We start from the raw sequence: 110,802 nt of genomic DNA on the forward strand, positions 1-110,802 counted from the left end.
TACTGCACCGACTCGGCTGCCCGCTGTGGCACGCTGAGTAGCGTGTATCTCAGCCGGTCCGGGCTGGGGTCTTACACCACGGGATGGGACACGACCTGAGGCCACCATCCTTGTTTGTCGGGTTTGGGAAGAGTTATGCCCTTGGGGAGCCAAATGAGCACGTGGTAGTGCAGGGCGCCGCGTGATTGCAGCTCTGCTACCCACACGTACAGCATGCGAAAACCGCGCCGCTGTAGCCATTGCCTGATGTGCTTGACGAGCGTAGAAATGTGGCAAGGCTCGAACCCTTCGACATCGCGGTATGTGAGGGTGAGCATGGCGCTACGTGTCCTGAAACCATGCCACGGTTGCTGGAACAACTGAGCGGCGGTGAGAACAGAGCGACGGAGGCGAGTGAGCCGCGCCCGGCCCTGATCGATTTCTACTTCGTCAGGTAGAAGCGTGTCACTTGTTTTAAGTTGGACAAGACTGGAGAGGTGAGGTACGCGTCGCACACGCAGCGACCCACGGTCGGTCAGACCTCGCACCACTGGCAGGTGGCGCAGCAGACGGAGGATGGGGCGGATCATGGCCAGCAGGACGCAGCCACGACGCCCGCAGGATGGGAGACGTTCTGGCGGCGCACGCTGGCGCTGCCGCAAGGCATCGAGCATCGGTTGCCCCCGGTCTTGGCCTCCCTGCCTGTGCAGCGCCGCACGGGCCAGCAACAGGCTCGGCGCTTCCACGACCCGACATGGTTCGCGCATCAGGAGGGCACGCACCTCGAACTGTTCCGCCTGGGCCTGTTCCAGAACGCCGTCCGCCTGCGGGATGCCACGCGCTTCCGGCATCAGGACGGCGACCGCACCAAGCGCCCCGGTCGAGTGGGCTTCTGGCAGATCGCTCGGTTGCTCACCCAGGGTCAAGGGTCTGACTACCAGAGCACCAGTGCTGCGCGGAAAGGGTGGCGCGGCAGGTATCAGGACGCCGTGCCGCCACCGCCGGGGATCAGCATCTGGGTGGTTCCACAACCGCACGTCATGCAGACCGCTGTGATCTCGACGATCCACGAATCGCCGTTTCCCCTCGGAAACGCCGGGTGTCGCGTGATACGGTACAGGCCGGTCGGCAGGTCGCACACGTCCATCTTTGCAATATCGACATCTGCCCCGTTGGCATCACGCAGTCGCTGCCGCTCGCGGTTGCGCTGCTCGTACTCGGGCCGGTCGTCGCGGTAGTTGCGCCAGTAGTCCTGATGGCGCTGCGACCACGCCTGCTGGGCGGCGCGCTGGTTGATCCGGTAGTCGGGATCGGACTGGAGCTTGGCCCGTTGCCACTGGCGCTTGCGGGCACGCTGGCAGCCGGGTGCGGAACAGTAGGCCTGGTCGGGAACTTGAGGGCGGGGCACGAAGTGCATGCCGCAGCAAGCCCAGTGCTTGGTCGTCATTGGTGGGCTCCATACAAAATTCGTATGGAAACCCGCGAGCAGATTGGTTATTTCTGATCGCCCACCTTATCCGGCAAATCTCCTGTCAGCCAGCCAGGCCACGAAGGTGGCCAGTTTCAGCGCACGCTGCAGGGGAGTCCTGGACATGCGCGTGGACGAGATCACGCGAAACGCAGGAATGCCGCGATCAGGCCCAAGAAAATGACGCCTTGCACCTGGGGACCCCGGGGCGTTTCACCCAACAGCCATGTAGCGTAGGTTTCGCAATTGCGGTCCAGCAGTCGGTAGGGGCCCCGGTGCTGCAGCGATAGGGTGAGCCGCTGCATGATTTGCGCCCGCTGCTCGGGTGCGGCGCGTCGGATTTCTTTGATGGGCCGACCTTGTGCGAACTCCGCGAAGGTCACGACGTGTTCGCCATCAGGGGTCAGGTGCGCGACGTTACCGTCGGGCAGTTGAACGCCCCAGTGTTCCCCCAGGCCAGTCAGCTTGGGTCGAGAAATGATTCGGATCGGATGGATGTTAAAGAACAAGAGAGCCTCCTGATGTCGTCGTCTGCATTGACGCAGCGCCCCGGCGGATGCCCGCGCAGGGCGGGCATCGGGGGCAACAACGACTACTTGCCTTTTGACTTGCTGGGACTGGCCTTTTGGGTCAGTGCCGATGCCGCCACGGATTTGACGGATGCAGGTGTACGTGGATTGCTCAACAACTTGGCAGCGGTCGATGCCACGCGGGCGGAGGTCTGTTCGTTCGTAGGTTTCTTGGAGGACATGGGTTTTCCTTATCAGTTCGCGGAAAGAGGGAAAGACGGGAGTCAGGTCCTGCTGATTCCCGCCCGGGATGGATCAGGCAAACAATTGCATCTGACCCGGATGCGAGCGCCAGTGCTGGCACACAGCCTCCCGGCGCCCGAACCGGAACCGGGTGTATGCGCGCACGAAGACGCTCTTCCATCGGTGGTAGGCCATGGCCAACTCCTCATGAAGGTTGAGGGGGTTTGGGCTTGCCAGCACACCGCGAACTGGTAAAATCCGCTGTCCGTTCAAGACATGATGTGCATGGGTGGTTTGGTAGCCCCCTATTCACTTCACCAAAGGCTCTGGAGTGTTGATAGCACTTCAGGGCCTTTTTCTTTGGTGTTGGCGGCTGGGCACTGGCCCAACTGCAGCAACACCGTGATGCCTGCCGACACGGGCACTGACTCGATAGCGAGTTCGATTCCGTACTGGCAAGTGGATTCTATGATAATCCCGAAAAAGGATCAATGCAAATGATCAATTCCCTTTTTGGGACTTTTGTTCATTGATCCAGTAGCTGACTGACCTGTCCCGTCTTGCCGATGAGGTGCGAGAGCAGGCGGAAGTTCTTCTCTTCGTGGCGCAGACGTCCTGCCACGATGGCCGGATGCACGCCGATCTCATCGGCGAAAGCAATGGCGTCTTCGGACAAAAGCGTTGTCCGCACTTTGGCGGTACGCCAGCTCTTTTCAGGGATCAATGCTTCCCCGGCCATGGCATCGGCTTCCGCTTCGACCTTTTGGGGATTGCTGCGATCCAAGTCGTCGATGAATACCGGGGCATCGGCTGTCAGATGCTTGGCAACGTGCGCCAACTCGTGGAGCAAGGCAAACCAGAAGTTGTCGAATCGGTCATGTCGCAACGTCAGGGCGACGATCGGTCGATCGTTGTCGAGCATTGCAGCGCCATCGAGGAAGGTGCGTTTGAAGTGCTTTTCGATGACGAGCGTGATGCCGTGACGGGCGAGGTATTCGCGCGCAAGCTTTGGACCCTCGTCGAAAGTGGAGAGCTTGGCCAGCTCACGCAACCAGGCCGGAGTGATGGTTCCGTGCTTGTACTCTCTGACCGCGTTGACGGCTCGCGCTTGTCGCAAGACGCACATACGCCAAGCCAAGAGGGCCATCTCATCGGCTTGGCGATCCCCGCGCTGATGCATCGGAGCGCGCAGAAATGCCGGGCTGACCTGTTTTGGCAGCAGGTCTTGCATGAATTTCCTGACCAAGTCTTCGGCGTACTCTTTGAGGCGCTGCGCGTTTCCTTCGAAGTCCCCGAAGCAACCCCGCTCCATCATTTCTTTGAGCGGGAAACGAGTGAAGTCCATCTCCGGCTCTTGATCGACGACCGAACTGTCCGTTTCGACATCTTCGATCAGGATGTCAGCGGGGATGCCCAAGCCCTGGTTGAGTCGGCGGATCATGGGCAGGGACAGGGGACGCTTGCGCGACAGCACTTCCGAGACCTTGGAGATCGAGCCGATGTAAGGGATCAGATCCTTGCGGGAGAGTTGCATCTGATCCATCCGGAAAAGAATCGACTCGATCGGGTCTGCCTTGACCGGCGGAACGGTTTGGCGTTCGAAGTCTTGGATGACCAGTGCCAGCAGCTCGAGCTCGTTTTCTTCCTTAGAGTTGGCCTTGGGGTCGAGCGACATGAGCGCAGACAAGCGCGCCATCGCTGCTTCGTAGTCTTCCGCACTCTTGATGATCTTCACATTCATCGCCATCTCCACCTGTCGTTTGCTTACCTTACACACGTCTGCCTAGAACTTTTTCTTGTCGTACTCGGCATGTGTCCCGACCCACTCAACCACCACCAGTCCGTTCTGATATCGGACCTTGACCACAAGCCGATAGGAGTTGCCCTTAATGTCAAAGATGACTCTGTTGTCGGCCAAGAAATCCGCGCTTCTGTATCTGCGCTTGATGTCGTGTGGCGTTTTCCAGTTCTCACGTTCGACATCCGTCTGCCACGCGTCCAGTGGCCCACGCGAGGCTGCATGATCTTTTTTGAACGCCTCGAGGATGGGCAAACCCAGAATTCGCATGTAGGGACGATGTGTTCATGGTCAGGCCTGCATTGTATTTCCCAAAAAGGGAAATGTCAATAGCGGACAGGATGAAGAGAGGGAAGTTGGTGCATGCCGGCGAACCAGATCACAGTCGCCGGGGCAAGTTCGAGATGCCGACGGGAGCCCCGAGAAGGTAGGGAGTGCGCGGTAGAAACCGAACTCTCCCCGGACTTCCGCATGGTGTACAATCACGCCCACGGTATCCCTGCTTCTACGGCAGGGCGGTTTCCTCTAAAGGGGAACTACACCACCAAAATTCAGCGCCCAACTGTTCTCAGTTGGGCGTTTTCATTTGTGCTTCCCGCATGACACGCGGGGTTCCCGCACATTCTGCGTGTGCGACCGGGGTCCAATGGCCTGGCAGAAACATCCCCGGTTGCCCTCCGTTCTGCCCTCTCTTCTCTCGAAATCGGCGCTAACTTCTTCGCCGTAGCACACGCACATGGCCTTTTGCGACCACGATTTGCGCGCGTGCCATTGCCATTCGTTGTCGGGTGGGGTTGGAGCAGCAATCCATCACGCCAACACTGCCGCTGCGCAAGGCATGGAATACAAGCCTGCGCGTTGCTGCGTGACCACGAGCGCATAGTAGGCCGCCAGTCGAGCCTCGTGCTCCGGCTTGCCCTTGTCCTTCGACTTGATCTTGAACAGGTCGATCGGCTTCTGCTGCGGAACAACCTGGTGCACCACTTTATCGACCAGCACGACCTTTGGAGTCTGGACGGATGCCGTGGTGCGCAAGAGTCCTTGGTGGCTGCCTACAGTCGCGTCGATCAACACTTTGAGCAACTGCGAGGCTGCCAAGCGGCGCAAGATGGCTCCGCCTGAGCTGCGCCGCCAGCTCATCGCCTTGCTGCGCCAAGGCAAGAGCACGCGCAGGCCCCGCTCTGCGGGCCAGGATCGACGAGGGCAGATCCCTGACATGAGATCGAAGATCGCCTGACCGGTAGGTTAGGAGCAGCACTCGATCAAGACAACGCGCCCGCTGCGCGGGGCATCGCGTACAGCCCTTCGCGTTGCTGAGCCTAAATCCGGCAGTCGGATGCGCCTGCCAGTGCCGTGATCGGCATGCCAGGCAAGACGTGAGAACGCAGCGCACTCGTGTGCGCAAGGACGAACAACGCCGCATGGCGTGTCGAGCATGGTGCTGGCAGGTGCATAGCGCCCTCATCTTCCAGGTGAACTGTGCCGAAGTCACAAAATTCAATTTTCACAATAACTTCCTGAGACCCACAAGCGATCGACTGCCGGATTTAGGGCTGAGTCCTCACGAGGGCATGGTAGGCCGCAAGTCTCGCTGCTGGCCCCAGCTTGCCCTTGTCCTTCGACTTGATCTTGAACAGGTCGATCGGTTTGTTGCTGCCCAGTTCCACGCGTTACATGATCCGCTCATCATCCATCTCGGCTCCCTTGAGCGCCCAAAGGGCTTCGAACACCTTGGCCTGACCATCGGTGAACTGGATCGGCGTGGCCTGAATCCCCGGCAATGTCGCCCACCTGAAGTCCGCCGAGAACGGCTCGTTCACCGGCGTAGCAGGATCGACGCCCGCGCCGAGGGGCGAGCGCTTATGCCTATGGCCCGCAATACGGCAGTGGTGCTGGGTGATCAAACTGCTTTGATCGGCCTGCGTGACAGCGTGTTGGCATCCAGCGGCGAAATTGATAGCTGGCGGATGATGTGCTTCAATCGCGCGGGCCGATTTTTACCTGCGCCGCCAGCACCACCAGCGCCAGCACCGGCAAGCCCAGCAGCGCGGTGGCGATAAAGAAGTTGCTGTAGCCATGCGCGTCAACAAACTGCCCCGAGAAGCCGGCCAGCCATTTGGGCAGCAGCAGCATCATGGAACTGAAAAGCGCATATTGCGTGGCGGAGTACTGCACGTTGGTGAGGCTGGAGAGATAGGCGATGAAGGCGGCGGAGGCGATGCCACCCGCAAGGTTGTCGGCCGAGATCACGCCGATCAATCCCGTCAGGTGGTGCCCCTGCGTCGCCAGCCAGGCAAACAGCAGGTTGCTGCCCGCCGAGAGCACCGCGCCGAGCATCAGCACGCGCATCACCCCCAGGCGCATCGAGAGCACGCCGCCGACGAAGGCGCCCGCCAGCGTCATGACCACGCCAAACACCTTGGTGACGGCGGCTACTTCATCCTTGGTGTAGCCCATGTCGACGTAGAACGGATTGGCCATGATGCCCATCACGACGTCGCTGATGCGGTAGATGGCGATCAGCGACAGGATCAGCGCCGCCTGCCAGCGATAGCGGCGGATGAAGTCGGCGAAGGGTTCGACCACTGCGCCATTGAGCCATTCGGCCAGATTCTTCGCGGGCGCGAGCGGGCGTGGCGCGGGCTCGGGCGAGAGCAGCACGGTGAGCGCGCCCACCAGCATCGACGCGGCCATCGCCAGATATGCGGTGCGCCACGCTGCAAGCTGATAGCCGCCGATGGTATCGACCTCGGCACGCGCGGCGATCCACAGCACGCCCGCGCCGGCCCAGATCATCGCCAACCGGTAGCCGGTCTGGTAGGTAGCAGCCAGCGCCGCCTGGCGGTCGGCATCGGCCGATTCGATGCGAAAGGCGTCCAGCGCAATGTCTTGCGTGGCCGAGCCGAAGGCCACCAGCAGCGCGAACCACACCATGGGCCCGAGCGCGTCGCGCGGATCGACCAGCGCCATGCCGACCAGCCCGGCGATCACCACGCTTTGGGCCAGTAGCAGCCAACTGCGCCGCCGCCCCAAGAGCCGCGTGATGAGGGGCAGCGGCAGCCGGTCAACGAGGGGTGACCAGACCCATTTGAAGGCGTAGGCCAGGCCGACCCAGCTCAGATAGCCGATGGTCGTGCGGTCTATGCCCGCCTCGCGCAGGCGAAACGACAGCGTGCCCAGCACCAGCAGCAGCGGCAGCCCGGCGGCAAAGCCCAGTGTGAGCATGCGCAGGCTGGCGGGCTCCAGGTAGACGCGCCAGGCGCTGAGCCAGGAGCGGCGGGGGGGCGATACGGGCGAGGGTGGGAGCGTGGCCATGGTGTGGCGAGCATTATCCGGGCGCGCTGCCCTAACATTGCAGGCATGACGACGCCCTTGACCGAGGCCCAATGCACGGTGCGCCACTACGACGGCGAGCACCACGCGCACGCGCATGGTTTCGCGCAGATTCTGTATGCGCTGGGCGGTGCGATGGAGCTCGATATTGCCGGGCGTGCAGCCTTCGTCGATACCGCCAGCGGCATCGTGATTCCGGCCGGCACGCGCCACGGCTACCGCGCCGCGCTTGGCGCGCGCATCCTGGTGATCGATGCGCCCGAGCAGTCGGCGCTGGCGCGCGTGCGCCGGTTTGCCGTGCCGCAGGCCTGGCGCGGCAGGGAGCCGGTGGCGCAGGCGGCGGTCGAGCAAGTGGCGGCGGTGCTGCAGGCACCACGGCTGCTGGCGCGCAGGCAGCTTGATCTGGTGCGGCTGGCGCGGGGGGTCTCGGGCGCGCTGCACGAGGATTGGCCAACGGCGCGCCTGGCGGCGCTGTGCCACCTGAGCCCGCAGCGTTTTCATGCCCGTCTGCTGGAATTGGCCGGCGTTACGCCGCAGGCCTGGCTGCGCGGTCTGCGGCTCGATAGTGCCGAACAGTGGCTGGCGCGCGGGCAGTCGCTCGAAGCCACGGCGCTCGCCTGTGGCTACGCCAGTGCCAGCGCACTGGCCTACGCGCTCAAGCGCGAGCGCGGCCTGGGCGTGCGTGCACTACGACGTTTATATGCTTCTGAATAGATAGCTATTAGCGCTTTATATACGTGCGTCAGCAATGTATTTCGCTAAAAATTCTCAGGCGACGGAAAACGCCGGCTTGGTCAGAAGCCGGCCCGGCGCCCGGCCTTCCACTACGCGCGTTGCTCGATAGTTGCGCCCCTTGGCTGCGCCACGATGGCTGCCATGACCGATGCACGACATTCCGCGCGCGGCATCGCGCTGGTGCTCATGGCCGCGATGCTCTGGGGCACTACCGGCACCGCCCAAAGCCTGGCGCCGGCCACGCTCTCGCCCTACTGGGTGGGCTCGCTGCGGCTGGTGATTGCCAGTGGCTTCTTTGCGCTGCTGGCGCTGGGCGCGCCGGCGCGCTCGGGGGCCTGGCACTGGCCGCCGGTGCTGCTGGCCGGCGTCAGCATCGCCGTCTACAACCTGAGCTTTTTTGCCGGTGTGCGTGCCAGCGGCGTGGCGCTGGGCACGGCGATTGCCATCGGCAGCGGGCCGATCTGGGCCGGCCTGCTGCAAACGCTGCTGACGCGGCGCCTGCCCGCGCCGCTCTGGTGGCTGGGCACGTTGGTGAGTGTGGCGGGCGGTGTGGCGATGGCGCTGGGCCAGAGCGGTGGCCTGAGGCTGCAGGCGGGCGGCGTGGCGCTGTGCCTGCTGGCCGGCCTGTGTTATGCCGTTTACGCACTGGCCAACAAGCATCTGGTGCTGGCGCTGGGGCCGGTGCGTACCAATCTGGTGGTGTTCGTGGGCGCCTCTCTTATCTCGGTGCCCATGGCCTGGGTGCTCGGCGGGCCGCTGCAGGCAGGGACACAGAGCTGGGCGGTGGTGGCCTTCCTCGGGTTGGTGAGCACGGGCATCTCCTACCTGCTGTTTTCCAGCGGGCTGCGCCATATCTCGGGCGCCACCGGCGTCACGCTGGCGCTGGGTGAGCCGGTGACGGCCTTCATGCTGGCGGTCTGGGTGGTGGGAGAGCGCCAGCAGCTGCTGGCCTGGCTGGGCCTGGCCGCGGTGATTGCGGGGCTGCTGGTGGTCATCGCCGCGGAGATGCGCTCTGCCCGATGAAGGTTGTGGTGAGGGCCCGCCCCGTTGCTACCATGGCGCACTGTGCACGAACCAATCACACTCCCGCTTTCCGATCGACCGCAGCACATTGCCGAGCCACCGCCCCGGCAGGCGCGGAGGGGGTTCATGCTGGCGGCCTTGGGCTGCTTGGCCCTGCCTGCGCTGGCACAAGTGGATGTGGGCAATGCCTCGGGCATGCGCAAGCTGGTGCCCGCCGGGCAGCTGGAGCAGGCGGCCACGCAGCAATATGGCGAGATGCTGGCGCAGGCCAGGGCGCAACGCGCGCTGGCGCCGCCCGAGCACCCGCAACTGGTGAAGCTGCGCGCGATTGCCCAGCGGCTGATCCCGTTCGCCATGGCCTGGAACGAGCGCGCACGCCAGTGGCGCTGGGAGGTGAACCTGATAGGCAGCAAGGAAGTCAACGCCTTTTGCATGCCCGGCGGCAAGATCGTCTTCTACACCGGCATCCTTGACCGGTTGAAGCTGACCGACGACGAGGCCGCCATGGTCATGGGCCACGAGATGGCGCATGCGCTGCGCGAACATGCGCGCGAGCGCCTGGCCAAGACCCAGGCGACCAACATTGGCCTCAGCCTGGGCGCGCAACTGCTGGGGCTGGGCGATCTGGGACGCATGGCGGCCAATCTGGGTGGGCAACTGCTCACGCTGCAGTTCAGCCGTTCCGACGAAAGCGAGGCCGACCTGGTCGGCCTGGAACTGGCGGCGCGCGCGGGCTACAACCCGCGTGCCGCCGTCAGTCTGTGGCGCAAGATGGGCGAGGTGACGGGCGGAGGCGGCATCGGCTTTCTCTCCACCCATCCAACGGGGCCGGACCGCATCCGCGAGCTGGAGCGCAGCCTGCCCCGGGTGCAGGGCTTGTACGAGGCGGCGCGGCGCTGAGCCGCGAGCGCGGGTATTTTCGGAGACGGGGCATGGCAGTACCGCTCATCGTCGGCATAGGCGGCACCACGCGGCCCGGGTCCACTTCGGAGCGTGCGATGCAGGTGACCCTGGCGCATGTCCGCACCCTGGGTTGCGAGACTTTGGCATTTGGCGCTGGCCAGTTGCCTCAGGCGCTGTATGTGCCGGGGCACGGCGATGGCAGTGCGCAGGCGCTGGATTTGCTGGCCGGATTGCGCCGCGCGAGTGGCGTGGTTCTGGCCACCCCCGCCTACCATGGCGGAATATCGGGCCTGATCAAGAACGTGCTCGACTACGTGGAAGAGCTGCGGGACGATGCGCGCCCGTATCTGTCGGAGCGCGCCGTCGGCTGCATCGTCTGCGCCGACGGGCCGCAGGCCATGGGTACGGCGCTGACCTCGCTGCGCTCCACCGTGCATGCGCTGCGCGGCTGGCCGACACCCTATGGCGCGGCGGTGCACGCGGCGTCCGATCCGTTTGGCGTGCGCAGTGGCGTGCCTGACCCGGCGGCGCAGCGCGCCTGTCAGGTGGTGGCGGAAGAAGTCTGTTTTTTCGCGCGGCGGATGGCCGTCTGCGCGGCGGACTGAGCGGGCGCGGCGCCCGGCAGCGTCACCTTGCCGTCGCGCAGCGCCTGGATCAGCAGGTCGGGCGTGGTGCGGATATGGGCCTCCAGCGCCAGCGCGGCGCGCGCCTCCTGGCCGGCCATGGCGTATTGGAAGATTTCGGTGTGTTCGGCGTGCACGTCGCGCGTGCAGCCGGGCAGGGTCATGGCGTAGTAGCGGTAGCGCTCGCTGTGGCGCGAGAGCAGGCGCAGCACGCGCAGCGTCCAGGGCGAATCGGCGCCCGACAGCAGCGTCTCGTGGAAGCGCTCGTTGAGCGTCTCCCACTGGCGCCGGCGTCCGGGCGCGATCGGCTCCTCGGCGGAGATCGCGTCGTAGGCGGCCTGCACGGCGCTGCGCCAGCGGCTGCCGCCGGCGCGGATCGACTTGCGCAGCGCCTCGGTCTCGATCTGCACGCGCAGCTGCGTGATGTCCGCCAGCTCCTCGAGCGCGCTGGGCGCGACGCGAAAGCCCCGCTGGCCCTCGGTGGTGACCAGGGCGTCGCTCACCAGCCGCGTGAGCGCCTCGCGCAGCGTGCCGGCGCCCACGGCGTACTGCGTGCGCAGGTGCTCGATGCGCAGCTTGCTGGCCGGCAGCAGCCGGCCTTCGATGATGTCGTCGCGCAACTGCGCGTAGGTCTGCTCGATCAGCGTGCGCGTGGCGGTATCGGCGTCGCCGCTGCCCTGCACGGCGGTGGCGCGCACGAGGGAGACGAGGGGCTGGAAGGTACGTTTGACCATGGTGGATTCATTCCTCCTGTTGCAGGCGCGAGAGGCGGTAGCTCAGCTGCGCGCGCGTGAGCCCGAGTGCGCGCGCCGCGGCGGCGAGGTTGCCGCCCGCGCGCGCCACGGCCTCGCGCAGCAGCGTGTTTTCCAGCGCCTCCAGCGTCATGCCGCTGCGCTGCAGCCGCTCGTACAGCTCGCCGGCCTGGGCGTGGTCCGCCGGCGACTGAGCCGGCTCCAGCGCGCCGCCGGGGTTCACGGTGGTGCCGCCCGCCAGCGGCAGGTGCGGGAACAGGGTTTCCGCATCGACCGCCGCGCCGGCTGACGCAAGAATGATGCCGCGCTCGATCAGGTTCTCCAGTTCGCGCACGTTGCCCGGCCAGGGGTAGGCGCGCATCGCAGCCAGTGCGCGGTCGGTGAAACCGAGCACGCGCTTGCCGTGCTGCGCCACGTATTTGTCGAGCAGGTGCAGGGCCAGCGGCTCGATGTCCTCCAGCCGCTCGCGCAGCGGCGGGATGCGGATGGGGTAGACGTTGAGCCGGTAGAGCAGGTCCTGGCGGAAGCGTCCTTCGCGCACCGCCTGCGCCAGGTCGACGTTGGTGGCCGCGACGACGCGCACGTCCACCTTGCGCGGCGCCGCCGCGCCCAGGCGGTCGATCTCGCCGCTCTGCAGCACGCGCAGCAGCTTGGCCTGCGCGGGCAGGGGCAGTTCGCCGAGCTCGTCGAGCATCAGCGTGCCGCCGTGCGCCCGTTCGAAGCGCCCCACGCGCGTGGCGGCGGCGCCGGTGTAGGCCCCCTTCTCCGCGCCGAACAGCTCGCTTTCGATCAGCTCGGCCGGCAGCGCCGCGCAGTTGACCGCGACGAAGGGCTTGTCGGCGCGCGCGCTCATCGCGTGCAGCGCCCGCGCGAAGCGCTCTTTGCCCACGCCGGTCTCGCCCGTGAGCAGCACGGTGACCTGCGTCTGCGCCGCCTTGCGCAGCAGCTCTATGGTCTGCACGAAGGCGGGCGACTGGCCGACCAGCGGCCCCTGCTCGTCCGCCGGCTGCAGCTGCGTGCGCAGGCTGTGCACCTGCGACTGCAGCTCTTCGAGCTTGACCAGCATGGAGTCGGCGTCGTAGTCGCGCGCCATGGCGTCGCCGTCGGGCCACTCCTCGGCGAAGCGCCCCTCGATGCGGCAGTGTGGCGCGCCGCAGGCCACGCACTGCACCTCCTTGTAGAGCACCGAACGGCCGAAGAACGCGCTGGTGTAGCCCGAGGCATAGCCCAGCAGCATCCAGCAGACCGGCTCGGCCTGCGGGCCGAACTCGCGCAGGTGCACCTCCACCTCCCAGCTGTGGTCCCAGCGGTAGTGCCCGAGGTAGTGGCCCTCGTCTTCGTTTACCTCGAAGGTCTGGGGCGTGACCTGCACGGCGCCTTCGAGCATGTGCAGCTGCGGGCCGACGGAAAAGGCCTCGAACAGCGAGGCGTCGCGCCGTATCTGGCGCGCCAGCAGCGCGTCGCGCTCGCCGGAGGCGTAGCCCGCGCGCATCAGCACGCGCCGTGTCTGCACCGGCCCCAGCGTCGTCATGAGTTCGCGTCGCAGCGCGCTCAGCGCCGCCGTGTGCAGGAGCACCATGCGCTGATCGGCCAGCCAGATGCGGCCATCGCTGGGGGAAAAGTGCACCAGGCGGCGCAGATCCCGGTCGGACGGCATGGGGGGAAGCGTGGTGTTCATGGCAAAATATCGATAAAACAGAGACCGTGGGCTATCCAGTGTTTCGTTGATCTTCAACCCGACTTCACCATTTGAACACTTTCCTGGCGGATCAATATGCGGATATGAACATGCTGCAGCGCAACATGAATCAAGATATTGCCGTGGGTTGCGGAGAAATCGATTCTCAGGCGTCCAGACCCGGATGGGAATTCAGGGTTTACCCTCGTTTTATCGATAGTTTTGCAGTTTTGTCGATTCTTGGCATGGCATCTGCATTACAACGGGAGACAAAGCCAATTTTCCGGAGCCCGCGATGAACCCAGAGTTGTTACCGCACTGCGATGTCACCCGCAAATACATCAACGTGCTGGGAAGACGGGACAACGGCCTTGTCGAGTTCGAGTTTTCGATGGGATGGCCCGAACTGACCGTGGAGCTGATGTTGCCCGAGCAGGCGTTCGCGGAGTTCTGCCGCACGCACCAGGTGAAGCAGCATCCCGGCCAGATCGATACCCACCCGTTGTCCACTGTTTCAGGAGACACCACGCATGAACATTGACCTGCAGGCGCGCGAGATCAAGCCACAGCGCCAGACCTTCCAACGGGTGGCTGCGTACATCGGCGACAAGCCGGCGTCGCGCTATGAAGAGGCCACGCTGGGGGTGCAGCCCTCGGCCAACTTCCACTACCGGCCCACCTGGGAGCCCGAGCACGAGCTGTTCGACGCCGGCCGCACGGCCATCACGATGGCCGATTGGTACGCGCTGCGCGATCCGCGCCAGTACTACTACGCGAACTGGACCATGGCGCGCGCCAAGCAGCAGGATGCGATGGAGGCCAATTACGACTTCGTCGAATCCCGCGGCCTCGTGACCAAGATGTCTGACTCCGTGCGCACCAAGGCCAGCGAAATCCTGATGCCGCTGCGCCATGTGGCCTGGGCAGGCAACATGAACAACTGCAGCATCTGCGCACGCGGCTGGGGCACGGCCTTCACCGCCCCGGCAATGTTCCATGCGATGGATCACCTGGGGGTCGCTCAGTACCTTACGCGCCTGGGCCTGGCGCTGGGTGAGCCCGAGGCGCTGCAGGCCGGCAAGAACGACTGGCTGGGGGATTCGCGCTGGCAGGTGCTGCGCCGCTACGTCGAGGACACGCTGGTGCTCAAGGACCCGTTCGAGCTCTTCGTGGCGCAGAACCTCGCGCTCAATGGCCTGCTCTACCCGCTGATCTTCACCCACTTCGTGGATGACCGCGTGGCGCTGCAGGGCGGCACGGCCGTGGCGATGCTGTGCTCGTTCATGCCTGAGTGGCACGAGGAAAGCGCCCGCTGGATCGATGCCGTGGTCAAGGTCGCGGCGGCGGACAACGCCGACAACCTGGCGCTGATCACCGGCTGGTACCAGCGCTACACCGGCCTGGCCCAGGCCGCTCTGGCGCCCGTGGCCAACGCCGCGCTGGGTGCGGAGGGCGATGCGCTGCTCGCCGATGTGCGTGCCACCCTCGATGCCCGTGCCCGCAAGGCCGGTCTCGCCCTCTGAGAAGGAGCGCAGCATGAATGCCCCCGTCGTATCCAGCGTCTTCATCGCCTTCCAGGACAACGAGGAAGCCCGCCCGGTGGTCGATGCCATCCTGCTCGACAACCCCAACGCCAGCGCTCAGCGCTCGCCCGGCCTCGTGAAGATCGACGCGCCGCGGCACCTCGTGATCCGCCGCGAGACCATCGAGGAGCAAACCGGCCGCCGCTTCGATCTGCAGCAGATCCACATCAATCTGGTGACGCTGTCGGGCCATATTGAAGAAGACGACGATGAGTTTTCGCTGAGCTGGCGCGACTGAGCGCAGCGCACACCACAAACCAACCATTGAAGGAGACGCCACCATGGACGCACCCGTAGTCAAGAAGAAACTCAGCCTCAAGGACCGCTATCGCGCGATGACGCGCGATCTGCACTGGGACACCACCTACCAGCCGATGGACAAGGTCTTCCCGTACGACAAGTACGAAGGCATCAAGATCCACGATTGGGACAAGTGGGAAGACCCCTTCCGCCTGACGATGGACGCCTACTGGAAGTACCAGGGCGAAAAGGAGAAAAAGCTCTACGCCGTGATCGAGGCCTTCGCGCAGAACAACGGGCAGTTGAGCATTTCCGACGCGCGCTATGTCAACGCACTCAAGGTGTTTATCCAGGGTGTGACACCGCTGGAGTATATGGCACACCGAGGTTTTGCCCACGTGGGCCGGCACTTCACCGGCGCCGGTGCGCGCGTGGCGGCGCAGATGCAGTCGATCGACGAATTGCGCCACTTCCAGACCGAAACGCATGCACTGAGCCAGTACAACAAGTACTTCAACGGCATGCACCACGCGGCGCACTGGTACGACCGGGTCTGGTATTTGTCGGTGCCCAAGTCATTTTTTGAAGACGCGGCCACCGGTGGACCGTTCGAGTTTCTTACCGCGGTGAGCTTTTCGTTCGAATATGTGTTGACCAACCTGCTGTTTGTCCCCTTCATGTCGGGTGCTGCTTACAACGGGGACATGTCGACGGTCACCTTCGGTTTTTCGGCGCAAAGTGACGAATCGCGCCACATGACACTCGGCATCGAATGCATCAAGTTCATGCTGGAACAGGATCCGGACAACGTGCCCATCGTGCAGCGCTGGATCGACAAGTGGTTCTGGCGCGGCTATCGGCTGTTGAGCATCGTGGCCATGATGCAGGACTACATGCTGCCCAACCGGGTGATGAGCTGGCGCGAGAGCTGGGAGATGTACGTCGAGCAGAACGGCGGCGCGCTGTTCAAGGATCTGGCGCGTTACGGCATCCGCAAGCCCAAGGGCTGGGACCAGGCTTGCGAAGGCAAGGACCACATCAGCCATCAGACCTTCGCCGTGTTCTATAACTATAACGCCGCGGCCCCCATCCACACCTGGGTTCCCACAGAAGAAGAAATGGGGTGGCTGTCGGAGAAGTACCCCGAGACGTTCGACAAGTATTACCGTCCGCGTTGGGACTACTGGCGCGAGCAGGCCGCCAAGGGCAACCGTTTCTACAACAAGACGCTGCCGATGCTCTGCACTACCTGCCAGATTCCGATGATATTCACCGAGCCTGGCGACGCAACCAAGATCTGCTATCGCGAGTCGGACTACCTCGGCGACAAGTATCACTTCTGCAGCGACCACTGCAAGGAGATTTTTGACAACGAACCCGAGAAGTTCGTGCAGTCATGGCTTCCGCCGCAGCAAGTGTATCAAGGAAACTGTTTCAAGCCGGATGCCGATCCGACCAAGGAAGGTTTCGATCCCTTGATGGCCTTGCTCGACTACTACAACCTGAATGTAGGCCGGGACAACTTCGATTTCGAGGGGTCGGAAGACCAAAAGAACTTTGCTGCCTGGCGTGGAGAGGTCTTGCAAGGAGAAGCCAAATGAGCGTTGTTGCCCTCAAACCCTACAAGTTCCCGGCACGAGACGCGCGCGAAAACTTTCCGGCGCCGTTGCTGTTTATCGGCTGGGAAGACCATCTGTTGTTTGCGGCACCTGTTGCCTTGCCCCTGCCGTCGGACACGTTGTTCGGGGCGCTCTCGCAGGCGGTGCTGCCGGATATCTTCGGCTACCACCCGGATTTCGCCAAGATCGACTGGAGCAAGGCTGAGTGGTTCAAATCGGGCGAGCCCTGGTCGCCCGACCCGGCCAAGTCGCTGGCGGAAAACGGTCTGAAGCACAAGGACGTGATCCGCTTCCGCACACCAGGCCTGACGGGTGTCGCCGGCTCTTTTTCCTGAAGCATGACGGCACTGCATCCGCCTGGATGCAGTGCCCCAGAGACACCATGAGCTACGCATTGACCATCGAACCGCTGGGCGCTGAAATTGAAGTCGAGGAGGGGCAAACCATCCTCGATGCCGCGCTGCGCCAGGGTATTTACCTGCCCCACGCCTGTTGCCACGGTCTTTGCGGCACTTGCAAGGTGCAGGTGCTGGATGGCGAGGTTGATCAGGGCAACGCCAACCCGTTTGCGTTGATGGAGGGCGAGCGCGCCGATGGCAAGACGCTGGCCTGTTGCTGCACGCTGCAGTCCGACGTGACCATCGAAGCCGATATCGAGGAAGAGCCCGACGCCGAGGTCATCCCGGTACGCGACTTTGCCGCGACGGTGCTGCGCATCGAGCGGCTCACGCCCACGATCAAGGCGCTGCACCTGCAACTGGACAAACCCATCCACTTCCAGGCGGGCCAGTACGTGCAGCTTGAAATCCCGGGCCTGGGCGAGAGCCGGGCGTTCTCGATCGCCAATGCGCCCGACGCGAACGGCGACAGCACGCAGATCGAACTCAATGTGCGCCAGGTGCGCGGCGGCAAGGGCACGGCCTGGCTGCACGAGCAGCTTGAGGAGGGCGCTCGGCTACGCCTGGCCGGGCCCTACGGGCGCTTCTTCGTGCGCCGCTCGGCGCGGCAGCCCATGCTGTTTCTCGCCGGCGGCTCAGGCCTGTCGAGCCCGCGCTCGATGATCCACCAGATGCTGGCCAGCGGCTGCACCGAACCGATCACGCTGATCTACGGGCAGCGCACGCGCGAGGAGCTGTACTACGACGCGGAATTCCGCGCGCTGGCCGCACGGCACCCGCATTTCACTTATGTGCCCGCGCTGTCCGACGAGCCCGAGGGCAGTGACTGGGACGGTGCGCGCGGTTTCGTGCATGATGTCGCCAAGGCACACTGCGAAGGTGGTTTTGTCGGGCACAAGGCCTACCTCTGCGGTCCGCCGGTGATGATCGAGGCCTGCATCGGTACGCTGATGCAGGGTCGGTTGTTCGAGCGTGACATCTATACCGAGAAGTTCCTCTCCGCAGCCGACGCCGGGCAGGCCCGCAGCCCGCTGTTCAAACGTGTTTGAGACTACGAACGCCAAGGCAGAAACCGCATGTGGATGACCCCGCGCCCCACCCACGAAGTCCATGTCACGCAGACCGGCGAAAGCTTCGCCTGCGCCACGGACGAGAGCCTGCTGCGCGGCATGCTGCGCCTGGGGCGCAAGGGCATACCGGTGGGCTGCGTCAATGGCGGCTGCGGCGTGTGCAAGGTGCGCGTGCTCGAAGGCAGCGTCAAACCGCTCGGACCGATCAGCCGGGCGCATGTCAGCGTGGACGAGGAGGCGCAGGGCTACACCCTGGCCTGCCGTGTCGCTCCCACCGCGCCGGTGAGCCTGGATATCTGCGGCAAGCTCGCCAAGCCGTTTTCCCGACCTTCCCCCAGTGCGGCGCCCGCGCGCGCCACCGATTCCGTTTCCCCAACCAACCCAACTCAGGAGATATGACATGGGTGTATTACGCATTGGCCACGCAAGCCTCAAGGTGATGGACATGGCAGCCGCCTTGAATCACTACGAGAAGGTGCTCGGCCTGAAGAACATGATGACCGACAAGGCCGGCAACGTCTACCTCAAGTGCTGGGACGAGTGGGACAAGTTTTCGCTCATCCTCACGCCCAGCGATCAGGCCGGGCTGAACCACGTGGCCTACAAGGTCGAAAAGGATGCCGACCTGGACGCGCTGCAGAAAACCATAGAGGCCTGGGGCGTCAAGACCACCATGCTCGACGAGGGCGCGCTGCCCTCGGTCGGCCGCATGCTGCAGTTCAACCTGCCCAGCGGTCACGAGTTCCGGCTGTACGCGCACAAGGAGTTCGTCGGCACCGACGTCGGCTCGCTGAACCCCGATCCCTGGCCCGATGGCGTGCGCGGCGCCGGCGCGCACTGGCTTGACCACTGCCTGCTGATGTGCGAGATGAACCCCGAGGCGGGCATCAACACCGTCGCGGAGAACACGCGTTTCATGACGGAGTGCCTGAACTTCTTCCTGACCGAGCAGGTGCTGGTGGGCCCCGAGGCCAACATCCAGGCAGCGACCTGGATGGCGACCACCACCACGCCGCACGACATCGCTTTCGTCGGCGGTCCGCGCAGCGGCCTGCACCACATCGCCTACTTCCTTGATTCTTGGCACGACGTGCTCAAGGCCGCCGACATCATGGCCAAGAACAAGGTACGCATCGACGTCGCGCCCACGCGCCACGGCATCACGCGCGGCGAGACCATCTACTTCTTCGACCCCAGCGGCAACCGCAACGAGACCTTCGCCGGTCTGGGCTACCTGGCCCAGCGCGACAGGCCGGTGACCACCTGGAGCGAGGACAAGCTGGGCAGCGGCATCTTCTATCACACGGGCGATCTCGTGCCGTCCTTCACCGACGTCTACACCTGATCTGCTGCTGGAGGCACCCGCGCTCCCCCGGCGGGCCCGAGCCTGCCGGGGGGATTGTTTTTGTTTTCTTTCAGGAATTTTCGAGGCATGCAACAGCCTTCTCTTTCCGATGCCGGCGCGCCTCTGAGCGCAGCGCAGCCGGTGATCGACGCCCCCGCGGCGCTGCGCGCGGTGCAGGCCGCGGTGGCGCACGCCGCTGGTTTGGGCGTGCCTGTGAACGTGGCCGTCGTCGATGCCGCCGGTCTGCCGGTGGGCTTTGCCCGCATGGCGGGCGCGCCGCTGCACTCGGTCGACATCGCCAGCGACAAGGCCTACACCGCCGCCAGCTTCGGCCTGCCGACGAGCCGCTGGACCGAGGCGCTGGCAGGCCACTCCGAAGCCGTGCGCCAGGGCTTGGTGCTGCGCCCGCGCTTCGTCGCGTTTGGCGGCGGCTTGCCCATCATGGAGGGCAGCGCGCGCATCGGCGGCATCGGCGTTTCGGGCGGCAGCGAGACGCAGGACGAAGACATTGCCCGGGCAGGCCTGATTGCCCTGGGCCTGCAGGCATGAACCACAGAGAGCAAGCATGAAAGACATCCTCAACTTCATCAACGGCAAATACGTCAGCAACACCAGCGGCAAGACCTTTCCCGACATCAATCCGGTCAACGGCGAGGTCATCGGCAGGGTCCATGAGGCCGGCAAACCCGAGGTGGATGCCGCCGTCGCCGCCGCCAAGGCCGCGCTCAAGGGCGACTGGGGCCGCATGTCGGTGGTCGAACGCTGCAAGCTGCTGGATGCGCTGGCCCTGGGCATCAACCAGCGCTTCGACGATTTCCTGCAGGCTGAAATTCTTGACACCGGCAAGCCCAGCCACCTCGCGTCGCATGTGGATATCCCGCGCGGCGCGGCCAATTTCCAGGTCTTCATCGACACCATCAAGAGCGTCTCGACCGAGTCGTTCACCATGCGCACGCACGACGGCAAGACGGCGCTCAGCTACGGCGTGCGCACGCCGCGCGGCGTGATCGCCGTGGTCTGCCCGTGGAACCTGCCGCTGCTGCTGATGACCTGGAAGGTGGGTCCGGCGCTGGCCTGCGGCAACACCGTGGTCGTCAAGCCGTCGGAAGAAACCCCGGCCACCGCAGCGCTGCTGGGCGAGGTGATGAACGCGGTCGGCATGCCCGCGGGCGTGTACAACGTGGTGCACGGCTTCGGTCCGGATTCGGCGGGTGAATTCCTCACTCGCCACCCGGATGTGAACGGCATCACCTTCACCGGCGAGACGCGCACCGGCACCGCCATCATGCAGGCAGCGGCCGAGGGCATCCGCCCGGTGTCGCTGGAGCTGGGTGGCAAGAATGCCGCCGTGGTGTTTGCCGATTGCGACTTCGAAACCGCGGTGGATACCGTCACGCGCTCGTGCTTCGAAAACGCCGGCCAGGTCTGCCTGGGCACCGAACGCGTGTACGTTGAGCGCCCGATCTTCGACAAATTCGTTGCCGCGCTCAAGCACAAGGCCGAGACCATGACGCCCGGACGTCCGTTTGACGCGGCGACCAAGATCGGTCCGCTGATTAGCAAGGAGCATCAGGCCAAGGTGCTGGGCTACTACAAGAAGGCGGCCGAAGAGGGCGCCACCGTGGTCACCGGCGGCGGCGTGCCCGACATGCCCGCAGACCTCAAGGACGGCTGCTGGGTGCAGCCCACGATCTGGACCGGCCTGCCTGAGACCGCCAGCGTGATCACCGAGGAAATTTTCGGCCCCTGCTGCCACATCGCGCCGTTTGACAGCGATGACGAGGTGCTTTCCAAGGTGAATGCCAACCGCTACGGTCTCGCCACCTCCATCTTCACGCAGGACATTGGTCGCGCCAACCGCATGGCGCAGCACATCGAAGTGGGCCTGGCGTGGATCAACAGCTGGTTCCTGCGCGACCTGCGCACACCGTTTGGCGGCTCCAAGCAATCGGGCATTGGTCGCGAGGGTGGCGTGCACTCGCTCGAGTTTTACACCGAGTTGCGCAACGTCATGGTAAAAATGTAATGAAAATATGTCCCAGCGCTTATGCATAAAGCGCCGGCAGCTATTGTTTTTGAGGAGTCCATGTGACGGTATCGGCTGAGCAGAATCCGGAAGTGGGGCGCAGTATCGAGGCTGCGGGCATCCGCACCAATTACCACGACAGCGGCAGCGGCGCGCCCATGCTGCTGATCCACGGCTCGGGCCCCGGGGTGTCGGCCTGGGCGAACTGGCGCGGCGTGATGCCGGAGCTGGCGCGCCGCGCCCGCGTGATCGCGCCGGACATGGTGGGCTTTGGCTACAGCGAGCGCCCGGCGGGTTTCGTCTACACCATGGATGCGTGGGTGCGCCAGGCCGTGGGGCTGCTGGATGCGCTGGGCATTGCGCGCGCCGATCTCGTGGGTAATTCTTTTGGCGGCGGGCTGGCGCTGGCGCTTGCCATCCGCCATCCCGAGCGCGTGCGCCGCCTCGTGCTCATGGGCAGTGCAGGGGTGTCGTTCGAGCTCACGCCGGGGCTGGATGCGGTGTGGGGCTACGAGCCTTCTGTCGCGGCCATGCGCGGCCTGCTCGATATCTTCGCCTATGACCGCTCGCTGGTAACGAACGAGCTGGCGCAGCTGCGCTACGAGGCCAGCATACGGCCCGGTTTTCAGGAATCGTTCGCCGCGATGTTTCCCGCGCCGCGCCAGCGCTGGGTGCAGGCGCTGGCGAGCGACGAGCAGGACATCCGCGGCCTTGCGCACGAAACGCTGGTCATCCACGGCCGCGAGGACCAGGTGCTGCCCTTGAGCAACGCCTACCGGCTGGCCGAATGGATACCGCGTGCGCAGCTGCATGTCTATGGCCGCTGCGGGCACTGGACGCAGATCGAGCATGCCGCCCGCTTCGCGCGGCTGGTAGGCGATTTCTGCGCAGAGGCGAGCAACCATGAGCCCCTGCCTTTGAGGGCCTGAACCGATTGTGTGAATCAAATGAACAAGGAAAAACCCATGAATTCGGCACTGCGCAAGCGGCTCGGAGTGGAACTGCATGAGGCGCTCGCGTCCTGCTCCGTCCTGCCGCCCCTGAGCACGCGGCATCCGGAAATCACCATCGACGATGCCTATGCCATCCAGCAGCACCTGATGGCGCGGCGCCTGGCGGCCGGCGAGAAGGTCATAGGCAAGAAGATCGGCGTCACCAGCAAGGCGGTGATGGACATGCTGGGCGTGTACCAGCCCGATTTCGGCTGGCTTACCGATGCCATGGTCTACAACGAAGGCGAGTCCATCCCCATGGACCGCCTGATCCAGCCCAAGGCCGAGGGCGAGATCGCCTTCGTGCTCAAGAAAACCCTCAAGGGCCCGGGTGTGACGGTGGCTGATGTGCTGGCCGCGACCGAGGGGGTGATGGCGTGCTTCGAGATCGTTGATTCGCGCATCGAGAATTGGAAGATCAAGATCCAGGACACGGTGGCCGACAACGCCAGTTGCGGCGTCTTCGTGCTCGGCGACCGTCTGGTCGATCCGCGCGATGTGGATCTCACCACCTGCGGCATGGTGCTGGAGAAGAACGGCGAGATCGTCGTCACTGGCGCGGGCGCCGCGGCGCTGGGCCACCCGGCCAATGCGGTGGCGTGGCTGGCCAACACGCTGGGCGCACATGGCACCGCGCTGGAGGCGGGCGAGGTGGTGCTCTCGGGTTCGCTGGGCGCCATGGTGCCGGTCAAGACCGGCGACAACCTGCGCGTGACCATAGGCGGCATTGGTGGCTGCTCGGTGCGTTTCGTCTGAGCTGGCAAGGAACAAAGGAGTGAAGTGATGAGCAAGAAAGTGAAATGCGCCCTGATCGGGCCCGGCAACATCGGTACCGATCTGCTGGCGAAGTTGAAGCGCAGCCCGGTGCTGGAGCCGGTGTGGATGGTGGGCATCGATCCCGCGTCCGACGGTCTCAAGCGTGCGCGCGAGATGGGCATCAAGACCACCGACCAGGGCGTCGATGGCCTGATCCCGCATATGCGCCAGGATGGCGTGCAGATCGTGTTTGACGCCACCAGCGCCTACGTGCACGCCGAGAACTCGCGCAAGGTCACCGAGCAGGGCGCCATGATGGTCGACCTCACGCCCGCCGCCATCGGCCCCTACTGCGTGCCGCCGGTCAACCTCAGGGAACATGTCGGCAAGCGCGAAATGAACGTCAACATGGTCACCTGCGGCGGCCAGGCGACGATTCCCATGGTCGCGGCGGTCAGCCGCGTGCAAAGCGTGCCCTACGCTGAAATCGTCGCCACGGTGTCGAGCAAATCCGCCGGCCCGGGCACGCGCAAGAACATCGACGAATTCACCCGCACCACCGCCGGCGCGATCGAGAAGGTGGGCGGCGCCAGGAAGGGCAAGGCCATCATCATCATCAACCCGGCCGAGCCGCCGCTCATCATGCGCGACACCGTGCATGTGCTGACCGAAACCGACCCCGATCAGGCCGCCATCAAGAAGAGCGTCGCCGACATGATGGCCGAGGTGCAGAAATACGTGCCTGGCTACCGCATGGTCAACGGCCCGGTGTTCGACGGCAAGCGCGTCTCCATGTACCTGGAGGTCGAAGGCCTGGGCGATTACCTGCCCAAGTATTCGGGCAACCTGGACATCATGACGGCGGCTGCCGCGCGCACCGCGGAGATGTTTGCTGAAGAAATCCTCGCCGGGCGGCTCAAACTGGAGCCCGTCGCGGCCTGACCCGTATTTCTCCCTCCCCCTCTGGGGGAGGGCCGGGGTGGGGGCTTGCAGCCATGAAGTAGACGCCAGCGTAGGCATCGGGCAGGCCCCCATCCCAACCTTCCCCCAGAGGGGGAAGAAGTTGAAGACAAGGAAGGAATTGGATATGAGCATCAAAGGCAAGAAAATCACGCTGCATGAAATGGCGCTGCGCGACGGCATGCACCCCAAGCAGCACCAGATCAGCATCGAGCAGATGACGAGCATCGCCACCGCGCTGGACGCGGCCGGCATGCCGCTGATCGAGGTCACCCATGGCGACGGTCTGGGCGGCGACTCGGTCAACTACGGCTTTGCCGCGCACACCGACGAGCAATACCTGAAGGCGGTGATCCCGCTGATGAAGCGCGCCAAGGTCTCTGCGCTGCTGCTGCCGGGCATAGGCACCGTCGAGCACCTGAAGATGGCGCACGAGGTGGGTGTGCACACCATCCGCGTCGCCACGCACTGCACCGAGGCCGATGTCTCCGAGCAGCACATCACGCAGGCGCGCAAGCTCGGCATGGACACCGTGGGCTTCCTGATGATGAGCCACATGAACAGCCCGGAGGGTTTGGTCAAGCAAGCCAAACTCATGGAAAGCTATGGCGCCAACTGCGTCTATGTCACCGACTCCGCCGGCCACATGCTGCCCGAGGATGTGCGCGCCAAACTCGGTGCGGTACGCGAAGCCCTCAAGCCCGAGACCGAGCTGGGCTTTCATGCGCACCACAACCTCGCCATGGGCGTGGCCAATTCGATCACTGCGATCGAGATGGGCGCCAACCGTGTGGACGCGGCCAGCGCAGGCCTGGGCGCGGGCGCAGGCAACACGCCGATGGAGGTGCTCGTCTCCGTGCTTGACCTGATGGGGGTGGAGACCGGTGTGGACGTGTTCAAGATCCAGGACGTGGCCGAGGACCTGATCGTGCCGATGATGGATTTCCCCATCCGCATCGACCGCGACGCGCTCACGCTGGGCTATGCAGGGGTGTACGGCTCCTTCCTCCTGTTTGCCAAGCGCGCAGAGAAAAAATACGGCGTGCCGGCGCGCGAAATCCTCGTGGAAATGGGCCGGCGCGGCTGCGTGGGCGGGCAGGAAGACATGATTGAGGACACGGCGCTCACGCTGGCGCGCGCACGCGGCCTCAAGGTCGCCTGAACTGAAAGGACGCTCATGGCACTCAGCAGCAAGATTCTGGACAAGCTCGCGAAGCACCTGCACGCCTGCCAGCGCGAGGCGCGCGATACGCCCAAGATCACCGACGACCATCCCGAGATGGATTTTGACGATGCCTACGCCATCCAGGACCGCATCCTCGCCGCCAAGCTCAAGGGCGGCGCGCATATGGCGGGCTACAAGGCAGGTCTGACCTCGCATGCCAAGATGAAGCAGATGGGCGTGACCGACCCGGTATTTGGTTTTCTCGTCGATGAGTTCACCGTGGCCGACGGCGGCGAGGTGAAGGTCAGCGATCTGATCCATCCCAAGGTCGAGCCCGAAATCTGCTTCGTCACCCGTACCGAACTGAGTGGCCCCGGTTGCAGCATTGCCCATGTGCTGGCCGCGAGCGACATCGTGCTGCCCGGCATCGAGGTGATCGACAGCCGCTACCGCGATTTCAAGTTTGACCTGAAGAGCGTGGTGGCCGACAACACCTCGGCCTCGCGTTTTGTCGCCGGCGGTCATGCGGTCGATGCGCGCAGTGTTGATTTGCGCACCACCGGCCTGGTACTGGAGAAAAACGGTGTGCCGGTGGCTTTCGGTGCCGGCGCAGCGGTGCTGGGCCATCCGGCGGCGGCGGTGGCGATGCTGGTCAATCACCTGGGGCGGCGTGGCAAGACGCTGCCCGCGGGCTCGTTCATCCTTTCGGGCGGCGCAACCGAGGCGGTCGCGGTGCAGGCGGGCGATCACGTTTGTTTGCGCATGCAGGGCATGGGCAGTGTCTCGCTGCGCTTCGTTTGAGCTTGCCGCCACTCCCGAATTGATGCAACAATCAATTTCACGACCATAACTACACAAGGAGACAAGCATGGTTGATGGATCACGCAGAAAAGTCCTGGGCACGATGGGTGGCGTTGCCGCCGCATCGCTGCTGCCTGCACCCTGGGTGCATGCGGCGCAGACCTTCAAGATCGGCTATGTGGCGCCAGCCACCGGGCCGTTGTCGGTGTTCGCCGAGCCCGACCCGTTCACGCTTGAGGCGATGAAAAAATTGGTTGGCAGCGGCCTGACCGTCGATGGCAAGCAATATGGCGTCGAGGTGATCTACAAGGATTCACAGTCCAGCGCCGCTCGTGCCGCCGAGGTGACCAACGAGCTCATCCTCAAGAACAAGGTCGACATGGTGATCTCCGGCTGCACGCCGGAGACCACCAATCCTGTGGCTGATCAGTGCGAACTCAACGGTATGCCCTGTGTCACCAATGACACGCCGTGGCAGCCCCACTTCTTTGGCCGTGGTGGCGATCCCAAGAAAGGTTTTGAGTGGACCAACCACTTCTTCTGGGGTCTGGAAGACGTGATGGGGGTGTTCGGCAGCATCTGGACGCTGTTGCCGACCAATCGCGTGGTCGGCGCGTTGCTGCCCAACGACCCCGATGGCAACGCCTGGGGCGACCCCAAGATGGGCTTGCCGCTGATGTGCAAGGAAAAAGGCCTGAAGCTGGTTGACCCGGGCCGCTACCAGAGCCCGAACGACAATTTCACCAACTACATCACCGAGTTCAAGAAGGCGGGCGTGGAAATCGTCGGCGGCGTGCTGCCACCGCCGGATTTCGGCAATTTCTGGGCGCAGTGCGCGCAGCAGGGTTTCAAGCCCAAGATCGTCTCGGCCGCCAAGGCGACCGAGTTCCCGGCTGCGATTGCGGCGTTTGGCCCGCGCAGCGAGGGGTTGACCGTGGAAGTCTGGTGGTCGCCGCACCACCCGTTCAAGAGTTCGCTCACCGGTCAGAGTTCGGCGGATCTTGCGGCTGCCTATACCAAGGCAACGGGCAAGCCCTGGACCATGCCTGTCGGGTTCAAGCATTCGCTCTTCGAAGTGGCTTTTGCGGCGCTCAAGAAGGCTGGCGGCAAGGGCCCCAAGGCCTTGCGTGACGCACTGCGTGCCACCGATCTGGACACCATCGTCGGTCATGTGAACTTCACCAAGGGACCGGTGCCCAGCGTCAGCAAGACGCCGCTCGTTGGCGGCCAGTGGCAGAAGCAGGGCAATGGCTTTGAGCTGCTGATCGTGGAAAACAGCCAAGCGAGCATGATTCCGGTGGGTGCCAAGCTCCTGCCGATTCCCGCCTGAGGCATTGTCGATGTCGACCACCATCGGCGCGGCGCAGGCCGTGCCGCTGCTTGACTTGCGGGATGTGAGTCGGCGCTTTGGTGCGCTGCGCGTGGTCGACCGCCTGAGCCTGCAGGTCACGCAGGGCGAGGCGCTGGGCGTGATCGGGCCCAACGGTGCGGGCAAGACGACGCTGATGAACCTGATCGCGGGCGATGTTCCTGTCAACAGTGGCCAGGTGGTTTTCGCCGGGCGTGACGTGACCGATTTGCCGCCGCAGGAGCGTTGTCGTGCCGGCATTGCGCGCAGCTACCAGGTGCCGCACCCCTTCGTCGGCCTCACGGTTTACGAGAACGTGCTGGTCGGCGCCGTGTTTGGCGCCGACATGCGCGAGAGCGCCGCTCGAGCGCATGTCGCGCAGGTGCTGCAGCAGACCGGCCTGGCGCCCAAGGCCGACCGCATCGCGGGCGCGCTGCCGCTGCTGGATCGCAAGCGCCTGGAGCTTGCGCGTGCGCTCGCCACCCGGCCGCGCCTGCTGCTGCTCGACGAGATCGCCGGCGGCCTGACCGATCAGGAAGTGCGCGAGTTGCTGGACACCATTCGCGCGATCCGCGCCGCGGGCGTCACCATCATCTGGATCGAGCACATCGTGCATGCGCTGCTGGCGGTGGTGGACCGGCTGGTGGCGCTGGATTTCGGTCGCAAGGTCACCGAAGACGAGCCGCAGGCCGTGATGGCCGACCCGGCGGTGCGCGAGATTTACATGGGCATCGATGCCGCCGAGGAGATCGTGCCGTGAACGTGCTGCAGGTGCGCGCCCTGACGGCGGGCTATGGCGACTTCCAGGCGCTGTATGGCATCGATCTGGACTTGCAGGCGGGCGAGGTGCTTGCGATCATCGGCGCCAATGGCGCAGGCAAGACCACGCTGCTGCGCGCATTGGCCGGCGCCTTGCCGGTGCGCTCGGGCAGTGTGTCCTTCGACGGGCACGCGCTGGCCGGGCTTGCCGCCCACCGCATCTGTGCCCGGGGCCTGGCGCTGGTGCCCGAAGGCCGGCGCCTCTTTCCAAGCCTGAGCGTGGAAGAGAACCTCTTGATGGGCGCCTACGTGCGGCGCGAGGGGCCGTGGAATCTGCAGGCGGTGTTCGGCCTGTTCCCCATCCTGCAGGAGTTTCGCCGCCGTCCGGCCACGGAGCTCTCGGGCGGGCAGCAACAAATGGTGGCGCTCGGCCGGGCGCTGATGAGCAATCCGCGTCTGTTGCTGTGCGACGAGCTCTCGCTCGGCCTGGCGCCGGTGGTGGTCAAGGATATCTACAACGCGCTGCCGACCATCTGCGCACATGGCATGTCGGTCATCGTGGTCGAGCAGGACATCAGCCAGGCACTGCGGGTGGCGCAGCGCGTGGTCTGCATGCGCGAAGGCCGCGTGGTGCTGGAAGGCAAACCCGCCGAGATCGGGCGCGAGCAGATCGCCCAAGCCTACTTTGGCGTGGCGATGGAGAGGGCGCACTGATGCTGGCCGACTGGATCAACATCATCGTGCAAGGGGTGCTGCTGGGCGGCTTGTACGCGCTGTTCGCGGCGGGCCTGTCGATCAGCTTTGGCGTGATGCGCATGATCAACATCGCCCATGGCGACATGATCATCTTCGCCAGCTACGCCACCATCGTCGGTGCCTCGTATCTGAAGCTACCCATGGTGCTTACGGTGGTGCTGGTGACGCTGGTGCTCTCGGTCATGGGCTATGCGGCGCAGCGCCTGGTGTTCAACCGCACGCTGGGCAGTGACCTGCTGCGCCCGCTGTTGCTGACCTTCGGCCTCTCCATCGTGATTCGCGAGAGCCTGCAGGCGGCGTTCTCGGCCGATGTGCGCAGCGTGAACGTCGGTCCGATGAAGACCGCCACCTGGGATTTGGGCGCACAGATCAACGTCGGCGTGCTGCCACTGGTGGTGATGCTGGTCGGGTTGGTCTCGATTGCGGCATTGCAATGGCTGTTTGCCCGCACGCGCATGGGACGGGCGTTTCGCGCCACCTCCGACGATGCGGATACCGCCTCGCTGATGGGCGTGGACCGCAAGCATGTCTACGCGCTGGCGATGGTCTTCGGCAGCGCGATGGTGGCGCTGGCCGGGGCGTTTCTGGTGATGCGCACCACCGTGAGCCCGAGTGACGGGCCGATCCGCCTGATTTACGCCTTCGAGGCAGTGATCATCGGTGGCCTGGGCTCGCTCTGGGGCACGGTCGCCGGCGGAGTGGTGTTGGGCGTGGCGCAGGCCATAGGCGCACGGCTGGATCCGGGCTGGGGCACCCTGGCCGGGCACCTCGCGTTTCTCGCGATTCTTTGGGTGCGGCCGCAGGGGCTGTTCCCCACCACCAGGGACCGGTAAACGATGAAAGCCGATTTGCCAGCCCGCATCACCGCCGTCGTCAGCATCCTGGCCGTGGTGGCGATCGCCAGCATGCCGTGGTGGGCCGAGCGCTCCACCATCTATCTGGCGGTGGAAATGCTTGCCATGCTGGCGCTGGCGCAGATGTGGAATCTGCTCGCGGGCTACGGCGGCCTGCTGTCGGTGGGGCAGCAGGGCTTTGTCGGGCTGGGCGCCTATGCGCTGGTGGTGTTCGGCTTGCACATGGGCATCAACGCCTTTCTCGTGATCCCGCTGGCGGGTGTGGTGGGTGCTGTCGCCGCGGCGCTGGTGGCGCCGCTGGTGTTTCGTCTGAGTGGTGCGCATTTCGCGATCGGCACCTGGGTGGTGGCGGAGGTGTTTCGCCTCGTGATCGCCAATCTGCCATTCGTCAGCGGCGGGTCGGGCACCAGCGTGGCCAAGACGGTGATGGGCATGGGGATAGAAACGCGTGCCAGTCTCACGCTGTGGTCGGCGCTGATTCTGGGTGCGGGCGCGACGCTGGCGGTCTATCTGTTGCTGCGCTCGCGCTGGGGCCTGGCGCTGGTGGCGGTGCGCGATTCCGAGCGTGCCTCGCGCAGCCTGGGCGTGCGCGTCGCCCGGATCAAGTGGGCCGTGTGGGTGGCAGCCGCCGCCGGCTGCGCGATGACGGGCGCGCTGCTCTTCATCACCAAGCTGCGCGTGGCGCCCGATGCGGCGTTTTCCATCGACTGGACGACGACCATGTTCTTCATCGTGGTGATCGGCGGCATAGGCACGCTCGAGGGCCCGATCATCGGCACCATTGCCTACTTCCTGCTGCGTGAATGGCTGGCGGATCTGGGCAGCCTGTACCTGATCACGCTGGGTCTGCTGACCATGGTGGTCATGCTGTTCTTCGAGCATGGCCTGTGGGGCTTGTGGCAGCGCAAGCTTGGCTGGGAGCTGTTTCCGGTGCGCCGGCGCTTCAAGCCGCCGACTCCCTGAGCGTCACTGGCAGGCCAGCACACGCTGCAAATGCGGCGCGAGGCTTTGCAGGTTGACGAAGCTCAGGTCGTATATCGCCGAAAGTCCCGCCGCCTGTTCATCGGTCAGGTCGGCGGCGCAGAGGATGAAGCGGCTCTTGTCGAGTTTGAGGCGCTTGCGCAGGCGCACATACTTGTCGATGTCCTGCCGGAATTCGCCCGATTTGCATTCGATGCAGATCGGCTCCTGCCCGGCGGGCAGGCAGACCACATCGAGCTCGTGCAGATCTTCGTTGGGGAAAACCACCTTGACGCCGCGCGCGGCGGAAAAGGTCTTTTGAGTCTGCTGCAGTTGCCGCAGCACGGCCATGAAGGCGTACCACTCCAGCCACCCGCCATCGAAGAACTGGCGCACCGCGGTCGCGCTTTGCAGGGTCAGGCGCACGATTTTCTCGGGCTTCTGGTAGTAGTAGCGCGCAAAAAAGGTGTGGCTGTAGAGCTGGCGGCACAGGGTGTTGATGGCCTGTGCGTCCTTTTGCGCGAGCGTACCCAGCTCCAGGTTGACCCAGCTGTGGCTCTTGCGGTAGGCCCAGCGCACGCGCTCGACCAGCTTGCCAAACAGCGCGTGCTGGTCGCCGATGAGCTGCGCGGCGTCGTCGAAGAAGCCGCTGGTGTCCACCGCCCCATAGTCGAAGCGGGCCTCGATCTGGTGCGCGGCAAACCATTGCTGCAGCGGTGCGTGCTGCTCCGCGGTGGCGAGCAGTTGCGTGTTGTTCAGATCGACGCCCTGCCGTGCACTGACTTCAGCTCGGGCCGCTTCGGCTTCTGTAGCCTCCTGCGGCGCGTCGGCTTCCGCCTGTTGCAAGGCCTTGAGTTCGCGCACTGCGACGAAGTAGCGCTCAAGCACTTTTTCCACATAGAAGACCGTGCCGAAGACGGTGGCCGTGGTGCCGCAGCGCGCGCACGGCATGGTGGAGCCGGGAGTGGCGGCGGTTTCTTCAGAGATCAGGCCACAGTGGTTGCAACGGTAAATGGGCATGGCTCGGTAGGGTGTTGTGTGAAACCGGGAGGTGATCGCTGATTGGCGGCGCGGGGGAGTCAGGCGAGTGTAGTCAGGCCGACTTGTCTTTCAATGCCTTGAGCAGCATGTCGTGGATGCCGCCAAAACTGCCATTGCTCATGCACACGATCTGGTCGCCTGGCCGGGCGCACTGCACTACCTCGGCGACGAACGCGGCCAGATCGGCCCCGGTGTGTGCCCGCGCGCCCATGGGGGCGAGCGCTTGGGCGGCGTTCCAGTCCAGTCCCTGGGTGTAGCAGAACGCCAGGTCGGCCGATTCCAGCGCCCACGGCAATTGGGCGGCCATGGTGCCCAGCTTCATGGTGTTGCTGCGCGGTTCGAACGCCGCGAGGATGCGCGTGCCCGGCCCCACGCGCTGGCGCAGGCCGTCCAGCGTGGTGCGGATCGCCGTCGGGTGGTGGGCAAAATCGTCGTACACCGCCACGCCCGCCGCCGTGCCGCGCAGCTCCATGCGGCGGCGCACGTTCTGAAAACTGGCGAGCGCCTCGGCCGCCTGCGCGGGCGCGATGCCCACGTGCTCGGCCGCCGCAATCGCCGCCAGCGCGTTCATCTGGTTGTGCACGCCCGTCAATTCCCAGCGCAGTTGCGCCGCGCGCTGGCCGCGCAGCAGCACTTCAAAGTCATGCGGCGCGCCGCGTGCGGCCAGATCGCTGCTCGCGTCGCCAAAGTCCACCACTTCGCTCCACACGCCTTGCCCGAGCACGCGCATCAAGGCTTCAGCAGTGCGGTTCACCACGATGCGCCCGGATTGCGGCACGGTGCGCACCAGGTGGTGGAACTGGCGCTCGATCGCGGCCAGGTCCGGGAAAATGTCGGCGTGGTCGAATTCCAGGTTGTTCAGCACCGCGGTGCGCGGGCGGTAGTGCACGAACTTGCTGCGCTTGTCGAAGAATGCGGTGTCGTACTCGTCGGCCTCGATGACGAACAGCGGTCGCGCCTGGGCATTCGCCTGCTGCCCGAGCCGCGCCGAGACGCCGAAGTTCAGCGGCACGCCGCCCACGAGAAAGCCGGGCGTGAGGCCGCACGATTGCAGTATCCACGCGAGCATCGATGTGGTGGTGGTCTTGCCATGCGTGCCCGCCACGGCCAGCACATGGCGTCCCTGCAACACATGTTGGCTCAGCCACTGTGGTCCGCTGGTGTAGGGTTGGCCGGCGTCCAGAATCGCTTCCATCAGCGAGAATTTGGGCCTGCCATCGGCCAGGTGCACGCGGCTGACCACGTTGCCGATCACGAACAGATCGGGCTTCAGGCCCAACTGGTCCGCGCCATAGCCTTCGATGAGGTCTATGCCGAGCGCGCGCAGCTGCTCGCTCATGGGTGGGTAGACGCCGGCGTCGCAGCCGGTGACCTTGTGCCCGGCCTCGCGAGCAAGCGCGGCCAGCCCGCCCATGAAGGTTCCGCAGATGCCGAGGATGTGTATGTGCATCCGGCGATTCTAAGAGGCTGCTCCTTGCATGGATATTTGAGTCAAAATGGCCTCCAGCGCTTTGCCGTGAAGCGCTGACAGCTATCAAAATAAAGTTTCCAGCACGCTGCGCATCGCCCTGCTGCGCACCGGCGGTATTCTTGTGGCATCCATCACCTGCACTCCATGCCCAGCCCTGTTTCCGAAGAATTGCTCCAAGCCGCCGCCCGCCTTGCGGTGGATGAAGGCTTTGACTGGGGCAGCGCCAAGCGGCGCGCCGTGCGCGAGCTGGGGCTTCCTGCGCGCACTGCGTTGCCAGACCAGCTGCAAATGGAAGATGCGGTGCGTGCGCACATTGCGCTGTTTCATGCCGATACCCAGCCGGGCGAGCTGCAGGCGCTGCGCCAGCTGGCGCTGGAGTGGATGCGGCGCATGCAGGAGTTTCGCCCCTACCTGGGCGGCGCGGTCTGGTGGGGCACGGCCACGCGACGCAGCGACGTGGTGATTGCGCTGTTTTGCGATGACTCGAAATCGGCGGAGATTGCGCTGCTCAACCAGCAGGTGCGCTACGAGCCGCACACCAGCGTGGGACTGCATGGCGAACCAGTGGAGAGCCTGGCCGTGCTGGTGGGCAGCGCGGCGTTGGCGCAGGAGGTCGTGGTGCAGCTGCAGGTCTACGACCTGGATGATCTGCGCGGCGCCTTGCGCAGCGATCCGCGCGGGCGTGCGCCGCGCGGGGATATGGCCGCGGTGCAAAAACTGCTGGACGCGGGCGGCTCTGGTACGCTTGGATGATGACGGATCAAACTGCGCAACCCTTGGCGGGTTTTGACACTGCGGCAGGCGGATCGCGCCGCTGCTGGCTGACGCTCGGGGTGGCCGGCGCTGCGGCGGCGGCTGGCGCAGGCTTGGCGTGGTGGCGTTTCAGTCCGCGCAGCGCCGATGCGCAGGCGGTGGACCAGTTCTGGGCCTCTGAATTCGAAGGGCTGGATGGCGCTGCGGTCAGCATGGCGGCATTTCGGGGCCGTCCGCTGTTGCTCAATTTCTGGGCCACTTGGTGCCCGCCCTGTGTGCAGGAGTTGCCGCGGCTCAACGCTTTCCATGAGGCGCACAAGGCGGGCGGCTGGCAGGTACTGGGCCTGGCGATCGACCAGCTGGCCAGCGTACGGAAATTTTTGCAGCGCGCGCCCTTGGCTTTCCCGGTGGCGTTGGGCGGCGTCTCCGGTCTGACGCTGGTGCGCGGTTTGGGCAACCCCAATGGCGGCTTGCCGTTCTCGGTGCTTTTTGCGGTCAATGGCGCGATTGCCCAGCGTAAAATCGGCGAACTTTCTTCTGCTGACCTGCAGCAGTGGCGCGACTCACTCTAGGCGCCTGCGCTAGGCTGTCCACTCTAAATCAAAGCCTGATTTTCGCAATTGCGCGTCAATTGCTGTAAATTAGCGTCTTATGGCTTCTTTTTGGAATTTTTATGGATCTGCGAAAACTCAAGACCCTGATCGACCTGGTGTCCGAGTCGAATGTGTCCGAACTCGAGATCACTGAGGCAGAGGGCAAGGTCCGTATCGTCAAGGGCGGCAGCGCCGGTGCTGTTCCGATGCAGCAGGCAGGTATGCAGCCTGTGCTGGCAGTGCCGCCGGCCGCCGTCGCGGCCCCCGTCGTGGCAGCGGCCGCCCCGGTACCCGCGCCGGCGCCTGAGGCACCCGAGGGCAACATCATCAAGTCGCCGATGGTGGGCACCTTCTACCGCTCTTCCAGCCCGGGCGGCACGCCGTTCATCGAAGTGGGCAGCCAGGTCAAGGAAGGCGACGTGATCTGCATCATCGAAGCGATGAAGATTCTCAACGAGATCGAGGCCGATCACAGCGGCACCATTACCCGCGTGCTGGCGGAAAACGGCCAGGCCGTCGAATACGGTCAGGCACTGTTCGTCATTGAATGATGTTCGCGGCCTCTGCGTGAGCGGGGGGCGAGCCCACTAACCGCGAGAACATCATGTTCAAGAAAATTCTGGTTGCCAACCGGGGCGTTCTTGCCGCAGGCAAGGCGAAGCAAATTGCACTGGCGCGGGCGATGAGCTGCGAGAGCACCTATGTTTAAAAAAATCCTGGTCGCCAATCGCGGCGTTCTTGCCGTGGGCAAGGCGAAGCAAATTGCACTGGCGCGCGCCAGCGCGCGGGCGATGAGCCGCGAGGGCACCCATGTTTAAAAAAATCCTGGTCGCCAATCGCGGCGAAATCGCCCTGCGTATCCAGCGTGCCTGCGCCGAGCTCGGTGTCAAGGCCGTGATGGTCTATTCCGAGGCCGACCGCGACGCCAAGTACATCAAGCTTGCCGATGAGGCCGTGTGCATAGGTCCGGCGCCCTCGGCGCAGTCCTACCTCAACATGCCGGCCATCATCTCGGCGGCGGAAGTGACGGACGCCGAGGCGATTCACCCGGGCTACGGCTTCCTGTCCGAGAACGCCGACTTTGCCGAGCGCGTGGAGCAAAGCGGCTTCCAGTTCATCGGCCCGACGCCCGAGAACATCCGCACCATGGGCGACAAGGTCTCGGCCAAGCGCGCCATGATCAAGGCTGGCGTGCCTTGCGTGCCCGGTTCCGACGGCGAGCTGCCCGACGATCCGGCGCAGTGGCGCAAGATCGCCAAGAGCATTGGCTACCCGGTCATCATCAAGGCGGCAGGAGGCGGCGGCGGGCGCGGCATGCGCGAGGTGCACACCGAGGCGGCGCTGGTGAACGCGGTGCAGCTGACCAAGGCCGAGGCCGAGGCGGCTTTCGGCAACGCTGCCGTCTACATGGAAAAATTCCTGCAGAACCCGCGCCACATCGAAATCCAGGTCCTGGCCGACAAGCACAAGAACGGGGTCTACCTGGCCGAGCGCGACTGCTCGATGCAGCGGCGCCACCAGAAAGTCATCGAAGAGGCGCCCGCCATGGGCATCCCGCGCAAGCTGATCGAGAAGATCGGCGAGCGCTGTGTCACCGCCTGCAAGAAGATCGGCTACCGCGGCGCCGGCACCTTCGAGTTTCTGTACGAGAACGGCGAGTTCTATTTCATCGAGATGAACACGCGCGTGCAGGTTGAGCACCCGGTGACCGAATGGATCACTGGTGTGGACATCGTGCGCTGGCAGATCATGGTGGCGGCGGGCGAAAAACTCGGCTTCTCGCAAAAACAGGTGCAGGTGCAGGGCCATGCGATTGAGTGCCGCATCAATGCCGAGGACCCGTACAAGTTCATCCCGTCGCCGGGTCGCATCACCAAATGGCATGCACCCGGCGGACCAGGCGTGCGCGTGGATTCGCACATCTACACCAACTACTTCGTGCCGCCCAACTACGATTCGATGATAGGCAAGATCATCGTGCACGGCGACACGCGCGAACAGGCACTGGCGCGCATGCGCACGGCACTGCGCGAGACGGTGGTGGAGGGCATCTCCACCAATGTCCCGCTGCACAGCGAGCTGATGGTGGATGCGCGCTTTGTCGCTGGCGGCACCAACATCCATTACCTGGAAGAATGGCTGGCGGCGCGCAAGCGCTGAATCCGTCGTGAGCCTGTTCGAGCTGCGCCTGTTGTGTCCCGAGGAGTGTGTCGAGCCGCTGAGCGAGGCTCTGGACGCGCTCGACGCGCTGAGTGTTTCGGTGGAGGATGCCGATGCGCTGACCGAGCATGAGCGGCCGCTGTTCGGCGAGCCCGGCATGCCGTCGCCGCAGCCTGGCTGGCAGCGCAGCCGCATCAGTGCGCTGTTTTCCAGTCGATCTGCGGCCGATGAAGCGGCACGACTGTTGCCATTGCAGGATTTTTTTGCGGGCTGCAGCGTCGCGGGCGTAAGCGCTCTGCCCGATCAGGATTGGGTGCGCCTGACGCAATCGCAGTTCAGCCCGGTCGAAATCACGCCGGATTTCTGGATCGTTCCGAGCTGGCATGAGCCGCCCAAGGCGGCGCGCACCAGCATCCGTCTGGATCCGGGCCTGGCGTTTGGCACCGGAACGCACCCCACCACGCGCATGTGCCTGCGCTGGATTGCGCAGCGCGCGCAGCAGGCGGCGCTGGGTCGAGTGCTCGACTACGGCTGCGGCTCGGGCATCCTGGCGATAGGCGCGGCCAAGTTCGGTGCTCTGGATATCGATGCCGTCGATATTGACGCCGCCGCGGTCGAGGCCACGCTGGCCAATGCCGATGCCAATGCCGTGGTGCTCAAGGCCGGGTTGCCGGACCAGGCGCAGGGCGTGTACCAGACGGTGCTGGCCAACATCCTCGCCACACCGCTGAAGGTGCTGGCGCCGCTGCTGTGCGCCCATGTGGCGACGGATGGCTGGCTGGTGCTTGCCGGAATACTGGAGCGCCAGGCGCAGGAGCTGCGCGAGGCCTACGCGCCGTGGCTTGCGCTGGACGTGGCCGACAGTGAAGACGGCTGGATTTTGATGACCGCCAGGCGCTGAACCACTGCGTGCGGGCATGCGGCTCCCTACAATCGAAAACCGATGAGCCAGGTTACGCGCTGCCCCCATTGCCAGACATCGTTCAAGGTCGTTGCCGACCAGTTGCGTGTCGCGGATGGCTGGGTGCGCTGTGGACAATGCAAGCAGGTTTTTGATGCGTACGAGAGCCTGTTGGAGGCTGGCGATGCGGCCCCACCGGCGCCTTTGTTGTCCTTGCCTGACGAGCTGGCTCTGTCGCCACCCGGGGCCGTAGCGCCTGCTGCGGCGCAAGAGCCACCGATACCCCCCCCGCCTGCAGAGCTGCCCGCGTGGAGATTGCATTTGCACGACCTGGTGGCGGCGCCCGAACAGCCGCAGCCGCCAGATCCCGGGCTTCAGATCGATGTGCTCCCGTCGTATCCCTTTGGTCAGCGCGTGGAACCGGTGCTGGAGCCCGACCCGACCCCGGCCGAGCCCTTGGCGCCCGATCCTTGGGTGCCCGACGCTGTTGAGCCGCAGCCTGACGCCGAGCCCGCATGGGTTGATGCAAGCGCAGCCTTGCCCGAGGTGGAGGGGGCCGCCGAACCGGCGCCCGACAACACCGCGCCGGCCCTGCAGGAACGCTTCCCGGAGCCCGCCTTGGAGGTCGAAGAGACATCCGGCAGCACGGTGCAGCATGAGCTTGCTCCGGAGCCTGACGCGGTGCCAGCTTCAGAGCCCAGCCCGCCCGATTTTGATTTCGTCCGCGCCGCGCGCCGTGGGGCCTTCTGGCGCAAGCCGCTGGTGCGCGCCCTGCTGGCCATCGTGTTTCTTGCGCTGGGGGCACTTCTGGCACTGCAGGTGGCGGTGCAACAGCGCGATTGGCTGGCCGAGGCCTATCCGCCACTGCAGCCCATGCTGAAGCGCCTGTGCGAGCCCTTGCAGTGCGTGGTTGGCGTGCCGCGGCAAATCGCTGACGTGGCAATCGATGCCTCCTCCTTCGCACGCTTGCGCGATGATGAACCGGTGTATGCGCTGCAGTTGACGGTGAAGAGCAGCGCTGCCATCGCGGTGGCCATGCCGGCGTGGGAGCTGACGCTGATCGATGCGCGCGAGCAACCCGTGGTGCGGCGCGTATTGACGGCCGTCGAGCTCGGTGCCCCGGACCGGCTTGCGGCCCGGGGCAGCTGGAGCGGCGCGGTGCAGCTGCGCCTGCAAGAGGGCGCAGCGCGCGTCACCGGCTATCGGCTTCTGGCTTTTTACCCCTGATTTTTTGAACTGGAGCGGCCATGGCGGCACTGATTTGCGGATCGCTGGCGTTTGACACCATCATGACCTTCGAGGGGCGGTTTGCCGACCAGATCCTGCCCGAGCAGCTGCGCATCCTGAACGTGTCATTTCTCGTGCCCACGTTGCGCCGCGACTTCGGCGGTTGTGCCGGCAACATTGCCTACGCGCTCAAGCTGCTGGGCGGTGATCCGCGGCCCATGGCGATGCTCGGCAGCGACGGGGCGGATTACCTGCAGCGCTTGCGAACGCTGGGCATTGCAACGGACACCATCGCGTTGCTCGACGATGTCTATACCGCGCAGGCCATGATCATGACCGACCGCGACAACAACCAGATCACGGCGTTTCATCCTGGCGCCATGATGCAAGCGCATCGCAATCGGATTGCGCGCAACGCCGAATGGTCGATAGGCATCGTTGCGCCGGACGGGCGCGAAGCCATGATCGAGCATGCGGCGCAGATGGTGCAGGCCGGCATCCCGTTCGTGTTCGATCCGGGCCAGGGCCTGCCGATGTTCGATGGTGAAGATCTCCGGCGCTTCATTGGGCAGGCCAGTTGGGTGGCGGTGAACGACTATGAGGGTCGCATGCTGTGCGAACGCACGGGCTGGAACAAGGAGGCGATCTCGCAACAGGTCAAAGGCCTCGTGGTGACGCTGGGTGCGCAGGGGTGCGAGGTGTGGGAAGAGGGCCGGTGTACGCTGGTGCCGCCCGTGAAGCCAGACGCGGTGCTGGACCCTACGGGATGCGGCGATGCCTGGCGCGGTGCCCTGTTGTTCGGGTTGGAGCGCGGCTGGTCGCTGGCGCGCTGTGCTGAATTGGGCAACCGTCTGGGCGCGATCAAGGTCGCCCACCGCGGACCGCAGAACTACACGCTGGATTTCACTGCGCAATAGGCAACGGCTCCTGCAGCCCGAGGACTGCAGGAGCCGCCGTGGCGCATGCCGCGATCAGGGCTTGTTCTGCGTCGGAAATGGCCAAGCTGCCTGTGGGTTCAGGGCTGTCTTCGCCGGTGCGGCTTTCTTGGCGGGCGCAGCCTTTTTGGCCGGTGCGGCGGCCTTCTTCACTGCAGCCTTCTTGGCGGGCGCGGCCTTCTTCGCCGGTGCGGCCTTCTTGGCGGGTGCGGCGGCCTTCTTCGCGGCTACCTTTTTGGCCGGTGCGGCGGCCTTTTTGGCTAGTGCTGCCTTTTTCGCCGGTGCGGCCTTCTTGGCGGGTGCAGCGGCCTTCTTCGCGGCTACCTTTTTGGCCGGTGCGGCGGCTTTCTTGGCTGGCGCTGCCTTTTTCGCCGGAGCGGCCGCCTTCTTGGCGGGCGCAGCGGCCTTCTTCACTGCCGCCTTCTTGGCAGGGGCGGCTTTCTTCGCTGGTGCCGCTTTCTTCGCGGCGGGCTTCTTCGCAGTTGCCATCATGTTCTCCTTGAGTCGATTAGCAAAGAGCACTGCCTGCTTGCATGGCGCATGCAGCGATTCGTGGCGACGTGGCAGCATGCCCGCCGACAGGAATGGGGGAGCGTCCCCCAACCCAGGGCCTTTGGCCTGTGGTCGGTGTGCGGGACGTTGAAAATTTCATCGGTGGTGAGGTGCGGAAAGCCGCTGCAAATACGGTGGCGGATCAGGCCGAGGCCGGTGGCGTGGCGTCGAAAGAAGACGTCGTTGCGCGCCATTGCATGGCGGAATGCAGAGTGTCTTGAGCTTGATGAAGCATGGCAAATCCTGCTGCGAATTATGGGAGCAGTGCTTCAAAATGAAAAGCACTCCAGCCTTGCAAAACAGGGATTTGTTGCTTCAATGCAGCGCTTGGCGCGCGGCTGCGATGCGCCTGAGGAGTTGCGGCGCATGCGCGCGACGTGTTCAGCAACGCCCTCGCGTGGGATGCTGCACGGTGGGCGCGATCATGATGCCCGTGCCTGCGCAATGCTGCGCGAGCCGTTGCCAGTCGAAGGCGTTGCCGGGATCGTGCTTGCGCTGCGGCGCGATGTGTTCATGACCGGCAATATGGCGGATCGGCAAACGCTGCGCCAGCGCATCGCACAGACGCAGCAGCGCGGCGTATTGCGCTGCTTCGAAGCGCTCGCCCTCCAGGCCTTCAAGCTCGATGCCGACCGAGTCGTCGTTGCAGCCATCGCGGCCGCGGTAGTGCGATGCGCCCGCATGCCAGGCACGCTCGTGCACGCTGACGAATTGCCAGACTTCACCGCCGCGGGTGATGAAAAAATGGCTGGAAACCTCCAGGCCGCGGATCTGCTGGTAGTAGGGGTGCGCGTCCCATGGGAGGCAGTTGAGAAACAAGTCCTGCACCGCGCCGGTGCCGTATTCGCCGGGCGGCAGGCTGATCGAGTGCAGAACGATCAGATCGACACAGGCGTGTGCTGGACGCGCGTTGCAGTTGGGCGATGGGCAATGGTGCGCCCACCGCAGCCAGCCGTCGCGCCAGGGGGAGGCATTACGTCGCGGGGGCATCGGGTTCGGTGTGCGCGATCTTCAGGCGCTGCAGGCGATGGCGCAATTGCCGCGCGCTCAGGCCAAGCTGCGCCGCTGCCGCTGCCGGATCGTTGTCCGTTTCACTGAGCGTGCGCAGCAGGATCTCGCGCTCGCTGGCATCCAGCCAGGCTTGCAATGTGTGCGGTTGGGCGGACGTTGTGGATGGCTGCTCCGGGACGGCGCGCTTGGCGGCAGCGGCAGGCATTGGCGTACTTGCGTGGGGCTGGCCGCTGAAGGGCGGAATCTGCAGCATGCCGGCTTCGCTCAGCGCCATGGCCCGGTGCAGCAGGTTCTCCAACTCGCGCACGTTGCCCGGCAGCGGGTACTGGGCAATGCGCTGCAGCGCCGCCTCGTCCAGCACGGGTGCAGGCATGCCCGATTCGGCAGCGATGCGGGCGAGCAGCGCCGCACACAGCGCCGGCAGATCACCCAGGCGTTCGCGCAGCGGGGTGATGGTGAGCTCGATGACATTGAGCCGGTAATACAGATCCTGGCGAAACCGCCCCTGCTGCACGTCCGCGGCGAGGTCGCGATGGGTGGCGCTGACGATGCGCACGTCCACTGCTTCTTCCTGCGTTGAGCCGAGCGGGCGCACCGTGCGTTCCTGGATGGCGCGCAACAGGCGCGGCTGCATCGACAGCGGCAGCTCGCCGATCTCATCGAGAAACAGCGTGCCGCCGCGCGCTGCCTGAAAAAAACCTTCGCGGTCCTGAGTGGCGCCGGTGTAGGAGCCCTTGCGTGCGCCGAAAAATTCGGATTCGAGCAGCGCCTCGGGGATGGCGCCGCAGTTCACCGCAACAAACGGGCCGTGGCTGCGCTGGCTGCTGGCGTGCAGGGCACGCGCGACGAGCTCCTTGCCGGTTCCCGATTCGCCACGCACCAGCACCGGCGCCATGCTGCGCGCCACCTTGACGATGTCGGTCTTGAGCCGGCGCATGGCGTCGGACTCGCCGACGATCTGCGCCAGGGCAGCTGTCTCGGTGGGGGCATGCGGCGTGTTCTGCGGTCTGCGTGCGGCAATCGGCAATGGCGCGGCGCCACCCTGCACCGCCGAGGCCACGACGCTGCGGAACTGCTTGAGATCCACCGGCTTGGTGAGGTAATCAAACGCTCCGGCGCGCAGCGCCTCGACGGCGTTTTCCGCTGAACCATAGGCCGTCATCACGATGCAGCGCTCGCTGCGCTGTTGCTCGCGCAGCTCGTGCAGCAGCAGCATGCCCAGCCCGTCGGGCAGGCGCATGTCGGTGATCATCACGTCAAAGCGCTGCTGCGCAAGCAGGCTGCGAGCCTGCGCCAGATCGGCCGCGGTTTCCACCCGGTAGCCCTCGCGCAGCAGCGTCAGCTCGCACAGGGTGCGCAAGTCCGGCTCGTCGTCGACGACCAGGACGCGGGTGGGGGCAGGGGTGCTCATGGCTAGACCACGATTGTGTCAAACAGCGCGGCCGAACCGGCGGGGCGGCTCGCAGCGCGGAAGGTGATGGTGAAGGCGTTGCCTTGCGTGCTGCCGCCGGCCGTGACCAGAGGTTTGCGTGCGTAGTGCAGCCGCGCGCCGTGGCGCTGGCAGAGCTCGCGGCTGATGTACAGGCCCAGGCCGCTGGAGCGGCTCTCCGACGAGAAGAACGGCTCGAACAGATGCTGTTCGACCGATCTTTCCAGTGGCACTCCGTCACTCCAGACCTGCACGTAGGCGGGTGCGCCGCCGCCGCCCTGCGTGAGTACCTGCAGGGCATCGGGCGCGCCACTGGCGTAGCGCTGCGCGTTGTCCAGCAGGTTCACCAGCACGCGGCGCAGGTGCTCGGCATCGAAGGGCACTTGCGTATCTGGCGCCTGCAGCGTGACGCTGGGTGCGCGGTCGGGATGCGAAGCCTGCCACTCGTGCACGATGCGTTGCACGGCAGAATCCAGCGCGAGCGCGGTCGAGCCCGCGTGCCCCATCTGGTGCTGCACGCGGGCGATGTCCAGCACATCTTCGGTGATGCGCGTGAGCCGCTCGGCGTTCTGGCGCACCATCTCCGCCAGGCGCTGTTGCCCGGTGTCGGTCAACTCTTCCTGCAAAAGCTGGATGGCTTGCACTATTGCCGTCAGCGGGTTGCGGATTTCATGCGCAACGGCGGCAGACATGCGGCCCATGGCCGCCATTTTCTCGGTGCGCAGCTGCGCTTCCATCGCGCGCAGGTCTTGCAGAAACACCACGCACAGGACGTCAAGGTCGTCACCCTGTGCGCGATGGTGTGTCGTCGTCAGCCAGGTGCGCGTGCGCAAGCCCATGGGGCTCTGGCCTTCGTGCAGGATGGTGATGTCCGCTGCCTGCGCCTGCGCCTCGGAAAACGTCTGATGCACCAGCTGAACCAGGGGTTGCCAGCGCGCCTCCGGTGCAAGCGCGAGCGGCGTGCCGCCCGGCGTGGACTGCCCCAGCAGAACCTGGGCCATCGGGTTGGCCAGCCGCACCTGGCTGCGCCGATCCAGCACCAGGATGCCATCGCTGGCATGTTCCATCACCATATGGCTGATGGCCTCTTGCGTGCGTGCGGCGATGCGGCTTTGTTCGGCGTGCTGCTGCTCGCGCAGCAGGCGGGCCGATAGTTGGTGCGCCAGCCAGGCCACGATGAAGTAGGCGGTGCCCGTGAGGGCGGCGCCCAGGTAGGGGCCGGTTGTGTCGCTGCCACTGCGTACGCCAGCCCACCACGCCAGCGCCAGCAGCGCGATCGTTGCCGCAGCCGCGGTGCCGAGGGCGGTGGTGCGTGTTCCCAGCACGCCAGCCATCAGTACGGAAAAACCGTACAGCGGCGCGTAGTTCATCGGGTCTTGCGATTGCAATTGCAGCCACTGCAGTCCGGTCCAGGTGATGAGGTCAATTCCTATGGATGACAGCCAGCGCACGCTGGCGTGCCGCGGCGCGGGCGAGGTCGGGTGCAACCAGCGCAGCGCCACGGTTGCCGCGAGGTAGGCGCCTCCGGCGCCGAGCAGGGCGGCAGTGACCGGCTGGCCCAGCGCTAGGCCGGCAAGCTGCAGCGCCAGCAACGCTACAGCGACCAGCACCCGGGCGGAGAGAAAACCGCTCCACAGCCGGGTGAAGGCCTGGCCTTCGGCAGGCGTGGCGGCACGGGTCGTCAAGCCGGGCCCTGTTCGCGGTGTGCGGCGCAGCAGTAGTAGCGCGTGCCCGCCGGCAGTGCATCGGTTTGCGGAAGGTGCACGCCACAGTGCGCGCAGGCCACCATGGCTTGCGGCGCCTGCGCGGCGGTCGGTTTGCGCCGGGGCGCTGCAGGCGGCTTGCGCTGACTGCGCACGAGCGCGTAGACCACGGCGGCAATCGCGACGATCAGCAGGTACTTGCTCACGTCGCGCGCCCCAGAATGATTTCAAGCACGAAGCGCGAACCCACGTAGGCCAGCAGCAGCAGCGCCGCGCCGACATAGAGCACGTGCACCGCCTTGCGCCCGCGCCAGCCAAAGCGCGAGCGCCCAATCAGCAGCACCGCAATCGTCGCCCACGCGAGCACCGAGAACACCGTCTTGTGATCCCACTTGGGCGCGTGGCCATAGAGCTGCTCGCCGAACAGCCAGCCTTCGGCGAGCGTGGCCGTGAGCAGGATGAAGCCGGCGGTGATGAAGCGAAACGTCAGGCGCTCCAGCGCCAGCAGCGGCATGCGCCCCTGCATTTCGGCCGCCTGGCGGATGCGCTGCTCGGCACGCACCATCAGCCAGGCGTGCACCACCGCCGCGGCGAACAGACCGTAACTGGCGATGCCGAAAGTGAGATGCAGAGCGAGCCAGGGTGAGGCGCGCTCCTCCAGCGGCAGACCCGGGAATGCGGCCGCCGCCAGCACCACCAGCGCGGCGAGCACGGCCATGACGACGACCGCGCCGCGCGACTGCATTTGCGGCAGCAACTGGTGCTCCACCGCGTAGGTGGCCAGCACCAGCCACAGCGTCATCGACAGCGCGGGGGCAAAGCCGAAGTGCGGGCTTGCGCCCAGCAGCCCCGCAGCCAGCGCCATCGCATGCAGCAGCCAGCCGGGCGTCATGGCCAGGCGCTGCGCATGGCCCGATGCCTTGCGCCCCATGATGACCGGCGCCATGTAGGCCAGCGCCGCAGTGCCTGCCAGCAGCCATCCCGGCGATGATGCGGTCGGTAAAATCATGATCCCATCAGTTTAGCCTCTGGGTGGTTGTTCCAGAGCGCGTCAACCGGGGCGTTTCGGCCCCGCAGGAGCATCCACCGCATGGCGTCCGCACTCACCGACAAGCTCTCGCGTCTTGTAAAGCAGATGCGCGGCCAGGCGCGCATCACCGAAGCCAACGTGCAGGACATGCTGCGCGAAGTGCGCATGGCGCTGCTCGAAGCCGACGTGGCCCTGCCCGTGGTGCGCGACTTCATCGGCCGCGTGAAAGAGAAAGCGCTGGGCCAGGAGGTGCTGGGCAGCCTGAAACCCGGCCAGGCGCTGGTCGGCATCGTCAACAAGGAGCTCGCCGCCACCATGGGCGAGGGTGTGGCCGACATCAACCTCGCTGCCCAGCCGCCCGCCGTGATCCTGATGGCCGGCCTGCAGGGCGCGGGCAAGACCACGACGACGGCCAAGCTCGCCAAGCACCTGCAAGAGAAGCGCAAGAAGAAGGTGCTCACCGTCTCTGGCGACGTCTATCGCCCGGCAGCGATCGAGCAGCTCAAGACCGTCACCAAACAGGCTGGCGCCGAATGGTTTGCCAGCACGCCCGACCAGAAGCCGCGCGACATCGCACTGGCCGCGCTGGATTACGCGAAAAAGCATTACTTTGACGTGCTGCTGGTCGATACCGCCGGGCGCCTGGCGATCGACGAAGTGCTGATGCAGGAAATCAAGGATCTGCACGCCGTGCTGAACCCGGTGGAGACGCTATTCGTCGTCGATGCCATGCAGGGCCAGGATGCGGTCAACACCGCCCGCGCCTTCAAGGAGGCGCTGCCGCTGACCGGCATCGTGCTCACCAAGCTGGACGGCGACTCGCGCGGCGGCGCGGCGCTGTCGGTGCGGGCGGTCACCGGCGCGCCGATCAAGTTCGCTGGCGTCTCCGAAAAAATCGACGGTCTGGAGGTGTTTGATGCCGAGCGCCACGCCGGACGCATTCTGGGCATGGGCGACATCGTTGCACTGGTCGAGCAGGTGGCCCAGGGTGTCGACATCGAGGCCGCGCAAAAGCTCGCCGCCAAGGTAAAGAGCGGCGATGGTTTTGACCTCAACGACTTCCTCGGTCAGTTGCAACAGATGAAGCAGATGGGCGGGCTGTCCAGCCTCATGGACAAGTTGCCGTCCCAGCTCACGGCCAAGGCCGGCGAGATGGACATGGACAAGGCAGAGCGCGACATTCGGCGCAAGGAAGGCATCATTTGCAGCATGACGCCGCTGGAGCGCCGCAAGCCCGACCTCATCAAGGCCACGCGCAAGAAGCGCATTGCCGGCGGCGCCGGCGTGCAGGTGCAGGAGGTCAACCGCCTGCTCAAGGAGTTCGAGCAAATGCAGGCGATGATGAAGAAGATGAAGGGCGGCGGCCTGATGAAGCTGATGAAGAAGATGGGTGGGATGAAGGGCATGAAGGGCGGCGGTTTGCCCGGGATGCCGTTTTGACCTGCCGCCGCCGCTGGTGTTGCAGCAGCCAATCATCGAGCGCCTGGAGACTGCACTGGTTGCTTTTCGTGATGTGAAATACCCATGAAAATAGCTGATAGCGTCCGTCTAACAAGCGCTATCAGCTATCGTTTCAGAACTCTTTACTTCTTGCGCTCGGCGATCGACTTCTCGGCCTGGTTGACCAGGTCGGTGCCGATCTGGCCCTTCCACTTGTTGAACACGCCGCGCGTGGCCTTCACGAAGGCGTCGCGCTCGGTGGGGCTCAGTTGGGTGACTGTCACGCCCAGGCCTTCGATCTGCTTGAGCAGGGGCTTGTCGGCTTCCACCACGCCCTTGCGCGCCAGGGCAATTTGCTCTTGGCCCGCTTCAATGGCGGCCTGGCGCACGGCCTCGCGGTCGGTGGGGGTCCAGCTGTTCCAGACTTCCTTGTTGACCACGAAGATCAGCGGATCGGCGATGTAGCCCCACAGCGTCAGGTACTTCTGGCTGACGTTTTGCAGCTTGGCGGCGGTGAAGATGGAGAGCGGGTTTTCCTGCCCGTCCACCGCGCCGCTGGCCATGGCGGGTTGGGCGTCGGCCCAGCTCATCTGCGTGGGGTTGGCACCCAGTGCGGTGAAGGTATCGAGGAACAGGGGCGAGCCGACGACGCGGATCTTCAGGCCCTTGAGGTCGGCTGGGCTCTTGATGGCGTGCTTGGAATTGGAGATTTCGCGGTAGCCGTTCTCGCCCCAGGCCAGCGGCACCACGCCAGCCTTGTCCAGCGTGGTGAACAGGCTCTTGCCCACCGGCCCTTGGGTGAGGGCGTCGATCGCCGCGTAGTCCGGCATCAGGAAGGGCAGCGAGAACAGATTGAGCTGCTTGACCTGGGGCGACCAGTTGATGGTGGAGCCGATGGCCATGTCGATCACGCCCTGGCGCAGCGCGGAGAACTCGCGCGTCTGGTCGCCCTGGATCAGCGACACGCCGGGGTAGAGCTTGATGTTGATGCGCCCCTGGGTTGCCCAGCACCAGCGACATGCGGTATTCGCTCTTGTAGTTGCTCGCCTGCTGGGCGAAGCTGGGCGCGGAAAACACCAGCGCGGTGGCCGCGGCGGCGGCGCTGGCAAGGAAGGTGCGAAGTTTCATGGGACAAGTCTCCTGGTGCGGGTTGGAAAATCAGTAGCCCAGCTGCGTCGGCAACCAGAGCGAAATTTGCGGGAAGGCCACCACGATGAGCGTGGCCAGCGTCATGGCCAGCACCATCCACAGCACCCAGCGCGTGGTGGCTTCCATGCGCACATTGGCTATTTTTGCGGCCACCATCAGGTTCACGGCCATGGGCGGGGTGAACTGGCCGATGGCGATGCACAGCACCAGGACGGTGCCGAACCAGACGGTGTCCCACTGGTAGTGCAGCAGCAGCGGCATGGCCAGGGGCACGAAGATCAGCATGATGGAAATGCCATCCAGGAGCATGCCCATGACGAGCAGCAGCACCAGGATGCAGGTCATCACCGCCCATTCGCTCATGCCCGATTGCACGATGGCCCGGGTGATGGGGTCGATCACGCCCAGCGTGGAGAGAGAGAACGCGAAGATGCCGGCGAGCGAGACCACGATGAGGATCACCGCCGAGAGCTCGCCCGCCTCGCGCAGGATGGTGAACAGATCGCGCACGCCGATGGTGCGGTGCACCACCATGCCGACGAAGAGGCCGTAGAACACCGCCACCACCGCCGCCTCGGTGGGCGTGAACCAGCCCATGCGCATGCCGCCGAGGATCACCACCGGTGCCATCAGGCCCCAGGAGGCCTCGCGCAGGCTCTTCCAGAACGGCGGGCGCGGCTCGCCGGCTTCGTTCTGTCCCATCTTGTGCCGGCGCGAGAGCCATACCGCCGGAATGATGAGTGCCAGGCCCGCGAGGATGCCGGGGAGCATGCCGGCGACAAAGAGGGCGGGTACCGACGCGCCAGAGACCAGCACCGAATAGACGATGAAGGCGATCGAGGGCGGGATCAGGATGTCGGTGGAGGCGGCAGCCGCCACCACGCTGGCGGAAAACGCTGCCGGGTAGCCCGCGCGGCTCATCGCCGCGATCATCACGCCGCCGACGGCCGCCGCCGTGGCCGGGCCCGAGCCCGAGATGCCGCCCATGAACATCGCCACGCTGATCGCCACCAGCGGCAGCATGCCCGGCCCGCGCCCGACGATGGCCACGGCGAAATTCACAAGGCGCAGCGCCACGCCCGAGCGGTCGAAAATCGAGCCCACGAGCACGAACATCGGAATCGCCAGCAGCGGGTATTTGCCCAGGCCAGCGTAAAAGTTCTGCGGCACGGCGAGCAGGCCGAACCACTGCGTATCCTGGTTGGCCAGCGCGATGGCGGCCGCGCCTGCCAGGCCCAGGGCAGCGCCTATGGGCACGCCCAGGAACATGAAGACGACAAACGCCGTGAACAGCAGCGTCGCGATCATGCGCCGCGCTCCGCGTCCCGGGCCAGGTACTCGGCATCGCTCTGGCGCGAGCGGCGCCGGAACAGGCCGATGGCGCGCGCCGCGATCAGCGCCGAGAGAATCGGCAGCCAGATCGAATACCACCAGGTCGGAACGCCAATGCCGGGCGAGGTTTCCTCGTAGCGAAAATCGTCCCAGACCACGCGCACGCTGATCACCGCGATGAAGGCAAACAGCAGCGCCACCAGCGCCGCGCCCAGCTGCGCCAGGCGCCGACGCCGCTGCGCCGAGCCGCCCTCGGCGAAAAATTCGATGCGGATGTGCGTGTCGCGCGCCACCGCCGACGCGCCGCCCACCATCGCCAGCACGATCATCAGGAAGACCGAAATTTCCTCGGTCCAGGCAAACGAGGCGTCGGTGAAATAGCGCACCAGCACGTTGGCGAAGGTGATCAGCGCCAGCAGCGCCATGGTGATTACCGTCACCCAGTCTTCGAAGCGCAGCGAGCGCTGCAGGCCGGTCACGGCGGGCGGTTCGGAGGGCGTGGGGGAGGAAGGCGGGGTGGCGGCCATGGGGTGTATTGGCGAGCGGTGGTCTGTGGCTGCGGGTCTGCAGCGCAGTCGCGCATTGTGCACGCCTGAGGCCACCGGATAATGCACGCCATGGAAACCAAATGGCTTGAAGACTTCGTCAGCCTGGCCGAAACGCGCAGCTTCAGCCGCTCGGCGCAACTGCGCCACGTGACGCAGCCGGCGTTCTCGCGCCGCATCCAGGCGCTCGAAGCCTGGGCGGGGACCGACCTGGTCGATCGCACCTCTTACCCCACGCGCCTCACGGCCGCGGGTGACACGCTGTATGACCAGGCGCTGGAGGTGCTGCAAACCTTGCAGAACACCCGGGCGGTGCTGCGCGCCCACACCGCACCCAGTGACGACGTGATCGAATTCGCCGTGCCGCACACGCTCGCGCTGACCTTCTTCCCCACCTGGGTGACCAGCCTGAGAAAAGGCTTCGGGCCGCTCAAGAGCCGATTGATCGCGCTCAATGTGCACGATGCCGTGGTGCGCCTGATGGAAGGCAGTTGCGATGTGCTCATCACCTACCACCACCCGTCGCAGCCGCTGCAGCTCGATCCGCAGCATTTCGACATGATCCTGATCGGCGAGGAGCCGATTGCGCCCTACGCCAAGGCGGGCAGTGATGGCGAACCGATCTTTCGCCTGCCCGGCACCGCGGCCGAGCCACTGCCTTTTCTTGGCTATGCCCCTGGCGCCTACCTGGGCCGCATGACCGATCTGGTGTTGCGCCAGGCGGGCAGCGCCGTGCATCTGGACCGCGTCTACGAGACCGACATGGCCGAGGGGCTCAAGGCAATGGCGCTGGAGGGCCACGGGATCGCGTTTTTGCCGCACAGCGCGGTGCGGGCGGAAGTGCGCGGGCGCAAGCTCGTGAGCGCAGCGCCCAAGGAAGACCCCGACAGTCTTCGCATGGTGATGGAAGTGCGCGCCTACCGCAAAAAGCCCTCGCGGCGCGAACCGGCCAAGGGCCTGACGCAGTCGCTCTGGGATTACCTGGGCACCCAGGCCGGCAATCCTGCGGGCGATGGCGTTTGAGGTTCGCTTTGGCGAACCCGCCTGGGCGCAGGGCATCGCCTGGGACGCACCGTGGCTGGCGGACTACGCTCCGCTCGGGCGCCTCGCCGCGCAAGCCATCGCGCAGGGCAGCCGGGTAGAAGACGCGCTGATGGCGCAGGCGCCTGCACTGTTACCGGTGCGCTTTGTCCCGCAGGCTCACCTGCCCGCAGGCATGACCTACGAGGCCTTCATTGCCGCGCGCCGCGAGGTGCCCACGCGCAGCAATCTGCATGATTTTTTCAACGGTCTCGTCTGGCTGCACTGGCCGCTGGCCAAGGCGCGGCTCAACGCCTTGCAGGCCGAGGCGCTGGCGCAGGGTGGTGTGGGCGCCACGCGCGGGCCGCTGCGCGATGCGGCGACGGTGTTCGACGAAAACGGCGCGCTGCTGCTGGCGCCCGAGCCGCTGTGGCAGGCGCTGCGCGCACGCGACTGGCGGCGGCTTTTCGTGCAGTTGCGCCCGCTCTGGCGCGAGGCGCGCCTGTGGCTGTTCGGCCATGCCTTGATGGAAAAGCTGTTTTCACCAAGAAAACAGCTTGTAGCGCATGTCTATCAAGCGCAAACAGCTATTGAAACAATAGAGTCGCTGGATGCCTGGCTGGCGCGCGATTTGACGCCGCACCACCTTGCCGGCAAGCCGTTCGCGCCGCTGCCGGTGCTGGGCGTGCCCGGCTGGTGCGGCGAAAACGCGAACTTTCGCTTTTATGATGACTCCACGGTGTTCCGCCCGCCGCGTACCTCTTGAAGTGCGCGGCGTCTCCCCTCATCTTCCCCGCCAACTTCCTTCCTTTCTGGAGCCTGTTGCATGAAACGCATCGCGTTGTTTCTCCTGACCAATATCGCCGTCGTCGCGGTACTGGGTGTCGTCGCCAGCCTGCTGGGCGTCAACCGCTACCTCACGGCCAACGGCCTGGACTTGACCAGCCTGCTCGGCTTTGCGCTCGTCATGGGATTTGGCGGCTCCATCATTTCCTTGCTCATGAGCAAGATGATCGCCAAGATGAGCATGGGCGTGCAAATCATCAGCGCACCGCGCAATGCCGATGAGGCCTGGATCGTCGAGACCGTGCGCGAGCTGGCCGACAAGGCCGGCATTCAAATGCCCGAGGTCGGCATCTACGAGGGCGAGCCCAATGCCTTTGCCACCGGCGCGTTCAAGAATTCGGCGCTGGTGGCCGTCTCCACCGGCCTGCTTTCGGGCATGACGCGCGACGAGGTGCGCGCGGTGCTGGGCCACGAGATCGCCCACGTCGCCAATGGCGACATGGTGACGATGACCTTGATCCAGGGCGTGATGAACACCTTCGTCGTGTTTGCCTCGCGCGCCATCGGCTATCTGGTGGACAGCTTCCTGCGCCGCGGTGACGACCGCAATAGCGGCCCCGGCATCGGCTACATGGTGACCACGCTGGTGCTCGATATCGTCTTCGGCTTTGTCGCCGCGATCATCGTCGCCTGGTTCTCGCGCCAGCGCGAATTCCGCGCCGACGCCGGTTCGGCGCAACTGCTGGGCCAGACGCAGCCCATGATCAACGCGCTGTACCGCTTGGGCGGCATGCAGCCGGGCGAACTGCCCAAGAGCATGCAGGCCATGGGCATCGCGGGTGGCATAGGCGCGCTGTTTTCCTCGCACCCGCCGATCGAGCAGCGGGTAGAGGCGCTCAAGGCGCTGCGCGGCTGAGTTCTTTCTCCACGGCCAGTGCCAGCGCCAGCAGGCGCGCATCGTGTCCGCCCGGTGCGGCCAGACTCAGCCCGCAGGGTGGCTCGCCCTTTTGGTGCATGGGCAGCGATACCGCGCAGCCATCGAGGAAATTCACCAGCGTGGTGTTGCGCAGGATCAGCGCATTGGCGGCGGCAAACGCCTCGTCACTTGCCACCAGCGGTGCAATCTCGGGTGCCACGACGGGCACCGTCGGCATAACGAGGGCGTCGTAATCTGCCAGTGCTGCCTGCATGGCCGCGATCCAGCGCTGGCGTGCGGCCAGCAGATCGATGTAATCGGCCGCGTTCATGCGGCTGCCCACCAGTATGCGCGCGGCCACGCGCGGGTCGTATTCGCCTTGCCGTGCGGGCAGGTAGCGCCGGTGCCAGGCCCAGGCCTCGGCGTTGGCCAGGGTGCCTTGGGCGTGGATGCCGGCCAGTGCATCCAGCGGCGCCAGCGCCGCGTGCGTGATGCGCGCGCCCGCCTGCGACAGGCGCGACAGCGCCCGCTCCCAGGCGGTGCCCACCTGGTGATCCATGCCAGCCAGCACGTAATTCGTCGGCGCCAGCAGCCGCATGGATGCAATCGCTGCGGGCATGGGCTCGGCGAATGGCTCGCCCGCGAGGAGGCTGTCCAGCAGCGCGCAGCAGCGCACCGAGGGCGCGAGTGGCCCGATCGAATCCAGCGTGGTCGAGAGCGGGATGGTGCCTGCGCTGGGTACGCGCCGGGCCGTTGGCTTGAAGCCGGTGAGACCGCACAAAGCCGCAGGAATGCGCACCGAGCCGCCGGTGTCGGTGCCTATGGCCGCGAGCGCCATGCCGTCGGTGACGCTGATGGCAGCCCCCGAGGATGAGCCGCCCGGGATGCGCCCGTCGCCTTCGCGCGCCCAGGGGTTGCGCGGCGTGCCGTAGTGCGGATTGATGCCGATGCCGGAAAAGGCGAACTCCGTCATGTTGGTCGTGCCGACGATCACGGCGCCGGCCGCACGCAAGCGGTCGACGATGGGTGCATTGCGCGTTGCCGGCGGCTCGCTGCGCAACAAGCGTGAGCCGGCGCGTGTGACGTGGCCTGCAATGTCGAACAGGTCCTTGACCGATATCGGCAGCCCCTCGATCGGCGAGCGCGCGAGGCCTGCAGCGCGCAGGGTGTCGCTGGCATGCGCTTCGGCCCGGGCGCTGTCGTGCAACACGCGGGTGCAGGTTTTTGGCCCTTCGCCTTCGCTGGCACGGGCCAGCGCGGTCTCCGTGAACTGCACGGCGCTGGTGGCGCCACGCGCAAGCTGCGCCGCGGCATCGGCAAGGGAGGTCAGGGGGACGAATGCAGACATGGTCTCAGGCTCCGGTCGAGAGCGTGGCTATCGCACCTATCCTAGCCTGATCGCGGATAATTGCCGCAGTGAAGCCCGCCAGACCGCCGCTGGGGCAATTTGGGAAACCAAGCCCTGGAGGAACGTCCGGACTGCACAGGGCGGCGTAGCAGCTAACGGCTGTCCACCGTGAGGTGAGGATCAGAGCAACAGAGACGAGCCGATTCAGTTCGGGTGCAACGGGCAATCTCTACGCGCAGCAACACCAAGTAGGCACACGTTGACGGGGCCCCCGGAGTGTGCGGGTAGGTGGCATCGAGCTGGGTGGGCGACCCCCGGCCCAGAGTAATGGCGGTCACATGCGGGCAACCGCATGCACAGAATCCGGCTTATCGGTGGGCTTCACACTTTTCATGCGGCAGCGGCAGGCGCGGTTTGCGCCAGCCGCTGGTGCACGCCCTGCATGTCGGGCAGTTTGACCGTATCGCCCAAGCTGCCGTCGTCATTCACCCAGCGCAGGCGGCTGCCGTCGGGCGTGAGGAACAGCACCCGGCCGTAGGCGATGGGCCAGTGCTGCGCCTTGCGCGCCGCGTCCTTGGTGTCTTGCTTGGTTTCCAAGAGGCGCTGCATGGGTGGGCTGCCGCGTTCATCGGCCACACACACCACAAAGTCGGGGTAGAAGTAATGCGCGTGCTCGGCGCGCACCACGCGCACGGCGTAGGGCTTTTTGTCGGGGTTGCGGTGCCACCAGTGGACGAAGTCGGCGCCGTCCAGCGCGCGGGCAAAGTCGCGCTCCAGCGCGTTGAGCTGCACCGCGCCGTCATAGCGGCCCAGGCGCAGGGTGCTGCCGTCTTGCAGCACGATGGCTTGGTCCTTCCACCACTGGCGCGCGTCCATGAAGAGCAGGTTTTCCACGTCGGCCACGTCGTCGGAGCAAGGCGGCAGCACGCCGTAGATGTTTTTCTGCGAATGCTCTAGCGGCGCCTCATCGGGGCACAGCATCAGGTCGGGCAGGGCCTGCGCGTCCACAGTCTGGGCCTGCTGCGCGATGGCTTGGAAAATGGCCTCGCGCAGCTCTTGCGCGCTGGCGCGGATGACCCCGTTGGCGGCGTCGCGCAGCAAGCGCAGACGGTCAAGGTCTTGCAGAGCCGCCACGGCTTGCGCGGCCGCATCCGACTCAGCCGCCAGGCCCGCCAAGGCCGCGTTCAGCGCGGGCTGCAGGCGCTGCACCAGCTCTTGCACGATGAGGCGGTAGTCCTCTTCCTCCGCGTGCGGCAACTCTTGCAGCGCGGCCAGCGCCTCGCGCGCCAGGGCGCGGCGGTCGGTCACCACGGCGATGTCGTGGGTGTACGCATGACCCGTGGTCAGCTCGCGGTGCAGCTCTTTTTGCCGGGTCAGGTTCAGCGCCAGCCCTATGGCTTGCTGCTGCAAGGCGGGGCTGAGGGGCAAGTCGCGCGCCACCTGCTGGGCGATGGCAGACAGCGCCACGAAACCGGGTTTTTCTTCCGATCGCAGGCACTCGCCCAGTGTGGGCACGCTGGCGCCGCGCTTGCGCTCGAAGGTGCGCAGGCCGTGCTCGGCCAGGGTTTGCAGAACCTCGTCACGCGTGCTGGGTGCGCTTGGGCGGCGCGTGACGGGTGCTGGCTCGGGCGCCAACTCATCAATGCCCCAGAAGTCGCCCTGCGGCATGCTGTTGCCCGGCGTGCTTGCCCGCGCCATGGGTGATGCAAACAAGGAGGCTTGCGGGTCGCTGCTGTGTAGCGATTGCACGGCAATCGGCATCTCGCCGTCGCCGCTGACCACGCTGGCCACTGGCAGGCCAAATTCGTAGGACAGCGGCGGCGCGTCGGTGGGCAGATTGGTATAGACCACGGCCCCGCCCAGGGTGCGCCGCTGCGCCAGGCGCTCGGTCTGACCTTCGAGCTGGCTTTTCACGGCGCTTGTGGCCTGCACGGCGGCTTCATATCCGGCCTGCGCCTCGGCGTTGGCCAGATAAACAAAAGCGGTATTGAGCGCGGCGGGAATCTCGGCCTGCCCGGCAAAGGCCGCGCGCAGCGTGCGATCCACGCGCATCACCCGGCCCATGAACTGCAGGGCGAAGTCGGCGTCGTTCACGCTCTTGGTGCTGGCCAGCACAAAGGCGCGCGGCGCGTCAAAGCCCGTTCCGGCGGACTGCTTGAAGATCAGCACCTGTTTGCGCGTGTCGTTGGCAATCGCTGCCATCAAGATCGGATCGGGCTCATCGGCGCTGTGCTGGCCAATCGCCTCTGGCGGCACGCCGCAGTGCTGCATCAGCTCCTGCGCGGCCTCTTGCACCGTGTCCGCGCCATTGGCCACCTGCACCAGCAAGAGCGGCGTGCAGGCAATGCTGCGCGCGTGCAGTAGCTGGGCAATCGCCTGGTTGCGCGCCCAGGCCTGGCGCAGCACGGTGCGGCGCACGTCGGTGACGCTGGCCATGCTGCCGCCCAGGCTGTAGACCACGGCTTCGATGTATTTTTTGTTCAGGCGCGCGGCCACCACGTCGTCGCGGCTCACCGCGAACTGGCGCTGTGCGATGCGGCCCGACTGCGCCAAAAAATCCGTCAGCCGCTGATCCTTGGGCGTGGCCGTGGCCATCAGCAGATAGTCGGCATCGAGCCAGCGCGCGAACTGGCCGAACTCGGTGCCCTTGTCCAGCGCGATATGCGCCTCGTCCACCACCAGGCCAATCGCCAGCCCCTGGGCGCGGGCGCGCGCCAGCAAGGCAGCCAGGGTGCGTACATCGTCGTCGCCATCCGCGTCGTAGCCCTGTTTGCGCCACTGCGCGCGCGCCACGGCTTGCGCGGTGGAGATCAAGACCGTGCCCGCGCCCACCTCCTGGTTGCGCCCCTGCGCCAGCGGCACCGGGTGCAGCCCCGGTGCGGTGTGCAAGAGCGCGTCCAGCGTCTGCGCCACCAGGGTGACGAAGGGCACGAACCAGAACCACAGCACCTCGCGCTCTTGCGCCACTTTTTGCAGCACCTGGCCCAGCACAAAGGTCTTGCCCGAGCCCGTGGGCGCGCGCAGCAGGCAGGGCGGGCGCTGGCTGCGCTCGGGTGTTTGCAGGGCGGCGCTGATGTGGGCAATCAGCTCCGATTGAAAGCGCTCGGGCTGGACGGTGCTGGCTTGCGGGGCCAGGGGGAATGGGGTTTGCAGCAGGTGGTGGGTGGAATCGGTCATGTGATGTGAAATCAGCTAATTCATTTCCCCAGCCCCAGAAACACCGCCAAGCAGCGCTCTACCTCCAGCAGCGTATCGGCGTCGATACGGCCAAAGGCAGGGCCCAGCTTGTCGCGCGACACCGTCATGGCCTTGTCCACCATGACTTGCGAGGGTTTTTGCAGGCCGTTGTCAGCGCTGGGCTCGATGGCCACGCGCAGCAGCGGGGCGTCGATCAAGGCGCTGGTCACGGGCAGCACCGTTACGCTGGTGTGCGAGGAAAACCAGTCGGCCTGGATGACCAAGGCGGGGCGGGGTTTGCCAAAGCCCCCCTGCAGGGCAATCGTCACCAAATCGCCGCGCATCAGCCTTCCCAGCCTTGCACGTCAGCCAAAGCGGCATCCATGAAGGACTGCATGGCGACGTCGGCGCTGTCGGCCTGGGCCGCCAACAGGCTTTGGCGCTGGCATTCCTGGGCAAAGTCGGGGCGGCGTGTGTCGGGCACCCACAGCTGCACCGGGCGCAAACCGGCCTGGCGCAGAGCGTCGCGGTGCTTTTGCACCCGGGCGTTGACGGAGGCGGTAGTCATATCGGGCTCCTTTGCGTTACATGCAACATGATAGGTGCGTTGCATGTAACGTGCAAGCAGCATTCACACCGCCGCCTTGCGCGGGCGCCCGCCCTTGGCGCCGTTGACACGCGCGGCATCGGCCTTGGCGGGCGAGGTGGCGCGCCCGGCGCGGGCGGCGTGCTGGCGCATCCAGGCGCGGCTGCCGAACAGGCCGGCCAGCAGACCTTCCACGCTCAAATCTGCGTCCAGGCGCGGCCAGTGCAGGCCGGTGCCCAGGGGGGTGATTTCAATCTCGGCCAGGTCGGCGGCGCGGGCCTGCGCCAGCCCCTGGGTCAGCGCGGGCGGAAAGGCGAACTGGCTGCCGTTGGCCAGCTCCACCACCACGCGCTTGCGGCGGGCGTCGTAGCGTGCGGCCGTGGCTTGCAGGTGGGCGGCTGCGCGCACCGCGCCCAGAGCCTCTGCCTGCGGGGCGCGCTGTAGTTCTGCCTCAACCCAGTCGGGCAGCTTGGCGGTGGTATCAGTCATGCAGCTCACTCCAAAAAACGCGCAGCGGCGCCAGGTGCTCGGCCACGGCCAGCAGGGCTGCGGCCACGTCGGGCGTCTTGGCTGGCCCGGCAATCGTCAGCAGTGCCGGTGGGTGCGACAGCTCGACGCGAATTTCCCAGCCCGGCCCCAGCACATGGGCGTGCGGCGGCGGGTGGTCGTTGGGATAGACGACGAGCCGCAAATGTTTGTGGCGCAGGCTGGCCATGGCGTCAATGATAACCCAACATGTTTGGTTTATGCCTGGGTTTCAAGCCCGCGCTGAGCGCCCGCGCCCGCCCTGCCCCAGCGTCAGCGCCTCGTGCAGCGCCTGGGTGTGGGCGTCTATGCCTTGCTCGGCCAACCACAGGGCCAGCGCCTTGGGGCGCGGGGTGACGACGGACAGGCGCGCCTCTCGGTGCTGCTGGTGCAGCGCGTGCAGGGCGGCGAGCGTGGCAGGCTCGGTGTCCTGGCACAACACGAGCAGCCAGTCGGCCTGTTGCGCTACTACTGTGATAGCTGCTTGCGCTTGTTCCACGGGCGCTGCAGCCATGTTTCTCATGGAAAGCAGGGTGGCGGCGTGCTGCGCCGTGGCGTCCAGCAGCACGTCGGCGCCGTCGATTTTGTCCAGCTGCAGGTAGGCAAATTCGCCGCCCTGCGCCAGCGCGTGGCCGGGTTTGCCGCCGTAGCCGGCGATGACGCGGCGCAGGCGCTCGGCGCAGACATCCCGGCACAGGTTTTTGGCGGGCTCCTTGGCGGTGGCCTCGGTGCTGGAGCACAGGATGAAGCGGCGCGGCGGCTGCCCCTCGCCGTCCTCGGCGTTGAGTTCGAGCACTGCCTGGCCGGTGGTGCCGGAGCCGGCGAAGAAGTCCAGCACCGTGTCGCCGGGGCGGCTGGCCTGGGCGAGCAGGTTTTTGATGAGGGACAGGGGCTTGGGGTAGGGGAAGGCCTTGGAGCCCAGGACGTTCTTGACTTCCTCGGTGGCCACACCACCCCGCGTGGTACGCAGCAACAAGAGTTGCTCCAGCTCATCGTCCTCCACGTCCTCGTTCATGCCCGCGATCCAACTGCCCAGTGGAGCCAGACGCTCGCTTTCAGGGCGGGCCGTCCAGTGCTCCTTGCGCGAGGGGCGACCGGTGGCAATCGGTTTGCCGACCCAAAAGTCCAGGTCTGGTAGATCAGCGCGCAGCAGCGGTATTTTTTTCTTCGGCAGCACCGGCCCTTTGCCGGCCTTGAGCGCCGCCAGCAAATCAGCCTTGGTGGCGAAGTGCATCACCTCCTCTGGCTTGCAGGGCGGGAAGTAAATCAGCCGCTTGGTGATCAAGGCTTCCATGGTGTCGCTGCGCAGGCCTGCCAGCATGGCCTGGACGGCGGTCTCGTCGCCGTTGCACAGGCGGCGGATGACGGCTTCGGATGCAAAGCGCCAAGTGCTGTCCGGGTCACAGGGATACCAGTAGCCCGTTTCCGGGTTTTGAATCGGGTAGTAGGTGTTGGGGCGCTCAAACAGCGATTTATTCGCAGTCAAAGGCTGCGGCGACCATTCGCCACGGGGATCGTTGTCCGGGTTGCGGAACTTGCTGCGGTCGGTAGGCCGGCCGTTGAAGCTGAAGCCGCCGTTGGCATAGACCAGCACATGCTCATGCACATGGCTGAAGCGCTGCGCCAGGTCGTTGCCGGTGTCCTTGGTGCGCCAGACCAGGCTCCCCAGCCGCCGCCCCGGAAACACCTCGTCCATCAGCAGCTCCAGCCGCGCGCGGTTCTCGTCGTTGATGCTGACCAGGATCACGCCGTCGCTGGTGAGCAGGTCGCGCGCCAGGCTCAGGCGCTGGTACAGGAATTCCAGCCACTGGCTGTGGCGCCAGCGGTCGTTGGCGCCCACGTACTGGTCGTTGTAGACCCAGTCCTTGTTGCCGGTGTTGTAGGGTGGGTCGATGTAGATCACGCGAATCTTGCCCGCGTGCGTGGCGCGCAAGAGACGCAGGGCGTCGAAGTTGTCGCCCTCGATGATGAGGTTGGAATGCAGCTCGCAGCCTTCGGGTGTGTGGCTGACTTCGGGCAGCAGGCGCGGCAGCACCACGTCGGCGTTGAGCGCGCGGTCGTGGGCGATGGCGTCGCGCTCCCAGGTCAGGCCGAGCTTTTGTTTTGTCAGCTGCTCGGTCAGCAGGCGGCGCAGCTCGGGGGCGCTCAGGTCTTTCAGGCGTTGCAGCAGGGGGGTGGAGGTGGTGGACATCGGGCCGGTCAGCGCACCGGGCCCTGGTTGATCGCCGTCAGCGGTCCGTTGATGTCGTAGATCCTGGCGCGGATGTCGCGCACGCCTGCCTGCGTCAGGCGCTGGGAATGCATGTCCAGGTAGCGCTGTGCGTTGTCGCGCGTGTCGAAGAGGTAGATGCCGCCGGCTTCCCTGGCGGCGGCATCCTCGGTCCAGATCTTCCAGAGGAAGCCGGGCTCCTGGCCGATGCTGCGCGCCAAGCCTTCGAAGGCGGTGGAAAGCTCGGCGCCAAAGGGGCCGTCCATTTTGAAATCGACTTGCAATACGACTGCCATGCTTGCTCCCGGGAATGTTGTGAAGGAGATTGATCTTATCCGGCGAAGCGTGAAAACGGCCGCTCGAGGCGGCCGTGTTTGCCAGGCGGGATGCTTCAGGCCGCAGGCAGGAAGCCGTCCACCGACAGGTAGCGTTCGCCGGTGTCGTAGTTCACGCCCAGCACGCGTGCACCGGCGGGCAGGTCGGGCAGTTTGTGGGCGATGGCGGCCAGCGCGGCGCCGGTGGAAATGCCCACGAGGATGCCTTCCTCGCGTGCGCAGCGGCGCGCCCATTCGCGTGCGTCTTCGTCGGCGATGGTGAGCACGCCGTCGATGGCGCTGGTATCGAGGTTCTTGGGGATGAAACCCGCGCCCAGGCCCTGGATGCCGTGCGGACCGGGTGGCCCGCCGCTGATGACGGGCGATTGGACGGGTTCGACCGCATACACCTTGAGCTGCGGCCAGAGAGGCTTGAGCACGCGTGCCAGCGCCGTGATGTGGCCGCCGGTGCCGACGCCGGTGATGATGGCGTCCAGCCCCTCGGGGAAGTCGGCCAGCACCTCCTGCGCGGTGGTGCGGGCGTGGGCATCGATGTTGGCGGGGTTGTCGAACTGGTTGAGCATCACCGCGCCGGGCGTGGCCTCGGTCAGTTCCTTGGCGCGGGCGACGGCGCCGGTCGTGCCTTTTTCCTTGGGTGTGAGTACCAGTTCCGCACCATAGGCCTTGATCAGGCGGCGGCGCTCCACGCTCATGCTCTCCGGCATCACGACGATGAGTCGATAGCCCTTGACGGCCGCGACCATCGCCAGGCCCACGCCGGTGTTGCCGCTGGTGGGCTCGATGATGGTGCCGCCGGGTTTCAGGCTGCCCGCTTTTTCTGCCGCTTCGACCATGCCCAGGGCAATGCGGTCCTTGAGCGAGCCACCGGGGTTGGCGCGTTCGCATTTGAGCCAGATGTTGGCGGCGGCGCCGAACAGGCGGTGAATGCGTACATGCGGCGTGTTGCCAATGGTCTGCAGGATGGTGTCGGCTTTCATCGGAGGGCTCCGGGGTTTCGAACGAGGAGGTTGGAGCGACGATTCTTGCAGAAGTGTCAGACGGATGCGCTATATCGATATGCTGTCGCCTGCAGGGATCAGAAGCGCTCCCAGCCCTGCAGAAAGCGCCAGTGCCCCTCGGGCAGGCCGGCAAGTGCGATGCGGCCGATGCGCAGGCGCCGCAGGCCCGCGAGGCGCAGGCCGACGGCGGCGCACATGGCGCCCACCTGCGCCGGCGCGATGCCCTTGAGCGCAAAGCGCAGGTGCTGCTCGCTCTGGCGGCTGACCTTGATCGCAGGCAGGGCGCACCCATCGAGCGCCAGGCCGTGGCATAGCCGCTGCACTGCGGCATCGCTCACCATGCCCTTGACATGGGCGATGCACTCATGCTCCAGCAGATCTTCGCGCAAGCGCCGTGCGATGCGCGCTTCCTGCGTGAAGACGACGAGACCGCTGGCCCCGGCGGGCAGCGGGGCGACACTTTGCTGGTGGCGCAGGTGTTTTTGCAGGATGCGCTGCGGCGGGCCGCCGACCTCGCTGGCGAAATGCGCGGGCAGCAGCAGCGCGGCGGCATCCAGGCAGCCCGCGCCCTGGTGCAGCAGCAGCGTGGCGGGCGGGATGTCGATGGCGCGCGCGCCGGGCAGAAGGACTACCGATTGCGTGGCGCCGACATGCGCACCGGGGGTCTCCACCGTCTGGCCATCGACCTGCACCCAGCCGCCTTCGATGTAACGCTCGGCCTCGCTGCGCGAGCAGGGCAACTCCTGCGCCAGCCGCTTGGCCAGGCGTTCGCCGCCGCCCTCGGCTTCAGTCATTGCCGGGCTTGAGCGAGCGGATGCGCTCCACATGCGCCAGCAGCGAGCGCTGCGCCAACGGCCACATGCGCGGCGGCACATCGTCGTAGGCCAGCTCCACCCATTGCTCGGGCGTGCCGTCGGGCAGCTGCTGCATCGCGGCCAGCACCTTGGCCTCGCGTGCCAGGCGGTGGGCCTTGAGGTGCGCAATCGCACCGCGCGCGTCACCGATCACGTAGCCGTGCGCCGGCAGGATGAAATCGACGCGCCACTTCTGGCACAGCGCGTCGAGGCGGTCCAGCGCGTCCATGTAGTCGGCCATGTTGCCGTCGGGCGGATCGATCACCGTGGTGCTGCCGTTGAGGATATGGTCGCCCGAAAACAGCAGACCGTCCTCGCGCAGCAGCAGGCACACGTGGTTGGCCGCGTGGCCTGGGGTGTGGATGACTTCCAGGGTATGAGTGATTTCACCCTCTGGCGCTTTTCCAGCGAGCGTCAACAGCTCTTCATTTGATAGTTCACGGTCGGGCGTGAATTCGCTGTGCGGGCGTGCCGTGGGTAGCGAATGCAGACCCAGAATCGGCGGTCGCGGCTTGCCCGATTGCTCGCAGCGTTGCTGCAAAGGGCGTGCGCCGGGGGAGTGGTCGGGGTGCGAATGCGTGCAGACGATCATGCGGATGTCGCCGCCCGCCGCGCGCCACAGGCGCTCCTGGTGGCCGGGGTCCACCGGGCCGGGGTCGATCGCGATGTAGCCGGTGGCCGGGTCGCCCACCAGGTAGCTGTTGGTGCCCGGGCCGGTCATCGCGCCGGGGTTGGGCGCGGTGAGGCGCTGCACGTTCTTCAGCAGCGGCACGGCGTGATCGCTCTGCCAGTCCAGCGCATGCCGGATCTGGCCGTCGGGGCAGACCAGCGCCAGCTCGCCGAACTCCATCTCGTGCTCCATGTGGCGCGAGTCCCTGCCGCCCTTCAGGCCGGCGCGCGGGCAGCTCATCCACAGCGGTTTTTCATCGTGCAGGGCAGCCAGCAGCGCATCCACGCTGGCAAAGCGCTGCAGGCGCTCGAGCGTGCGGATGGTGGGGAAGATGATGAAGAAGCTGCCGGCGGCGTGGCGCGCCAGTGCGTCCGTGGGGCTGATCCATTCGGGCGCGAACTGCTCGGCGTTGTCGGGCACCGGGGTCTGGCCCGGCGGCATGCGCGCGACGAGAAAGGGCACGTCAAAGCGCTTGGGCAGGTCGCGGTCGGTGATCCAGTGCGCCAGCAGGAACATGCTGTCCGCCGCCAGGCGCAGCCCGCGCGCGGCGCATTGCGGGGCCAACGGTGTCTTGCGGTCCAGTGCGGCGATGTCGCCGGCATCGGCCCAGCGGCCGTCGGCGTGGCGCGCCAGCACCAGGCCGAGTTCTTCAAAACTCTCGCGGATGGCGGCGATGGCCTGCGCGAGGGCCGTGCCGGTTTGGCTTGGCCGGTGATCGGCCAGCGCATGCGCGGCTTGGTCCGCGGCTTCGATGCCGCCGCCGGGAAAGACATAGGCGCCGGGCGCGAAGCTCGCCTTGGTCGAGCGGCGCGTCATCAAGACCTGCAGGCCGTGCGCCGGGTCGTCGCGCAGCAGCAGCACGGTGGCCGCAGGCAGCGGCGCAGGTGGTTCGCGGTGGGGGTAGAGGAGTTGGCTTGAACGAGGCATGGCGCGATTATGGCCATGCCCCGCGCGCCGGGCGCGTCAGCTTCTGGGTTTGGCCGTCAGCATCACGACCAGGGCTGAGAAGAAGAAGAAGGCTTGCAGCTCCAGCGCCCAGCCGCCCGAGGAGTTGAGCGTCATCAGCTCGGGCATGTGCATCAGCACCACGGCGACAATCATGTTGAACATCACGATCAGTGCCGCCGGCACGACGAAGATCCCGGCCAGCAACAGCAGCGGCGCCAGCACTTCGCCGACGTAGACGCCATAGGCCACGAAGCCCGGGATGCCCATTTTCTCGAGCGCGCCCACGAGCCAACCCACCCCGCCCATTACTTTGCCTATGCCATGTGGCAGCAGCAGCAGGGCAAGCACGGTGCGCAGGAGGATGGCGCCGGCGCGCGGGTGGTAGAGAGCGTTCATGGTGGACCTTGGGTGCGTGAAGGGGCGGAGACTCGATGAAGGGTGATGAACCGATGGCACGTACGCTATCAATTATCACATGGGTCAGGGCGTGGTATCAAGGCTGGCGGTTGTTTGGGTGGCTTGATAGCCACGCACGCCGCGATTCCTTAAGATGCCGACCTGACCATTTTTGTTTCCATTCGCCGCGCCATGAATTCCTCCGCCATTCCACCGATCACCGAAGACGATATCGCCCAGTACCTTGCCAATACGCCGGAGTTTTTCGAGCGCCATGCACAGCTGCTCACCAGCGTGGTGCTGACCAGCCAGCATGGCCAGCGCGCCGTCAGTCTGCAGGAGCGTCAGGCGGAAATGCTGCGCGAGAAAATCAAGGGGCTGGAGCAGCACATCATGGAGCTCGTGCGCAATGGCGGCGAGAACGCAGCCATCGCCGACAAGGTGCAGCAGTGGGCGCGCCGCATGCTCGCGGTGCGCGAGGCCGCCGACCTGGTGCAGGCGGTGCAGGATGGCTTGCAGTCCTTGTTTGACGTACCCAAGGTGGCGCTGCGGCTGTGGAATGTGGCGCCTGCGTGGGAGCAGGCGCCGTGGACGCAAGGCGTGAGCGAGGACGTGCGCTCCTTTGCCACCTCGCTGACCATGCCGTTTTGCGGCCCCAACCTGGGTTTTGAAGCCATAGGCTGGCTGCCGCAGTCGGCCCAGGTGCGCTCGGTGGCGCTGCTGCCCATGCGCTCGGGTGCGATGGACGATGCCGACGCGCCGGCCTTTGGCCTGCTGGTGCTGGCCTCCGATGATGCGGCGCGCTTTGACAGCACCATGGGCACGGATTTCCTGACCCGCATGGCAGAGCTGGCCAGCGCGGCACTCGCTCGCCTGCGCTGATGGCACGCGCCATGCCTGACGCCATGCCGCCCGAGCTGCAGCAGTACCTCGAGTACGTGCGCGTGCAAAAGCGCCTGGCAGCGCGGACCTTGTCTCTGTACACGTTTGAACTGCAGCGACTGGTGCAACTGGCCGAGGGCCGATCCTTGCTGGCCCTGGACGCCAGCCAGCTGCGACGCTTTGTCGCGCAGCTGCACGGCAGTGGCCACGGCGGCCGCAGCTTGGCGCTGGCGCTGTCGGCCTGGCGCGGGTTCTTCACCTGGGCGGGTCGCCAGGGCCTGGTGGCAGCCAATCCGGTGCAGGACCTGCGTGCGCCCAAATCGCCCAGGCTGCTGCCCAAGGCCTTGCCGGTCGATGACGCAGTGCGGCTGGCGGAGTTTGCGCAGCTGCAGGCCGATCCCTGGCTGGAGGCGCGCGATGCGGCCCTGGTCGAGCTGCTCTACGGTGGCGGCCTGCGGGTGGGCGAGCTGGTGGGGCTGGACGTGGCGCCTGCGGCCAGCACCCAGCAGCAGGGGCATGGCTGGATAGATTTGCAGGCGGGCGAAGCGCATGTGCTGGGCAAGGGCGCCAAGCGCCGCACCGTGCCGGTCGGGCAGGCCGCGCAGCAGGCACTGATGCGCTGGCTCGGCGTGCGCACGCAGCCCTTTGCCGCTCTGGCGGAGCCGGCCCTGTTCATTGGCCAGCGCGGGCAGCGCCTGAGCGCCCAGTCCATCTGGCAGCGGCTGCGCCAGCGCAGCCAGCAGGCGGGCCTGAGCGCGCCGGTGCACCCGCACATGCTGCGCCACTCCTTTGCCAGCCACCTGCTGCAATCCAGCGGCGATCTGCGCGCGGTGCAGGAGCTGCTGGGCCACGCCAACATCAGCACCACGCAGGTCTACACGCGGCTGGATTTCCAGCACCTGGCGAAGGTCTACGACCAGGCGCATCCGCGCGCGCACAGGAAGCCGTAGGCCGCATTCGCCTTTTCCCTGCGCTGACTGCGGCAATGGCAAAACCCGCACAATGCCTCGTCACCACCACTTGAAGGAGAAATGCATGGCCGATACCTGGCTGCCCTCGTTGATCACCGACACGCCTCAGCAAGGCTTTGAGCTGGCCATCACGCTCAGCCGACGCGGCGTCAAGTACACCCAGCCCGATATGGATACGCTCAAGAAGCTGCGGCCTGAATACGCCAACGACGCGGCGGGCCTGACGGCTGCGTCCCAGGTCATCGCAACCAACTTCCAGACCGTGGCCGCCGCCAACAATTACTGGCGCAAGTAATCAGAAGCTTTCCCAGTCATCGTCCTTGCCTGCCGGCGCAGCGGCGGCCGGGGCGGTGCGTGCCGGCAGTGCCTTGGGCGCTGCCGGTTTGGGCTTGGCCTGACCGATGCCGGCCTTGGCCCGCGCTGGCGCCGGTACGGCCTTGGCGGGCGCCGACTTGCCTGGGGTGGCACGTACGCTGATCTGGTGACCGCTCAGGCGGAACACCGATACGGCGCTCACGAGGTCCTGCGCCTGGGTGCTCAGGCTGGAGGCGGCGGCTGCCATTTCCTCGACCAGCGCGGCGTTCTGCTGCGTGGCCTGGTCCATTTGCGTCACCGCTTCGCCCACCTGTGAAACGCCCTGGCTTTGCTCGCTGCTGGCCGAGCTGATCTCGCCCATGATGTCCGTCACGCGCTGGATGGACTGCACCACCTCGGTCATGGTCTGTCCGGCCTTGTCCACCAGCGCCGTGCCGGTCTCCACGCGTTCGACGCTGGCGTTGATGAGCTGCTTGATCTCGCGTGCCGCTTCGGCGCTGCGCCCGGCCAGGCTGCGCACTTCACTGGCCACGACGGCAAAGCCGCGTCCCTGCTCGCCTGCCCGTGCGGCCTCGACGGCGGCGTTGAGCGCCAGGATGTTGGTTTGGAAGGCGATGGAATCGATCACGCCGATGATGTCGGCGATCTTGCTGGAGCTGTCGTTGATGTCCTTCATGGTGCGAACCACGTCCGCCACCACTTCGCCGCCCTTGACGGCCACGGTGGAGGCGCTCTGTGCAAGCTGGTTGGCCTGACTGGCGTTGTCGGCGTTCTGGCGCACGGTGGAATTGAGCTCTTCCATCGAGGCGGCGGTTTCCTCCAGCGCGCTGGCCTGGCTCTCGGTGCGCGAGGACAAATCCTGGTTGCCCTGCGCGATCTGCTGGCTGGCCGTGGCCACGCCCTCGGAGTTTTCGCGCACGCGCGCCACCACCTGCACCAGCCCGTCCTGCATGCGCTTGAGTGCCTGCAGCAGCAGCGCGGTTTCACTCTGACCGCTCGCATCGATGCTCTGCGTCAGATCGCCGCCGGCCACCGCATTGGCCACGCCCACAGCCTGTCGGATGGGCGCGGTGATGGAGCGGATGATCCACAGCGCCAGCACCGCCGCCAGCGCCAGGGCAATCACCGCCGCAGTGCCAATCACCCATTCCATGTTGTTGACGGTGCTGCTGGCGGTGGCGATGGATTGGTCCATCATTTCGCCCTGGAACGTGAGCAGACCATCCACCGCTTCCTTGTAGGGTACGAGAGCGGCAGGCATCTGCTTTTCGAGGGTGGCGGCTGCGTCGCCGGTCAGTCCTTGTCTGATCGCTTCGACGAATTTGTCCTGCAGCGCCAGGTACTGCGCCCGCGGTGCGCGGGTGCGCTCCAGCGCCGCCTTGCCGCCGGCGGAGGCGATGCTTTCGTCGAGCTTCTTGAACAGCGCGCCAATCTGTGCGCGCGTGTTCCCCATCGCCGTGATCTGCGCCTGGACACTGTCCTGGTTGCGAAATGCCAGCATGTTGGAGATCGCGAGCTCGTTGGACGCCATCGCGGCCTTGATCTCGTGCACCTCGGTGATCTTGGGATATTGGTCCTTCACGACATACTGGAACTCGTCGTGCAAGGTGTTGGTCTTGATCAGCGCCGTGGCGCCGATGATGATGATCATCAACCCCATGAATGCGAAGGCCAGGGTGAGCCGGGTGCTGATCTTGAGGTGGTTGGCGGACATGAAAGCCCTCCTCTTGGGCAAAATTGTTTCAATGTGTGGAAATGTATCTTGGGTTTCGATCAAAAGACACCATCTGCATGCTCGCGGGTCTGCGCGGCAACAGCGATGTCGTTATACGCTGAATCATGGCAATGCAAAGCCTTGTGCAAGGGCTGATTGCCGCCCAGTTCCTAGAATCCGGCACGTGCAGCCCGCGTCGCCGGGCGTGCGTTTTTCCAAGGTCCGCCATGTCTCTGATCCCCGCCACCATCCTTACCGGTTTCCTCGGTTCCGGCAAAACCACCCTGCTCAAGCGGGTTCTGCATGAATCCCACGGCGAAAAAATCGCCGTGATCGAGAACGAATTCGGCGAGGAAAACATCGACAGCGATTTGCTCGTCACCGAATCCAAGGAGCAGATCCTGCAGATGAGCAACGGCTGCGTCTGTTGCACCATCCGCGAGGACCTGCGCGACACGCTGCGTCTGCTGGCGGCGAAGAAGCGCAAGGGCTTGCTCGACTTCGAGCGCGTGGTGATCGAGACCACGGGCCTGGCGGATCCGGGGCCGGTGGTGCAGACCTTCTTCATGGACGACGAGATTGCCGAGTCCTACCTGGTCGATTCGGTCATCACGCTGGTCGATGCCAAGCACGCCAATGAGCAACTGGACACGCGCCAGGAGGCGCGCCGCCAGGTGGGCTTTGCCGATCAGATCTTTCTCTCCAAGACCGACCTGGTGAGCGAGCAGGACAAGGACGCGCTGATCCACCGCCTCAAGCACATGAACCCGCGTGCGCCGATTCGCGCGGTGCATTTCGGCGAGGTGCCGCTCAAGGAGGTGCTCGATCTGCGCGGCTTCAATCTCAACGACAAGCTCGACGTCGATCCCGATTTCCTCAAGGCGGACGAACATGAGCATGAGCATCATGACCATGAGCACGAACATGGGCATGAACACGGCGAGCATTGCGCCCATCTGCACCACCACCATTACGACGACGATGTGAAGAGCTTCGTGTTCCGCGCGGATCGCCCGTTCGATCCGGCCAAGCTCGAAGATTTCATCGGGGCCATCGTCAACATCTACGGCCCGCGCATGCTGCGTTACAAGGGGGTGCTGGCGATGAAGGGCACCGAGCGCAAGGTGATCTTTCAGGGCGTGCACCAACTCATGGGCAGCGACCTGGGGCCTGAATGGGGCAAGAATGAGCCGCGCCAAAGCCGCATGGTGTTCATCGGCATCGATCTGCCCAAGGACATTTTTTTCCAGGGGCTGGAGCAATGCCTGGTGCCCGCCTGATGCCCTGTTGATGCAGCGGCCGCACGGCGAGTGTCGCACCGCGGGGTGCGGGTAAACGCGCATCCCTGCGGGGCGTCTATACAATCGCCGCCCGTCCGAGGGAGTGCGGCTTTCGCTTGTCGTGAACTGGGGTTACCATCCACCGCTACCTCCCGTATCCATTCCTTTTTTCGCCAGCGTACTGCACCATGAACACGACCCTGCAAAAATCTGTGGCGGCCGCCAAGAAAAGCCCCAAGCTGGCCAGCAACTGGAAGGCGAAGTCCGTCGAGGAGCTCACGGATGAGGATGTGCTCGCGATGCCCGAGAGCGAGTACATGGGCGAGACGCAGCTGGCGTTCTTCCGCCTCAAGCTGGTGGCGCTCAAGAACGACATCCACGACAACGCTGGCGCAACGACGGAAAACCTGCGTGAGGACACGGTGGTGGTGCCCGATCCGGCCGATCGCGCGACGATCGAGGAAGAGCACGCGCTGGAGCTGCGCACGCGCGACCGCGAGCGCAAGCTGCTCAAGAAGATCGAGCAGTCGATCGCCCGCATCGATGCCGGCGACTACGGCTATTGCGACGAGACCGGCGAGCCGATTGGCGTGGGGCGCCTCATCGCTCGCCCCACCGCCACGCTGTCGCTGGAAGCTCAGCAGCGGCGCGAGCTCAAGCAGAAGATGTTCGGGGATTGACGGGCCCGATGCCGGGCCGGCCACGGGCTGAGAGCGCATGACCAAGGAAGAAACGGCGCCAGGCGGCTTGTTGTCCAAGGTGGTGCGCTTTGTGCGCAATCCCACGGTGGATTGGTCCGAGCTCGACTCGATGGACGAGAGCCGCGAGGCCAAGATCAGCCGCCAGAAGCTCAAGGACATGATAGAGCGCAAGCGGCGCAACGATTTCGTGCGCAAGCGCGAGTTCGACCAATTGCGCAAACTGCGCCGCAAGGAGGCCAACCCCGGACTGGTGCAGGATGATACGCCGGTGCAGACCTCGTTTCTCGACACCGACGTCGGCGAACGCGAAGCCCGCGCCCAGACCTTGCTCAAGATCGATGCGATCGAGCAGCAGATGTCGCAGCAATGGTGGAAGGCGTCGGGGGCGACCGCACCAGCGGGCCTGCAGGCCGGTGGATCGAGAGCGCCTTCGCCCCCACCCCCGGACCCTGGCGCCGCGCCGGGGGAAACCACGCTGCCGCCATCCCATTCCGGCTCTGAAGCGGGCGCCTGGACCGATCCGCTGCAGGCCTTTGCGCCGACGATGCCGTCCAGGCTGCAGTCGCGCTCGGAGGAGGAAGAGCCGTCGCGAGCCTTGTTTCGAGAGGACAATGCGCCGGATCCATCGGTCTTGCAGGCACAGCCGCAGGCTGGCGACGCAACCAGCGCGCCAAGAGAGGAAAAATTCGTGCACGAACCCGACCTGGAAGAAGCTGCCATTCTGTTTGCCAACGCGGACTACGCGGGCGCAGCGCGCTGCCTGACCGATGTGCTGGTGCGGCATGCGCAGGATGACCCGGCGGATCAGCACGAAATCTGGATGACTTTGTTTGATCTGTACCGGGCGACGGGTCAGCAGGAGCCCTTCGATGCGCTGGCCATCGACTACGCGGCGCAGTACGGCCGCTCTTCACCCTTGTGGTTTTCCATGCCGGCACAGCTGGGCGTCGAAGCGGTGGCCGAGGAGCCGGCCGCTGCGCAGCGGGAGCTGGCCTGGAATGCGCCGGCCACGCTCGGGCAGCAATCCATGGCAGCGCTGCAGGCTTCGCTGGCGCGCTCCAGCCCGCCGTGGACCTTGAACTGGAGCCGCCTCACCGATATCGAGGCGGCGGCGCTGCCGGCGCTGACCGAGCTGCTTGGGCGCTGGGCCAACGAGGCGGTCGAGCTGCACTTCCAGTCGGTTGCCGTCTTGCAGCAGGTGGTGCAGGCCCGTACGGTGGCCGAAGACCGCAGCGTTGATCCGCAGTGGTGGCTGCTGCGCATGGCGCTGCTGCGCCTGCTGCGCCTGCCGGACGATTTCGAAATGGTGGCGCTGGATTACTGCGTCACCTACGAGGTGTCGCCGCCCTCATGGGTCGATCCCAAGTGCAGCCTGCTCGATGGCGCGGCGGCGCTGGAGGCGGTGCTGGAGAGCGATGCACCCGCGGCGGGTGCGGGCGCCGCGCTGGCCGAGCTGACCGGGCATATCGAAGGCGATGCGCAGGCGCAACTGGCCCGCCTGGAGGCCATGGCCCGACCGGGCCAGCCGCTGGTGATTGCCTGCGACCGGCTGATCCGCATTGATTTCGCCGCCGTTGGCTCGGTGCTCAACTGGGCGGCGACGCAGCAGGCGCAGGGCTGCGAGCTGCATTTTCACAACCTGCACCGCGTCATTGCCGTGTTCTTCAACGTGATCGGCATCAACGACCACGCCTGGGTTGAGCCGCGCAAGAATTGATGCCGTCGCCCCTGCCTTGCAAAGGCGGGCGACGCCCCCACTTTCGCCTGCTATGGAACAATTTCACGGCACCACCATCCTGAGCGTGCGACGCCAGCTCGCGGACGGCCGCATGCAGGTCGCGATCGGCGGAGACGGCCAGGTCACGCTCGGCAACATCGTCATCAAGGGCTCGGCGCGCAAGGTGCGCAAGCTCTACCACGACAAGGTGCTGGCGGGTTTCGCCGGTGCCACGGCCGATGCATTCACCCTGTTCGAGCGCTTTGAAGCCAAGCTGGAAAAGCACCAGGGACATTTGACGCGCGCCGCCATCGAGCTGACCAGGGACTGGCGCACCGACCGCGTGCTGCGCCGCCTGGAGGCCATGCTGGCGGTGGCGGATGAAACCGCCTCGCTCATCATCACCGGCAACGGCGATGTGCTGGAGCCCGAGCAGGGCATCGTCGCCATCGGCTCGGGCGGCGCCTATGCCCATTCGGCCGCCAAGGCGCTGCTGGCCAATACCGATTTGTCGGCGGTGGAAATCATCAAGAAATCGCTGGAAATTGCCGGCGAGCTGTGCATCTACACCAACATGCACCATACGATTGAAGTGCTTGAGTGAGGTCCGGCGTGGTGAGAGGTTCAGCGTTAGGCGCTGAGCGTTCAGCGTGAACTTCCATCAGCGCCCTGCCTCTTCGCACGCTCAACGCTCAACGCTCAACGCTCAACGCTCAACGCTCAACGCTCAACGCTCAACGCTCAACATGTCTTCCATGACTCCCCAGGAGATCGTCTCCGAACTCGACAAGCACATCGTCGGCCAGAAAGACGCCAAGCGCGCGGTCGCCATCGCGCTGCGCAACCGCTGGCGCCGTCAGCAGGTGGAGGTGGGCCTGCGCGCCGAGATCACGCCCAAGAACATCCTGATGATCGGCCCCACCGGTGTGGGCAAGACCGAGATTGCGCGGCGCCTGGCGCGCCTGGCCGATGCGCCCTTCCTCAAGGTGGAGGCGACCAAGTTCACCGAAGTCGGCTATGTGGGCAAGGATGTTGACGCCATCATTCGTGATCTGGCCGAAGTGGCCGTGAAGCAGACGCGCGAGGCGGACATGAAGAAGCTGCGCGCGCGTGCCGAGGATGCGGCGGAAGACCGCATTCTGGATGTGCTCGTGCCGCCGGCGCGCGGCGGTGGCTCCGAGGGCTCGCGCACCGATGAGCCGCCGGCGGAGAACACCGCGCGCCAGGTGTTTCGCAAGAAGCTGCGCGAGGGGCAGCTCAATGAGAAGGAGATTGAGATCGAGGTCGCCGATGCGCGGCCGCAGGTCGAGATCATGGGCCCCCAGGGCATGGAGGAAATGGCCGAGCAGCTGCGCGGCCTGTTCTCGCAGATGGGGCAGGAAAAGCGCCATACGCGCAAGCTGAAGATCACCGAGGCGCTCAAGATTCTGACGGATGAAGAGGCGGCCAGGCTGGTGAACGAGGATGAGGTCAAGCGTCGCGCGATTGCCAACCTGGAGCAAAACGGCATCGTCTTCATCGATGAAATCGACAAGGTGGCGGCGCGCCAGGAAACCAGTGGCGCGGATGTCTCGCGCCAGGGTGTGCAGCGCGATTTGCTGCCACTGGTCGAGGGCACGACGGTGTCCACCAAATACGGCATGGTCAAGACCGACCATATCCTGTTCATCGCCTCGGGGGCGTTTCACCTCGCCAAGCCCAGCGACCTGATCCCCGAGCTGCAGGGACGCTTCCCGATCCGCGTCGAGCTTGGTTCGCTCTCGGTGCAGGATTTCGAGGCCATCCTGACGCAAACCCACGCCAGCCTGGTGCGCCAGTACCAGGCGCTGCTGGCGACCGAGGGGGTCACGCTGGAATTCACCCCCGAGGGCATCACGCGCCTGGCGCAGATCGCCTTTGACGTGAACGAGCGCACCGAGAACATCGGCGCACGGCGCCTGGCGACCGTGATGGAGCGCCTGCTGGACGAGGTGAGCTTTGACGCCGCCAACCGTGCGGGGCAGAGCGTGGTGGTCGATGCAGCGATGGTGGACATGCGCCTGGCGTCGCTCAGTACCAACGAAGACATCTCGCGCTACATCCTGTGACCGACAGGGTCTGAATCGGGCTGTCTTCATGGATCACATGCGCAATGCGATCCAAGTGCTTGTCCATCAAGGTATTTTTTCGTTTTTGCCTTGAGCCGCAAGCGCTAAACCTTTGATTTCATTCACAAATTCTCAGGGTGAACCCCCTTGTGTGCGCCTGCTTTCCTGCTACAGTGCAAAAAAGTGCAATGAAGTGGTGAAAAGTGCCGTTTCAGCCCGAAAAACGGGCTGTGGCGGCTGCGGGTTGTTCGAGGGGTTCCAAGTCCGTGTTCCAAGGTGCGTCTTCGCTGAGTCTGGATGCCAAGGGGCGTTTGTCGGTGCCGACCAGGCACCGTGACGCACTGGTGGCCGCCGCTGCGGGCTCGCTCACGATCACCAAGCACCCCGATGGCTGCCTGATGGTGTTCCCGCGCCCGGCGTGGGAAGACTTCAGTGCCCGCATTGCCCAATTGCCGATGCAGGCCCAGTGGTGGAAGCGGATTTTTCTGGGCAATGCGATGGATGTGGACATGGATGGCACTGGCCGGGTGCTCGTTTCGCCCGAACTGCGCGCCGCGGCCGGCCTGGTCAAGGATGTGGTACTGCTGGGCATGGGCGCCCATTTTGAGCTCTGGGACAAGGCGACCTACGAGGCCAAGGAAGCCGCGGCCATGCAGGCGCCGATGCCGGATGTGTTCAAGGATTTTTCCTTCTGAGAGTGGCAGGTGGATCAGCAGCAGCCACACACCACCGTCTTGCTCGAGGAGGCGGTTGCCGCCCTCGTGGGAGACGTGCATGCGCCCAACGCGCTGTTCGTCGATGGCACCTTCGGGCGTGGCGGGCACAGCCGCCGCATCCTGCAATGCATAGGGCCGGGCGCGCGTCTGCTGGCGTTTGACAAGGACCCCGAGGCGCAGGCTCATGCGGCGCAGCTCACCGATGCGCGCTTTTCCATTCGCAAAGGCAGTTTCACGCAACTTGGTGAACTGGCAAGCGGCAGCGTGGCCGGCATCTTGCTCGATCTGGGCGTGAGCTCGCCACAAATCGACGCACCCGAGCGCGGCTTCAGTTTCAGGTTCGACGGGCCGCTGGACATGCGCATGGACCCGGCGCGGGGTGAGAGCGTGGGCCAGTGGCTCGCGCATGCCGATGCATCAGCGATTACGGAGGTGATTCGTGACTACGGTGAAGAACGGTTTGCTGGCGCCATTGCAAAGGCGATTGTTGCTCGGCGCGAGAAGCAGGGGCCTGTTCAGACCACTGCCGAGCTCGCCCACCTCGTGGCTGGCGCGGTCCGCACCCGCGAGCGCGGGCAGAACCCTGCGACACGGACATTTCAGGCTCTTCGGATTTTCATCAATGCCGAGCTCGAAGATCTCCGCGCGGCGCTAGAGGCCAGCTTGCGCGTGCTGGCGCCTTGCGGGCGGCTGGTGGTGATCAGTTTTCATTCGCTCGAAGACCGCATCGTCAAGCAGTTCATTGCCCGTCATGCGCGCGAGGAGGTCGATCGGCATGCTCCGTTCACCGCGCCGCGCGTGATGCCGCTCAAGGCCTTGGCGCGGGTCAAGCCGGGCGCGGCAGAGCAGGCGGCCAATCCGCGCTCGCGCAGTGCGGTGATGCGGGTGGCCGAACGCACGGGGGTGCCGGCATGACCCGGATCAGCATCGTGTTGCTGCTGGCGGTGATGGCCAGCAGCATGTGGCTGGTGCGGGTGCAGTACGACGCACGCCGCATCAACACCGAATGGCACCGCGCCAATGTGCAAGCGCGCCAGCTGGAGGTGGACCGCCAGCGTCTGCTGGTCGAAAAGCGCGCGCAGGCCACGCCGCTGCGCGTGGAGCGTCTGGCGCGCGACAAGCTGCACATGCTGACGCCGACACCGGCCACCACGCTGTATGTGGCGGCCGACGGCACGCCTCTGAATCCGATCGCGGGAGGCAAGCCGTGAGCCGCCACCGCGTCAATTACACGTCCAGTCCGCTGCTTGCCGCGCGCACCCCGGTCTGGCGCAGCAAGTTTGTGGTCGCGCTGGTGGCGCTGGGTTTTCTCGGTCTGGCGGCGCGCGCGGCCTGGGTGCAGGTCATCCACAGCGACTTCTTCAAGCGCCAGGGCGAGGTGCGCTTTGTGCGCACGCTGGAGTTGCCGGCGCATCGCGGCCGATTGCTGGACCGCAACGGGCTGATCCTGGCGTCCAGCGTGCCGGCGGCCAGCATCTGGGCCATCCCCGAGGATGTCGAGGACAAGGAGCCAGCGGTACGCGAGCGGCTCAAGCAGGCGGCCCGGCTCATGGAGATGCCGCTGGACAAGCTGATGGCCAGGTTTGCCGACGAAGACAAGAGCTTTGTCTGGATCAAGCGCCAGCTCGACTGGGATGTGGGCCAGAAGATCATGGCGCTGGGCATCAAGGGCATCTACCTGCGCAAGGAATACAAGCGCGAGTACCCCGAGGGCGAGTCGGTGGCGCATGTGGTGGGCTTCACCAACGTCGAAGACCACGGCCAGGAGGGCATGGAGCTGGCGTTCGATGACGCGCTGGCCGGCAAGCCCGGCTCGTTGCGCGTGATCAAGGACGGGCGCGGCCGGGTGGTGGCCGGTGTGGGCACCGAGACGCCGCCGGTGGACGGGCGCGACATCCAGCTTTCGGTGGACAGCAAGGTGCAGTTTTTCGCCTACCAGAAGCTGCGCGACACGGTGATCGCCAACAAGGCCAAGGGCGGCAGCGTGGTGGTGCTCGATGCGCACAGCGGCGAGGTGCTGGCGCTGGTCAACTACCCCAGCTACGACCCCGGCGACCGGCGCAAGCTGACCGGCGAGCAGCTGCGCAACCGCGCACTCACCGACACCTTCGAGCCCGGCTCGACGATGAAGCCGATCACCATAGGCACGGCGCTGGAACTTGGGCGGGTGAAGCACGACTCCATCATCGACACCAACCCAGGCAAGTACGCGATCGGCGGCTTCACGATTTCCGACACGCACAACTACGGTGTGCTCACCGTGGATGGCGTTATCCAGAAGTCGAGCAACATCGGCGCGCTCAAGGTGGCACAGCGCATGTCGCCGCAGGAAATGTGGACGGTGCACACCGAGCTGGGCTACGGCCAGAAGCCGCAGCTCGCCTTCCCCGGCGCGGCGAGCGGTCGGCTGCGCCCATGGAAAACCTGGAAGCCGGTCGAGCAGGCCACGATGGCCTATGGCTACGGCCTGTCGGCGTCGCTGTTCCAGATGGCGCGCTCCTACACCGTGTTTGCCAACGATGGCGAGGTCATTCCCGCCACCATGCTCAAGACCGGCGAGCGTCCGCACGGCATGCGGGTCTTTTCCGAGAAGACGGCGGAGCAGGTGCGCCACATGCTCTGGCTCGCTGCCGGGCCGGGCGGTACCGGACAGAAGGCGCAAACCATGGGCTATTCCATCGGCGGCAAGTCGGGTACCGCGCGCAAGCAGGTGGGCAAGGGCTACGCGGCGGGCAAGTACCGCGCCTGGTTCACCGGCATGGCGCCGATCGACAACCCGCGCATCATCGTCGCGGTGATGGTGGATGAGCCATCGGCGGGTGTGTATTACGGTGGCTCGGTCTCCGGCCCGGTGTTCAGCGAAGTGGTGCAGCAGACGCTGCGCCTCATGGGCGTGGCGCCCGATCTGGCGGTCAAGCCGCTGATCGTCTCCAACCCGATCGAGGAGCCGCTGCTGTGACGTTGCAACGGCTTTCCAGCGTGGATAAGGCACTGGCGTTTCTGCGCCAGCGCGTCGGCGGGCAGTTGCGCATCGACAGCCGTGCGGTCCAGCCGGGCGACGGTTTCATCGCGCTGCAGGGTTACCACGCGGACGGACGGGCGTTTGTGCAGGATGCGTTGGCGCGCGGCGCCGCTGCTTGTGTCGTCGAGGTCGAGGGCGACGCGGCAGGCCTGGTCGATGACGATAGGGTGGCAGCGCTCGCGGGGCTCAAGGCGCATGCCGGCGCCCTGGCCTCGCTCTGGCTGGGTGAGCCCAGTCGCCACCTCAAGGTATTGTCCGTGACGGGTACGAACGGCAAAACCAGCACCGCCTGGTGGCTTGCCCATGCGCTGCAAAAACTATCGAAACAAGAGCTGCTCGCGCTTGATGGTTGCGGGCTGATAGGTACTTTGGGTGTGGGAATTGCACCCGATCTGCAAGCCACCGGCCTGACCACGCCCAACCCGCTGCGCCTGCAGCAGGTGCTGGCGGATTTCGTGCGTGCGGGCGTCGGCGCCTGCGCCATCGAGGCCTCTTCCATCGGCATCGCAGAGCAGCGGCTGGCGGGCACGCAGATCGACACCGCGCTGTTCACCAACCTGACGCAGGACCATCTGGACTACCACGGCAGCATGCAGGCGTACTGGGAGGCCAAGCGCGCGCTGTTCGATTGGCCAGGGCTGCGTGCCGCGGTCGTGAACATCGACGACGAGCATGGGGCGGCGCTGCACCGGGTATTGGCCGCTCGCGCGCTGGACTTGTGGAGCGTGGCGGTTGATGCGCCTGCGCGGCTGCGGGCCGTCGATCTGCACCATGGCGCCACCGGTCTTGCGTTCACGGTGGTTGAGGGCGGTGAGCGCGTGCCTCTTTCCACGCGCCTGGTGGGGCAGTACAACGTCTCCAACCTGCTGGGCGTGATTGCGGCCTTGCGTTCCCTGGGCGTATCGCTCGCCGCCGCCTGCGGCGTGTGCGCTGACCTGGAGGCTGTGCCCGGGCGCATGCAGCAGGTGACCGAACCGGGCCAGCCGCTCGCGGTGGTGGACTATGCGCACACGCCCGATGCGCTGGCCAAGGTGCTGGCCGCGCTGCGCCCGCTGGCGCAAGGCCGGGGCGGGCGCCTGTGGTGTGTCTTCGGCTGCGGTGGCGATCGCGATGCGCTCAAGCGCCCGCTCATGGGCGCGGCAGCACAGCAGGGCGCGGACCGCGTGATCGTGACCAGCGACAACCCGCGCAGCGAAGAGGCGGCGGCCATCGTGCACCAGATTCTGCAGGGCATGATCGCCAGCCGCCATGTGCAGGCCGAACTCGACCGCGCGACCGCGATCGCGCAGGCCTTGGCGCAGGCCGATGCACGCGACGTGGTGCTGATCGCCGGCAAGGGCCATGAGCCCTACCAGGAAATTGCCGGTGTGCGCCGACCATTCTCGGACCTGGAGCAGGCGCGGCTGGCGCTGGCGCGGCGCGCGCCACAGCTGCACGAAATGGCCACGCTGCAGCAGGCGTGGGAGCTGATCCGCGCGCGGGTGCCGCAGGCCAGGCTGGTGGGCGATGGCGCGCTGGCATTCACCCGCGTACATACCGATACCCGCACGCTGGCGCCGGGCGATTTGTTCGTGGCGCTCAAGGGCGAACGCTTTGATGCCCACGACTTTTTGCCGCAGGCGCGCAGCGCCGGGGCGGCCGCGGCTATAGCGCACGGCGGGCTGGCGGCGGCGGGGCTTGCAGGCATCGAAGTGCCGGACACGCTGGCGGCGCTGGCGGCGCTGGCCACGGGCTGGCGCGCCCGGTTCGATTGGTCCTTGATCGCCGTGACGGGCAGCAACGGCAAGACCACGGTGACGCAGATGATCGCGTCCATCCTGCGCGCTTGGCAGGGCGATGCCGCGCTGGCCACCAGCGGCAACTTCAACAACGCCGTCGGCGTGCCGCTCACGCTCTTGCGCCTGCGCGCCGGGCACCGCGCGGCTGTGGTCGAGCTGGGCATGAACCACCCCGGCGAGATCGCCGAGCTGGCTGCGATGGCCCAGCCGACGGTGGCGCTGGTGAACAACGCGCAGCGCGAGCACCAGGAGTTCATGCACGGCGTCGAGGCCGTGGCGCGCGAGAACGGCGCGGTGCTGCAGGCCTTGCCGCCAGATGGTGTCGCGGTGTTTCCGGCGTTCGATGTGTTCACGCCGTTATGGCGTGAGCTGGCGGGCAGCAGGCGTTGCATCACCTTTGCGAGCCCCTCACTCCAGCCCTCTCCCCAAAGGGGTGAGGGCCGGCCTGCGCAGGGCTCCGACGTGCATTGCCCGCAGGCCCAATGGCAGGGCGATGCCTGGGCCGTGCAGATCGTCACGCCCCAGGGCGCTTTCGACACGCGCTTGCAGATCGCGGGCGAGCACAACCTGGGCAATGCGCTGGCGGCGACCGCCTGCGCCGTGGCCACGGGCGTGCCGCTGGCAGCGGTCGCCGAGGGGTTGGCGCAATTTCGCCCGGTCGCGGGCCGCTCGCGCGCGTTCACCATGCGCGATGGTGCACGTGAGTTGGTTGTGGTCGATGACACCTACAACGCCAACCCCGATTCGGTGCGCGCGGCGATTGACGTGCTCGCGAGCCTGCCGGCGCCGCGCCTGCTGGTGCTGGGCGACATGGGCGAGGTCGGCAGCCAGGGACCGGAGTTTCATGCCGAGGCCGGCGACTATGCGAAGCAGCATGGCGTGACCCGCCTGTATGCGTTGGGCGCGCTCACCCGGCATGCGGTGCAGTCCTTCGGCGCGGGGGCCGAGCATTTCGATGCGGCCGACGCGCTGATCGCCGCGACCCGCGCGGCGCTGCCCACCACTGGCAGCGTTCTCGTCAAGGGCTCGCGCTTCATGCGCATGGAGCGCGTGGTGCGGGCGATCGAGGAGGCGGCGGCATGATCTTGTGGCTCAGCCAATGGTTGCAGGGGCTCTCGCCCGATTTCAGTTTTCTGCGTGCGCTGCAGTACCTCACGCTGCGCGCCTTGCTGGCGGCGATGACGGCGCTGTTGATCGGCCTGATCGCCGGCCCGCGCGTGATTCGCATGCTGACCGCGCTCAAGATCGGGCAGCCGATCCGCGGCTATGCGATGCAGTCGCACCTCTCCAAGAGCGGCACGCCGACCATGGGCGGGGTGCTGATCCTGCTTGCGATCACGGTCTCGACGCTGCTGTGGTTCGATCTCTCCAACCGCTTCGTCTGGATCGTGCTGGCGGTGACGCTCTCCATGGGCGCGATCGGCTGGGTCGACGACTGGCGCAAGGTGGTGAACAAAGACCCCGAAGGCATGCGCTCGCGCGAGAAGTATTTCTGGCAGTCGGTGATCGGCCTGATGACGGCGCTGTACCTGGTGTTCTCGATCTCCGAGAACTCCAACGCGCGCGTGTTCGAGCTCTTCATCACCTGGGTGCAGTCGGGCTTTTCGCTCGACCTGCCGCCCAAGGCCGGGCTGCTCGTGCCCTTCTTCAAGGAAGTGAGCTATCCGCTGGGCGTGCTGGGCTTCGTCGTCATGACCTATCTGGTCATCGTCGGCTCAAGCAATGCGGTGAACCTGACCGACGGGCTCGATGGCCTGGCCATCATGCCGGTGATCATGGTCGGCTCCTCGCTTGGCATCTTTGCCTACGTCACCGGCAATGCGGTGTATGCCAGGTACCTGCTGTTTCCGCATATTCCGGGTTCTGGCGAGCTGCTGGTGTTTTGCGCCGCGATGGCGGGCGCAGGCCTGGCCTTTCTCTGGTTCAACACCCATCCGGCGCAGATCTTCATGGGCGACGTCGGCGCGCTGGCGCTGGGCGGGGCGCTGGGCACCATCGCGGTGATCGTGCGCCAGGAAATCGTGCTGGCGATCATGGGCGGCATCTTCGTCGTCGAGGCGATCTCGGTGATGGCGCAGGTGCTCTGGTTCAAATACACCAAGCGCAAATACGGGGAGGGACGGCGCATTCTCAAGATGGCGCCGCTGCACCACCATTTCGAAAAGAGCGGCTGGAAGGAAACGCAGGTCGTCGTGCGTTTCTGGATCATCACCATGCTGCTGTGCCTCGCGGGCCTGGCCACGCTGAAATTGCGATGAGCGACCTGCCCCACACCCCCATGGCTCCAATGCCCGCGGCGGCGCCTTCCAAGGCGGCCGAAGCGGCGCAATTCGTCACCCGCCTGTTTGCCGAGGTGCAGGCGCAGGACGATGGCCCCGCCGAGCCGGCGCCACTGGCGGACGCCGAGCAGAAGAGCGCCGCCGCGCCAGTGGCTGCGCCGGCGATCGCCGTGGGCGACGACTGGCAACCCCTGGCAGGCCAACGGGTGCTGGTGCTGGGGCTGGGCGATTCTGGCCTGGCGATGGCGCGCTGGTGCGCGCTGCGCGGTGCCGAGGTGACGGTGGCCGACACACGCGCAGCGCCGCCGCATCTGGCCGAGTTGCAGGCCGAATGGCCGCAGGCGGCGTTTGTCGCGGGGCCATTCACCGCTGCGCTGGCGCAGGGCCAGACCGTGGTGGCGCGCTCGCCCGGCCTGCCGCCGACCTTGATTGCTCCTGTTGTGGAAGCTGCTGGCGCATGCGGGGCCGAGGTTTGTGGCGAATTGGGCTTGTATTCGCAAGCGCTCAATGCGCTGCGCACTGAGTTCGGCTATGCGCCGCGGGTGCTGGCCATCACCGGCACCAATGGCAAGACCACGGTCACCTCACTCACCGGTCGGCTGGTGGAACATTGCGGGCGCAGCGTGGCCGTGGCGGGCAACATCGGCCCGACGCTGCTCGACACGCTGCAGCAGCATCTGGCGCAGCGCGCGCTACCCGAGGTCTGGGTGCTGGAGCTTTCGAGCTTCCAGCTCGATGGCGTACAGGGCTTCGAGCCAACGGCGGGGGTGGTGCTCAACCTGACGCAGGACCACCTCGACTGGCACGGCAGCATGCAGGCCTACGCCGCGGCCAAGGCGCGCATTTTCGGCAGCCAGGCGCTGATGGTGCTCAACCGCGAAGACCCGCGGGTGATGGACATGCTGCCACCGCCGGTGCCGGTGCCGGTGCCGGTGCCGGTGCGGCTGCAGAAGCCGCGCCAGCGCCCGCACCTGACCTTTGGCGGCGATCTGCCGCGTGCGTCCGGGGACTACGGCATCGAGCAGGTGGGCGGCATGGCCTGGCTGGTGCGCGCACTGGAAGCCGAAGACACCGGTCGGCGTGGGGCGGAGGTGCACGAGCTGCACCTGCAGCGCCTGATGCCGGTCGATGCGCTGCGCATCCGTGGCCGGCACAACGCGACCAACGCGCTGGCCGCTCTGGCGCTGGCACACGCTGCCGGCTGCCCGCTGGCGTCCATGCTCTACGGCCTGCGCGAGTACCGTGGCGAGCCGCACCGCGTCGAATCGATTGCCGTGATCGATGGCGTCGAGTATTTCGACGACAGCAAGGGCACCAATGTGGGCGCGACGGTGGCGGCGCTCGCGGGCCTGGGCGCCAGCCAGCGCATCGTCGTGATCCTGGGCGGTGACGGCAAGGGGCAGGACTTTTCGCCGCTGGCAGGGCCGGTGGCGCGCTATGTGCGCGCCGTGGTGCTGATCGGGCGCGATGCGCCGCTGATCCGCGCCGCGCTGGCGGCAACGCAGGTGCCGTTGATCGATGCACGGACGCTGCCGCAAGCCGTGCAGCAGGCGAGTGCGGCGGCCCATTCGGGCGATGCGGTGCTGCTCTCGCCCGCCTGCGCCAGCCTGGACATGTTTGACAACTACAAGCAGCGCGCGCAGGTCTTTGTCGATGCGGTGCATGCGCTGGCCGAAGCCCGCGGGCAGTCGCTGGCGGGAGGGAGCGCATGAGCACCAGCGTCAAGCCCGGGCTGCTGCAGCGCTTGCTTGGCGGCAGCCGCAAGGAGCAGGCCGAGAGCGTGGATCGCCTGCCGGTGCGCATCGGCGGCATGGAGTTGCGGCGCACCGCCGCCGTGCCGGCGCGCGTGCTCGGCTTTGACCAGTCGCTGCTGTGGGTGGTGGTGTTGCTGCTCGCGTTCAGCGTGGTGATGGTCTATTCCGCCTCGATCGCGATGCAGGACAACCCCCGCTTTGGCCACATCACCGCGACCACCTTCGTGGTGCGCCATGTGGCGGCGATCGCCGTCGGTTTTGTGGCGGCGCTGCTGGCTTTCCAGATTTCGATGGACACCTGGGAGCGCCTTGCACCCTGGTTGTTCATCGCCTCCATCGCGCTGCTCGTCGTGGTGCTGATTCCGCATGTGGGTACGGTGGTCAATGGCGCGCGGCGCTGGCTCAGCCTCGGCGTGATGAATTTCCAGCCTTCGGAGCTGGCCAAGTTCGCGGTGCTGATCTACGCCGCCGGCTACATGGTGCGGCGCCTGGAGATGAAGGAGCGCTTCTTTCGCGCGGTGCTGCCGATGGCGGCGGCAGTGGCGATCGTTGGCGGCCTGCTGCTGGCCGAGCCGGACATGGGTGCGTTCATGGTGATCGCGGTGATCGCCATGGGCATCCTGTTCCTGGGCGGCGTGAACGCGCGCATGTTCTTCCTGATTGCGCTGATTCTGGTCGCGGCGTTCGCGCTGATGATCTGGACCTCACCCTGGCGGCGCGAGCGCATCTTTGCCTACCTCGACCCGTTCAGCGAGGACCACGCGCTGGGCAAGGGCTACCAGCTCTCGCATGCGCTGATCGCCATCGGGCGCGGCGAGGTGTTTGGCGTTGGTCTTGGCGGCAGTGTGGAAAAACTCAACTGGCTGCCTGAGGCGCACACCGATTTCCTGCTGGCGGTGATCGGCGAGGAGTTCGGCCTCGTGGGCGTGCTCACGCTCATCGTCGCCTTCCTCTGGCTCACGCGTCGCATCATGCTGATCGGTCGTCAGGCAATCGCGCTTGATCGCGTGTTCTCCGGCCTGGTGGCCGAGGGCGTGGCGGTGTGGGTGGGCTTTCAGGCCTTCATCAACGTCGGCGTGAACCTGGGCGCGCTGCCGACCAAGGGCTTGACCTTGCCCCTGATGAGTTACGGCGGCTCGGCGATCCTGATGAATCTGGTGGCGCTGGCGGTGGTGCTGCGGGTCGATTACGAAAACAAGCTACTCATGCGCGGAGGCCGCGTATGAGTAGCTTGTTTCACCAAAACAAGTTGCGCATGGCGCAGCCATGCAAGGCGCGCAGCGCCTTGATGCGAGGGAGGTGCGTATGACGGCCCGCACCGCTCTCATCATGGCTGGCGGTACCGGTGGCCACATCTTCCCGGGCCTGGCGCTGGCGCGCGAACTGGCTGCGCGCGGCTGGCGCGTGCACTGGCTGGGCACGCCCGGCAGCATGGAGTCACGCCTCGTGCCGTCCGAGGGCTTCGCGCTGGAGACCATCGATTTTTCCGGCGTGCGCGGCAAGGGTCTGGTCACGCTGGCGCTGCTGCCGCTGCGCTTGCTGCGTGCCTTCTGGCAGGCGCTCGCGGTGGTGCGCCGCGTCAAGCCCGACGTGGTTGTCGGTCTGGGCGGCTATGTCACCTTTCCGGGCGGCATGATGGCGGTGCTCGCGGGCAAGCCGCTGGTGCTGCATGAGCAGAACTCGGTGGCGGGTTTGGCCAACAAGGTGCTCGCCGGCATTGCCGACCGCATCTTCACCGCGTTTCCCAACGTGCTGAAGAAAGGTCAATGGGTGGGCAATCCGCTGCGCGCGGCGTTCACGCAGCAACCCGGCCCTGAGGAGCGCTTTGCCGCCCGCACGGGCCCGCTCAAACTGCTGGTGGTGGGCGGCAGCCTGGGCGCGCGTGCGCTCAACGAGGTGGTGCCGCAGGCGCTGGCGCTGATCCCCGAGGCGCAGCGCCCCGTGGTCACGCACCAGAGCGGCGAGACGCAGCTCGATGCGCTGCGCGCCAGCTATGCGGCAGCGGGGGTGCAGGGCGAGCTCGTGCCCTTCATTAGCGACATGGCGAGCGCCTTTGCCGTGGCCGACGTGGTGATCTGCCGCGCGGGTGCGAGTACGGTGACCGAGTTGGCCGCCGTGGGCTGCGCCGCGCTCTTTGTTCCGTTTCCGTTCGCGGTCGACGACCACCAGACGGCGAATGCGCGCTTTCTCGTCGATGCCGGTGGCGGCTGGCTGGTGCAGCAGGCCGATCTCACCCCATCTGGTTTGGCTGAAATGATGAAAAAATGGGAGCGACCAGCGCTTATCCATAAAGCGCTAGCGGCCAAAAAGATGCAAAAAACACAGGCCACACGCGAAGTGGCAGCCGCGTGCGAGGAGCTGGCGGCATGAAGCATGTGATTCACCACATTCACTTCGTCGCGCATGTCACAGATGCCGACGATGCGTGCCATGCGGAGGGTGTGCGATGAAACATGTCATTCACCAGATCCATTTCGTCGGCATCGGCGGCTCCGGCATGTGCGGCATCGCCGAGGTACTGCACAACCTGGGCTACCGGATCTCCGGTTCGGACCAGAGCGACAGCCCGGTGCTGCGCCGCCTGCAGTCGCTCGGCGTGGCCACCCACGTGGGCCACGCAGCAGAGCACATCGCCGGTGCCGATGCGGTCGTGACCTCGACCGCGGTGCATGACGACAACCCCGAGGTGGTGGCGGCACGCGCGCGCAAGATTCCGGTGGTGCCGCGCGCGGTGATGCTGGCCGAGCTCATGCGCCTGCGCCGCGGCATCGCGATCGCCGGCACCCACGGCAAGACGACGACGACCAGCCTGGTCGCCAGCGTGCTGGCGCAGGCGGGGCTGGATCCGACCTATGTGATCGGCGGACGCCTGAACAGCGCGGGCGTGAATGCCAAGCTGGGCAAGGGTGAATACATGGTGGTGGAGGCCGATGAGTCGGATGCCTCCTTCCTCAAGCTGCTGCCGGTGATGGCGGTGGTCACCAATATCGACGCCGACCACATGGATACCTATGGGCACGACTTCAGCCGGCTCAAGCAGGCCTTCGTCGATTTCCTGCACCGCATGCCGTTCTACGGCACGGCGGTGCTGTGTGTCGATGACCCGGCGGTGCGCGACATCGCCACGCGCCTGAACTGCCCGATCACGCGCTACGGCCTGGGTGACGATGCCGAAGTGCGCGCGCTCGATGTGCGTGCCGTCGGTACGCAGATGCATTTTACGGTGCAGCGGCGCAACGGCGTGACGTTGCCGGACCTGCAGGTGGTGCTGAACCTGGCGGGCGAGCACAACGTGAGAAATGCGCTCGCCGCCATTGCGGTGGCCACCGAGCTCAACGTGCCCGATGACGCCATCCTGCAGGCGCTGGCCGGTTTTACCGGGGTCGGCCGGCGCTTTCAGAGCCACGGCGAGCTGCCGGCGCGGGACGGCGGGCACTTCACGCTGATCGAGGACTACGGCCACCACCCGGTGGAGATGGCGGCGACCATCGCCGCGGCGCGTGGCGCCTTTCCCGGGCGGCGCCTGGTGCTCGCCTTTCAGCCGCACCGCTACACCCGCACGCGCGACTGCTTCGAGGATTTCGTCCAGGTGCTGGGCGCTGCCGATGCGGTGCTGCTCACCGAGGTCTATGCCGCTGGCGAGGAGCCGATTGCCCACGCCGATGGCCGCTCGCTCACGCGCGCGCTGCGCGTCGCCGGCCGGGTGGAGCCGGTGTTCGTGGAAGACGTCAACGAACTGCCCGCGCGCCTGGCGCAGTTCGCCCGGGGCGGCGATGTGGTGCTGTGCATGGGCGCGGGCTCGATCGGCGCGGCGGCGGGCAAGATCACTGAGTTGCTTCGAAATAGTGAGCTGCAAGCGCAGGAAGGGAGCGCGCCATGAGCTTTTTTGATTCAAAAATCGACGTGGCGCAGCTGGGCAAGGTGGCGGTGCTCATGGGCGGTGATTCGGCCGAGCGCGAGATCTCCCTACTCTCGGGCACCGGGGTGCTCAAGGCCTTGCGCTCGCGCGGCGTCGATGCGCATGGGTTTGATACCGGGGAGCGGGCGCTGGCGCAGTTGACCAGCGAGCGATTTGACCGCTGCTTCATCGCGCTGCACGGTCGCCACGGCGAGGACGGTACGGTGCAGGGGGCGCTGGAGTTGCTCGGCATTCCCTATACCGGGCCGGGGGTGATGGCGTCCGCCATCGCGATGGACAAGACCATGGCCAAGCGCATCTGGCGCTTCGAGGGCCTGGGCACGCCCGACTGGCGCCTGGCCACCCGTGCCGAGGAAGTGCGCCGCGCGTTCGGTGAGCTGGGTGCCCCGATGATCGTCAAGCCCGTGCGCGAAGGCTCGACGCTGGGGCTGACCAAGGTGCTGTCGGCGCAGCAGTGCGAAGCAGCCTATCGGCTGGCGGCCAGCCACGACCCCGAGGTGCTGTGCGAACAGTTCATAGCCGGCATCGAGACCACCTGCGCGTTGATCGGCCAGGGGCAGGATGCGCAGGCATTGCCGCTGATCCGTATCGTCGCGCCCCAGGGCAACTACGATTTTCAGAACAAGTACTACACCGACGTCGTGCGCTACGACTGCCCGAGCGGCTTGCCGGCCGCGGAGGAAGCGGCGATCCAGCAGCTCTCGCTGGCCGCCTACCGCACCCTGGGATGCCGTGGCTGGGCCCGTGCGGACATCATGGTGCGGGCTTCGGATCGCCAGCCCTTTCTGCTGGAGATCAACACCTCGCCGGGCATGACCGGGCATTCGCTGGTGCCCATGGCGGCGCGCGCCTGCGGCGTGGGCTACGAGGACCTGTGCCTCGCCATCCTGGCGGGTGCATCGCTGGATGCCTGGCAGGGCCGCGGAGGGCAGCCATGAGCGCCGCAGCGCCCCTGCCGATCGACGTGCGTCTGATGAACTGGACGGCGGCGGTGTTGCTGCTGGGCTGCATCGCTGCCTTCGTGCTGGCGCTGGGCCACTGGGCGGCGCGCCTGCCGCTGTTTGCGCTCACGCATGTCAGTGTTGATGGCGAGCTCTCGCGCGTGAATCCGCAGCTGCTGCGGGCCGAGGTGGCACCGTCGCTCACTGGCAATTTCTTCACCACCGACCTGCAGGCGGTGCGCGAGGCGTTCGAGCAGGTGCCATGGATCCAGAGCGTGCAGGTGCAGCGCGAGTTTCCGCACACCTTGCATGTGCGCGTGCGCCAGCAGCAGGCCGCGGCCTATTGGGGCGAGGCGGGCGGGGACACCCTGGTCAACCGCGATGGGGAGGTGTTCCAGGCCGATGTCGGCAGCCTGGAGGACGAACACCTGGTACGGCTGGAAGGCCCGGCGGGCGCCTCGGCGCGCATGCTGGCGATGTTCCATCGCCTGGCACCCGCGTTGCAGCCGCTGGGGCTGCCGTTCGAAGCCTTGCTGCTGAGCGCGCATGGCAGCTGGCGCGCGGTGCTGGCGGGCGGCGCGGCCGTCGAGCTGGGGCAGGGAGAAGCTCCGGAGCTGCTGCAGCGCCTGCAGCGCCTGACCGGCACGCTGACGCAGATCGCGCAGCGCCAGGGGCGACGCATCGACCAGCTCGAATATGCCGATTTGCGCTACGCCAACGGCTATGCCCTGCGCCTGAAGGGCGTCACCACCCTGAGCGGCGAGGCGCCTGCGCCTGCGCGCCGCGCCGCACCCAAGAATCAACGAGGCTAGGACCAAACAGATGCCAAGGGAAAGCAAAGACGTCGTCGTGGGCCTGGATATCGGCACCGCCAAGGTGATGGTGGCGGTGGCCGAGGTGCTGGCCGATGGGCAGCTCAAGCTGGCCGGGCTGGGCGTGGCGCCGAGCAACGGCCTCAAGCGTGGCGCGGTCGTGAACATCGAGGCCACGGTGCACAGCATCCAGCAGGCGCTCAAAGAGGCGGAATTGATCGCCGACTGCAGGATCCAGCGTGTCTACACCGGCATCACCGGCAACCACATCCGCGGCATCAACTCCAGCGGCATGGTGGCGATCAAGGACAAGGAAGTCAGCCAGGCCGACGTGGCGCGTGTGGTCGAGACCGCCAAGGCGGTGAATATCTCCAGCGACCAGCGCCTGCTGCTGGTGGAGCCGCAGGAATTCGTGATCGACGGCAACGAGGTCAAGGAGCCGATCGGCATGAGCGGCATCCGCCTGGAGGCCAAGGTGCACATCGTCACTGGCGCGCAGGCCGCGGCCGAGAACATCATCAAGTGCGTGCGCCGCTGCGGGCTGGAGGTGGAGCAGCTCTTGCTCAACCCGCTGGCGTCCAGCCAGGCGGTGCTGACCGACGATGAACGCGAGCTCGGCGTGGCGGTGGTCGACATCGGCGCCGGCACCACCGACATCGCCATCTTCACTGGCGGCGCCATTCGCCACACGGCGGTGCTGCCGATCGCCGGCGACCTGATCACCAGCGACATCGCGATGGCGCTCAGAACGCCGACCAAGGACGCCGAGGACATCAAGGTCGAGCATGGCTGCGCCAAGCAGCTGCTGGCCGACCCCGAGGCGCAGGTGGAGGTGCCGGGCCTGGGCGATCGTGATCCGCGGGTGCTCACGCGCCAGGTGCTCGCCGGCGTGATCGAGCCGCGGGTGGAGGAAATTTTCCAGCTGGTGCAGCAGGTGATCCGCGAGTCGGGCTACGAGGAGGTGTTGTCCTCGGGCATCGTGCTCACCGGCGGCTCCAGCGTCATGCCGGGCATGATCGAGCTGGGCGAGGACATCTTCCTGAAGCCCGTGCGCCGCGGCCTGCCGCATTACTCCCATGCCTTGGCCGACATGGTGGCGCAGCCGCGCGCCGCCACCGTCATGGGCTTGCTCGAAGAGGGCCGCATCGCGCACATGCGCGGCTTCAAGGTGGCGGCCAAGAACGGTTCGATGAAGACCGCCTTCGGGCGTTTCAAGGACTTCATCGTGGGGAATTTCTGATGCGTTGCGTGCTGGTTCTCCCGCTGCGCAGGCGTCCCTTGGTGCGCTCGCGCCGGCGCAAGCGCGACCGATGGCGCTGCCGTGCCAAGCCGCCGCCCGATGGCGATTCAGGGTTTCCGTTTTCCAGATTCGATTTCAGCGTTCAACTTATTTATCCAGGAGCAAGCACATGGCCATCGAAATGATCGAAACCGAAGAGTTCAACCAGGGCACGCAGATCAAGGTGATCGGCGTCGGCGGTGGGGGTGGCAATGCGGTCGAGCACATGATCGCGCGCAACGTGCAGGGCGTGCAGTTCGTTTGCGCCAACACCGATTCGCAGGCCCTGCTGCGCAGCTCCGCGAACCAGACGGTGCAACTGGGCAGCAACGGCCTGGGCGCGGGCAGCAAGCCCGAGAAGGCGCGCGAGGCGGCCGAGGCGGCCGAGGCGGAAATCCGCCAGGCGATTGCCGGATCGCACATGCTGTTCATCACCGCCGGCATGGGCGGCGGCACCGGCACCGGGGCGGCGCCGGTGATTGCCAAGGTGGCCAAGGAGATGGGCATCCTCACCGTCGGCGTGGTTACCAAGCCCTTTGGCTGGGAGGGCTCGCGGCGCATGAAGAATGCCGATGAAGGCCTGTCCGAACTCGAAGCCAATGTCGATTCGCTGATCGTGGTGCTCAACGAGAAGTTGCTCGAGGTGCTGGGTGACGATATCACGCAGGAAGAAGCCTTCGCGCACGCCAACGACGTGCTCAAGAACGCCGTCGGCGGCATCGCCGAGATCATCAATGAGTACGGCCAGATCAACGTCGACTTCGAGGACGTGCGCACCGTGATGGGCGAGCCGGGCAAGGCGATGATGGGCACGGCGACGGCCAGCGGGCCGGATCGCGCGCGCATCGCCGCCGAGCAGGCGATTGCCTGCCCGCTGCTCGAAGGCATAGACCTCTCTGGCGCGCGTGGCGTGCTGGTGCTGGTCACGGCGAGCAAGGGCAGCCTCAAGCTGTCCGAGTCGCGCCTGGCGATGAACACCATCAACGCCTACGCGTCGCCGGACGCGCATGTGATCTTCGGCGCGGCCTACGACGACAGCCTGGGCGACGAGATCCGCGTGACCGTGGTGGCCACGGGCCTGTGCAATGCGCAGACGCGGCGCCAGAACATCCAGGTGGTGCAGGGCGGCCAGCGTACCGGGACGGACAATCTGCCCTTCGCGGCCACGCCCATGACCGGTGCGCTCGCCAACCCGGCGGCACGCGGCGACTACACGGTCCCCAGCGTCTGGCGCACCAACCGCTCGCAGGCCTCGGCGCGCGTGGATGCGATGTCTTCGGGCGGCATGGACGAGCTGGAAATTCCCGCGTTCCTGCGCCGGCAGGCGGACTGAGGAAGAGGTTGAGCGTTTGGCGTTGAGCGTTCAGCGTGAACGTCAGCAAGCGCCCTGCGTCTTTGCACGCTCAACGCCAAACGCCAAACGCCAAACGCCAAACGCTCAACCTAAAATCCGCGGATGCTCCAGCAACGCACCATCAAGACGCTCACCCGCTCCGTGGGCGTAGGCCTGCACAGCGGTCAGCGGGTGGAGCTGACGCTGCGCCCGGCCGCGCCCGATACCGGCATCGTGTTTCGCCGCGTCGATTTGCCGGAGCCGGTGGACATCCCGGTCTCGGCCGAGGCGGTGGTGGATACGCGCATGGCCTCGACCATAGGCGTGGGTGGTGCCAAGGTGCACACGGTGGAGCATCTGATGTCGGCCTGCGCCGGCCTGGGGCTGGACAACCTCTATGTGGACATCACGGCAGAGGAAGTGCCTATTTTGGACGGTTCTTCGGCCTCGTTCGTCTTCCTGCTGCAAAGCGCCGGCGTGGAGCTGCAGAACGCGCCGCGGCGCTTCATCCGCGTCAAGCGGGCCGTCGAGGTGCGGGGCGGCGAGGGGCGAGATCTCAAGTGGGCGCGGCTTGCGCCCTACCACGGCTACAAGCTGCATTTCGAGATAGCCTTTGCCCATCCGGCGGTGGATTCGACCGAGCAATCGGCGGATTTCGATCTCGGCAGCGGCAACTATGCGCGCGACATTGCGCGGGCGCGCACCTTTGGTTTCACCAAGGATGTGGAGATGCTGCGCGCCAACGGGCTGGCGCTGGGCGGCGGACTCGACAACGCCATCGTGATGGACGACTACAAGGTGCTCAACAGCGATGGCCTGCGCTACGACGCGGAGTTTGCGCGCCACAAGATCCTGGATGCGATGGGTGACCTCTACCTCATAGGCCACCCGCTGCTGGCGGCCTACAGCGCCTTTCGCAGCGGCCACGCGCTCAACAACCAGTTGCTGCGCGCGCTGCTGGCGCAGGAGGATGCGTGGGAGTTCGTGAGCTTTGAGCGCGAACGCGAGGCGCCCCAGGGTTTTGCCCGCCCCGTCGCCGCGTGGTGACTATTTCTTGAGCGGTATCGGCGTTGCCTCGGGGATGGGCACGGCCGTGATGCTGTTCTGCGGCGAGCCATCGACGAGTTTGTCCGAATACGTCAGATAGACCAGCGTGTTGCGTTTTTCATCGACCATGCGCACCACGCGCAGGCGCTTGAAGACCAGCGAGATGCGTTCGCTGAAGACCTCCTCCTGCTGCTTGAGTGGTTTGGCGAATGCCACCGGGCCCACTTGGCGGCAGGCGATGGAGGCTTCCGCGCGGTCTTCCGCCAGCCCCAGCGTGCCCTTGATGCCACCGATGCGCGCGCGCGAAACGTAGCAGGTGATGCCCTGCACTTGCGGATCGTCATAGGCTTCGACAATGATGTCGTGGTCGCGCCCGAGCCACTGGAAGGCCGTATCGACGCTGCCGATCTTCTCGCCCGAAACGGCGAAGGCGCTGCCGGCAGCCAGCAGCAGAGCGCCGATAGTGAGGACGATGTGTTGGATGGTTTTGATCGGGCTCACAGATGTGGTTCCTTGCAGCGCTGTTGCAGGTGTGCCAGCGACTCTTGCACCTGATCGACCAGCACCAGGCACAGGTCGCCCGCTTGCAGGCGCTGCAAGGCATGGTCGATGGCGATGAATTCGCCGTGGATTTCGGTGATGTAGCTGGCGCGCCGGGCGCCCTGCAGGCCCTTGTGCAGCAGCGCCAGCACCTCGCCATCGGCGCGCCCGCGCTGGCAGGCGTCCTGGTAGAGGATGACGTCGTCAAAGCTTGAACCGAGGATTTCGGTTTGCTCGCTGATGTCCTGGTCGCGCCGGTCGCCGGCGCCGCTGATGACCACCGCGCGGCGTTTGCCGGGCATGGCCTGCGTTGCCTGCACCAGCGCGCGGATGGCGTCGGGGTTGTGGCCGTAGTCGGCAATGATGGTGGCGCCGTGGTAGTCCATCACGTTGAAGCGCCCGGGCACGGCGTCGGCGCTGCTCTCGAAACTGGCCAGGCCTCGACGCACCGTGTCCCACGGCAGACCCAGGCCCCAGGCGGCGCCCACGGCGGCCATGGCGTTGTCCACCTGAAAGCCGATCACGCCGCCATGCGTGAGCGGGATGTCGCGCAACGCGATGCTCTCGCGCCACGAACCTTCGGCGGCGACGATGCGGCCCTCGTCCACGTACACCACGCGTCCGCCTTGCGCGCGATGCGTGACCATGGCGGGGTGGTGGCGGTCGTGGGCAAAGAAGATCACCTTGCCGGGGCAGACATGCGCCATCGGCACGCAATGGGCATCGGCGGCATTGAGCACCGCGTAGCCGGTAGGGGCGACGTTCTGCACGATGACGCGCTTGAGCACGGCCACGTCTTCGACCGTGGTGATGTAGTTCAGCCCCAGGTGGTCGCCGGCGCCGATGTTGGTGACCACGGCCACCTGGCATTGATCGAAGCCCAGGCCTTCACGCAGGATGCCGCCGCGCGCGCATTCCAGCACCGCCGCCTCGGTGTCGGGGTGCGCCAAGGCGTTGCGCGCGCTCTTGGGACCGGAGCAGTCGCCGCTGTCGATCTGGTGTCCGCCGACGTACACGCCGTCGGTGTTGGTCATCGCGGTGGTCCAGCCATGCGCGCTGCACAGGTGGGCGATGAGGCGGGTGGTGGTGGTCTTGCCGTTGGTGCCGGTCACGGCGACCACGGGAATGCGGCCATCTTCGCCCGGGGGAAAGAGCGCGTCGATCATCGGCACGCCCACATTGCGCGGCTTGCCGTAGGAGGGCGAAAGGTGCATGCGCAGCCCCGGCGCGGCGTTGACCTCGACGATGCCGCCGCCTTGCTCTTCCAGCGGTTTGAGCATGGATTCGCAGATCACGTCCACGCCGCAGATGTGCAGGCCTATGGTCTGCGCGGCATCGACCGCGCGCGCGGCGATCTCGGGGTGCACGTCGTCGGTCACGTCGGTGGCACTGCCGCCGGTCGACAGATTGGCGTTGTGCCGCAGCACGATGCGCTGGCCTTGCGCGGGCACCGATGCAGGACTCAAGCCTTCATTGCTCAGGCGCGCCAGCGCGATATCGTCCAGGCGGATCTTGGTGAGCGCCGTCCCGTGACCGCTGCCGCGGCGCGGGTCCTGGTTGACGATGTCCACCAGTTCGCGGATGGTGTGTTCGCCATCGCCCAGCACCTGCGGCGGCTCGCGCCGGGCGGCGGCGACGAGTTGACCACCGACGACGAGCAGGCGGAAATCGTGCCCGGGCAGAAAGCGTTCGACCATCACCTCGCCGCTGTACTCCAGTGCCGTGGCGTAGGCGGCTGCAAGCTGCTCGCGGGTGGTGATGTTCACCGTCACGCCCTTGCCCTGGTTGCCGTCCTGTGGCTTGACGACCACGGGAAGGCCGACTTCTTGCGCCAGTGCCCAGGCGTCGTCGACATCGCTGACCGGCCGGCCCAGCGGCACGGGCACGCCGGCGGCATGCAGCAGGCGCTTGGTCAGGTCCTTGTCCTGCGCGATCGATTCGGCCACCGCGCTGGTCATGTCCAGCTCCGCGGCCTGCACGCGCCGCGCGCGCGCGCCCCAGCCCAGTTGCACCAGCGAGCCGCTGGTCAGGCGCTTGAATGGAATGCCGCGCGCCTGGGCGGCGTCGATGATGTTGCGCGTCGAGGGCCCCATGCGCACGTCCTGATCGAGCTCGCGCAGCTCGGCGACGGTGGCCGCCGCGTCGTAGGGGTGATCGTCCAGCGCGGCGCGGATCAGCGCCGTGGCCTCATCGACTGCCTTGCGCCCAACCTCTTCCTCGGTGTACTCGACGACCACCTGGTAGGTGTCCGTCTCCACCGTTTCGTGCGTGCGGCTGAAGGTGACGCTGCAGCCCGCCTGCGCCTGCAACTGGCGGGTGGCGGTTTCGAGCACGTGTGCCAGCGACACCGGCTGTTCGGCGCCCTGTGGCGCCAGCGGCCCGATGGCGGGAAAGCGCGCGCGCAGGCGGTCTTCAAACCCGGCGATGGTGGCGATGTCGTGCTCGCTGGGTTCGCAGTGCACTATGGTTTCCATGGCCGTGCTGCGGGTCCAGAGATTGGGGCCGCGCAGCGCGCGGGAGCGAAGAATTTGCATGGTGCAAAAAAGGTTGAAATATGGGTTTTGCGCTTGATAGTCGTGCGTTAGCAGCTATCAATGTTGGTATTCGAATGTTTTGATGCCGGCGGCGATCAAATCGGGCGCTATGCCCAGGGCCCAGGCGCCTGCAATGGCCGCCAGCAGCGCGGTGGTATCGGGGGTGCTGCCAACCGCCGGGCGCAGCGCAGCCAGGCTGCCGAGCACGCGCTCCTTGGCGCCGGTAGCAAGGCATATGTGCTCGCCGCGGACAAAGACGGCACGCGCCTCGGGCTGCGCCCGGTGCTGTGTCAGCGTCGCGTTGTCGGCCGAGAGCGCATACAGCAGCACCTCGCCGTCGCAGAGCTCGGCCAGCTCCGCCACGGGCGCGATGTCCGCATTGAGCACGCCGGCGCCGCCCTCCAGCACCACGTCGATCTGGGTGCGCAGCACGCGCGGCATCTGCTGCGGGCCGCGGATGTCGTGATCGGCGAGCTGCTCCCAGCCATCCATGTCGGTGACGATGCCGACCTGGCAGCGGTCGTAAGCCAGGCCCTCGTCGAGAATGGAGCGCGCCGTGGTCTGGACCACCGCCGCCTCGGCCAGGCGGTTGGTCAGCAGCCGATGCGCGCCCGCCCAGTGGGCGGTGTCGGTTTTCTGGGTTTGCCGTCCGGCGATGAACATGCCCTCGCTGCTGGCAATGCCGGTGAGCTTGCCCGAGAGCTGCAGCAGCCAGCCCACCAGCCGCGCGATGAAGGCGTTGCCGCGGGTGCCCGCCACGCCGACGATCGGGATGCGGCCCGCGTGACTGCCCTTTTCGCTGCTGCTGGGAAACAGGTGTTCGACGATGGCCTGGCCCACCGGGCGCGGCGAGCCGCTGGACGGCTTGAGGTGCATCAGCAGGCCAGGCCCGGCGTTGACTTCCAGAATCGCGCCGCCCTGCGCGCGCATGGGGCGGGAGATGTCCTTGAGGATCATGTCCAGGCCGGCGATGTCCAGGCCGACCACGCGCACCGCCAGCTCGGCGTGGTAGGCCACGTCGGGGTGCAGCTCGTCGGTGCAGTCGATCGCCATGTTGCCGTTGCGCTGCAGCAGCACCTTCCGGCCGGCGGCGGGCACGGTGTCGGCCGTGACCTCCTGGCGTGCCAGTTCGAGCTGGATGTTGGGCAGATTCAGATCCAGCAACTCCAGCGGGTATTCCTCTTCCACGCCGCGGCGCGGGTCGCGGTTGAGCTCCTCGACCAGCGCCTTGAGCGTGCGCTGGCCGTCGCCGGTGACGAAGACTTGCTCGCCACGGCAGGCGGCCACCACCTTGCCGCCCACCACCAGCAGCCGGTGCTCGGTGCCTTCGATGAATTTTTCGACGATCACCTCCGAGCCTTCCTTCTCGGCCAGCGGAAAGGCGGCGCGGATGTTCTTTTCCTGGTAGAGCTCCAGCGTCACGCCGCGCGCGTGGTTGCCGTCGCTGGGCTTGACGGTGACCGGCAGACCGATGTCCTGCGCCGCTTCCCAGGTCTCGTCGGCGCTGGCCACGATCTGCCCTTCAGGAACGGGCACGCCGGCGGCAGCCAGCAGGCGCTTGGTCAGGTCCTTGTCCTGCGCGATGCCTTCGGCGATGGCGCTGGTCTGGTCGGTCTCGGCCGTCCAGATGCGCCGCTGCGCCGCGCCGTAGCCCAGTTGCACCAGGTTGCCGTCGTTCAGGCGCACCTGCGGGATGCGCCGCTCCTGCGCGGCATCGACGATGCAGGCGGTGCTCGGCCCGAGGTAGTTGTCGTCTATCGTGGTCTTGATCGTCTGGATGGCGCGCTTGAGGTCGAACGCGTCGCCGTTGATCGCCGCCATGATGAGCGCATGGCCTTGCGCCAGCGCCACCCGCGCCACCGCCTCTTCGGGGCAGCGGAACACCATGCGGTAGGTGCCGGGCGTCGACGTCTCGCGCGTCTGGCCGAACTTGGCGGGCAGGCCCGAAAGGTTGAGCAGCTCGATGATGACGTGCTCCAGCACATGGCCCATCCAGGTGCCCTCGCGCAGGCGCTCGATGAAGCCGCCGCGCTCGCCCACGCCGCAGTGGTGCTCGACCAGATCCGGCAGCCAGGCGGTGAGGCGCTCGTTGAAGCCGGGAACCTTGTTCGATGGATGCTGCTCCAGCTCCCCGAGCGCCAGCCAGACTTCGAGCGCTGGACGGTAGGTCCAGATGCTGGGCCCGCGCAGATAGGTGGCGCGGAGCAATCGGATATCTTCAAAGCGTGGCATGGTGACAAGAGTTGAAAGAGAAAACGGACCATTTTGCAGCCGCAGCAAGCAATGATGCACCAAGCGGCTGTCAGCCGCGAGCGGGGTGCAGGCGTTAGGGATAACCATAGGTCGCGCCTGCGACCAGCGGCGTTCCTGCAGTGCAGGCAGCGTGTTCAATAGTCAAACAATGCAACATCACCATGAATCGGGCGCTTCAAGCGCTCTGACGGAACCCTTGGCGGGGGGTTGGCAAGGCGTCCTCGCATCCAGCGAAAACGTGCTGGCGGTGCTGGAGGTTGACCTCAGCAGCGAATTGCGCTTTGCCCGTGCCAGCCTGCTGCTGACCTCGCAGCGCCTGCTGGCGCGCGATGCCCAGGGGCGGGTGCAGGAATGGGCGCTGGCGCAGGGCCAGACGCTGCAGGAGTTCGATGCCGGCGGCGTCGGCACGCTGGAATTGCACGATGGCGATGGCCGGCAGGCGCTGTGGCGCTTCACGCTCTCCCGCCATCCGCAGGCGCTGGAGTTCCAGCAGCACTTTGCGCGCTGCATCGCGCACCTGGGCCGTCCGCACGCGCTCGCGGCGCTCCAGGCACAGGCTCCGCGGTGCCCACAGTGCCATGCCCTGCTGCCCGAGGGCAGCGAAGAATGCCCTGCCTGCGCGCCCACGGAAGAGGAGGCCGCCGCCTCCGGCTGGGTGCTGCTGCGCCTGTGGCGCTTTGCCAGGCCTTACCAGGGCAAGCTGCTGCTGGGCTTTGTGCTCACGCTGCTGTCCACCGCAGCCACGCTGGTGCCGCCCTACCTCACCATCCCGCTGATGGACGATGTGCTGATTCCTTACCAGGACGGCAAAAGCATTCCGGTGTCCACCGTGGCGCTGTACCTGAGCGGGCTGCTGGCGGCCTCGCTCTTTGCCTGGGCGCTGGGCTGGGCGCGCACCTATGTGCTGGCGCTGGTGTCCGAGCGCATCGGCGCCGATCTGCGCACCGCCACCTACGAGCATTTGCTGCGCCTGTCACTCGATTACTTCGGCAGCAAGCGCACCGGCGATCTGATGGCGCGCATCGGTTCCGAGACTGACCGTATCAACGTCTTCCTCTCGCTGCATGCGCTGGATTTCGCCACCGACGTGCTCATGATGGTCATGACGGCGGTGATTCTGGTCTCGATCAACCCCTGGCTGGCGCTGGTCACGCTGGTGCCGCTGCCCTTCATCGCCTGGATGATCCATGCCGTGCGTGACCGTTTGCGCACCGGCTTTGAAAAAATGGACCGGCTGTGGAGCGAGGTCACCAACGTGCTGGCCGACACCATTCCCGGCATCCGCGTCGTCAAGGCCTTCGCCCAGGAGGCGCGCGAGGCCGAGCGCTTTCGCGTCGCCAACCAGCGCAACCTGGCGGCCAACGATCGATTGAACAAGACCTGGAGCCTGTTCTCGCCCACGGTCACGCTGCTCACCGAAATCGGCCTGCTGGTGGTTTGGGCCTTCGGCATCTGGCTGGTGGCGCATGAGCAGATCACCGTCGGTGTGCTGACCGCGTTCCTGGCCTACATCGGACGCTTCTACACCCGGCTCGATTCGATGAGCCGCATCGTTTCAGTGACGCAGAAGGCGGCGGCCGGCGCCAAGCGCATCTTTGACATCCTGGACCACGTGAGCAACGTGCCCGACCCGGCCAATCCGGTGCGTCTGCCGCGCATCCAGGGTGCCATCGACCTGGAAAACGTGGTGTTTCGCTACGGCAGCCGCACGGTGGTGAAGAACGTTTCGCTGTCGATTCGCCCCGGCGAGATGATTGGCCTGGTCGGCCACAGCGGCTCGGGCAAGAGCACGCTGGTCAACCTGATCAGCCGCTTTTCCGATGTGGCGGATGGCTCCATCAGCGTCGATGGCGTCGATATCCGCCGCATGGCGGTGGCCGATTGGCGCCGCCACATCGGCCTGGTGCTGCAGGAGCCCTTCCTGTTCTTTGGCAGCATCGCCGAGAACATCGCCTACGGCAAGCCCGAGGCGACGCGCGCCGAGATCATCGCCGCCGCGCGCGCCGCGCATGCGCACGACTTCATCCTGCGCCTGCCGCTGGGCTATGACTCGCTGGTGGGCGAGCGCGGCCAGGGGCTTTCGGGCGGCGAGCGCCAGCGCATCAGCATTGCCCGTGCGCTGCTGATCGATCCGCGCGTGCTGATCCTGGACGAAGCGACGTCCGCTGTCGATACCGAGACCGAGAAGGAAATCCAGCGCGCGCTGGACAACCTGGTGCAGGGCCGCACCACGATCGCCATTGCCCACCGCCTTTCCACGCTGCGCAAGGCGGACCGCCTGGTGGTGATGGACCGCGGCGAAATCGTGGAGATCGGTCCGCACGATGAACTCATGGCGCGCGAAGGCGCCTATTGGCGCTTGTATCAGGCGCAGGCCCGGCGCGAAGCCGAAGTGGAAGGAGCCGCCGCATGAGCCGTCTGTTTGAACTGGTGCGCAACGCCCACGGTCGCTTGGTGCTGCACCTGGCCGATGGCAGCGAGCATGTTGGCGTGATACCGGTGCGCGCGTTTCCGATCACCGCGTCCGATGAGGGGCTTTCCCTCGTCGGCGCCGAAGGCAGCGAGCTGCTCTGGATTGATCGGCTGGATGCGCTGCCCGGCGCCGTGCGTGCACTGATCGAGGAAGACCTCGTCGCGCGTGAATTCCTGCCAACGATTGAGCGGATCGTGTCGGTGTCCAGCTTTTCCACGCCCAGCACCTGGCAGCTGGAGACCGACAAGGGCCCGGCCACATTGGTGCTCAAGGGCGAGGAAGACATCCGGCGCCTGGCCAAACGCACGCAGCTGCGCATCAGCGCCAGCGACGGCGTGCAGTTCCAGATTCCGGACATCAACCGGCTGGACAAATCTTCGCGCAAATTGTTGGAGCGGTTTTTATAGCGTTGGATGCGTGTCAGACAAGCGCAAACGATAAATTTGACTTGCAATTGAACGTAACTTCGTCACCACGGGTTTACCCTTGTATTTGTAACCAAAACTAAAAAAACCTTCATTTCCCGGTTTGTTTGCCGTATTGCAGGTACGACGTAGTGCTAGCCCCGTCTAGCGCCCTCGCATTGGAGGAGCACAGCCATGCCACTATCACCTGTAGAAAGAACGGCCGCCCACTGGACGCCGCAGCCGCAGAGCGACCTGTATTCCACCGGGGCATCCGGGGCTGTGCCGGTGCGCCCGGTGAATGCCGTCAATGCGATGGCGTCCACGGATGAGCTCGGCGCGAGCGCCATCGTGCGCATCTCGGGCAAGACGGGTATTCCGGAAGCCATCCAGCACGACTGGACGCTGGCCCAGCCCGAGAAGGAAAAACCCAAGGTCGAGGAGCCGCCGCCGCGCGATCCGCCGCTGTACCAGCAGCTGATCGACATCGTGCAGTCGATGTGGCGCGCTAGCGGCAATGCGGTGCAGATGGCCGAAGAAATGAACCAGACCACGCTGGCCGACCGGCTGAACCAGCAGGTGCCGCCGCCGCCCAAGAGCGAGTCCGTCACCTACGCCGATCCATCGGTCAAGAAATCCGGGCGTCTGTAATCGGCAGGGTTTTTGGTGGGGAACAGCCCTTGTCGGCCTCGGGCCAGGGGGCTTTTGAAAAGCTAGCCAAGTGCTAGCTTTTTTTCTGGACGCTGGCGCCGCTCACATGCCCCGCCGGCACATGCTGCGCGGCGCTCAGCACATGGCTGCGCTGGTCGTCAAAGAAAAAATCAGGCTCGAATTCGCGCAGGAACGGGCCTTTTTCCAGCCCGCCGAGGAACATCGCCTCATCCACCGTGATGCCCCAGTTGAGCAGCGTGCGTACCGCGCGCTCGTGCGCCGGGGCGCTGCGGGCGGTGACCAGCGCAGTGCGAATGCGCATGGTCTGCGATGCCGCCGCCTGCTGCTGCAGGTGGTTGAGCGCGGCCAGCAGCGGCTTGAAGGGCCCGCTGGGCAGCGGGGTGGTGGCCAGCTGCGTTTCGTGCTGCACGAACGCCGGCAAGCCCCCTTCCTGATACACCCGCTCGGCTTCGTCGGAAAACAGCACCGCGTCGCCGTCGAAGGCGATGCGCACCTCCTGCGGGTAGTGCTCGCCTGCGGGGCGCGATTCGGTCAGCACCCGCGCGGCCGGAAAACCCAGGCTCAGCGCCTGTTGCACGTCCTCGGCATTGGCCGAGAGAAACAGGTGCGCGCCCAGCGGGCGCAGGTAGGCAAACGGGTCTCTGCCGCGCGTGAACACGCCGCGCTCGATGTGCATGCCCGCCGCCTGGGCCGAGGCGAACACGCGCAGGCCGCTCGCCGGGTCGTTGCGTGAGAGCATGACCACTTCCACGCGTTGTTCTTCTTCGGTATTGAAGGCCAGCAGCTTCTTGACCAGAGCCAGCGCCACGCCCGGGCCCGGCGGCTGCTGCACATGCGCGAGCTGGTAGTGCATGTAGCGTGCCTCGTCGCCGGTCTCGAACAGGCGGTTTTCCTCTTCGAAATCAAACAGCGCGCGCGAGGAAATCGCGACGACCAGCTTGCCGGTGAGTGTCTGGGGCACGGCTATTTGACGAACTGGTTGAGTTCGATGATGGGTTGCAGCACCGCCAGCACGATGAGCATCACGATGAGACCCATGGAGACGATGAGCAGCGGCTCCAGAATGGTGGCCAGTTGCAGCGCCCGGCGCTGCACCTCGTTGCCCATCTGGCGCGCGGCGCGCTCGAGCATCGTCGGCAACTGCCCGGTCTGCTCGCCCAGGCGCGCGAACATCGCCAGCAGCGACGGAAAGCGCCTGGTGCGGGCGAGGGCCGAGGCCAGCGGCGCGCCTTCGCGTACCAGCGTGAGCGCGGCCAGCGCGTCGGCGCGCAGCGCCTGGTTGGAGAGCGTCTCGGCCGCCGCCTGCAAGGCTTTCAGGATGGGCACGCCCGCCCCCGCGAGCATACCCAGCGTGCTGGCAAAACGCGCCGCGTTGTAGCCGCGCGCCAGGCGCCCGAGGATGGGCAGACGCAGCCACCAACCATCGAAAGTTTCACGAAATCCAGCATTTGCCAGCACCAGGCGGGCGCCCGTAGCTATCACCACAATAGCAATCAGCACTGCCCAACCGTAGCTGCGCACGAAGTCGCTGATGCTGAGCATGATGACGGTGAGCAGCGGCAACGCCCGCTTGCTGCCGGCAAACACGCTCGCCACCTGCGGCACCACGTAACCCACCAGAAACAGCACGATGGCGATCGCCACCACGGTGACGATGGCCGGATACAGCGCCGCGCCGACCAGCTTGGCGCGCAGTTGCTGGCGCTCTTCCAGGTCGTCGGCCAGGCGCTCGAGTACCTGCGCCAAGCCGCCGCTGGCCTCTCCCGCGCCAATCACCGCGCAGTAAATCGGCGAGAACTCGCGCGGAAACTGCGCCAGCGCGCGGGCGAAGGGACTGCCGGCGTTGACCTCGGCGCGCAGCGAAGCGAGCAGGTGGCGCTGGCGCTCGTCGTCGGCTTCGTCGGCGAGAGCAGTGAGAGCGCGTTCGAGTTGCAGGCCGGAGCCCACCAGCCCGGCGAGCTGGCGCGTCCAGACGGCGAGCGTGGTGGGGTTGAACACCGGGTGGGTGAAGAGCCGCTCGCCCAGCGATGTGCTGGTGGCGCTGCCGCTGGCCAGCGTTTGCACCTCCAGCGGCACGAGCGACTGCGCGCGCAGCAGGCTGCGCGCGGAACGCGCGGTGTCCGCCTCCAGCGTGCCGCGGCGCACGCGGCCCTCGCTGTCCAGAGCTTCAAACGAGAACGCGGGCATGGTGGCGCAATGGTAAAGCGCGCCGCGCCCTATGCGTTGGCCTGGGCGGCGATTTCCAGCGAGAGAAGGCGCAGGTCGGCATCAAAGACATCACTCACCAGCATGAACTCGTCGGCACGCGTGGCTTCATGGATGGCGGCAAAGCCTTCGCGCACCGTCTCGGGGCCGCCGATCACGGCGAGCGCCAGGAAGTCGGCGATCGCCGCGCGTTCGGGCTCGCCCAGCTGTGCCAGAAAATCGCGCACCGGCGGCGCCAGCAGCCCGCGCCGCCCGGTGATGATGCCCAGCACGCGCTGAAAGGTGCTGCTGGCCAGGTAGCTGGCCTCGTCGTCGGTGGGCGCGGCGATCACCGGCACGCCGACCATCACGTACGGCTTGGCCAGCACCTTGGATGGCTTGAACAGTCGCCGGTACATCTCTATCGCGGGTGCCAGCAGGCGCGGCGCGAAGTGCGAGGCAAAGGCGTAGGGCAGGCCCTTCTCGGCCGCGAGCTGCGCCGAGAACAGGCTGGAGCCCAGCAGCCAGATCGGCACCTCGGTGCCGGCGCCGGGCACGGCGGTGATCGCCTGCCCGGGTTGCGCCGGGCCGAGCAGGCGCTGCAACTCGCTCACGTCGCGCGGAAAGTCGGCCTCCGTCTCGACCCGGTCGCGGCGCAGCGCGCGCATGGTGGCGCGGTCGGTGCCCGGCGCGCGCCCCAGGCCCAGGTCGATGCGGCCGGGGTAGATGGAGGCGAGCGTGCCGAAGGCCTCGGCGACGACCAGCGGCGCATGGTTGGGCAGCATCACGCCGCCCGAGCCGACGCGGATGCGTGAGGTGGCGCCCGCAACATGGCCAACCAGCACTGCGGTGGCGGAACTGGCAATGCCGGGCATGTTGTGGTGTTCGGCCAGCCAGTAGCGCGCAAAACCCAGTTCCTCGGCTTTGCGCGCGGTGCGCACGGCGGTCGCGATCGCCTCGGCGGGCGTGCCGCCCTCGCGCACGGCCACCAGATCAAGCATGGAAAGTTGCGGCTTCTTCATGGTGGTCGATTGTGCCGTCTGCTGTGCGGTTTCCGCTGCAGTGCCCATAATGCCCGACGTAGCAACCACGGAGACCGACGATGGCTTTGGTGTTGACGAGTACCGATGTGGCCGAGCAGCAGACGCTGGCCAAGACCTTTGTACACAGCGCGATGGGCGCGGGCGGTGACAACGTCTCGCCCGAGCTTGCCTGGAGCGGCGCGCCCGAGGGCACGAAGAGCTTCGCGTTGACGATGTACGACCCGGATGCGCCCACCGGCTCGGGTTGGTGGCACTGGGTGGTGTACGACATTCCCGCCAGCTGCACATCGCTGCCGCGCGGCGCGGGCAATCCGGGTGGGGCACTGCCCGACGGGGCTCAACTGGGGCGCACCGATTTTGGCAGCAAGGAATACGGCGGTGCCGCGCCTCCGCCCGGGCATGGGCCGCACCGCTACATCTTCACGCTGCATGCGCTGAATGTGGACAAGCTCGATGTGCCAGGCGACGCCTCGGCGGCGTATGTCGGCTTCATGATTCACTTCGCCAGGCTGGGCGAGGCGAAGTTGACGGCGAAGTACGAGCGCTGAAAGCCCCCATCCCCACCTTCTCCCAGAGGGGGAAGGAGTAGAAACGGATCCAGTTGCGTGTCACCGTGCTTGACTTTCTTGGCAAAGACACGCTCAGTCGCGCGTCACGCGCAGCACTTCCTCGCGGCTGGTGATGCCTGCCGCGATCAGGCGTTCGGCGTCTTCGCGCATCAGCTGCATGCCCGCGGCTTGCGCCTGCGCACGGATGTCGGTCTCGGGGGCCTGGCGGTGGATCAGCGCGCGGATGGCATCATCGACGGTCAGCAGCTCGAACACGCCGGTGCGGCCCTGGTAGCCGGTCTGGCCGCAGGCGTCGCAGCCCGCGCCGTGGCAGGCGGTGCAGAGCTTGCGCACCAGGCGCTGCGCGAGGGCCCCCAAGAGCGATGAGGCCAGCAAGAATGGCTCCACGCCCATGTCCGTGAGGCGCGTGACGGCGCTCGCGGCGTCATTGGTGTGCAGCGTCGCGAGCACCAGGTGGCCGGTGAGACTGGCCTGAATCGCGATCTGCGCGGTTTCGAAGTCGCGGATTTCGCCGATCATGATCACGTCCGGGTCCTGGCGCAGGATGGCGCGCAGCGCCTTGGCGAAGGTGAGCTCGATGCGCGCGTTCACCTGCGTCTGACCGACGCCGGGCAGCTCGTACTCGATCGGATCTTCCACCGTCATGATGTTGCTGCGCGCGGCGTCCAGGCGCGAGAGCGCGGCGTACAGCGTGGTCGTCTTGCCCGAGCCGGTCGGGCCGGTCACCAGGAGGATGCCGTGCGGCTGCGTGATCAGGTGCTCGAACTGCGCCAGCACCGTGCCCTGCATGCCCACCGCCTCCAGGCTGAGTTTGCTCGCGCTTTTGTCGAGCAGCCGCAGCACCGCGCGCTCGCCGTGGGCGTTGGGCAGGGTGGAGACGCGCACGTCGATGGCGCGTGTGCCCAGCCGCAGGCTGATGCGGCCATCCTGCGGCAGGCGCTTTTCGGCGATGTCGAGGTCCGCCATGATCTTCAGGCGGCTGATGAGGGCGGCGTGCAGCGCGCGGTTGGGCTGCACCACCTCGCGCAGCTGGCCGTCGACGCGAAAGCGCACGCTGGAATGGCGCTCGTAGGGCTCGATGTGGATGTCGCTCGCGCCGTCGCGCGCCGCCTGCGTGAGCAGCGCGTTGAGCATGCGGATGATGGGCGCGTCGCCCGCGCTCTCCAGCAGGTCTTCGACGGCGGGCAGCTCCTGCATCATGCGCGAGAGATCGGCTTCTTCCTCGACCTCGCTGACCACGGTGGCGGCGCTCGATTCGCCCTGGGCGTAGGCGGCACTGATGCGCTGCGCCAGCTCGGCTGCAGGTGCCTGCTGCAGCAGCACCGACGGGTATTTGCGCAGCACCTCGGAGAGCGGCCCGGGCTGGGGCGCCGGGCCATGCCAGAGCAGCAACTGCCCGCCGTCTTCCTCCAGCAGCAGCTGGCTGGCGCGGGCAAAGGCGTAGGGCAGGGGGTAGCGCATGGCGGTGATGGGCTATTGCAGCGGCTGTGGCATGTTGCCCGACAGGGGTTGCTCCGGCGCGCTGCCGGGTGGGCGCGACACGTTGGGCGGCAGCGGAGCGGGTACCTCGCCCTTCTTGCCGCTTTCCGGCAGGGGGGGCAGCACCGGCGCATCGCTCACGCTGCGCAGCACGGCGCGCGGCTCGGGCTGGCTGGCCTGCTGCAGCGCGCGAATGGCATCGTAGCGGTCCTGCACCAGGGTCTCGCTGGTGGCGTTGTCGCGGATCACCACCGGGCGCAGGAACACCATCAGGTTGGACTTCTGGCGCGTGCGCGATTCGCTGCGAAACAGGTTGCCCACCACCGGCACGTCACCCAGCACCGGCACCTTGTCCTCGCCACGCGAATAACTGTCTTCCAGCAGGCCGCCGAGCACGATCACGCTGCCGTCGTCCACCAGCACGGTGGACTCGATCGCGCGCTTGTTGGTCGTGGGCCCGTAGGTGCTGGTCAAGGTCGATTTGTCGACATTGGAGACTTCCTGGTAGAGCGTGAGCTTGACGGTGCCGTTCTCGTTGATCTGCGGGCGCACGCGCAGCATCAGGCCCACATCCTTGCGGTCGACGGTGGTGAAGGGGTTGACCGAGCCGTTGGCGCCACCGGTGTTGGTGTATTGCCCCGTGGGGAAGGGCACGTTCTCGCCGACGATGATCTGCGCCTCTTCGTTGTCCAGCGTCAGCAGGTTGGGCGTGGAGAGCACGTTGGCGTCGCCCGTGTTTTCAAGGAAGTTGGCCAGCGCCCCGAGGTAGTAGCGGCCGTTGATGCGCGGCGCGATGGCGGCGTTGAAGCCTGAGCCCGGCATGTTCTGGGCGATGGTCTTGGGGTCGCCGCTGGCCGCTGCCAGCGCCAGGCTCAGGATGTTGGGCCCGGTGACGCTGGAATTCGTGCCCAGCAGCCCCAGCGTGCCGTTGCGCCCCAGCACGCTCTGCCACTGGATGCCGAATTCGGCTACCTTGTTGGCGCTCACTTCCACGATCAGGCTCTCGATCAACACCTGCGCGCGCCGACCGTCGAGTTTGTCGATCACCGCGCGGATCTGACGGAACAAAGGCTCGGGCGCGGTGATGATGAGCGAGTTGGTTGCCGGGTCGGCCTGGATGATGCCGCCGGTGGAGACCGATTCCTGCTGGCCGCCGCTGCTGGTGCCGGCCTGCACCCCGCTGCCCAGCCCGCCGGACATGGCGCTGCCGCCCGTGCCCAGGCCGTTGGCGGCCGCGCCCGTGGCGCCCAGCCCGCCGAGGGTGCGGCTGCTGCGCCCCGCGGTGCCCGCCGTGCTGCCCAGACCGGCGAGGGCGGAGCCGCCCTGGGCCTGGCCCTGGGCATCGACGGCCAGCGCCGCGCGCAGCGTGGTGGCCAGGCGCACCGCGTCGGCGTTCTTGAGGTAGACCACGTGGATGTTGCCGCTGGCGTTGCCGCCGGTGATGGCCGCCGGCTGGTCCAGTTGCGCCACGAGCGCGCGCACCTGCGCCAGGCGTGCCGGGTTGGCCGCGCGCACGATCAGCGCGTTGCTGCGCGGCTCGGCCAGCAGGGTGGTCTTGTACGAGATATCGGTCTGCGCCTGCGCGTTCGCCGGTGCGCCGGCGGTGGGCGTGCCGCCTTCGATCAGGCGCGCCACCAGCGGCGCCAGCTCGCCGGCGATGGCGTGGCGCAGCGGGATCACCTCGACATCGGTGGCGTGCGCCACATCCATCGCTGCGATGATGCGGCCGATGCGCCGCAGGTTGTCGGCGTAGTCGGTGATCACTAGCGAGTTGTTGCCCGGATTGGCGTTGATGGTGTTGTTGGGGCTGATGAGCGGGCGCAGCACCGGCACCAGGTTGTTGGCGCTCTCGAAATTGAGCTTGAAGATCTGCGTCACGATCTGTCCGCCCGCGGCCACGCCCTGGCCGCCGCCGGCGGAGACGGCGACGTTGTCGGTCTGCAGCTTGGCATCGGCCTCGGGTACCACCTTGTACAGGCCGGCGGCCTCCACCACGGTGTAGCCCTGCAGGCGCAGCGCCGCGAGGAACTGGTTGAACGCCACCTTGGGCGAGACCGGGTTTTCGGTCGAGAGCGTGAGCTGGCCCTTGACGCGCGGATCGACCACCACGTTGCGCCCGGTGATCGTGGCCATGGTGCGCGCCACTGCGTCGATGTCGGCACTGACGAAATTCAGCGTCACCGGCTCGCTCGCCTGCACGCTGGCCGCGGCCCGCTTGGAATTGGAATGATTTTGGGCATTAACGCTTGTTGCAACTGCGCAGACAGCTATCAACAAGAGAGTATTTGCGAGCAATCGGGCGGGCCTGAAAAACATGGGTCAACCAATCGTGATGACGGAGCGTGCGCCGCTGCGCCGCCCGATGATATTGAGCAGGTTGGCCAGCACCGCCTCGCTGCCCGGCGCGGCCGTCGCTTCGCCGGTGAAGCGCAGGCGCTGACCCACCCATTGTCCGCTGCCCGAGAGCTGCAGCGCGCCTTCCAGCGTGGCCAGTGCCAGATGGGTCGCGGCGCCGCCGGAGAGCGTGGCGCGGTAGCTGCCGATCGGGTGCAGGGTGGACAGGCGCGAGGACATGTTCAGCAGGTCCAGCTGTGCCTTGCCGGCCAGCTCCATGCGGCCCTGCGCCCAAGAGAGCGCCAGCCCGGTGGTTGCCAGTGCCAGTTGCCCCTGCAATTGCACCGTGTTCCACGGCGTGCCCAGCCCGGCGAGCAGTGCGGCAGGCCAGTGGCTCTGGCCATCGTGCACCTGCAGTTGCAGCGCGCCCAGGCCAAGGCGCGCATCGACGGCAATCGGCGTGCTGGTGCAGCAGTCGAATTGCAGCAGCGCGCGGGCGCCGTTCGGCGTGGGCCGCAACTGCCAGTGCATGCGCCCGGGCAGCGCAAGCGCATCGTGGCTGCCGCTGCCGCCGGTCACCTGCAACTGCGCCGAGCCGTTCCAGACCGTGCCCTGGGTGTCCGCCAGCCGCACCTGGCCCTGGCTGGCGCGCGCCAGGCCAGCCGCCAGCCAATCGGCCGGCGCCAGCAGCGCCAGCGCCGGCAGCAGCCCCAGCAGCAGGCCGATCAGCGCCCAGCGCCAGAGGCTGCGCGCGGCGACGGCGGTGGCGGGGTTGCGCATCATGGTGTCGGCAGCGCCAGCACGATGCTGCCGCTCCAGCGCACCGGCAAGGCGGTGCCGACGCGGCTCAACTGCACCTGCACCGGCGCTGCCTGACTGCTGGCGCGCACCTGCGCCAGCCAGGCGGCGACGGCGCTGGCGGGGGCGTCCGTCAGCGTGACGGTGGCGCGAGCACCCGCGATGGTGGTTTTTGCGCTGGCGCCAAAGGCGGCCTCGACGCTGCTGCGCAGCAGCGCTGGCGCGTCCGCACCCGGGTGGCGCGGCGCACCCTGCA

Annotated in this window: 106 protein-coding genes, 1 other RNA gene and 4 pseudogenes (1 of these 111 only partly in view); 67 read left to right on the top strand and 44 right to left on the bottom strand. The window is 66.2% G+C overall.

The features are described 5' to 3' along the window. Positions 1-71 precede the first annotated feature (71 nt). The 3 genes from ABS45_RS03160 to ABS45_RS03170 all read right to left on the bottom strand — a co-directional run bounded on the left by ABS45_RS03160 (position 72) and on the right by ABS45_RS03170 (position 1,956). Positions 72-905 carry a hypothetical protein gene (locus ABS45_RS03160; RefSeq protein WP_291552879.1) on the bottom strand — a complete coding sequence of 278 codons (834 nt, stop codon included), beginning with the start codon at positions 903-905 and terminating at the stop codon, positions 72-74. 53 nt (positions 906-958) lie between these two features. Further along, positions 959-1,426 (bottom strand): hypothetical protein, encoded by a 468-nt coding sequence (locus ABS45_RS03165; RefSeq protein ID WP_291552881.1) that lies wholly within the window; start codon positions 1,424-1,426, stop codon positions 959-961. 161 nt (positions 1,427-1,587) lie between these two features. Next, positions 1,588-1,956, bottom strand: a complete 369-nt coding sequence (locus tag ABS45_RS03170; RefSeq protein ID WP_291552883.1) for an NC domain protein — start codon at positions 1,954-1,956, stop codon at positions 1,588-1,590. Between ABS45_RS03170 and ABS45_RS03175 the strand changes: the two genes are divergently transcribed. Continuing rightward, positions 1,939-2,454 carry a hypothetical protein gene (locus tag ABS45_RS03175; protein WP_291552885.1) on the top strand — a complete coding sequence of 172 codons (516 nt, stop codon included), beginning with the start codon at positions 1,939-1,941 and terminating at the stop codon, positions 2,452-2,454. The genes ABS45_RS03170 and ABS45_RS03175 overlap by 18 nt on opposite strands. Before the next feature lie 271 nt (positions 2,455-2,725). Here the strand turns inward: ABS45_RS03175 and ABS45_RS03180 are convergent, their stop codons facing one another. The 3 genes from ABS45_RS03180 to ABS45_RS17615 all read right to left on the bottom strand — a co-directional run bounded on the left by ABS45_RS03180 (position 2,726) and on the right by ABS45_RS17615 (position 5,104). Next, positions 2,726-3,940, bottom strand: a complete 1,215-nt coding sequence (locus tag ABS45_RS03180) for an ImmA/IrrE family metallo-endopeptidase (protein ID WP_291552887.1) — start codon at positions 3,938-3,940, stop codon at positions 2,726-2,728. A gap of 42 nt (positions 3,941-3,982) precedes the next feature. Continuing rightward, a complete protein-coding gene (locus ABS45_RS03185) occupies positions 3,983-4,267 on the bottom strand; it encodes a type II toxin-antitoxin system HigB family toxin (protein WP_291552889.1) in 285 nt (94 codons plus the stop codon). A 540-nt stretch (positions 4,268-4,807) separates the two neighbouring features. Beyond that, positions 4,808-5,104, bottom strand: a complete 297-nt coding sequence (locus ABS45_RS17615) for a hypothetical protein (RefSeq protein WP_366246620.1) — start codon at positions 5,102-5,104, stop codon at positions 4,808-4,810. Between the two features lie 13 nt (positions 5,105-5,117). On the opposite strand from ABS45_RS17615, the pseudogene ABS45_RS03195 reads away from it, so the two are divergent. Then, positions 5,118-5,222 (top strand): annotated as a pseudogene (locus ABS45_RS03195) (IS30 family transposase); the annotation flags it as partial. Between the two features lie 445 nt (positions 5,223-5,667). Here ABS45_RS03195 and ABS45_RS03200 read toward each other — a convergent pair. Both ABS45_RS03200 and ABS45_RS03205 read right to left on the bottom strand, forming a co-directional pair. Then, positions 5,668-5,901 (bottom strand): hypothetical protein, encoded by a 234-nt coding sequence (locus ABS45_RS03200; protein ID WP_291552891.1) that lies wholly within the window; start codon positions 5,899-5,901, stop codon positions 5,668-5,670. 73 nt (positions 5,902-5,974) lie between these two features. Then, positions 5,975-7,312, bottom strand: coding sequence for an MFS transporter (locus ABS45_RS03205; RefSeq protein ID WP_291552893.1), 1,338 nt, complete (start codon positions 7,310-7,312; stop codon positions 5,975-5,977). 45 nt (positions 7,313-7,357) lie between these two features. Between ABS45_RS03205 and ABS45_RS03210 the strand changes: the two genes are divergently transcribed. The 4 genes from ABS45_RS03210 to ABS45_RS03225 all read left to right on the top strand — a co-directional run bounded on the left by ABS45_RS03210 (position 7,358) and on the right by ABS45_RS03225 (position 10,596). Beyond that, complete coding sequence (locus ABS45_RS03210; protein ID WP_291552895.1) at positions 7,358-8,044, top strand: helix-turn-helix domain-containing protein; 687 nt, start codon at positions 7,358-7,360, stop codon at positions 8,042-8,044. Positions 8,045-8,206: 162 nt separating this feature from the next. Further along, positions 8,207-9,088 (top strand): EamA family transporter, encoded by an 882-nt coding sequence (locus ABS45_RS03215; protein WP_291552897.1) that lies wholly within the window; start codon positions 8,207-8,209, stop codon positions 9,086-9,088. Between the two features lie 126 nt (positions 9,089-9,214). Then, positions 9,215-9,988, top strand: coding sequence for a M48 family metallopeptidase (locus tag ABS45_RS03220; RefSeq protein WP_291552900.1), 774 nt, complete (start codon positions 9,215-9,217; stop codon positions 9,986-9,988). Positions 9,989-10,020: 32 nt separating this feature from the next. After that, positions 10,021-10,596, top strand: a complete 576-nt coding sequence (locus tag ABS45_RS03225; RefSeq protein WP_291552902.1) for an NAD(P)H-dependent oxidoreductase — start codon at positions 10,021-10,023, stop codon at positions 10,594-10,596. On the opposite strand, the gene ABS45_RS03230 is transcribed toward ABS45_RS03225, so the two are convergent. Beyond that, positions 10,533-11,348 carry a GntR family transcriptional regulator gene (locus ABS45_RS03230; protein ID WP_291552905.1) on the bottom strand — a complete coding sequence of 272 codons (816 nt, stop codon included), beginning with the start codon at positions 11,346-11,348 and terminating at the stop codon, positions 10,533-10,535. The genes ABS45_RS03225 and ABS45_RS03230 overlap by 64 nt on opposite strands. A 7-nt stretch (positions 11,349-11,355) precedes the next feature. Continuing rightward, complete coding sequence (locus tag ABS45_RS03235; RefSeq protein ID WP_291552908.1) at positions 11,356-13,044, bottom strand: sigma-54-dependent Fis family transcriptional regulator; 1,689 nt, start codon at positions 13,042-13,044, stop codon at positions 11,356-11,358. A 71-nt stretch (positions 13,045-13,115) separates the two neighbouring features. On the opposite strand from ABS45_RS03235, the gene ABS45_RS03240 reads away from it, so the two are divergent. The 21 genes from ABS45_RS03240 to ABS45_RS03340 all read left to right on the top strand — a co-directional run bounded on the left by ABS45_RS03240 (position 13,116) and on the right by ABS45_RS03340 (position 30,679). After that, on the top strand, positions 13,116-13,343 hold the full coding sequence (locus ABS45_RS03240; RefSeq protein WP_156913928.1) for a hypothetical protein: 228 nt from the start codon (positions 13,116-13,118) through the stop codon (positions 13,341-13,343). Further along, positions 13,340-13,585, top strand: coding sequence for a phenol hydroxylase subunit (locus tag ABS45_RS03245; RefSeq protein ID WP_291552915.1), 246 nt, complete (start codon positions 13,340-13,342; stop codon positions 13,583-13,585). The genes ABS45_RS03240 and ABS45_RS03245 overlap by 4 nt, the downstream gene beginning before the upstream one ends. Further along, a complete protein-coding gene (locus tag ABS45_RS03250) occupies positions 13,575-14,567 on the top strand; it encodes a phenol hydroxylase (RefSeq protein ID WP_291552918.1) in 993 nt (330 codons plus the stop codon). The genes ABS45_RS03245 and ABS45_RS03250 overlap by 11 nt, the downstream gene beginning before the upstream one ends. A gap of 13 nt (positions 14,568-14,580) precedes the next feature. Next, a complete protein-coding gene (locus tag ABS45_RS03255) occupies positions 14,581-14,865 on the top strand; it encodes an MmoB/DmpM family protein (RefSeq protein WP_024538560.1) in 285 nt (94 codons plus the stop codon). A gap of 43 nt (positions 14,866-14,908) precedes the next feature. Next, positions 14,909-16,468, top strand: coding sequence for an aromatic/alkene/methane monooxygenase hydroxylase/oxygenase subunit alpha (locus ABS45_RS03260; protein WP_291552923.1), 1,560 nt, complete (start codon positions 14,909-14,911; stop codon positions 16,466-16,468). After that, positions 16,465-16,821, top strand: a complete 357-nt coding sequence (locus ABS45_RS03265; protein ID WP_291552925.1) for a phenol hydroxylase subunit P4 — start codon at positions 16,465-16,467, stop codon at positions 16,819-16,821. The genes ABS45_RS03260 and ABS45_RS03265 overlap by 4 nt, the downstream gene beginning before the upstream one ends. A 47-nt stretch (positions 16,822-16,868) precedes the next feature. Next, the gene (locus tag ABS45_RS03270) at positions 16,869-17,933 is read left to right on the top strand and encodes a 2Fe-2S iron-sulfur cluster binding domain-containing protein (protein ID WP_291552927.1); all 1,065 of its coding nucleotides are present in this window, start codon (positions 16,869-16,871) and stop codon (positions 17,931-17,933) included. Between the two features lie 33 nt (positions 17,934-17,966). After that, the gene (locus tag ABS45_RS03275; RefSeq protein ID WP_291552929.1) at positions 17,967-18,353 is read left to right on the top strand and encodes a 2Fe-2S iron-sulfur cluster binding domain-containing protein; all 387 of its coding nucleotides are present in this window, start codon (positions 17,967-17,969) and stop codon (positions 18,351-18,353) included. Position 18,354: 1 nt separating this feature from the next. Continuing rightward, positions 18,355-19,299, top strand: a complete 945-nt coding sequence (locus ABS45_RS03280; protein ID WP_291552931.1) for a catechol 2,3-dioxygenase — start codon at positions 18,355-18,357, stop codon at positions 19,297-19,299. Positions 19,300-19,386: 87 nt separating this feature from the next. Next, positions 19,387-19,848 (top strand): heme-binding protein, encoded by a 462-nt coding sequence (locus tag ABS45_RS03285; protein ID WP_051384884.1) that lies wholly within the window; start codon positions 19,387-19,389, stop codon positions 19,846-19,848. 16 nt (positions 19,849-19,864) lie between these two features. Then, positions 19,865-21,325 (top strand): 2-hydroxymuconic semialdehyde dehydrogenase, encoded by a 1,461-nt coding sequence (locus tag ABS45_RS03290; RefSeq protein ID WP_024538553.1) that lies wholly within the window; start codon positions 19,865-19,867, stop codon positions 21,323-21,325. Positions 21,326-21,387: 62 nt separating this feature from the next. Continuing rightward, complete coding sequence (locus ABS45_RS03295; RefSeq protein ID WP_291552936.1) at positions 21,388-22,254, top strand: alpha/beta fold hydrolase; 867 nt, start codon at positions 21,388-21,390, stop codon at positions 22,252-22,254. 36 nt (positions 22,255-22,290) lie between these two features. Then, positions 22,291-23,073 carry a 2-oxopent-4-enoate hydratase gene (dmpE, locus tag ABS45_RS03300; protein ID WP_024538551.1) on the top strand — a complete coding sequence of 261 codons (783 nt, stop codon included), beginning with the start codon at positions 22,291-22,293 and terminating at the stop codon, positions 23,071-23,073. A gap of 27 nt (positions 23,074-23,100) precedes the next feature. After that, positions 23,101-24,015 (top strand): acetaldehyde dehydrogenase (acetylating), encoded by a 915-nt coding sequence (locus ABS45_RS03305; RefSeq protein ID WP_291552939.1) that lies wholly within the window; start codon positions 23,101-23,103, stop codon positions 24,013-24,015. A gap of 145 nt (positions 24,016-24,160) precedes the next feature. Further along, complete coding sequence (gene dmpG, locus ABS45_RS03310; protein ID WP_291552942.1) at positions 24,161-25,195, top strand: 4-hydroxy-2-oxovalerate aldolase; 1,035 nt, start codon at positions 24,161-24,163, stop codon at positions 25,193-25,195. Positions 25,196-25,210: 15 nt separating this feature from the next. After that, positions 25,211-25,999, top strand: a complete 789-nt coding sequence (dmpH, locus tag ABS45_RS03315; protein ID WP_291552944.1) for a 2-oxo-3-hexenedioate decarboxylase — start codon at positions 25,211-25,213, stop codon at positions 25,997-25,999. Between the two features lie 67 nt (positions 26,000-26,066). Beyond that, positions 26,067-27,329 carry an ABC transporter substrate-binding protein gene (locus tag ABS45_RS03320; RefSeq protein ID WP_291552946.1) on the top strand — a complete coding sequence of 421 codons (1,263 nt, stop codon included), beginning with the start codon at positions 26,067-26,069 and terminating at the stop codon, positions 27,327-27,329. A gap of 10 nt (positions 27,330-27,339) precedes the next feature. Beyond that, entirely contained in the window at positions 27,340-28,107 is a 768-nt protein-coding gene (locus tag ABS45_RS03325; RefSeq protein ID WP_291552949.1) for an ABC transporter ATP-binding protein, read from the top strand. Continuing rightward, on the top strand, positions 28,104-28,820 hold the full coding sequence (locus ABS45_RS03330; protein ID WP_291552951.1) for an ABC transporter ATP-binding protein: 717 nt from the start codon (positions 28,104-28,106) through the stop codon (positions 28,818-28,820). The genes ABS45_RS03325 and ABS45_RS03330 overlap by 4 nt, the downstream gene beginning before the upstream one ends. Further along, complete coding sequence (locus tag ABS45_RS03335) at positions 28,820-29,695, top strand: branched-chain amino acid ABC transporter permease (RefSeq protein WP_291552954.1); 876 nt, start codon at positions 28,820-28,822, stop codon at positions 29,693-29,695. The genes ABS45_RS03330 and ABS45_RS03335 overlap by 1 nt, the downstream gene beginning before the upstream one ends. 3 nt (positions 29,696-29,698) lie before the next feature. Beyond that, entirely contained in the window at positions 29,699-30,679 is a 981-nt protein-coding gene (locus ABS45_RS03340) for a branched-chain amino acid ABC transporter permease (protein ID WP_291552955.1), read from the top strand. 3 nt (positions 30,680-30,682) lie between these two features. On the opposite strand, the gene ABS45_RS03345 is transcribed toward ABS45_RS03340, so the two are convergent. Beyond that, entirely contained in the window at positions 30,683-31,696 is a 1,014-nt protein-coding gene (locus ABS45_RS03345) for a hypothetical protein (RefSeq protein WP_291552956.1), read from the bottom strand. 73 nt (positions 31,697-31,769) lie between these two features. Then, positions 31,770-33,167, bottom strand: coding sequence for a UDP-N-acetylmuramate:L-alanyl-gamma-D-glutamyl-meso-diaminopimelate ligase (gene mpl / locus ABS45_RS03350; RefSeq protein WP_291552957.1), 1,398 nt, complete (start codon positions 33,165-33,167; stop codon positions 31,770-31,772). A 165-nt stretch (positions 33,168-33,332) separates the two neighbouring features. On the opposite strand from mpl, the gene ABS45_RS03355 reads away from it, so the two are divergent. The 8 genes and pseudogenes from ABS45_RS03355 to ABS45_RS03390 all read left to right on the top strand — a co-directional run bounded on the left by ABS45_RS03355 (position 33,333) and on the right by ABS45_RS03390 (position 39,739). Then, positions 33,333-33,941 carry a hypothetical protein gene (locus ABS45_RS03355; RefSeq protein ID WP_291552958.1) on the top strand — a complete coding sequence of 203 codons (609 nt, stop codon included), beginning with the start codon at positions 33,333-33,335 and terminating at the stop codon, positions 33,939-33,941. Then, a complete protein-coding gene (locus tag ABS45_RS03360) occupies positions 33,941-34,513 on the top strand; it encodes a TlpA disulfide reductase family protein (protein WP_291552959.1) in 573 nt (190 codons plus the stop codon). Before ABS45_RS03355 ends, ABS45_RS03360 begins: the two co-directional genes overlap by 1 nt. A 101-nt stretch (positions 34,514-34,614) precedes the next feature. Continuing rightward, a complete protein-coding gene (gene accB / locus ABS45_RS03365) occupies positions 34,615-35,085 on the top strand; it encodes an acetyl-CoA carboxylase biotin carboxyl carrier protein (protein ID WP_291552961.1) in 471 nt (156 codons plus the stop codon). A gap of 259 nt (positions 35,086-35,344) precedes the next feature. Beyond that, positions 35,345-36,694, top strand: coding sequence for an acetyl-CoA carboxylase biotin carboxylase subunit (gene accC / locus ABS45_RS03370; RefSeq protein ID WP_291552964.1), 1,350 nt, complete (start codon positions 35,345-35,347; stop codon positions 36,692-36,694). 13 nt (positions 36,695-36,707) lie between these two features. Beyond that, positions 36,708-37,595, top strand: coding sequence for a 50S ribosomal protein L11 methyltransferase (gene prmA / locus ABS45_RS03375; RefSeq protein ID WP_291553177.1), 888 nt, complete (start codon positions 36,708-36,710; stop codon positions 37,593-37,595). Positions 37,596-37,637: 42 nt separating this feature from the next. Continuing rightward, positions 37,638-37,745 (top strand): annotated as a pseudogene (locus tag ABS45_RS03380) (MJ0042-type zinc finger domain-containing protein); the annotation flags it as partial. A gap of 171 nt (positions 37,746-37,916) precedes the next feature. Beyond that, positions 37,917-38,822 carry a DUF3426 domain-containing protein gene (locus tag ABS45_RS03385; RefSeq protein ID WP_291553179.1) on the top strand — a complete coding sequence of 302 codons (906 nt, stop codon included), beginning with the start codon at positions 37,917-37,919 and terminating at the stop codon, positions 38,820-38,822. A 20-nt stretch (positions 38,823-38,842) separates the two neighbouring features. Beyond that, the gene (locus tag ABS45_RS03390) at positions 38,843-39,739 is read left to right on the top strand and encodes a carbohydrate kinase family protein (protein ID WP_291552968.1); all 897 of its coding nucleotides are present in this window, start codon (positions 38,843-38,845) and stop codon (positions 39,737-39,739) included. A 54-nt stretch (positions 39,740-39,793) separates the two neighbouring features. Here ABS45_RS03390 and ABS45_RS03395 read toward each other — a convergent pair whose 3' ends face one another. The 6 genes from ABS45_RS03395 to ccsA form a co-directional block, all read right to left on the bottom strand. After that, a complete protein-coding gene (locus tag ABS45_RS03395; protein ID WP_291552971.1) occupies positions 39,794-40,246 on the bottom strand; it encodes a histone in 453 nt (150 codons plus the stop codon). A gap of 444 nt (positions 40,247-40,690) precedes the next feature. Further along, a complete protein-coding gene (gene ampD / locus ABS45_RS03400) occupies positions 40,691-41,299 on the bottom strand; it encodes a 1,6-anhydro-N-acetylmuramyl-L-alanine amidase AmpD (protein ID WP_291552974.1) in 609 nt (202 codons plus the stop codon). After that, positions 41,283-42,731 (bottom strand): sigma-54 dependent transcriptional regulator, encoded by a 1,449-nt coding sequence (locus ABS45_RS03405; RefSeq protein WP_291552977.1) that lies wholly within the window; start codon positions 42,729-42,731, stop codon positions 41,283-41,285. The genes ampD and ABS45_RS03405 overlap by 17 nt, the downstream gene beginning before the upstream one ends. A gap of 2 nt (positions 42,732-42,733) precedes the next feature. Further along, entirely contained in the window at positions 42,734-44,434 is a 1,701-nt protein-coding gene (locus ABS45_RS03410; protein WP_291552979.1) for a PAS domain-containing sensor histidine kinase, read from the bottom strand. Next, entirely contained in the window at positions 44,431-44,658 is a 228-nt protein-coding gene (locus tag ABS45_RS03415) for a PP0621 family protein (protein ID WP_291552982.1), read from the bottom strand. The genes ABS45_RS03410 and ABS45_RS03415 overlap by 4 nt, the downstream gene beginning before the upstream one ends. Next, positions 44,655-45,461, bottom strand: a complete 807-nt coding sequence (ccsA, locus tag ABS45_RS03420; RefSeq protein WP_291552983.1) for a cytochrome c biogenesis protein CcsA — start codon at positions 45,459-45,461, stop codon at positions 44,655-44,657. Before ccsA ends, ABS45_RS03415 begins: the two co-directional genes overlap by 4 nt. Positions 45,462-45,542: 81 nt before the next feature. Between ccsA and ffh the strand changes: the two genes are divergently transcribed. Beyond that, the gene (gene ffh / locus ABS45_RS03425) at positions 45,543-46,922 is read left to right on the top strand and encodes a signal recognition particle protein (protein ID WP_291552985.1); all 1,380 of its coding nucleotides are present in this window, start codon (positions 45,543-45,545) and stop codon (positions 46,920-46,922) included. 143 nt (positions 46,923-47,065) lie between these two features. Here the strand turns inward: ffh and ABS45_RS03430 are convergent. The 3 genes and pseudogenes from ABS45_RS03430 to ABS45_RS03440 all read right to left on the bottom strand — a co-directional run bounded on the left by ABS45_RS03430 (position 47,066) and on the right by ABS45_RS03440 (position 49,930). Continuing rightward, positions 47,066-48,050 (bottom strand): annotated as a pseudogene (locus ABS45_RS03430) (DctP family TRAP transporter solute-binding subunit). A gap of 30 nt (positions 48,051-48,080) precedes the next feature. Beyond that, on the bottom strand, positions 48,081-49,379 hold the full coding sequence (locus ABS45_RS03435) for a TRAP transporter large permease (RefSeq protein ID WP_291552987.1): 1,299 nt from the start codon (positions 49,377-49,379) through the stop codon (positions 48,081-48,083). Continuing rightward, positions 49,376-49,930, bottom strand: coding sequence for a TRAP transporter small permease (locus ABS45_RS03440; RefSeq protein WP_291552989.1), 555 nt, complete (start codon positions 49,928-49,930; stop codon positions 49,376-49,378). The genes ABS45_RS03435 and ABS45_RS03440 overlap by 4 nt, the downstream gene beginning before the upstream one ends. A 90-nt stretch (positions 49,931-50,020) precedes the next feature. Here ABS45_RS03440 and ABS45_RS03445 point away from each other — a divergent pair, with 90 nt between their 5' ends. From ABS45_RS03445 to htpX, 3 genes are read left to right on the top strand one after another with little or no spacing between them, the layout of a single operon-like run. Continuing rightward, on the top strand, positions 50,021-50,971 hold the full coding sequence (locus ABS45_RS03445) for a LysR substrate-binding domain-containing protein (protein ID WP_291552991.1): 951 nt from the start codon (positions 50,021-50,023) through the stop codon (positions 50,969-50,971). Next, a complete protein-coding gene (locus ABS45_RS03450; RefSeq protein WP_291552994.1) occupies positions 50,961-51,734 on the top strand; it encodes a DUF3025 domain-containing protein in 774 nt (257 codons plus the stop codon). The genes ABS45_RS03445 and ABS45_RS03450 overlap by 11 nt, the downstream gene beginning before the upstream one ends. A 60-nt stretch (positions 51,735-51,794) precedes the next feature. Beyond that, a complete protein-coding gene (gene htpX, locus ABS45_RS03455; protein WP_291552996.1) occupies positions 51,795-52,670 on the top strand; it encodes a protease HtpX in 876 nt (291 codons plus the stop codon). Here htpX and ABS45_RS03460 read toward each other — a convergent pair. After that, positions 52,651-54,018 carry an amidase gene (locus tag ABS45_RS03460; protein ID WP_291552999.1) on the bottom strand — a complete coding sequence of 456 codons (1,368 nt, stop codon included), beginning with the start codon at positions 54,016-54,018 and terminating at the stop codon, positions 52,651-52,653. The genes htpX and ABS45_RS03460 overlap by 20 nt on opposite strands. 70 nt (positions 54,019-54,088) lie before the next feature. On the opposite strand from ABS45_RS03460, the gene rnpB reads away from it, so the two are divergent. Beyond that, an RNA gene (gene rnpB, locus ABS45_RS03465) (RNase P RNA component class A) lies at positions 54,089-54,405 on the top strand. 3 nt (positions 54,406-54,408) lie between these two features. On the opposite strand, the gene ABS45_RS03470 is transcribed toward rnpB, so the two are convergent. From ABS45_RS03470 to ABS45_RS03520, 11 genes are all read right to left on the bottom strand, one after another. After that, on the bottom strand, positions 54,409-57,195 hold the full coding sequence (locus ABS45_RS03470; RefSeq protein WP_291553001.1) for a DEAD/DEAH box helicase family protein: 2,787 nt from the start codon (positions 57,193-57,195) through the stop codon (positions 54,409-54,411). A gap of 20 nt (positions 57,196-57,215) precedes the next feature. Further along, positions 57,216-57,542, bottom strand: a complete 327-nt coding sequence (locus tag ABS45_RS03475; RefSeq protein ID WP_291553182.1) for a type II toxin-antitoxin system PemK/MazF family toxin — start codon at positions 57,540-57,542, stop codon at positions 57,216-57,218. After that, positions 57,539-57,763, bottom strand: coding sequence for an antitoxin MazE family protein (locus tag ABS45_RS03480; RefSeq protein WP_291553003.1), 225 nt, complete (start codon positions 57,761-57,763; stop codon positions 57,539-57,541). Before ABS45_RS03480 ends, ABS45_RS03475 begins: the two co-directional genes overlap by 4 nt. A gap of 63 nt (positions 57,764-57,826) precedes the next feature. Then, positions 57,827-58,270, bottom strand: a complete 444-nt coding sequence (locus ABS45_RS03485; protein WP_291553004.1) for a DUF2442 domain-containing protein — start codon at positions 58,268-58,270, stop codon at positions 57,827-57,829. After that, positions 58,263-58,496 carry a hypothetical protein gene (locus tag ABS45_RS03490; protein ID WP_291553006.1) on the bottom strand — a complete coding sequence of 78 codons (234 nt, stop codon included), beginning with the start codon at positions 58,494-58,496 and terminating at the stop codon, positions 58,263-58,265. Before ABS45_RS03490 ends, ABS45_RS03485 begins: the two co-directional genes overlap by 8 nt. 42 nt (positions 58,497-58,538) lie before the next feature. Continuing rightward, positions 58,539-60,497: a site-specific DNA-methyltransferase gene (locus ABS45_RS03495; RefSeq protein ID WP_291553009.1), complete on the bottom strand. Its 1,959-nt coding sequence runs from the start codon at positions 60,495-60,497 to the stop codon at positions 58,539-58,541. 8 nt (positions 60,498-60,505) lie between these two features. Continuing rightward, positions 60,506-60,811: a monooxygenase gene (locus tag ABS45_RS03500; protein WP_291553012.1), complete on the bottom strand. Its 306-nt coding sequence runs from the start codon at positions 60,809-60,811 to the stop codon at positions 60,506-60,508. Between the two features lie 95 nt (positions 60,812-60,906). Further along, positions 60,907-61,827, bottom strand: a complete 921-nt coding sequence (gene cysK, locus ABS45_RS03505; RefSeq protein ID WP_291553015.1) for a cysteine synthase A — start codon at positions 61,825-61,827, stop codon at positions 60,907-60,909. 98 nt (positions 61,828-61,925) lie between these two features. Continuing rightward, on the bottom strand, positions 61,926-62,642 hold the full coding sequence (locus ABS45_RS03510) for an RNA pseudouridine synthase (protein WP_291553018.1): 717 nt from the start codon (positions 62,640-62,642) through the stop codon (positions 61,926-61,928). Beyond that, a complete protein-coding gene (locus ABS45_RS03515) occupies positions 62,635-64,299 on the bottom strand; it encodes an MBL fold metallo-hydrolase (RefSeq protein ID WP_291553021.1) in 1,665 nt (554 codons plus the stop codon). The genes ABS45_RS03510 and ABS45_RS03515 overlap by 8 nt, the downstream gene beginning before the upstream one ends. A 36-nt stretch (positions 64,300-64,335) precedes the next feature. Further along, positions 64,336-64,716 (bottom strand): DoxX family protein, encoded by a 381-nt coding sequence (locus ABS45_RS03520; protein WP_291553023.1) that lies wholly within the window; start codon positions 64,714-64,716, stop codon positions 64,336-64,338. 192 nt (positions 64,717-64,908) lie between these two features. Between ABS45_RS03520 and ABS45_RS03525 the strand changes: the two genes are divergently transcribed. The 3 genes from ABS45_RS03525 to ABS45_RS03535 all read left to right on the top strand — a co-directional run bounded on the left by ABS45_RS03525 (position 64,909) and on the right by ABS45_RS03535 (position 66,864). After that, entirely contained in the window at positions 64,909-65,598 is a 690-nt protein-coding gene (locus ABS45_RS03525; protein WP_291553026.1) for a DUF484 family protein, read from the top strand. Next, positions 65,598-66,548, top strand: a complete 951-nt coding sequence (locus ABS45_RS03530; RefSeq protein WP_291553028.1) for a tyrosine recombinase XerC — start codon at positions 65,598-65,600, stop codon at positions 66,546-66,548. The genes ABS45_RS03525 and ABS45_RS03530 overlap by 1 nt, the downstream gene beginning before the upstream one ends. Before the next feature lie 85 nt (positions 66,549-66,633). After that, entirely contained in the window at positions 66,634-66,864 is a 231-nt protein-coding gene (locus ABS45_RS03535; RefSeq protein ID WP_291553031.1) for a hexameric tyrosine-coordinated heme protein, read from the top strand. Here ABS45_RS03535 and ABS45_RS03540 read toward each other — a convergent pair whose 3' ends face one another. Beyond that, on the bottom strand, positions 66,865-68,598 hold the full coding sequence (locus tag ABS45_RS03540) for a methyl-accepting chemotaxis protein (RefSeq protein ID WP_291553033.1): 1,734 nt from the start codon (positions 68,596-68,598) through the stop codon (positions 66,865-66,867). It lies immediately after the preceding gene. A gap of 227 nt (positions 68,599-68,825) precedes the next feature. On the opposite strand from ABS45_RS03540, the gene ABS45_RS03545 reads away from it, so the two are divergent. The 20 genes from ABS45_RS03545 (at position 68,826) to lpxC (ending at position 93,263) form a co-directional block, all read left to right on the top strand. After that, on the top strand, positions 68,826-69,878 hold the full coding sequence (locus ABS45_RS03545) for a GTP-binding protein (RefSeq protein ID WP_291553035.1): 1,053 nt from the start codon (positions 68,826-68,828) through the stop codon (positions 69,876-69,878). A 188-nt stretch (positions 69,879-70,066) separates the two neighbouring features. Further along, a complete protein-coding gene (gene dksA / locus ABS45_RS03550; RefSeq protein ID WP_291553037.1) occupies positions 70,067-70,558 on the top strand; it encodes an RNA polymerase-binding protein DksA in 492 nt (163 codons plus the stop codon). A 37-nt stretch (positions 70,559-70,595) separates the two neighbouring features. Further along, positions 70,596-72,296 carry an STAS domain-containing protein gene (locus ABS45_RS03555; RefSeq protein WP_291553039.1) on the top strand — a complete coding sequence of 567 codons (1,701 nt, stop codon included), beginning with the start codon at positions 70,596-70,598 and terminating at the stop codon, positions 72,294-72,296. Positions 72,297-72,348: 52 nt separating this feature from the next. Next, a complete protein-coding gene (hslV, locus tag ABS45_RS03560; protein WP_291553041.1) occupies positions 72,349-72,900 on the top strand; it encodes an ATP-dependent protease subunit HslV in 552 nt (183 codons plus the stop codon). Between the two features lie 142 nt (positions 72,901-73,042). Further along, positions 73,043-74,383, top strand: a complete 1,341-nt coding sequence (gene hslU / locus ABS45_RS03565) for an ATP-dependent protease ATPase subunit HslU (protein WP_291553043.1) — start codon at positions 73,043-73,045, stop codon at positions 74,381-74,383. A 266-nt stretch (positions 74,384-74,649) separates the two neighbouring features. Next, the gene (gene mraZ, locus ABS45_RS03570) at positions 74,650-75,078 is read left to right on the top strand and encodes a division/cell wall cluster transcriptional repressor MraZ (RefSeq protein ID WP_291553045.1); all 429 of its coding nucleotides are present in this window, start codon (positions 74,650-74,652) and stop codon (positions 75,076-75,078) included. A 9-nt stretch (positions 75,079-75,087) separates the two neighbouring features. Next, positions 75,088-76,014 (top strand): 16S rRNA (cytosine(1402)-N(4))-methyltransferase RsmH, encoded by a 927-nt coding sequence (rsmH, locus tag ABS45_RS03575; RefSeq protein ID WP_291553048.1) that lies wholly within the window; start codon positions 75,088-75,090, stop codon positions 76,012-76,014. Further along, on the top strand, positions 76,011-76,310 hold the full coding sequence (gene ftsL, locus ABS45_RS03580) for a cell division protein FtsL (RefSeq protein ID WP_291553050.1): 300 nt from the start codon (positions 76,011-76,013) through the stop codon (positions 76,308-76,310). Before rsmH ends, ftsL begins: the two co-directional genes overlap by 4 nt. Then, entirely contained in the window at positions 76,307-78,058 is a 1,752-nt protein-coding gene (locus tag ABS45_RS03585; RefSeq protein ID WP_291553052.1) for a penicillin-binding protein 2, read from the top strand. The genes ftsL and ABS45_RS03585 overlap by 4 nt, the downstream gene beginning before the upstream one ends. Continuing rightward, on the top strand, positions 78,055-80,982 hold the full coding sequence (gene murF, locus ABS45_RS03590; RefSeq protein ID WP_291553054.1) for a bifunctional UDP-N-acetylmuramoyl-L-alanyl-D-glutamate--2,6-diaminopimelate ligase MurE/UDP-N-acetylmuramoyl-tripeptide--D-alanyl-D-alanine ligase MurF: 2,928 nt from the start codon (positions 78,055-78,057) through the stop codon (positions 80,980-80,982). Before ABS45_RS03585 ends, murF begins: the two co-directional genes overlap by 4 nt. Beyond that, the gene (gene mraY, locus ABS45_RS03595; protein WP_291553059.1) at positions 80,979-82,157 is read left to right on the top strand and encodes a phospho-N-acetylmuramoyl-pentapeptide-transferase; all 1,179 of its coding nucleotides are present in this window, start codon (positions 80,979-80,981) and stop codon (positions 82,155-82,157) included. Before murF ends, mraY begins: the two co-directional genes overlap by 4 nt. Further along, positions 82,154-83,890 carry a UDP-N-acetylmuramoyl-L-alanine--D-glutamate ligase gene (murD, locus tag ABS45_RS03600; protein ID WP_291553061.1) on the top strand — a complete coding sequence of 579 codons (1,737 nt, stop codon included), beginning with the start codon at positions 82,154-82,156 and terminating at the stop codon, positions 83,888-83,890. The genes mraY and murD overlap by 4 nt, the downstream gene beginning before the upstream one ends. Beyond that, positions 83,887-85,158, top strand: a complete 1,272-nt coding sequence (gene ftsW / locus ABS45_RS03605; RefSeq protein WP_291553063.1) for a putative lipid II flippase FtsW — start codon at positions 83,887-83,889, stop codon at positions 85,156-85,158. Before murD ends, ftsW begins: the two co-directional genes overlap by 4 nt. Before the next feature lie 79 nt (positions 85,159-85,237). Beyond that, the gene (murG, locus tag ABS45_RS03610) at positions 85,238-86,302 is read left to right on the top strand and encodes an undecaprenyldiphospho-muramoylpentapeptide beta-N-acetylglucosaminyltransferase (protein ID WP_291553065.1); all 1,065 of its coding nucleotides are present in this window, start codon (positions 85,238-85,240) and stop codon (positions 86,300-86,302) included. 76 nt (positions 86,303-86,378) lie between these two features. Continuing rightward, positions 86,379-87,812 (top strand): UDP-N-acetylmuramate--L-alanine ligase, encoded by a 1,434-nt coding sequence (murC, locus tag ABS45_RS03615; RefSeq protein ID WP_291553067.1) that lies wholly within the window; start codon positions 86,379-86,381, stop codon positions 87,810-87,812. Then, the gene (locus tag ABS45_RS03620; RefSeq protein WP_291553069.1) at positions 87,809-88,789 is read left to right on the top strand and encodes a D-alanine--D-alanine ligase; all 981 of its coding nucleotides are present in this window, start codon (positions 87,809-87,811) and stop codon (positions 88,787-88,789) included. The genes murC and ABS45_RS03620 overlap by 4 nt, the downstream gene beginning before the upstream one ends. Continuing rightward, the gene (locus ABS45_RS03625; protein WP_291553070.1) at positions 88,786-89,604 is read left to right on the top strand and encodes a cell division protein FtsQ/DivIB; all 819 of its coding nucleotides are present in this window, start codon (positions 88,786-88,788) and stop codon (positions 89,602-89,604) included. Before ABS45_RS03620 ends, ABS45_RS03625 begins: the two co-directional genes overlap by 4 nt. A gap of 10 nt (positions 89,605-89,614) precedes the next feature. Next, entirely contained in the window at positions 89,615-90,844 is a 1,230-nt protein-coding gene (gene ftsA / locus ABS45_RS03630) for a cell division protein FtsA (protein ID WP_291553071.1), read from the top strand. Between the two features lie 169 nt (positions 90,845-91,013). Further along, positions 91,014-92,216 (top strand): cell division protein FtsZ, encoded by a 1,203-nt coding sequence (gene ftsZ, locus ABS45_RS03635; protein ID WP_291553073.1) that lies wholly within the window; start codon positions 91,014-91,016, stop codon positions 92,214-92,216. Between the two features lie 123 nt (positions 92,217-92,339). Next, complete coding sequence (gene lpxC, locus ABS45_RS03640) at positions 92,340-93,263, top strand: UDP-3-O-acyl-N-acetylglucosamine deacetylase (RefSeq protein WP_291553075.1); 924 nt, start codon at positions 92,340-92,342, stop codon at positions 93,261-93,263. On the opposite strand, the gene ABS45_RS03645 is transcribed toward lpxC, so the two are convergent. From ABS45_RS03645 to cphA (ABS45_RS03655), 3 genes are read right to left on the bottom strand one after another with little or no spacing between them, the layout of a single operon-like run. Beyond that, on the bottom strand, positions 93,264-93,755 hold the full coding sequence (locus ABS45_RS03645) for a CreA family protein (RefSeq protein WP_291553184.1): 492 nt from the start codon (positions 93,753-93,755) through the stop codon (positions 93,264-93,266). A gap of 5 nt (positions 93,756-93,760) precedes the next feature. After that, positions 93,761-96,337 (bottom strand): cyanophycin synthetase, encoded by a 2,577-nt coding sequence (gene cphA / locus ABS45_RS03650; RefSeq protein ID WP_291553077.1) that lies wholly within the window; start codon positions 96,335-96,337, stop codon positions 93,761-93,763. A gap of 57 nt (positions 96,338-96,394) precedes the next feature. After that, positions 96,395-98,569 carry a cyanophycin synthetase gene (gene cphA, locus ABS45_RS03655; protein WP_291553080.1) on the bottom strand — a complete coding sequence of 725 codons (2,175 nt, stop codon included), beginning with the start codon at positions 98,567-98,569 and terminating at the stop codon, positions 96,395-96,397. Positions 98,570-98,738: 169 nt separating this feature from the next. Between cphA (ABS45_RS03655) and ABS45_RS03660 the strand changes: the two genes are divergently transcribed. The 3 genes from ABS45_RS03660 (at position 98,739) to ABS45_RS03670 (ending at position 102,118) form a co-directional block, all read left to right on the top strand. Continuing rightward, on the top strand, positions 98,739-101,003 hold the full coding sequence (locus tag ABS45_RS03660; RefSeq protein ID WP_291553082.1) for an ABC transporter ATP-binding protein: 2,265 nt from the start codon (positions 98,739-98,741) through the stop codon (positions 101,001-101,003). Further along, entirely contained in the window at positions 101,000-101,470 is a 471-nt protein-coding gene (locus tag ABS45_RS03665) for a DUF1854 domain-containing protein (protein ID WP_291553084.1), read from the top strand. The genes ABS45_RS03660 and ABS45_RS03665 overlap by 4 nt, the downstream gene beginning before the upstream one ends. Positions 101,471-101,662: 192 nt before the next feature. Beyond that, positions 101,663-102,118, top strand: a complete 456-nt coding sequence (locus ABS45_RS03670) for a hypothetical protein (protein ID WP_291553086.1) — start codon at positions 101,663-101,665, stop codon at positions 102,116-102,118. Positions 102,119-102,191: 73 nt separating this feature from the next. On the opposite strand, the gene ABS45_RS03675 is transcribed toward ABS45_RS03670, so the two are convergent. Genes ABS45_RS03675 through ABS45_RS03685 form a run of 3 tightly spaced genes read right to left on the bottom strand, consistent with a single transcriptional unit; the run spans position 102,192 to position 105,345 of the window. Further along, positions 102,192-103,100, bottom strand: coding sequence for a 5'-nucleotidase (locus ABS45_RS03675; RefSeq protein WP_291553087.1), 909 nt, complete (start codon positions 103,098-103,100; stop codon positions 102,192-102,194). A 2-nt stretch (positions 103,101-103,102) separates the two neighbouring features. Further along, positions 103,103-104,326, bottom strand: coding sequence for a type II secretion system inner membrane protein GspF (gspF, locus tag ABS45_RS03680; protein ID WP_291553089.1), 1,224 nt, complete (start codon positions 104,324-104,326; stop codon positions 103,103-103,105). 29 nt (positions 104,327-104,355) lie between these two features. Continuing rightward, on the bottom strand, positions 104,356-105,345 hold the full coding sequence (locus ABS45_RS03685) for an LLM class flavin-dependent oxidoreductase (protein ID WP_291553091.1): 990 nt from the start codon (positions 105,343-105,345) through the stop codon (positions 104,356-104,358). Between the two features lie 80 nt (positions 105,346-105,425). On the opposite strand from ABS45_RS03685, the gene ABS45_RS03690 reads away from it, so the two are divergent. Next, a complete protein-coding gene (locus tag ABS45_RS03690) occupies positions 105,426-105,914 on the top strand; it encodes a YbhB/YbcL family Raf kinase inhibitor-like protein (protein WP_291553093.1) in 489 nt (162 codons plus the stop codon). Between the two features lie 93 nt (positions 105,915-106,007). Here ABS45_RS03690 and ABS45_RS03695 read toward each other — a convergent pair whose 3' ends face one another. From ABS45_RS03695 to gspM, 4 genes and pseudogenes are all read right to left on the bottom strand, one after another. Further along, entirely contained in the window at positions 106,008-107,396 is a 1,389-nt protein-coding gene (locus tag ABS45_RS03695) for an ATPase, T2SS/T4P/T4SS family (protein WP_291553094.1), read from the bottom strand. A 129-nt stretch (positions 107,397-107,525) separates the two neighbouring features. Next, positions 107,526-109,730: pseudogene (gene gspD, locus ABS45_RS03700) on the bottom strand (type II secretion system secretin GspD); the annotation flags it as partial. Between the two features lie 3 nt (positions 109,731-109,733). After that, a complete protein-coding gene (gene gspN / locus ABS45_RS03705; protein ID WP_291553097.1) occupies positions 109,734-110,531 on the bottom strand; it encodes a type II secretion system protein N in 798 nt (265 codons plus the stop codon). Then, on the bottom strand, positions 110,528-110,802 hold the 3' portion of the coding sequence (gspM, locus tag ABS45_RS03710; RefSeq protein WP_291553100.1) for a type II secretion system protein GspM. The gene runs 217 nt beyond the window's last position; the window shows 275 of its 492 coding nt (coding positions 218-492); the start codon falls outside the window, past its right edge; its stop codon occupies positions 110,528-110,530. The genes gspN and gspM overlap by 4 nt, the downstream gene beginning before the upstream one ends.

Source organism: Comamonas sp. SCN 65-56, from assembly GCF_001724135.1.
GTDB lineage: Bacteria > Pseudomonadota > Gammaproteobacteria > Burkholderiales > Burkholderiaceae_C > Comamonas_C.

What these genes read in the sequence shown, in the direction of transcription:
- cysK (WP_291553015.1), bottom strand. Translation starts at nt 61,827, where the DNA reads ATGAAAGCCGACACCATCCTGCAGACCATTGGCAACACGCCGCATGTA.
- ABS45_RS03460 (WP_291552999.1), bottom strand. Translation starts at nt 54,018, where the DNA reads ATGTCTGCATTCGTCCCCCTGACCTCCCTTGCCGATGCCGCGGCGCAG.
- ABS45_RS03530 (WP_291553028.1), top strand. Translation starts at nt 65,598, where the DNA reads ATGGCACGCGCCATGCCTGACGCCATGCCGCCCGAGCTGCAGCAGTAC.
- ABS45_RS03555 (WP_291553039.1), top strand. Translation starts at nt 70,596, where the DNA reads ATGACCAAGGAAGAAACGGCGCCAGGCGGCTTGTTGTCCAAGGTGGTG.
- mraY (WP_291553059.1), top strand. Translation starts at nt 80,979, where the DNA reads ATGATCTTGTGGCTCAGCCAATGGTTGCAGGGGCTCTCGCCCGATTTC.
- ABS45_RS03185 (WP_291552889.1), bottom strand. Translation starts at nt 4,267, where the DNA reads ATGCGAATTCTGGGTTTGCCCATCCTCGAGGCGTTCAAAAAAGATCAT.
- ABS45_RS03495 (WP_291553009.1), bottom strand. Translation starts at nt 60,497, where the DNA reads ATGTCCACCACCTCCACCCCCCTGCTGCAACGCCTGAAAGACCTGAGC.
- ABS45_RS03230 (WP_291552905.1), bottom strand. Translation starts at nt 11,348, where the DNA reads ATGGTCAAACGTACCTTCCAGCCCCTCGTCTCCCTCGTGCGCGCCACC.
- ABS45_RS03250 (WP_291552918.1), top strand. Translation starts at nt 13,575, where the DNA reads ATGAACATTGACCTGCAGGCGCGCGAGATCAAGCCACAGCGCCAGACC.
- cphA (WP_291553080.1), bottom strand. Translation starts at nt 98,569, where the DNA reads ATGCCACGCTTTGAAGATATCCGATTGCTCCGCGCCACCTATCTGCGC.
- ABS45_RS03235 (WP_291552908.1), bottom strand. Translation starts at nt 13,044, where the DNA reads ATGAACACCACGCTTCCCCCCATGCCGTCCGACCGGGATCTGCGCCGC.
- ftsW (WP_291553063.1), top strand. Translation starts at nt 83,887, where the DNA reads ATGAGCACCAGCGTCAAGCCCGGGCTGCTGCAGCGCTTGCTTGGCGGC.
- dmpH (WP_291552944.1), top strand. Translation starts at nt 25,211, where the DNA reads ATGGCACTCAGCAGCAAGATTCTGGACAAGCTCGCGAAGCACCTGCAC.
- ABS45_RS03525 (WP_291553026.1), top strand. Translation starts at nt 64,909, where the DNA reads ATGAATTCCTCCGCCATTCCACCGATCACCGAAGACGATATCGCCCAG.
- ABS45_RS03445 (WP_291552991.1), top strand. Translation starts at nt 50,021, where the DNA reads ATGGAAACCAAATGGCTTGAAGACTTCGTCAGCCTGGCCGAAACGCGC.
- hslV (WP_291553041.1), top strand. Translation starts at nt 72,349, where the DNA reads ATGGAACAATTTCACGGCACCACCATCCTGAGCGTGCGACGCCAGCTC.
- ABS45_RS03255 (WP_024538560.1), top strand. Translation starts at nt 14,581, where the DNA reads ATGAATGCCCCCGTCGTATCCAGCGTCTTCATCGCCTTCCAGGACAAC.
- ABS45_RS03670 (WP_291553086.1), top strand. Translation starts at nt 101,663, where the DNA reads ATGCCACTATCACCTGTAGAAAGAACGGCCGCCCACTGGACGCCGCAG.
- gspN (WP_291553097.1), bottom strand. Translation starts at nt 110,531, where the DNA reads ATGATGCGCAACCCCGCCACCGCCGTCGCCGCGCGCAGCCTCTGGCGC.
- ABS45_RS03220 (WP_291552900.1), top strand. Translation starts at nt 9,215, where the DNA reads ATGCTGGCGGCCTTGGGCTGCTTGGCCCTGCCTGCGCTGGCACAAGTG.
- ABS45_RS03290 (WP_024538553.1), top strand. Translation starts at nt 19,865, where the DNA reads ATGAAAGACATCCTCAACTTCATCAACGGCAAATACGTCAGCAACACC.
- ABS45_RS03275 (WP_291552929.1), top strand. Translation starts at nt 17,967, where the DNA reads ATGACCCCGCGCCCCACCCACGAAGTCCATGTCACGCAGACCGGCGAA.
- ABS45_RS03685 (WP_291553091.1), bottom strand. Translation starts at nt 105,345, where the DNA reads ATGAAGAAGCCGCAACTTTCCATGCTTGATCTGGTGGCCGTGCGCGAG.
- gspF (WP_291553089.1), bottom strand. Translation starts at nt 104,326, where the DNA reads ATGCCCGCGTTCTCGTTTGAAGCTCTGGACAGCGAGGGCCGCGTGCGC.
- ftsA (WP_291553071.1), top strand. Translation starts at nt 89,615, where the DNA reads ATGCCAAGGGAAAGCAAAGACGTCGTCGTGGGCCTGGATATCGGCACC.
- ABS45_RS03440 (WP_291552989.1), bottom strand. Translation starts at nt 49,930, where the DNA reads ATGGCCGCCACCCCGCCTTCCTCCCCCACGCCCTCCGAACCGCCCGCC.
- ABS45_RS03625 (WP_291553070.1), top strand. Translation starts at nt 88,786, where the DNA reads ATGAGCGCCGCAGCGCCCCTGCCGATCGACGTGCGTCTGATGAACTGG.
- ABS45_RS03360 (WP_291552959.1), top strand. Translation starts at nt 33,941, where the DNA reads ATGACGGATCAAACTGCGCAACCCTTGGCGGGTTTTGACACTGCGGCA.
- ccsA (WP_291552983.1), bottom strand. Translation starts at nt 45,461, where the DNA reads ATGATTTTACCGACCGCATCATCGCCGGGATGGCTGCTGGCAGGCACT.
- ABS45_RS03665 (WP_291553084.1), top strand. Translation starts at nt 101,000, where the DNA reads ATGAGCCGTCTGTTTGAACTGGTGCGCAACGCCCACGGTCGCTTGGTG.
- htpX (WP_291552996.1), top strand. Translation starts at nt 51,795, where the DNA reads ATGAAACGCATCGCGTTGTTTCTCCTGACCAATATCGCCGTCGTCGCG.
- ABS45_RS03180 (WP_291552887.1), bottom strand. Translation starts at nt 3,940, where the DNA reads ATGAATGTGAAGATCATCAAGAGTGCGGAAGACTACGAAGCAGCGATG.
- accC (WP_291552964.1), top strand. Translation starts at nt 35,345, where the DNA reads ATGTTTAAAAAAATCCTGGTCGCCAATCGCGGCGAAATCGCCCTGCGT.
- ABS45_RS03485 (WP_291553004.1), bottom strand. Translation starts at nt 58,270, where the DNA reads ATGACTGATACCACCGCCAAGCTGCCCGACTGGGTTGAGGCAGAACTA.
- ABS45_RS03390 (WP_291552968.1), top strand. Translation starts at nt 38,843, where the DNA reads ATGGCGGCACTGATTTGCGGATCGCTGGCGTTTGACACCATCATGACC.
- ABS45_RS03490 (WP_291553006.1), bottom strand. Translation starts at nt 58,496, where the DNA reads ATGGCCAGCCTGCGCCACAAACATTTGCGGCTCGTCGTCTATCCCAAC.
- ftsL (WP_291553050.1), top strand. Translation starts at nt 76,011, where the DNA reads ATGACCCGGATCAGCATCGTGTTGCTGCTGGCGGTGATGGCCAGCAGC.
- ABS45_RS03165 (WP_291552881.1), bottom strand. Translation starts at nt 1,426, where the DNA reads ATGACGACCAAGCACTGGGCTTGCTGCGGCATGCACTTCGTGCCCCGC.
- ABS45_RS03335 (WP_291552954.1), top strand. Translation starts at nt 28,820, where the DNA reads ATGCTGGCCGACTGGATCAACATCATCGTGCAAGGGGTGCTGCTGGGC.
- ABS45_RS03345 (WP_291552956.1), bottom strand. Translation starts at nt 31,696, where the DNA reads ATGCCCATTTACCGTTGCAACCACTGTGGCCTGATCTCTGAAGAAACC.
- ABS45_RS03510 (WP_291553018.1), bottom strand. Translation starts at nt 62,642, where the DNA reads ATGACTGAAGCCGAGGGCGGCGGCGAACGCCTGGCCAAGCGGCTGGCG.
- ABS45_RS03260 (WP_291552923.1), top strand. Translation starts at nt 14,909, where the DNA reads ATGGACGCACCCGTAGTCAAGAAGAAACTCAGCCTCAAGGACCGCTAT.
- ABS45_RS03215 (WP_291552897.1), top strand. Translation starts at nt 8,207, where the DNA reads ATGACCGATGCACGACATTCCGCGCGCGGCATCGCGCTGGTGCTCATG.
- murD (WP_291553061.1), top strand. Translation starts at nt 82,154, where the DNA reads ATGAGCGACCTGCCCCACACCCCCATGGCTCCAATGCCCGCGGCGGCG.
- murG (WP_291553065.1), top strand. Translation starts at nt 85,238, where the DNA reads ATGACGGCCCGCACCGCTCTCATCATGGCTGGCGGTACCGGTGGCCAC.
- ABS45_RS03340 (WP_291552955.1), top strand. Translation starts at nt 29,699, where the DNA reads ATGAAAGCCGATTTGCCAGCCCGCATCACCGCCGTCGTCAGCATCCTG.
- ABS45_RS03515 (WP_291553021.1), bottom strand. Translation starts at nt 64,299, where the DNA reads ATGCCTCGTTCAAGCCAACTCCTCTACCCCCACCGCGAACCACCTGCG.
- ftsZ (WP_291553073.1), top strand. Translation starts at nt 91,014, where the DNA reads ATGGCCATCGAAATGATCGAAACCGAAGAGTTCAACCAGGGCACGCAG.
- ABS45_RS03695 (WP_291553094.1), bottom strand. Translation starts at nt 107,396, where the DNA reads ATGCGCTACCCCCTGCCCTACGCCTTTGCCCGCGCCAGCCAGCTGCTG.
- ABS45_RS03435 (WP_291552987.1), bottom strand. Translation starts at nt 49,379, where the DNA reads ATGATCGCGACGCTGCTGTTCACGGCGTTTGTCGTCTTCATGTTCCTG.
- ABS45_RS03540 (WP_291553033.1), bottom strand. Translation starts at nt 68,598, where the DNA reads ATGTCCGCCAACCACCTCAAGATCAGCACCCGGCTCACCCTGGCCTTC.
- ABS45_RS03395 (WP_291552971.1), bottom strand. Translation starts at nt 40,246, where the DNA reads ATGGCAACTGCGAAGAAGCCCGCCGCGAAGAAAGCGGCACCAGCGAAG.
- ABS45_RS03450 (WP_291552994.1), top strand. Translation starts at nt 50,961, where the DNA reads ATGGCGTTTGAGGTTCGCTTTGGCGAACCCGCCTGGGCGCAGGGCATC.
- ABS45_RS03690 (WP_291553093.1), top strand. Translation starts at nt 105,426, where the DNA reads ATGGCTTTGGTGTTGACGAGTACCGATGTGGCCGAGCAGCAGACGCTG.
- ABS45_RS03205 (WP_291552893.1), bottom strand. Translation starts at nt 7,312, where the DNA reads ATGGCCACGCTCCCACCCTCGCCCGTATCGCCCCCCCGCCGCTCCTGG.
- ABS45_RS03265 (WP_291552925.1), top strand. Translation starts at nt 16,465, where the DNA reads ATGAGCGTTGTTGCCCTCAAACCCTACAAGTTCCCGGCACGAGACGCG.
- dmpG (WP_291552942.1), top strand. Translation starts at nt 24,161, where the DNA reads ATGAGCATCAAAGGCAAGAAAATCACGCTGCATGAAATGGCGCTGCGC.
- ABS45_RS03210 (WP_291552895.1), top strand. Translation starts at nt 7,358, where the DNA reads ATGACGACGCCCTTGACCGAGGCCCAATGCACGGTGCGCCACTACGAC.
- ABS45_RS03280 (WP_291552931.1), top strand. Translation starts at nt 18,355, where the DNA reads ATGGGTGTATTACGCATTGGCCACGCAAGCCTCAAGGTGATGGACATG.
- murC (WP_291553067.1), top strand. Translation starts at nt 86,379, where the DNA reads ATGAAACATGTCATTCACCAGATCCATTTCGTCGGCATCGGCGGCTCC.
- ABS45_RS03535 (WP_291553031.1), top strand. Translation starts at nt 66,634, where the DNA reads ATGGCCGATACCTGGCTGCCCTCGTTGATCACCGACACGCCTCAGCAA.
- ABS45_RS03545 (WP_291553035.1), top strand. Translation starts at nt 68,826, where the DNA reads ATGTCTCTGATCCCCGCCACCATCCTTACCGGTTTCCTCGGTTCCGGC.
- ffh (WP_291552985.1), top strand. Translation starts at nt 45,543, where the DNA reads ATGGCGTCCGCACTCACCGACAAGCTCTCGCGTCTTGTAAAGCAGATG.
- ABS45_RS03320 (WP_291552946.1), top strand. Translation starts at nt 26,067, where the DNA reads ATGGTTGATGGATCACGCAGAAAAGTCCTGGGCACGATGGGTGGCGTT.
- accB (WP_291552961.1), top strand. Translation starts at nt 34,615, where the DNA reads ATGGATCTGCGAAAACTCAAGACCCTGATCGACCTGGTGTCCGAGTCG.
- lpxC (WP_291553075.1), top strand. Translation starts at nt 92,340, where the DNA reads ATGCTCCAGCAACGCACCATCAAGACGCTCACCCGCTCCGTGGGCGTA.
- ABS45_RS03285 (WP_051384884.1), top strand. Translation starts at nt 19,387, where the DNA reads ATGCAACAGCCTTCTCTTTCCGATGCCGGCGCGCCTCTGAGCGCAGCG.
- ABS45_RS03245 (WP_291552915.1), top strand. Translation starts at nt 13,340, where the DNA reads ATGAACCCAGAGTTGTTACCGCACTGCGATGTCACCCGCAAATACATC.
- ABS45_RS03405 (WP_291552977.1), bottom strand. Translation starts at nt 42,731, where the DNA reads ATGAGCACCCCTGCCCCCACCCGCGTCCTGGTCGTCGACGACGAGCCG.
- ABS45_RS03480 (WP_291553003.1), bottom strand. Translation starts at nt 57,763, where the DNA reads ATGACTACCGCCTCCGTCAACGCCCGGGTGCAAAAGCACCGCGACGCT.
- ABS45_RS03660 (WP_291553082.1), top strand. Translation starts at nt 98,739, where the DNA reads ATGCAACATCACCATGAATCGGGCGCTTCAAGCGCTCTGACGGAACCC.
- ABS45_RS03500 (WP_291553012.1), bottom strand. Translation starts at nt 60,811, where the DNA reads ATGGCAGTCGTATTGCAAGTCGATTTCAAAATGGACGGCCCCTTTGGC.
- ABS45_RS03270 (WP_291552927.1), top strand. Translation starts at nt 16,869, where the DNA reads ATGAGCTACGCATTGACCATCGAACCGCTGGGCGCTGAAATTGAAGTC.
- dmpE (WP_024538551.1), top strand. Translation starts at nt 22,291, where the DNA reads ATGAATTCGGCACTGCGCAAGCGGCTCGGAGTGGAACTGCATGAGGCG.
- ABS45_RS03355 (WP_291552958.1), top strand. Translation starts at nt 33,333, where the DNA reads ATGCCCAGCCCTGTTTCCGAAGAATTGCTCCAAGCCGCCGCCCGCCTT.
- dksA (WP_291553037.1), top strand. Translation starts at nt 70,067, where the DNA reads ATGAACACGACCCTGCAAAAATCTGTGGCGGCCGCCAAGAAAAGCCCC.
- hslU (WP_291553043.1), top strand. Translation starts at nt 73,043, where the DNA reads ATGTCTTCCATGACTCCCCAGGAGATCGTCTCCGAACTCGACAAGCAC.
- mpl (WP_291552957.1), bottom strand. Translation starts at nt 33,167, where the DNA reads ATGCACATACACATCCTCGGCATCTGCGGAACCTTCATGGGCGGGCTG.
- ABS45_RS03305 (WP_291552939.1), top strand. Translation starts at nt 23,101, where the DNA reads ATGAGCAAGAAAGTGAAATGCGCCCTGATCGGGCCCGGCAACATCGGT.
- ABS45_RS03175 (WP_291552885.1), top strand. Translation starts at nt 1,939, where the DNA reads ATGGATGTTAAAGAACAAGAGAGCCTCCTGATGTCGTCGTCTGCATTG.
- ABS45_RS03325 (WP_291552949.1), top strand. Translation starts at nt 27,340, where the DNA reads ATGTCGACCACCATCGGCGCGGCGCAGGCCGTGCCGCTGCTTGACTTG.
- ABS45_RS03620 (WP_291553069.1), top strand. Translation starts at nt 87,809, where the DNA reads ATGAGCTTTTTTGATTCAAAAATCGACGTGGCGCAGCTGGGCAAGGTG.
- ABS45_RS03225 (WP_291552902.1), top strand. Translation starts at nt 10,021, where the DNA reads ATGGCAGTACCGCTCATCGTCGGCATAGGCGGCACCACGCGGCCCGGG.
- cphA (WP_291553077.1), bottom strand. Translation starts at nt 96,337, where the DNA reads ATGCAAATTCTTCGCTCCCGCGCGCTGCGCGGCCCCAATCTCTGGACC.
- ABS45_RS03470 (WP_291553001.1), bottom strand. Translation starts at nt 57,195, where the DNA reads ATGACCGATTCCACCCACCACCTGCTGCAAACCCCATTCCCCCTGGCC.
- ampD (WP_291552974.1), bottom strand. Translation starts at nt 41,299, where the DNA reads ATGCCCCCGCGACGTAATGCCTCCCCCTGGCGCGACGGCTGGCTGCGG.
- ABS45_RS03520 (WP_291553023.1), bottom strand. Translation starts at nt 64,716, where the DNA reads ATGAACGCTCTCTACCACCCGCGCGCCGGCGCCATCCTCCTGCGCACC.